This window comes from Palleronia sp. THAF1, from assembly GCF_009363795.1.
GTDB lineage: Bacteria > Pseudomonadota > Alphaproteobacteria > Rhodobacterales > Rhodobacteraceae > Palleronia.
In genome coordinates, this window is the sequence record NZ_CP045420.1 from 2072190 (window position 1) to 2186525 (window position 114336).

Here is a 114336-nt window from a genome sequence, read left to right on the forward strand (position 1 = left end):
CATGCGCCACTACACCGCCGCGCGCCTTGCGATCCTGGCTTTCGTGCTGGGGTTCATCGGCTGGTGGGCCCAAGCGCAGCTATCCATCGTTACGCCCCTGGGCATCCTGCGCACCGCATACCAGGGCGGCAGCTACGCGTTCCTGCTGTACGATCCGGTGTCTTTACTGGTCTGGACCGTCGCCATTCTTGGCTTCGTCGCTTGGGGCCGGGGCCTGTTCTGCGGCTGGCTCTGCCCGTTCGGCGCCCTGCAAGAGTTCGCCGCGCACCTCGGTCGCATCCTGCGCATCCCGCAAATAGAGCCATCGGCGCGGTGGGACGCGCGCCTGAAGTGGGTGAAATACGTCATCCTCGCCAGCCTCGTCTTCGGGGTCTTCTGGACACCCCAGCAGCTTGATACGACGGTAGAGGTCGAGCCGTTCAAGACCGCCATCACAACCTACTTCATCCGCGATTGGTACTACGTGGTCTACGCCGTGTTCTGGCTGGTGCTGGGCATGACGTTGTTCAAGGGCTTCTGCCGCTACGTCTGTCCCTTGGGCGCGGTCATGGCCATCGGCGGCTTGTTGCGGGGCCGCGACTGGATCGAGCGCCGCGCCGAATGCGGATCGCCCTGTCAGCTCTGCCGCGTGAAGTGCCGCTACGGTTCAATCGAGAAATCCGGTAAGATCGACTATTCCGAGTGCTTTCAATGCCTCGACTGCGTGGCGATCCACGACGATCCAGACCGTTGCGTGCCCTTGATCGTCGACACCAAGCGCCGCCGCCGCGCCGCCGCTGGCCACCCGAACGCCGGGGTGCCCGCAGAATGAGACGCCGCCGCTTCCTTGCCCTCTCAGCCGCCTTCGCCACCATGGGCGCCAGCGCTGCGCCGATCCGCTGGCAGGGCCGCGCGCTGGGGGCCGAAGTCTCTCTGACCCTGCGCGCACCAGAGGCGCAGGCGCGCGCCGCCATCGGTGATATCGCAGCACTGCTTGAGACGGTCGAAGCGGAGTTCTCCCTCTACCGCCCGTCTTCACTGACCAAACTGAACCGCACGGGCCGCCTACGCCCCTCGCCCATGTTCCGCGACCTAATGAAGAAGGCCGACACAGCACACCGCCTGACCGATGGCCTCTTCGATCCCACCGTTCAGCCCCTGTGGGACGCGCAGGCAAAGGGCCACCCGCTGCCCCGCCACCTTGTCGGTTGGGACCGCGTCGAACAGGGGCGCTCGATCCTGCTCGGCCACGGTCAGGCGCTGACCTTCAATGGCATCGCGCAGGGCTATGCGACCGACCTTGCCCGAGACCGCTTGCACGCGCTTGGCCTGATGAACATCCTTGTGAACATCGGCGAATACGCAGGCTCCGGTGGCCCGTGGCGCATCGGGATCGAAGACCCGGCCCACGGCCCCATAGCCACCACAACGCTGATCAACGGCGCGATCGCCACCTCCAGCGCCGCACCTTTCGGCGTTCCGCACATCTTCGGGCCGACCGCGCCGCGCTACGCCACGGTCTCGATCCAAGCAGACCAGGCCTGGCGCGCCGACGCTCTTTCCACCGCCGCGATCCTCGCCGATGCCCCCCTCCTTCAGCGCCTGCGCGCTGCCGAAGGTGTCCACCGTATCACCACGGTGACCACCGACGAACGGGTCGCCACGCTCTGACTTCTTTGTTTTTTCAAATACTCAAATCCCGCAGTCTCAAAACGAAAAACGCCCCGAAGCGATGCTCCGGGGCGCAATTCAGTCCGTGATGGGCAGACCTAGCAGGCCGCGACACCTCGCTTGGTCATCACCTTCACCAGATGCGCACGGTAGTCGCCCGTGCCGTGCAGGTCGGAGATCATGCCCGACCCGTCCGGCGTGGACAGACCGTCCACCGCATCCGCAGAGAAGTTCGACGACAGCGCCTCTTCCGCTTCGGTCCAGCGGAACACGCCGGACTCCGACGCGCCGGTGACGGCGACGCGCACGCCATCGGAGAACTTCGCCACGAACACAGCCGTCAGCGGGAAGCGAGAGGCAGGTTGGATGAACTTGGCGTAATTCGCCTTTTCCGGCACGGCCATCTTCACGGCGGTGATGATCTCGCCCTCTTCCAGAGCGGTCATGAACATGCCCTGGAAGTAGTCATCAGCTGCGATCTCGCGGGTGTTGGTCACGACCGTACCCTTGGATGCCAGCAGACCCGCCGGATAACAGGCAGACGGGTCGTTGTTCGCCAGCGATCCGCCGATGGTCCCGCGTGAGCGGACCGACGGATCGCCGATACGGCCCGCCAATGACGCCATCGCCGGATAGCTGTCCTTCAGCTCGCGCATCACGGTGGCGTGGGTGGTCGCGCCACCGATCCACAGCCCGTCACCTTCGGACTTCACGCCCTTCATCTCTTCGATGGCGGTCAGGCTGACCACTTTCGACGGCATCGCCAGGCGCTGCTTCATCGTCGGCATGAGGGTCTGCCCACCCGAGAAAGCGATGGCCTCTTCGGTCTTCAGGGCCTCGACGGCAGCGTCAACGCTGGTGGGGCGCTCGAATTCGAAATTATACATGTTGGATCCTATCCTCTTGTGGGGAAGCGGGGGCGGTCACGCCGCCCCCGATCCATCATCCGGCTTGATCGACCGAGCGGCCTTCAGCTGTGTTCGTCGATCCGGCGGCGGGTTGCTCCGCCCCCATGTTCGAGCGCGCTCCGTTCATGGCGGCCCACACCCGGTCCGGGGACGCAGGCATGTTCAGGTGTGGCACGTCGTAGCCGCCCCGGTTCAGCGCATCGAGCACGGCATTGATGACCGCAGGGGGCGAACCGATGGCTCCGGCCTCGCCGCAACCCTTCACACCCAGCGGGTTGTGCGTGCAGGGCGTGACGCAAGAATGATCCACCTTGAACATCGGCAGGTCGGACGAACGCGGCATCGCGTAGTCCATGTAGCTGGCAGAGATCAGCTGGCCGTCCGCATCATAGGCGCAGTTCTCCATCAGCGCCTGACCGATGCCCTGTGCCACACCGCCGTGCACCTGACCTTCGACGATCATCGGGTTGATGACGTTGCCGAAGTCGTCCGCAGCGGCAAAGGCCACGACGTCCACCTTGCCGGTCTCTTCGTCCACCTCGACCTCGCAGACGTAGCCGCCAGAGGGGTAGGTAAAGTTGGCCGGGTCGTAGAACGCGGTTTCCTCTAGGCCCGGCTCGATGTCTTCAAGCGGGTAGTTGTGCGGCACATAGGCGGCCAGCGTCACATCACCCCACGCCACCGACTTGTCGGTGCCCGCAACGGTGAATGCGCCGTCCTTCAGTTCGATGTCGCCTTCAGAGGCTTCCATCAGGTGCGCCGCGATCTTCTTGGCCTTGTTGATGACCTTCTCGGCGGCACGAACCATGGCCGACCCACCGACCGCGATAGAGCGCGATCCGTAAGTGCCCATGCCCATGGGCGTGCGGGCCGTATCGCCGTGGATGATATCGATCTGGTCGGGGTCGATCCCGATCATTTCGGAAATCACCTGTGCAAAGGTCGTCTCATGCCCTTGCCCGTGGCTGTGCGATCCGGTCATCACGCTGATCGAGCCGGTAGCATTTACCCGCACGGTAGCGGATTCGTACAGACCGGCACGCGCGCCCAACTGGCCCACAAGGTTCGACGGCGCGATGCCGCACGCCTCGATGTAGTGCGCCAGACCAAAGCCGCGCAGCTTGCCGTTCTTCTTCGACTCCTCGGCGCGCTTTTCGAAGTTGGCGTGATCCGTCATCTCCAGCACACGGTCCAGCGTCGCATGATAGTCGCCGGTATCGTACTCCACGGCCACGGGGGTGGCGTAGGGAAACTCGGTGATGAAATTCTGGCGACGCAGCTCGATGGGTGAGACGCCCAGTTCACGCGCCGCTTGATCCACCACACGCTCCAACTGGAACGTCGCCTCGGGACGGCCCGCGCCGCGATAGGCGTCGACCGGCACCGTGTTGGTGAAGACGGCCTTCACGTTCACGTAGATCAGCGGGGTCTTGTAGTTGCCCGCCATCAGAGTGCCGTGCAGCCATGTGGGGACCGAGGGCGCGAAGGTGGACAGGTAGGCGCCCATGTTCGCGTAGGTTTCCGTGCGCAGGGCGATGAAGTTGTTGTCCGCGTCCAGCGCCAGTTCGATCTTGGTCACGTGGTCACGACCGTGCGCGTCGGACATGAAGGCTTCCGAGCGGCTGGACGTCCATTTGACGGGCCGACGCAGGGCCTTGGCGGCGAAGGTGCAGAACGCCTCTTCCGCGTAGTGGAAAATCTTTGTGCCGAAGCCGCCGCCCACATCGGGGGCGACCACGCGCAGCTTGTGCTCGGGGATGCCCAACACGAAAGCGCCCATCAGCAGGCGGATGACATGGGGGTTCTGACTGGTCGTATACAGCGTGTATTCGTCCTGCGCAGGGTTCCAGTCGCCCACGGCGACGCGCGGCTCCATGGGGTTCGCAACCAGACGGTTGTTCACCAGTTCCAGCGTCGTGACGTGCGCGGCGTTCTTGATTGCGTCGTCCACTGCCTGCTTGTTGTCCTCGACGAAGCCCCAGTCGTAGCACAGGTTGCTGGTCAGATCGTCGTGCACCTTGGGCGCGCCGTCCTTGACCGCCTCCTTCATGTCGATAACGGCGGGCAGTTCTTCGATGTCCAGCTCGATCGCCTCGGCGGCGTCACGGGCCTGGGCGAGCGATTCTGCAACGACGACGGCGATGGGATCGCCCACGTGGCGCACCTTGCCTTCGGCCAGCACGGGGTGCTTCGGCTCTTGCATGGGCTGGCCGTCGATGGACGTGATCTGCCATCCGCAGGGCACACCGCCCACGCCTTCGAAGTCCTTCGATGTGAAGACTTTCACAACGCCGGGCATGGCTTCGGCAGCCTCGATCCCGATGTTGTTGATCTTTCCGTGCGCCACGTCAGAGCGCAGGAAGTAGGCGTAGGTCTGGTTGTGGATGTTGATGTCATCCGTGTACTGGCCAGTGCCTTGCAGGAACCGGACGTCTTCGCGACGCTTATTGGATGCGCCGATGCCACCATCTTTGGGCATGTTGATCTCCTCCCTAGTGGGGGTTCACCCCCCGAAGCTGTTTATTCCGCAGCGACCGCCTGAACGTCCTGTCCGGACGCGGCCATGATCGCCTTGATGATGTTGTGATAGCCCGTGCAGCGGCAGATGTTGCCTTCCAGATGGTGCCGAATCTCGGCTTCCGTGGGCTTGGGGTTGTCTTTCAGCAGCGCCGTCGCCGCCATTACCATGCCCGGCGTGCAGTAGCCGCATTGCAGGCCGTGGTAGTCCTGGAACGCCTGCTGCACTGTGTTCAACGAGCCGTCCGCGTTCTGCATCGCCTCGATGGTCGTCACTTCGGACCCGTCAGCCTCTGCCGCGAGAACCGAGCAGGACTTCACCTGTTCGCCGTTCATATGAACCGTGCAGGCCCCGCACTGCGAGGTGTCGCAGCCCACGTGCGTTCCTGTCAGGCGAAGATCCTTGCGCAGGAAATCGACGAGCAGCGTGCGGCCCTCGATCTCTCCGGACACGGTCTTGCCGTTCACCTTCATCTCGATCTTCATGTCATTCCTCCCGATCGTCGTATTTTCTAGGTAGCAGACCGCAGTCCGAACCACTTGCGTTTCTTTGTCTCATCATTGCCGTCGACCTCTTCGGCGGTCGCGACGGCTTCCTGCGTGGGGCTGGCATCGGCGTCGCCACCCTCCACGCGCGTCTTGAAATCCTCGAAGAATTGGTCGGCCATCTTCTTGGCAAAGCCGTCGATGATCCGGCTGCCCAATTGCGCCAGCTTGCCGCCCACCTTCGCCTCGACGTCGTAGTCCAGCCGCGTCTGGTTGGGCCCCTCTTCCGACAGCACGCATTTCGCGCCGCCCTTGGCAAAGCCTGCCGCGCCACCCTTGCCTTCGCCTTGCAAGTGCAGGCTTTCGGGCTCGTTCATGTCGGTCAGATTGACAGCGCCTTTGAACGTCGCCTTTACGGGGCCGACCTTCTGGACCACCGTTGCCTCGAACCCGTCTTGCGGGTTTCCGTCCATCTCTGTGCAGCCGGGCACGCAATCCTTCAGCACGTCCTTGTCCAGAAGTGCGGCCCAGACGTCGGCGCGCGGGGCTTCGATGATGCGGTGTCCACTTAGTTCCATGTGGCGGGTCTCCCTTGTCGAAACGCTAGGTCCGTCACGGGTCGCCGCGATATAGGACCAATGGATAGGTTTCAGGTTTCGCTAGCGGTATTCCGGCGCAGTGTGCGTCAGACCGTAGCTTGCGTAAATCTCTTCGATGCGGCCAGAGGTCAGTGCCTCTCGCAGCGCGTCGTCCACCGTGTAGGCCAGCGGACGGTAGGCGAAGTGGACCCCCACGCCCAGCGTCCATTGCCCCCGTGCCAGCCCCGCCAGGGGCGGCTGGTGTATTCCGATGCCATCGTCCGCGCCCCATTCCAGCTGCGCGCGTGGCCCCATCGCCGCCATAACCTCGCCTTCGGCCAATGCGTCCATGCCTTCGGCCAGTGTGGCAAAGCGACGAATGCCGGTGTTCAATTGTCCACCCGCGAAGTTCGACAGGTAGAAGTCCGACAGTGAGTCATTCTCGACCGCGACGGTGTCGAAGCGGAAATAGGCAGGGACCGGCTTTTCCTCTGGATACTCTGCCTCGGCATAGGCGATCGCGATGACCTCCTGCGCGTACTGCCCGGTGAAGACGACCTGCTCGACCCGGCAGGCATACGCACTGTCATAGGGCACGCGCATCATGACGTTGGACACTGCGCCGCCGACGATCCCGCCACGCCACACGTTGTTGCGCAGGTCGGCGTCCAGGTTTTCACCCGCGCCGACGAACCGATAGCGCGGCTCGACGCCCACGTAATCCGCGATCAGCGCCGCGATCTCGACATCCACGCCACGGGGCTGCCCGCCCTCTTCCCAGGAATAAGGTGGGAAGTCCTCGTATAGCGCGAAAGTCATCCACCCGCGCTCTACGATCGTATCCATGTCCTGCCCGACGATGTCGCGCCCGACGTTCTGCGGTTTGGGCTGCGGCACGTAATCGGCGCAGGGGTCTTGCGCTGTGGCCGGGCCCGCAAGCCCGAGCGTCATCGCAACGAAAAGCGCCCGGATCATTGCGCGGAGGACAGCCCGACCGTCAGCGTCTCGGACGCCGTCTTGATCCCGGCCTGCGTACCGTCAAGCTGCTGACTGGCCCGCCAAGCGACAGAGTCGGCAACCGGCGCGCCCGACAGCGTTTCGATGTTCGCCGCGATGTCGTCCAGCTGCTGCTTGACCGCGTCCACGTCGCCCACGGCATTCGGATCATCGGCCCAGCGCACCAACTCGTCGCGGATCTGGCCCAGCGGCTCGCCATTATCGTCCACCATATCACCGTCGGCGCGCGTTTCGACGTAGGTACGGATGGCCCAAGCCGCCTCTTGACCCAGCAACTCTCCGAACGCGGGCATCTTGGTCGTGCCGTTCTGAGTCACGCCTTCGCGGAAGCGCTCGACATACCATTCGTCGCCATATTCCTCGGCTTCCAGATAGCGCAGATCGGGGGCCAGACCGCCCGATACCGCGCCCAGACCGTGACAGCGCGCGCAGTTCTGGTTGTAGCCCGAGGCGCCAATCTCAATCGCCTTCATCCACACCTCTTCACCCGCGGCTTCTACGCGGTAAGGGTTCTCGGTCAGCCAGTCCTCGCCCACCTCGGGCAAGGCGCTCGTGTCCACGGCTTGCGGGGTCACGTCGCCGTGGGCGTGGGCCATTCCGGCCAGAGCAAGGGCAAAAATTGCGGTCGTACGAAACATCGGTATCCTCCCGGTAAAACTTGCTGGCACGTTACGGCGCGGCGCGGGGCAGACCTATTAGACCAAGGTGTCCAATCGGTCTGACACGGCCCGGACCAAAGTCGCATACCTGATGCGCGGGCCGGTGGTAGCGTCGGTGTTCAGGGAGGAGTTTTGCCGATGCGCCTGTTGGTCATGATCACGCTATTGTGGGCCGGTCCCACCGCCGCGCAGGATGTCGCGCTGCACTACCTGCACGTACGCGTGCCGCAACCGCCCACCCTGTCCGCGCTCGACCCGATCCCGGAAGACCGCGGCATCGCAGGTGCGCAGCTTGGCGTAGACGACAACGCCACGACGGGCCGCTTCCTTGGCCAGACCTATACGCTGACCACATCCGACGTCGCGGTAGACGCTGACATCGCCGCCGCGGCCCGCACGGCGCTTGCCGAGACCGATCTGCTGATCCTGGACGCGCCCCGCGATGCAGCCCTTGTCATCGCCGATCTGCCCGAAGCGGAAGACGCGTTGATCTTCAATACCACCGCGCAAAACGTCGACCTGCGCGACGCCGCCTGCCGCGCCAACTTGCTGCACACCGCGCCCAGCCTTGCGATGCGCACCGACGCGCTGGCCCAGTTCTTCGTCACCCGCCGCTGGGACGATCTGGTGATGATCGCGGGCGGCGATCCGGGCGACCAAGCCTACGCGGCGGCGATGGAAACCTCGCTTACCAAATTCGGACTGAAACTGGATGCCCGCAAGGAATGGCGGTTCGACGCCGACATGCGCCGCAACGCCAGCGCCGAAGTGCCGCTGTTCACGCAAGATTTCGGCGACTACGATGTGCTGCTGATCGCTGACGAGCTTGGCGATTTCGGGCGCTACGTTCTTTACAACACATGGCTGCCCCGGCCCACCGCAGGCGGTGAAGGCCTCGTCGCCCAAGCCTGGGCTCCGGCCGTCGAGCAATGGGGTGCTGCGCAACTGCAATCGCGTTTCACCGATGCCACGGGCCGCAACATGACACCGGAAGACTACGCCGCTTGGGCCGCCGTCCGCACGATTGGCGAGGCCGTGACCCGCACCAGTGCAACCGACGCCGCCGCCCTGCGCAGCTTCATCCTGTCAGCGGATTTCGAACTGGCCGGCTTCAAGGGCCGCCCCCTGACCTTCCGCGCGTGGAACGGCCAAATGCGCCAGCCCATCCCGCTCGTCCATCCGCGCGCCGTCGTCGCCACAGCACCGCTTGAAGGGTTCCTGCATCAACGCACGGAACTCGACACGTTGGGGCTGGACGAAGGCGACAGCGCCTGCACAGCCTTCGACTGAAAGGGCCAAACGATGATCCGCACACTGCTTTGCACCACGCTTCTAGGCACGCCCGCCTTGGCCGACGAAATCTGGGTGACGAATGAAAAAGACAACACGATTAGCGTGATCGACATCGATACGCTGGAAGTCACGCGCACCATCGAAACCGGTGAGCGCCCCCGCGGCATCACCTTCGCCCAAGACTATTCGGTCGTCTACGTCTGTGCCTCCGACAGTGACGCGGTGCAGGTGATCGACCCCGACACAGGCGAGATCCTGCACGATCTTCCCTCTGGTGAAGACCCCGAGCAATTCGCCCTGCACCCGGATAACCGCCGCCTCTACATCGCGAATGAGGACGATGCGATCACGACGGTCGTGGATACCGAAACCCGCGAAGTCATCGCGCAGATCGATGTCGGGATCGAGCCTGAAGGCATGGCCGTCAGCCCCGATGGCACCATCGCGATCACCACTTCCGAAACGACCAACATGGCCCATTGGATCGACACGGACACGCAAGAGCTTTTCGCCAACACCTTGGTCGACAGCCGCCCCCGCCACGCCGAATTCGTCAAGGACGGCGCAGAGATGTGGGTCTCATCCGAGATCGGCGGAACGATCAGCGTGTTCGACGTGGAAACCCAGGCGGAACTGGCAAAGATCGACTTCGACCTGCCGAACATCCACCCGGACCGCGTCCAGCCCGTAGGCTTTGAGTTGACACCGGACGAGGCCACAGCCTTCGTCGCCCTTGGCCCGTCGAACCACGTCGCCGTGGTGAATGCGCAGACCTACGAGGTCGAGGACTACATCCTCGTCGGTCGTCGTGTCTGGCACATGGCCTTCAACGGGGACGGCACGCAGTTGTTCACGACCAATGGGATCTCCGGCGACGTGACCGTCATCGACGTGGACAGCCGCAAGGCCGTGAAGACGATCAAGGTAGGACGCTTCCCATGGGGGGCGGCCTACCGGCCCACGTCCGGCTGATGGCACATATCGCGCAAATCGGTTCCAGATCTGGTTCTTACATCACCCGAAACTTGATCATTTCGCGCATGTTCGGCCACGTCACCTCATGACCGGGCTGCGCGTCGATGATCTCTCCTTCGCCTACGGCGCGAAACAGGCGCTGGATAAGGTCAGCCTTCGTGCGAAACCGGGCAGCTTCACCGCCCTCCTCGGCCCAAACGGCGCAGGTAAGTCCACCCTCTTCGCGCTGCTCACCCGCCTCTTCACCACCCGCAATGGATCGATTCACATCGCGGGTCACGACCTGCAACGCGCGCCGCTCAAAGCCCTCGGCGCACTCGGCGTCGTGTTCCAGCAATCGACGCTCGACCTTGATCTGACCGTCCAACAGAACCTCGCCTATTTCGCAGCCCTTCATGGCCTGACGCCCATCGCCGCCAAACCGCGCATCGCCGCCAGCCTCGACCGCCTTGGCATGGCCGAACGCGCCCATGAAAAGGTGCGCGCCTTGAACGGCGGTCACCGGCGACGGGCCGAAATCGCGCGCGCGCTTCTCCACGACCCAAAGGTTCTGCTGTGCGACGAGCCGACGGTCGGCCTTGACGCCGCCGCGCGCGCGGCGATCACCGACCACGTCCATGCCCTCGCGGCCTCTGGCATCTGCGTCCTTTGGGCGACGCACCTGACGGACGAGGTCCGCCCCGACGATCACCTGATCATCCTGCACCAAGGCCGCATCCTGCGCGACGGCACCACCAAAGAGATCGCCGCCGACCAGCCCCTCTCCGACACCTTCCTGTCGCTCACGGCCGCCCCCGCATGATGCTTCTTTGTTTTCAAAAATACTCAAAGCCTGCCCGCGATGCAGGGTGCGCGGCATGAAATACCTCACCGCCCTTGCGGCCATCGTCGCGCGCGAAGCGCTGCGGTTCGTCCATCAACGCGAACGCTTCCTTGCCGCCTTGGTCCGCCCCCTCGTCTGGCTGCTGGTCTTCGCCGCGGGCTTTCGGGCGGCCCTAGGTCTGTCCATCACGCCGCCCTACCAGACCTACATCACCTACGAGACCTACATCGTTCCGGGCCTGTGCGGCATGATCCTGCTGTTCAACGGAATGCAGTCGTCGCTCAGCCTTGTCTACGACCGTGAGATGGGGTCGATGCGGCTGCTGTTGACCGCCCCGCTGCCGCGCTGGTGGCTACTTCTGTGCAAACTGATCGGAGCAACCGCGATCTCGATCCTGCAGGTCTACGCATTCCTCTTCATCGCCTGGCTCTTCGATATCACGCTGCCGGGCTGGGGCTACGTGACGGTCCTGCCCGCACTGATCCTCGCGGGTCTCATGCTAGGCGCGCTGGGCCTTGCGCTGTCATCTTTCGTTAAGCAACTGGAAAACTTCGCGGGCGTGATGAACTTCGTGATCTTCCCGATGTTCTTTCTTAGCTCCGCCCTCTATCCCCTTTGGAAGATGGCAGAATCCTCACCGCTCTTGCGCGACATCTGCCTGGCCAACCCCTTCACCCACGCGGTCGAACTGATCCGCTTCGCCCTGTATGTCGAGCTGAACCCATGGGCGTTGCTCTGGACCCTGCTGGCGACACTCGCCTTCGGCCTGTTGGCGATCTGGGGATACGATCCGGCGCGCGGTCTGGTGCGGCGCAAGGGCTGACTAACGGCTTGCGATCTCGCCCAGTTTCGGCGCGTTGCGGCGGTCGGACGCGATGCGGGCGGGTGGGCCGCCGAGTGTGATCACGCGGGTCGCCAACCGCTCGGCCTCTGCTTCCACATGGGTCACCAGAAGCGTCGCGACACCCGTTTCATGCTTCAACCGCGTGAACAGCGTCATCATTTCGTCCACCAGCACCGGGTCCAGCGAGACGAATGGTTCGTCCATCAGCAAAAGCGACGGGCGCGCGGCGAAGGCGCGGGCCAATGCAAGGCGCCGTTGCTGACCAAGCGAGAGTTGCAGCGGGAACGCCTGCCCGCGACCCATCAAGCCGACTGAGTCCAGCAGGTCCAACGCACCGTCCCGGCCAATTCCAGTGGGGATCGTCAGGTTCTGCAAGCAGGTCCGCCACGGCAGCAGCGTCGGCTCTTGGAAGATGACTGACGTCGTGCCCCGCGCGTCGATGCGCCCGCGATACCCGGTCTCCAGTCCTGCGATGCAACGCAGAAGCGTCGTCTTGCCGATGCCGGACGGTCCGACCAGCGCGACTGTCTCGCCCGGAGCCAAGTCAAAGGCGACATTGGCAAGCACGTCCGTGCCGTCATACCGCAGACCGTCCAGCGCGACCGACAGGATCGGTCGCGCCTTTTCGGCTGGATCGGGCACGGCCCTTAGCACCTAGCTGCCCGGCTGCAGGAAGGTGCCTTCGGGCAGGCTTGTGGCTTCGCCCACCAATTCTTCGCCGCCCAGTTCCGCCATCAAAGACAGCATCGTGTTCGCGGCGTCTTCATCTACCGGCCCCTCTGCCGGGATCCCGGCGCGGAAGCCCGCGACGAGCGCTTCGAACTGCGCGTCGGTGTCGGCATTCATCTTGGGGCGCAGCGCCTCCCATGCCGCGTCATCTCCGGCCAACAGATCTTTAGCGTCGCGGCTGGCCGCCGCCAAGCCGTTCACCAGATCGGGGTTCTGCTCGAGCATTTCGCCCTTCACGACGTAGCCGAGCAACGGCGTCTCCGGGTCCAGCCCCATGGCTTCGGCGGCATCCGCGATGTCGATGATCTTGCGCATCCCGTCCGCTTCCATCTTCGCCATGAAGTGCCAGTAGTTGATGGCCCCCGCGAAATCGCCGCCCGTCGCCGTTTTGTAGATCAGCGGGGGTGCGCCGTAGACCTGCTCGGTCTCGCCCGCCAGATCGAAGCCCAACTCACGCTGCGCATAGGCCTGCAGGATCAGCCAGGATTTATCCAGCGGTCCGCCCGCGATACCAATCTTGCCGCCCGCCAGGTCCGCGAGTGTCTGCGCCTCGCTGCCTTCGGGCACCATCACGCCGCCCACGGCCTTGGAATAGGGGATGAACACGTAGTCGCGCCCTGCCGCCCGCTGCCGCGCCACCCACAGCCAGTCGGACACGATCACATCGGTCTCTCCGCCTTGGAACGCGATCTCACCGGCAGAGCCGCTGGCCACGCCGTTCACGTCCAGATCAAAGCCGTTCGCGGTGTCGAAGCCGTTTTCGGTGATCGTCGTCAGCTCCCAGTTCACCGTGCCGAACTTCAGCACCGAGGCTTTCAGAACGGGCAGATCCTGCGCGACCGCCGTACCCGTCAAAACCAGTGCCATCGCAGCACCGCCCAAGAATTTCATGAACATTGCGTCCTCCCGTTTGGAGCCACCCTGCCCCCGCATGCGCCAACCCGGAATACGACCAATGGGGGGGCCGCTTTGGCCCGTCCTACGACCATTGGCCAATTCAGATGACGCTGCGTCTGTCAGAAGGTCGTGACGGGTCACTGTGCCAGCCGGACGGGCGACGGCGCGGATCCACAACAGGGAGGATACCGAATGAACCGCTTCGTCCTGGCCGTCTGCGCCAGCCTAATTGCCCCCGGTGCCGTCTTGGCGCAGGGCGTCACCGAAGAGATGATCGCGAACGACGCCGCGACGCCCGAAGACATCCTGACCAACGGCATGGGCCGCAGCCTTCAGCGCTACAGCCCGCTGGAGACGCTGAACAAGGAGAACGTCGCGAACCTGGTGCCCGCATGGGCCTTCTCGCTCGGTGGCGAAAAACAGCGGGGGCAGGAAACCCAACCGCTGATTCATGACGGCATCATGTATATCACCGGGTCCTATTCGCGTCTTTACGCGCTGGACGCGATGACCGGCGAAGAGCTGTGGCAGTACGACGCCCGCCTACCCGAGGGTATCCTGCCCTGCTGTGACGTGGTGAACCGCGGCGCGGCGATCTTTGAGGACAAGGTCATCTTCGGCACGCTGGACGCGCGTCTGGTGGCGCTGGATGCCAAGTCCGGCGACGTGGTCTGGCGCGACAAGATCGCCGACTACAAGGCGGGCTATTCCTATACGGCAGCCCCCATGATCGTGAATGGCCTGGTCATCACCGGCAATTCCGGCGGCGAATTCGGGGTGGTCGGTGAAATCCAGGCCCGCGATGCAAGCACTGGCGAGATGAAGTGGACCCGCCCCGTGATCGAGGGCCACATGGGCACGCTAGACGGTGAAGAGTCGACCATGACGGGAGAGTTGAACGCCACATGGCCGGGCGACATGTGGAAAACCGGCGGCGGGGCGACCTGGCTTGGCGGTTCCTACGACGACCGCACCGACACTATCATCATGGGCACGGGCAACCCAGCCCCCTGGAACAGCCACCTGCGCGGCGCAGGCCAGCCCAGCGAAGACGGCATGGGCGACAACCTATATGCCGCCTCGCGCCTTGGGATCGATCCCGCTACGGGCGAGATCAAGTGGCACTTCCAGTCCACCCCGCGTGAAGGCTGGGACTACGACGGTGTGAACGAAGTCGTCGCGTTCGAAGGCGAAGACGGTACGCCTTTGCTTGCCACCGCAGACCGCAACGGGTTCTTTTACGTGCTGAACGCGGAAGACGGCAGCTTCGTCTCGGCCGCGCCTTTCGTGAAGGACATCACCTGGGCCGAAGGTATCGACGAGAACGGACGCCCGATCTTCGTCGAAGAAAACCGCCCCGGCGATCCCTCTGCCGCTGCCGATGGCAACAAGGGAGAGATCGTCTTCTCCAGCCCCGGCTTCCTGGGTGGCAAGAACTGGATGCCGATGGCCTACAGCCAGAACACCGGCCTCTTCTACGTGCCCTCCAACGAGTGGGGCATGGATATCTGGAACGAGCCCATCACCTACAAGAAGGGCGCGGCCTACCTGGGTTCGGGCTTCACCATCAAGCCCAACTACGAAGACCACATCGGTTCGCTCAAGGCCATCGACCCGGCCACTGGCGAGTGGGTGTGGGAGTTCAAGAACGACGCCCCGCTCTGGGGTGGCGTGATGACGACCGCGGGCGGTCTTGTCTTCACCGGCACGCCCGAAGGCAAGTTCATCGCGTTCGACGACGAGACGGGCGAAGAGCTTTGGTCCTTCCAGACCGGTTCCGGCATCGTCGGTCAGCCCGTTACCTGGGAGCAGGACGGCGAGCAGTATGTCTCTGTCATCTCCGGCTGGGGCGGCGCTGTTCCGCTATGGGGCGGTGAGGTCGCCAAGAAGGTGAACTACTTGAACCAGGGCGGCCTGCTCTGGACGTTCAAACTGCCCCGCCAGCTGGCGTCGGCACAGTAAGGGCTTCTCCCTGCCGGGCAACCGGCCCTTTTGGCGGCGCATCGCAAGATGTGCCGCTTTTTTTGTGTGGGACCGGCGTGCACCCCCACGACTAACGGACAGGTGACGCCGCCGGATGCCGCGCTTATCGTGATCCCATGATGCAGAACCAGACCGCCCCGACCCATCCGCAACGCGCGCTTGTCATCGACGACCATCCGATGTTCTGCGACGCGCTGGAACTGACCCTGCGCAATGCCGCCGCGTTCGAGGACGTGGCCACAGCCGACAGTCTGACGACCGGGTTGGAGGTGCTCAGCCGGGATGGCCCACGTGACCTGATCGTGCTGGACCTGAACCTGCCAGATGTGTCTGGCTTCGACGGACTGATCCGTATGCGCACGCAGGCCCCGGACACCCCCGTCATCGTCGTGTCCTCCATGGCCGAGAACGCGATCATCAGTGCGGCCATCGACGCCGGGGCCTCTGGCTACGTGCCCAAGCACGCCCCCCACTCGGAATTTCGCGCAGCCCTCGACGCCATCGCGCAGGGCAGCACTTACCTGCCCGAGCAATACGTTGAATGCCCCCAGCCATCGGACCGCGCCGATGCCGTGACGCGCCTGCGCTCATTGACCGCGCAGCAGGCCCGCATTCTGGAACTGATCTGCGACGGCAAGCTGAACAAGCAGATCGCCTTCGACCTGTCGATTGCCGAGACCACGGTGAAAGCCCACGTCACCGCGATCATGCGCAAGCTGGCGGTGCAGTCCCGCACGCAGGCCGTTCTGGTCGCGCAGCAGGCCAAGTTCGCGGCGATCTTGCCAAGCGCCGACGCCTGACACATCCTTCCCCCAGGGAGGATCGCGTGACAGCGCAGAATTCGCACATTGTCGCGGAGCAACCCGGCTTTGCCGGCCTGCTGTCGCGCGCCTGCGTTCCGGCTGACGCCGGGATCGGCGCGCTTGTGGAAGCGCTTGGCCCCAAGCCACTGGCGCACCTGTTCCTCTTCGTCTCTCCGGAAGCCGACTTCCACGCGCTGATCGCAGAAGCCCGCAAAGCGTTCCCCGACACGACTCTGACCGCCTGCACCACCGCCGGAGAGATCGGACCGGCGGGTTACACCGAAAACACCATCGTCGCCCTTGGTCTGCCCCGCGCGCATTTCGCGACGCGCACGATCCTGGCCGAACCCTTGCAGGCGTTGGACATTGCGGCGGTTGCAGATGCCGTGGTGCGTGCCCGGATGGCACTGGTGGAAGATGCCCCGCAGTTCGCGACCACCTTTGCCTTCGTCATGATCGACGGCCTTTCGTTGCGTGAAGATTCGCTTTTGGCGGCTCTTGCCCCCTCGCTTGGGGCCATGCCGATCTTCGGCGGCTCGGCTGGCGACGGTCGGACCTTTGCGCAAACGCTCGTCGCACATGACGACGCAATCCACACCGACGCGGGCGTCTTGACGCTGATCGCAACCGATGCCCGCGCCCATGTCTTCAGCCTTGACCACATGACCCCGACCGAAACGCGCATGGTCGTGACCGACGCCGATCCAGAGGCGCGCATTGTCCGCCGGATTAACGGCGCACCCGCCGCTGCCGAATACGCCCGCATCGTCAACCGCGATCCCGGCCAGTTGGACAGTTTTACCTTCGCCGCCCACCCTGTGGTCGTGCGCATGGGCGAACGGCACCACGTTCGCTCGATCCAGCGGGTGACACCGGACGGCGCGCTAATCTTCTTTTCGGCCATCGACGAAGGCATGGTTCTGTCCGTCGCCACGTCAGAGCCGATCGCGGCCCATCTGGACCGTGAACTCGCATCCCTGGCCATGGGCGATCAGATGCCCGACATCATCGCCTGCGACTGCATCCTGCGCCGGATCGAAGCCGAGGAGCATCAGCAAAGCCGCTCTGTCAGCGATGTGCTGGCGCGCTACGGCGCAACCGGCTTTTCGACCTATGGCGAACAAATCGGGCGCATGCACATAAACCACACCATGACGGGCGTCGCCCTTTATCCCCCCGAACCACGATGACCAACACCTCTGCCTTGATCGACAACTCTGAACCGCTGGAGCAGCAGAACGCCCGCCTCGTGCAGATCGCCGACGCACTGATGCGCAAGGTCGAGCGCGGCGAAGGCCCCGACGGTCTGGCCTACGCAGAGTTCGAGCGCGCGGCCCTTCTGGAAGCGCAGGTGCGCCAGCGGACGACTGATCTGGAACGCACACTGCAGCTGCTGCACACAGCCAACGCCGCCGCCGAGACCGCCCGTTCCAACCTTGCCGAAGCGGTCGAGTCCTTCTCGGAAGGCTTTGCGCTGTTCGATCAGGACGACCGGCTGGTTATGACCAACTCGCGCTTCTGCCGCGACCTGCGCGACGTGGCCCCGCGGGTCGAGCCGGGCCTTGCCTTCGCCGACTACGTCGCCCTTGTGTCGCGCTCGATCTACCTTGATCTGTCGGACGATGGCAGCGCCACCGACTGGCGTCGACACCGGCTGGAACGCCACGCCGACACCAGCACCGTCTTCAACGTCCGCCTGACCCGCGACCGTTGGCTTCAGGTCGGCGAACACCGGACCGCATCCGGCGGCACCGTCATCCTGCAAACAGACGTGTCGGACATCATGCGCGCAGAACGCGCCAAGCGTGACCGGATCATGGACGAGCAGGCGCAGATGGTGCGCGCCACGCTCGATCACCTGAACCAGGGCGTGTGCATCTTCGACAATCGCCGCCGGCTGGCGGGATGGAACCGCCGAATGGAGATGTTGCTGGATCGCCCCTTCGACGGCCACGTCATCGGCATCAGCTTCGACGCGCTGCTGGCGCGGCTGGACGAGCAGATCAAGTTTTCCGGCCTCTTCACCCGCGATCACCTGATGACCTGGGCGCGCAACACACGCCCTCGACGCCCGATCAGCTTTGAAGTGGCGCGTGGCACCGACGATGTACTGTCCGTCTTCGCGCAGGAACTGCCGGATCAGGGCTTCGTGATCTCGTTCACCGACGTTTCCGCCGAACGCGCAGCCGAACGCGCCTTACGCGACATGAACGAGACGCTGGAGCGCCGCGTCGCAGATCGCACCGAAGAGCTGGGCGATGCGCTGGAGGAAGCGCGCCGGGCCAACCGATCCAAAACGCGCTTCGTTGCCGCCGCCGGTCACGACCTTTTGCAACCCCTTTCGGCGGCCAAGCTGTTCGTGTCCTATCTGGAAGAGCACGCCGACACCGATCTTGGTCGCAGCACCGCGACCAAGGCCGTCTCGGCGCTGGCTTCCGTCGAAGACATCATCGAGGCGCTGCTGGACATCTCGAAGTTGGACTCCGGGCAGGCCGTGATGACCGTGCAGGACGTGCAGCTTGGCCGCATCCTGTCGTCCCTGCGCACCGAACTGACCCCGGCGGCAGAGGCGAAGGGCCTGGATCTGCGCATCGTCGACAGCACCCGAACCGTCCGCTCCGACCCGGTCTTCCTGCGCCGCATCCTGCAGAACCTTGTCACCAACGCGATCCGCTACACCGACGCGGGCCGCGTGTTGGTGGGTGCGCGCGCCGTTGGAGCGGATATGCGAATCGAGGTGCATGACACCGGTCCCGGCATTTCCTCCGAAGATCGGAAGGTGATTTTTCAGGAGTTCCGCCAACTCGGGCCGTCCGCCTCCGGCTCCAAGGGGCTGGGGCTGGGACTGACCATCGTGGAACGCGCCTGCGCCATGCTGGATCACCCCCTGAACCTGCGCTCTGCCACCGGACAGGGAGCGTGCTTTTCCGTCACCGCCCCACGCAGCGGTCCGATGGAACAGGATGTGTCGGCGTCTCTTCCCGGCAGCCCCGCCCCGCAAAGTACGAACCTTGTCGTGCTGCTGGTCGAGAATGACCCCGACCTGACCGATGCGCTGGTTTTGATGATCGAAAGCTGGAAAAGCCATGTGATCCACGCCGAAACCGGCGCCGCAGCGCTGGAATTGCTGGACGAGATCGACATCGTGCCTGACCGCATGATCCTCGACTATCAGCTTGGGGAGGGCATGACCGGCGTGGAAACGCTGGCTGCCCTGCGCGCGCGTCACGGCGCGATTCCCGCGGCAGTTATCTCGGCCAGCCGGAAGGAAGAAATCCGCCACGACTGCACCCGCGCCGGTGTGCAGCTTTTGCCCAAACCACTGGATAAAACGCGGCTGATCGCCTTCCTCGATGGGTATGACGGCCCACTTTAGGTGACGCAGCGCTGTGACGCGCAGGCCACGCATTCCCGCTATCGTTCGGCCACGGACGCCAATCCCCCAAGAACGCCGCGATTGCGCCGCATTTCGAAACCAACCTCGGAGAACCCCGTTTCTTCCGAAAGGACGATATCATGAGCCGCAATCAACCCCGCCCGACGAAGCCCATTCGTCCGCAGCCGCAAAAGCCCGTGCGCTTTACCGACTGGGCGGCCATCTAGTCTTGGACCCGTCGGCCTTCGCCCGCTAGACTGTCGGAATGGGAACACCACTCGACAGCCTGCGCAACATCGGGCCCGCCATGACCGACCGCTTCGTGCGGATCGGCATTCGCGATGTCGAAGGCTTCCGGGCCATGGGCGCGGATGCCGCCTACGCCCGGATGCTGACGGAAGGCGAGCGCCCGCATATCATGGTCTTTACCGCCATGGTGCTTGCCCTTCAGGGCCGCGACTGGCGCGCGCTTTCATCCGCCGACAAGGCAGACATCAAAGCGCGCTACACATCGTGTCGGACGTTGGTCGAAAAAGGCGAGCTGCCACCGCCCGCGCAAGACCCCGACGAGGCCGCCATCTCTCCTGAACTGTCCGCTTTTCTAGACCACATGGGCCTGTCGCCGCGCTAGGCTGGAACCCGCCAGCCCCTCGCGCCGTTCGGCTACCATGAACACGCATCCCAAACTCGCTCGGCTGGAAAAGCTGGACCGCCTCTCACGCCGCATGGACACGGCTTTCCGCATTCCGATCATCGGAAAGCGCGTCGGCTGGGACGGTATCCTTAGCATCCTGCCGGTCGTCGGTGACACCGTCGCCTTCGCGCCTGCCGCCTACATCGTACTGGAGAGCCACCGGATGGGCCTGCCTCGGCACAAGGTCATCCGTCAGGGCATCAACGTGGGCATCGACTACCTTGTCGGCTCGATCCCCATCATCGGCACACTGTTCGACATCGGCTTCAAGGCCAACCGCGCGAACGTGGCTATCCTGCGCGACCATGTAGAGCGTGAGACGCAGGCCGAATTGAAGGACGTGACACCCGGCGGCGGTGCGCTGTCATCCCATCACCCTTCGATTGGCGACCGGGTGTAGCGTCGAGTTCAAGCGAACGCCTGACGTCAAACTTCCTGATGCAAAATGCAAACGGCCCGGACAATGCCGGGCCGCTGCGCAAATCTGTCTGAACCGGCTTAGCCGACCAGTTCGAGACCTGCGAAGAAGTAGGCAATCTCTTCCGCAGCGGTTTCCGGAGCATCGGATCCGTGAACCGAGTTTTCGCCAACGGATTCCGCATACTCGGCACGGATTGTGCCTTCATCGGCTTCGGCGGGGTTCGTCGCGCCCATGACTTCGCGGTTCTTGGCGATCGCGCCCTCACCTTCCAGAACCTGAACGACCACCGGCTCGGAAGCCATGAATTCGGTCAGTTCGTCGTAGAAGGGACGTTCAGCGTGGACCTTGTAGAACTCACCCGCTTGCGCCTTGGTCAGGTGGATGCGCTTCTGTGCGACGATGCGCAGGCCGGCATCTTCGAACTTGGCGTTGATCTTGCCGGTCAGATTGCGGCGGGTGGCGTCGGGCTTGATGATGGAAAGCGTACGTTCGATGGCCATAAGGTGCCTCATTTCTGTGCGGACCGCCCCATGCGATCCCGTTGTTTCGGCGCCGCGATACCACGCACCCGCGCGGGTGAAAACCCGCTTCGCCCGTGTCGTACACCGCTTTCGCAATCGGCCCCTGGTTGCCCGTGCATCGGCAAGAGTGAGCCGACCCTCACCCCGGCAGAGTCGCCGCCGCGATCCGACCCGCTACGTATCCATGCAGGCCAGACGGGCCGCCTTAGTCAGTAAAGGAAATTTATCATGTCCATCAAAACCCTACCGATCGTTCTTCTCACGATGGTTCTGGGCCTTGCCGCCTGCCAAGAAAGCGACAGCGACGAAACAGAGACCGACACGGAAGTCGAAAGCTCAGAAGAGGCAGATAGCTGACCCTGTATCGGCGGCGCAGGATAAGCGTCGCCGAATACTCGATACTCGGCCTTGGCATAATTGAACCACCACTGATGTCCGACCCGCTTTATGAACGATGCCGGTTGGCCTTGGATACGTTTCCGGCCTAGCGTTCCCCGTTTACCAGTGCAGAGGGATGCTCAATGACTGCCATCGTCGATTTTCTGAATACCGTCCTTTGGGGCTATGTCCTCGTTTACGGACTACTGGCCGTTGGGATATTCTTCACTTGGCGCACCGGCTTCGTCCAGTTCCGCCACTTCGGAGAATTCTTTCGCGTCATCGCCTCGTCGCGCTCGACCTCAAGCTCCGGTATCTCGCCATTCCAGGCCCTGACCATCAGCCTGGCCTCGCGCGTGGGCACCGGCAACCTCGCTGGTGTGGCGGTCGCGATCTATCTTGGCGGACCTGGTGCAATCTTCTGGATGTGGATGGTGGCCCTCGTAGGCATGGCGACGGCCTATGCCGAATCCTCGCTCGCCCAGCTTTACAAGACGCGCAACGCGGAAGAGCAGTATCGCGGCGGCCCCGCCTTCTACATGCACAAGGGCGTTGGATCGAAGGCCATGGGCTACGCCTTCTCCGTGGCGCTGATCCTGTCGTTCGGTCTGATCTTCTCTGCCGTGCAGGCCAATTCGATCTCGGTCGCCCTGGAAACCGCGTTCGAGGTGCCGCGCATCGTCACCGGCCTGATCGTGGCGGGCCTTGCGGGCGTCGTGATCTTTGGAGGCATCAAGTCTATCGCTCGTGTGGCCGAGAAAGTCGTGCCCGCCATGGCAGGCCTTTACATCCTCGTGGCGCTGTATGTGGTCGTGGTGAACATCACGGAAGTGCCCGGCGTGCTTGGCATGATCGTCGCCAACGCTTTCGGTTTCGAAGAGGCAGCAGGCGGTTTCGCGGGCGGCATAATGGTGGCCCTGCTGAATGGCGTGAAGCGCGGCCTCTTCTCGAACGAGGCTGGCATGGGCTCGGCGCCGAACATCGCCGCCGTTGCCGTTCCCGAACCTCACCACCCCTCGTCGCAGGGTCTTGTCCAGGGGCTTGGTGTCTTTATCGACACGCTTGTGATCTGTACTGCCACCGCGTTGATGATCCTGCTGTCGGGCGTCGTGGACTACTCGGAAGGCGCGCCCACCGGCATGGCCCTGACGCAGATCGCGCTGGACAGCCACATCGGCGCATTCGGTCCGTGGTTCGTTGGTCTGGCGATCTTCTTCTTCGCCTTCACCTCGATCCTCGGCAACTACTCCTATGCCGAAAACGCGATGGAGTTCCTGGGGTTGGGCAATAGGACGGCATTGTTGATCCTGAAGGCCATCGTGATTGCGATGGTGCTGTGGGGGTCGTTGCAAGCCGTGACGACGGTGTTCAACTTCGCCGACGCTTCCATGGCGGTGATGGCGACGATTAACCTCGTCGCGATCCTGATCCTCTCGAAGACGGTATTCAAACTGACCAAGGACTACTTTGGACAGCGTAAGTCCGGTCAGGAACCGATCTTCCGGGCATCAGAATACCCGGAACTCGGCGACGGCATCGACCGGACCATCTGGAACCGCGACGTGGCCGCCGAACGCGAATGACGCGACCCGGGGCCGGTCACATCGGCATGATCGGCCCCGAGACCTCTATGGACCGGCGCAGCTCTGGCTGCGCCGCGATCCGCTGCCAATAGCCTTGCACGACAGGCCAATCTTCCAGCTCTCCTGCCATATTCAGCATCGCCAGCTGATACATGATCTGCATGTCCGCCAGGCACAGCCGCTCTCCCATCAGCCAGTCGCGCCCTTCAAGCGTGTCCGACAGATAAGCCAGATGCGGTCGGATGGCGGCCCGATCATCGTCCGAAAGCGGTCGCCCTTTCAGCCTGTGCCAGAAGAACGGCCCCACCAGCCGCGCCAGCGTGCCTTCCGCGTAGTCCAGCCACTCATCGTGCCGTGCCTGCATCCGCGCGTCGCCTTCGGGCAGGAACCGCCCGTCTCCGTGGACGCGCTGCACATATCGCAGGATCGCCGCGCTCTCGGCCAATACGAAATCGTCATCCACCAACACCGGAGCCTTGCCCAAGGGATGCACCTGCGCCAACGCATCCGGCGCCTTGTAGGCCCCCGTCCGCTCGTAGCGCACCACCTTGTAAGGCACCTTCAGCGCCTCAAGCAGCCAGATCACCCGATGTGCCCGCGAAAAGGCAAGGCTATGAACAACGATCATCGCATCTCTCCCTCGATCCGACGCGCCATGTAGCTCCTTCACCGTTCCGGCAAATACCTCCCCCGGAGGGTCGGCCCGCAACACGTCTTTCCGCCGGGCCAAAGCGGTGCTAGTGCGCGGCCATGCTGCGCCTTACAAACATATCCTATTCCGTCGCGGGCCGCCCGCTGCTTGAAAACGCCTCTGCCGACATCCCGGCGGGCCACAAGGTCGGCGTGGTCGGACGCAACGGCACCGGCAAAACGACCCTCTTCCGCCTGATCCGGGGCGAGCTGGCGCTGGAAGGCGGCACTGTGGAAATCCCCAAGCAGGCCGTCATCGGCGGCGTCCGGCAGGAAGTCCCATCGTCCGAGACCTCGCTGCTCGACACGGTGCTGGCCGCCGACACCGAGCGTGCGTCGCTGATGGCAGAGTCGGAAACCGCCACCGACCCCAACCGAATCGCCGAGATCCAGACCCGTCTGGCCGACACCGACGCCTGGTCGGGAGAGGCCCGCGCCACACGGCTTCTGCGCGGCCTTGGCTTCACGCAGGACGAAACGTTGCAGCCCTGTTCCGCCTTCTCTGGCGGTTGGCGGATGCGCGTGGCCTTGGCTGGCGTGCTCTTCGCCGCGCCCGATATTCTGCTTCTGGACGAGCCGACCAACTACCTCGACCTCGAAGGGGCGCTCTGGCTAGAGGCTTATCTGGCCAACTACCCGAACACCGTCATCGTGATCAGCCACGACCGGGGCCTGCTGAACCGCTCTGTCGGGCATATCCTGCACCTCGAAGACAAGAAGCTGACGCTCTACGGCGGCAATTACGACACCTTCGCGCGCACCCGGTCCGCGCGTCTGGCGGCAGCGGAATCGCAGATCGCCAAGCAAGACGCCCGCCGCGCCCACCTGCAATCTTTCGTGGACCGCTTTCGCGCCAAGGCAACGAAGGCCAAGCAGGCCCAATCCCGCCTGAAGATGATCGAGAAGATGGAGTCGATCCAGACCCCGCAAGAAGCCGCCCTGCGCGCATTCTCGTTCCCCGAGCCGGAAGAGCTGTCGCCACCCATTGTCAATTTGGAGAGCGCATCTACGGGTTACGGCGATACCGTTATCCTGTCCAAGCTGAACCTGCGCATCGACCAGGACGACCGGATCGCCCTTTTGGGCCGCAATGGTGAGGGCAAGTCCACCCTGTCGAAGATGCTGTCCCAGCGTCTTGAAGTGATGAACGGCCGCATGACGACCGCCGCCAAGCTGCGCGTGGGCTACTTCGCACAGCATCAGGTGGACGAACTGCGCATCGACGAAACGCCACTGGATCACCTGCGCCGGATGCGCCCCTTGGAAACACCCGCGCGCGGTCGCGCGCGCCTTGCCGGTTTTGGCCTTGGTGCGGAACAGGCGGATACGCTGGTAAAGGGATTGTCCGGCGGCCAGAAAGCCCGCCTGTCCCTGCTGATCGCGACGCTCGACGCGCCGCACATGCTGATCCTTGATGAGCCGACGAACCACTTGGATATCGAGTCCCGCGAAGCGCTGGTCGAAGCGCTGACCGCCTACACCGGCGCCGTGATCCTCGTCAGCCACGACATGCACCTGCTGTCGCTGGTGGCCGATCGCCTATGGCTAGTCAAAGGCGGTCGCGTCGCGCCTTACGAGCACGATCTCGACACCTATCGCCAATCGCTGCTGCAGGGAGAGCCGAAGGCCGAGAAGCCGAAGAAAGCCGATCCGCCCAGCGCCCCCAAACCCAGCCGCGATCAGGTTATGGCGCTGCGTTCGGAAGTGCGCAAAGCCGAGGCCCGCGTCGCCAAGATCGAAGAGATGCGCGATAAACTGGCCAAGAAGCTGGCCGATCCCGCGTTGTATGAAGACGCTCGCGTCGGCGAGTTGGCCACCTGGAACAAGAAATACGCCGAGGTGCAGGAGGCAATGGACCGCGCAGAGGCGCTGTGGATGGCGGCGTCGGAAAAGCTGGAGCGTGCGGAGTCGTAATGCGCGAAATATGCAAATTGTCTGTTCTATTTCGGTGTGAAACCCACCCCGAATGCACGAAATTCGCATGACCGCAGATTTCCTTGTCACCGCCTTCGTCACGCTCTTCGTCGTGATCGACCCCATCGGCACTACTCCGATTTTCGTCGCGCTGACACGCGGTATGGCCCCTGCCCGCCGCCACGCCATCGCGCGCCGCGCCTGCGTGATCGGCCTTGTGATCCTTGCCGCCTTCGGCCTGTTCGGAGAGGCGCTTCTGGGCTTCGTCGGCATTTCCATGCCCGCCTTCCGGATCGCAGGTGGCTTGCTGCTGTTCCTGACCGCGCTGGAGATGTTGTTCGGTCGGCGCACCGAGCGCCGCTCATCGCAGGCGGGCACATCGGAAGAAGATGACGATGAAGACGACACCCCCGAGGACGACCCTTCGGTCTTCCCGCTGGCGATCCCGCTTCTGGCCGGTCCCGGCTCTATCGCGTCGCTGATCCTGTTGATGGACCAATCGGGCGGCACGCCGCTGACACTAAGCAGCCTGTTTGCCGTGATCGCCCTGATCTACGCGATCTGCTACCTTTTGTTCAGGGCCGCGGGCCCCATCGAACGCGGCCTTGGCCCCACCGGCATCCTTGTCGTCACGCGTCTCCTGGGAATGCTACTGGCCGCACTCTCGGTGCAATTCGTACTGGACGGCATAGCCAACGCGGGGCTGAGCATCGGCCCCTAGCCAACGGGCCTGCGCGCGCCCATATCAACGCCATGACAGGCGACGATATCGGCAATTTCCTATACCTCGCGCTGCTTGGCGCAGCGATCTTCGGCTATTTCATCGCGGCGAACCGCCAGTCGATGGGCCGCACCCTGCGCTACCTAGCGCTGTGGGGCCTGATCTTCGTGGGGGTCATCGCTGCCGCCGGGCTGTGGCCCACCGTGCGCGACCAGATCGCCCCGCAACAGGTTCTGACCGCGAGCGGCGCGCTGGAAGTGCCTTTGGGCCCGGACGGTCACTACCACATGACGCTGGGCATAAACGGCGCGCCGATCCGCTTTGTCGTGGATACGGGTGCGACCGATCTGGTGCTTAGCCAAGACGACGCCCGACGCGCCGGGATCGAGCCTGATACGTTGGCCTATCTGGGCCGCGCGCAGACTGCGAACGGCACCGTGCCCATGGCGCAGGTGCGGCTTGAGACGGTGACGCTGGGCGAAACGGTCGAGCGCAACGTGCCTGCGTCCGTGAACGGTGGAGAGATGTTCGGCTCACTTCTGGGCATGAGCTATCTCTCGCGTTTTGGGCGTATCAGCATCGAAAACAACCGCTTGACGCTGGAACGCTAGTCCGGGGCCGGCGTCTCGGCCTTCTTTTCCCACTTGCCTGATTCTTCGGACCAGTATTGCGCGGCTACGCCCGCCTTGGTCAGCGCACGCCACTGGCCGCGCGCGCGGTCGAGTGCGGCCCCGTCCATGCCGTCGAACAGCACGCACACGCGGGCCGACGCAGTCACCTCTTCCGGCGTCACCTCTGCGCCCTCGACACTTATCACGCAGTGGCGGCCATCGGCCCCCTGCCCGTCCAGGGCCAGAAGCACCGGCTGATCCGCATCTTGTGCGCCGCCCGCCATCCCATGCGGCAGGAAGCTGGTCGGATCGCCCGTCCACAGGCGCAGGTCCAGTTGCTCCATCGCGCGCGGATTGCGCCCGCGCACCAACACCCGCCAGCCTTGCGCCAGTGAGCGGTCAAGCAGTTGCGGCAGCACCTGATCCAAGGGCCGCCGCGTGAGGTGGTAGAAGTAGGCCGCGCCCATGTCAGCTTTCGAACGCGTCGCGCACCAGCTGGTCCAGCGCGCGCACGCCCCAACCCGAAGCCCCTTTGGGGGCGTAGGGCGAATCGAACGAGGTCGAGGCGACGCCCGCAATGTCGATGTGCGCCCATTTCGTGCCGTCCTGCACGAAGCGGTGCAAAAATTCGGCCGCCGTGATCGTACCCGCAGGCCGGCCGCCGACGTTCTTCACATCCGCGATGCGGGACTTCAGCTGGTCGGCGTACTCCTTGCCAAGCGGCAGACGCCATGCGCCTTCACCTGCCGTGCCAGCCGCTTTCAGCAGATCGCCACAGAAGCCATCGTCGTTGGACAAAACGCCCGCGTTGTGATGGCCCAGCCCGATGATGACGGCCCCGGTCAGCGTCGCCAAGTCGATCATCGCCGCCGGTTTGTAGGTTTCCTGCGCGTACCACATCACATCGCACAGGACCAAGCGGCCCTCTGCGTCGGTATTGATAACCTCGACCGTGTCACCCTTCATGGAATGCACGACGTCGCCGGGACGCACGGCGTTCGGCCCTGGCATGTTCTCGACCAAGCCCACGAGACCCACAACGTTCGCCTTCGCCTTCCGCATCGCCAAAGTCTGCATGACACCCGCGACGACGGCAGAACCGCCCATGTCCATCGTCATGTCTTCCATGCCGGCGGCGGGCTTGAGGCTGATGCCGCCGGTGTCGAACACGACGCCTTTGCCGACCAGCGCCAAGGGGGCCTCTTCACCGCCGCCCATCCACTTCATGACGACAACTTTCGACGGGCTATCGGAGCCTTGCCCCACGGACAGAAGCGCGCCCATCCCCAGTTCAGCCAGCATGTCCTCTTCCAGCACCTCGACCTCCAGTCCCAGATCGGACAGAGCTTTCAGACGGTCTGCGTAGCTGGTGGTGGTCAGGACGTTGGCCGGAGCGTTCACAAGGTCGCGGCAGAAGAAGACGCCCGTGGCTTGTGCGGTCAGATCATCCGCGTCGATGGTCGCGGGATCAGAGACCATCACCGTCAGCCCACCGCGCTCGGCGGTGTCGGTCTTCGTCTTCTGGTCGGTGTAGTCATAGGCCCGCAGCGCTGCGCCCAGCGCCACCTCGGCGGCGTGCTTGCGGTTGCCAAGGCACAGTGTCATCGCGTTCGCCCCGCCTGCGCGGCCCACGGCGACACCCGCCTTGCGCGCGTCTTCAGCACCCGCGCGCTTGGCCAGCTTTACGACGCAGATGGCTTCGGCGGCCATGCCCGTGGGCCAAGACAGCGTGACGGCGTCGCCCTCCGACGCCTTGCCCCAGGCCTCTGCTCCCACCGCGCGATCCACCGCGCCGCGTGTCAGCTTGTTCACGCGTTTGGCCGCCGGGTCCATGCTGCCTTCCGCGTCGACGAAGACGGCGACGATGCCGGTCGTATCGGCCAGGGCGTCGGTGGCGGTCTCGATGACGGTGATCGGTGCGGGGGTGGTCATGGCGTTCTCCTGGAATGGGTCGGGACAGAGGTAGGGGCCTAGGCCGCCGATGACCAGAAGGCAGTTTGCCCCCGGCGCGCCATCGGCTAGGGTGTCGTAAGGGACAAGGGATAGGCACGGCGTGAGGACTTACGACAGATACCTGCTGTCCCAGCTTCTGACGCTGTTCGGCTTCTTCAGCATCGTGCTTGTCGCCGTCTACTGGGTGAATCGCGCCGTGTCGTTGTTCGACCGACTAATCGCGGATGGGCAATCGGCTATCGTCTTCCTGGAATTCTCGGCGCTGGCCCTGCCAAGCGTGATCCGGGTCGTCCTGCCCATCGCCGCCTTCGCCGCTGCCGTCTACGTGACGAACCGGATGCGCGGCGACAGTGAGCTTGTGGTGGCCAGCGCCGCAGGCCTGTCACCCTTGCGGTTGGCCCGCGCGGTTCTGGTCTTCGGCGCGATTGCAGCCGTTCTTACGGGCGTGATGACCCATGTGCTTACCCCCTTGGCCACCGCTCGGCTGGATCAGCGCAGCGCAGAGATTGCCCAGGACGTGACTGCGGGGCTGCTGAGTGACGGGCAGTTCCTGCATCCGGTGTCGGGCGTGACCGTCTTCATCGCCGACATCACCGAACAGGGCGAGTTGAGCCAGGTCTTCCTGTCGGATCGTCGCGCCTCCGGCTCTGCAACGACCTACTCCGCCGAGCGCGCCGCCTTGGTGCGCCGCGAAGGCGCAGCGTTCCTTGTAATGTTCGACGGCATGGCTCAGACGCTCGCGACGGATACCCGGCAACTGTCCGTCACCCGCTTCGACGACTTCGCCTTCGATATCGGGACGATGACCGATCTGGGTGAAGCTGGGCCACGCGATCTGGACGCCGTGCCAAGCCTCGCCATCCTGACCGATACAACTACAATCGCCACAGAGACTGATCTGCCCCGCCAGCGCGTCATCGTTGCGGTGCATGAGCGGATGACGGGCGCGCTCCAGAGCCTTGTGGCGCCGGTTCTGGGGATTGCCGCGATGTTGCTTGGCGGATTCTCGCGCTTTTCGGCTTGGCGGCAGGTAACGGCGGCCATCACGGCGTTGATCGGATACGAGCTGTTACAGAGGGTCGCCTTGGACGCGGTTCTGAATAGCGGTATTTCTGCCGCCGTCCTTTACGCTCCCACCTTGGTCTTCGCGCTACTGGCGTTGGTGTTCTTGTGGCTGGCCGGGCGCGGACGCAGCCCACGCGGGCGGGCGGTACCCGCATGATCCTGCACCTGTATTTCGCCAGGCGTTTCGCGGGCACCTTCGTCTTCGTGCTGTCGATCTTCTTCGGCATTCTGCTGCTGATCGACCTTGTCGAGCAGGTTCGCCGGTTCGAGGGCGAAAACGTCGGCCTGATCCGGCTGATCGGCCTGACCCTGCTATCGGTGCCGGAAACACTCTACACGATCCTGCCCCTCATCACGATCATCGCTGCGCTTACGCTGTTCCTAAGCCTCGCGCGCACGTCAGAACTGGTCGTTAGCCGTGCGGCCGGGCGATCTGCGTTTCGCAGCCTTCTGGGCCCAGCGCTGGTGACCTTCCTGATCGGCGTCCTCGCGGTCGCCGCTCTCAACCCTATTGTCGCCGCCACCTCCGGGCAGTTCGACCGAGTGTCCGATGAATTGCGGGGAGAGGTCACCTCTGCCCTGTCGCTGACGCGCAGCGGCGTTTGGCTGCGACAGGGCAATGGCGAAGGGCAGACGGTCATCCAGGCCGTCCGCTCGAACGAGGATGGCACGCGACTGACCGGCGTGACCTTCCTTGGGTTCGACGTGAAGGGCGCGCCGACCTATCGTCTGGAAGGCGATAGCGCCCGGCTGGAGGATGGCGCGTGGCGGGTGCGGAACGCAAAGCGCTGGGACTTTGCCGACCAGAACCCCGAGCAGGACGCGATCAGCGTGTCGCAGACGTCCGTCCCCTCCAGCCTGACCGCCAGTCGCATTGCCGATAGCTTCGGCGATCCATCGACCATCCCCGTATGGGAGCTTCCGGCGTTCATCTCTGACCTTCAAGCATCGGGCTTTTCGGCCCGGCGGCACATTGTTTTCCTGCAATCGCAACTGGCAATGCCCGTTCTTTTGGTTGCCATGGTGCTCATCGGAGCAGCCTTCACGATGCGCCACACACGGCTGGGCCGTAGTGGCCCATCGGTGCTTGTGGCGCTTTCCATCGGGTTCGGACTTTTCTTTCTTGGCGATTTCGCGCAAATCCTAGGAGAGACTGGCCGCATCCCCGCGATGCTGGCCGCATGGGGACCGCCCGTGGCTGCATGCCTGCTGCCATTGGGCCTTATACTGCATTGGGAGGACGGTTGATGCGCGCGCTTCTTCTGGCCCTCTCGCTTGCGCTGGTCTCTCCTGTCGCAAATGCTCAGGACACTGCCGCGCTGGTCGCAGACAGCGTTCGAATCGAAGCTGAAAGCCGCCTGATCGCCGAGGGCGGCGTGCAGGTCGCGTATCAAGGCACCATCCTGACCGCGACGCGCGTGATATATGACCGCGCGGCGGACCAGCTTAGCATCGTCGGCCCGATCAGCCTGAACGACGGCGCAGGTGCCGTGATCGTGGCTGACAGCGCCCAACTGGACGGCGACCTCCGCAACGGCATTCTGGAGTCGGCCCGCCTTGTTCTGGACCGTCAGCTGCAGCTCGCCGCCGGTCGGATCGCGCGCGTCGACGGGCGTTACACGCAATTGGCAAACACCGTCGTGTCAGCCTGCGAAATCTGCGCCGACAATCCGACGCCGACGTGGGAGATCCGTGCGCGCCGTGTCATTCACGACAATCAGGAAAACCTGATCTACTTCGACAACGCCACCTTCCGCCTGTTCGGCGTGCCCATCGCCTACTTTCCGAAGCTGCGCCTGCCGGATTCGACCCGCAAGCGCGCCACCGGCATCCTGATCCCCCGCATCGCGTCGAACACCCAGCTTGGCTTCGGAATCAAGCAGCCGATCTTCTTCGCTCTTGGCCCTCATGCTGACGTGACGCTGACACCCTACATCTCTTCCGAAACGACGACGCTGGAAGCCCGTTACCGCCAGACGTTCCGGCGTGGTGCGGTCAACATCTCTGGTGCGTTCTCTCGCGATACCCTGCTGCCGGACGAGCTACGATACTACCTGATCGGGTCCGCTGGTGTGGTGATGCCCTATGGGTTCCGGCTGGAAGTCGATGTGCAGTCGGTGTCCGACGATTCCTATCTGGTGGACTACGACTACGCTGGTCTGGACCGCCTTCAGACAGAAGCGCGTCTGATCCGTGCCGACCGCGACCTGCTGATCCGCGGCAGTCTGACAGGATATGAGACTCTGCGTGGGGACGAATTCGCCATCCGGGACGAACTGCCGTCGCTGATTTCGGAATTTGTTGCAGAGCGTCGCATTCCGCTTCGCTTCGGCGAGTTGCGATTGGAGGCTTCTGCCGGAACCATCTATCGTGAAAGCGGTGTCCCAGGCGTGCCGGGCTCTGCCATCCCAGCCCAGCGCGTCGGCGGGCGCGATGTGGCTGAAGTCGGTCTGGCTGCTGAACTCTTCAACCGTCAGATCGCGGACTCCGGCCTTGTTTGGACAAACCGCGCGCGGATTTCCGGCCAAATCTTCGATACAGTCGACACGACTGAAGATTTCGACACCGGTCGCGTCACCGGCACCGTCTCGACTGAATTGCGACTGCCGCTGCAACGCACAACGACCACGGCCCATCACGTGATAGAGCCTGTCGTGCAGCTGGCTTACACTGATACGTCCGGTCGCGATGTGCCCAACGAGGACAGCCTTCTGGTGGAATTCGACGAGGGTAATCTTTTGGCCCTGTCCCGCTTTCCCGGTGATGACGTGGTAGAGCAGGGTTTCCGCGGCAACGCGGCCTTAAATTACACCACGCTCGCATCCGACGGCACCGGCATTTCGCTGACCTTCGGGCGTATCTTCCGCGCCGACGACGACACCCAATTCACCCCGGCCGCCGGCCTGCGCGGTCTTAGTTCCGACTGGTTGGCGTCTGGGCAACTCTCGATGGGGCAGACGTTCGATGTGACCGCCCGCGCGATCTTCGACGACACCGACTTCTCTACCCGCAAGGGAGAGGCCAGATTCCGGTATTCGGACAACCGCTTCGGTTTCAATGGCTCTTACGTCTTCCTAGAGGCGGAACCGCTCGAAAATCGCCCCGACGACCTGCACGAATTGATTGTGGACACCGATGTGCGCCTGTCCCGCCATTGGATCGGCAGTTTCGCCAGCCGCTATGACCTGGTCACTGACAGCACCGCGGAAGCCGCCTTGGGCTTGACCTACCGCACCGAATGCATCGAGGTCGACTTCAACGTCGCTCGCCGCTTCACCGAAACCGCGACCATTGAACCGTCCACATCCTTCGGCTTCTCTTTCAGCCTCGCAGGGTTCGGAACAGATCGCTACGACGACACCTATCGCAAGACCTGCAAGGGATGATATGCCCATGCCGATACTGCCTGACCCGAAGAAAGCCCGCGCCATGAAACATGCCCTTCGTACCCTTGCCGTCGCGGCCCTTCTTGCCCTTTCGCCCGCCGTGCCCGGCAGCGCGCAAAACATGTTTGCTCCGGCGGCTTCGGTCAACGACATGGTCGTGACGCAGTTCGAGGTCGAACAGCGCGCCCGGATGCTCGAAATCTTCCGCGCTCCGGACGCCTCTGCCGACTCGGCGCTCGACACGCTCATCAACGAGCGCCTCCAGCTGGCCGAAGCGGCGCGTCTTGGATTGACCGTCACGGACGAAGAGCTGATGGAAGGGATGACCGAATTTGCGGGTCGCGCAAATCTTGGAGTGGACGAATTTGTCGGAGAGCTTCAGCGCGCCGGCGTCGATCGCACCAGCTTCGAAGATTTCGTTCGCGCGGGCGTGGCGTGGCGCGAAGTCATCGTTGAACGCTTCGGCGGTGGGCAGATTTTCGTTCCCGAAGATGATGTCGAGCGGGCCGCCGACTCTCCGCCCGAGCCGGGGATCCGTTATCTTCTGAACGAAGTCATCCTGCCCGCAAACTCGCCACAGGCCGTCGCCCGCGCCGATGCGCTGACGCCACAAATTCTGGCCGCGCGTGATTTCGCCTCGTTCCAGGCCGCCGCGCGCACCTATTCCGCCTCGCCCTCTCGCGCACGCGGCGGAGCCATCGACTGGCTGGAAGCCGAAAACCTACCGCCGCAGATCCGCGCGCTGCTGAATGGCCTTGCCCCCGGTGAGGTCGCAGGCCCCGTTCCCTTGCCCAACGCCCGTGCATTCTTCCAGTTGCGCCAGATCGGCGAAGTGGCCGCAGACACACGGCCCGTCAAACTGGACTACGCCGCATTCTACATCCCTGGCGGCCAATCCCCGGAAGCCCTGTCGCGTGCCACGCAGCTGCGCGCCCGGATCGACACCTGCGATGACCTTTACTCCACCGCACAGGGCCTGCCGCCTGAGCAGCTGCAACGCGATGTGCTGCCGGTCGCCCAAGTGCCGCAGGATGTGGCACTGGAACTCGCCAAGCTCGACGAAAATGAGGTGTCGACGGCCCTCACCCGCGCCAACGGTCAGACGCTGGTCTTCCTGATGCTCTGCGATCGCTCCTATTTCGAGCTGTCCGCCGAAGACGAAGAGCGTCTGCGCGCCCAGGCCGAAGAGGCGGGCGAGACCTTCGAACGTCCCGAAGGTCCCAACTTGGATGCGGTTCGTCGTGCGCTGCAGAACCAACGCGGCGGTCAGCAAGCACAGAACCTGCTGGCAGAGCTGCGGGCAAACGCGACCATCACACGCCAATGACCCCGCGCGCTCCGGCGCCCATCGCACTGACCTGCGGAGAGCCCGCAGGCGTCGGGCCTGACATCGCCGTCACCGTCTGGCAGACGCTAGGCGACGCGATGCCGTTCTTTTTCATGGGCGATCCAGCGCATCTCAGCGGTCCCGTCGCATCCATCGAGCACCCGTCAGAGGCCGCATCCGCCGCGCGCCACGGCTTGCCTGTCCTACCCACCGATATGGGGCCGCCCCGCGTGCCGGGAACACCCAATCCGGCCCACGCTCCGCATGTCGTGCGGATGATCGCCGAGGCCGTTGACTTGGTGCGCTGCGGCGATGCGTCTGCCATCTGCACTCTGCCGATTCACAAGAAAGCCCTGATCGACGGAGCAAATTTCGCCTATCCCGGCCATACCGAGTATCTCGCCGCGCTCGCAGGCGTGGATCGGGTGGTGATGATGCTGGCCTGCGATGCCCTGCGTGTCGTGCCCGCCACGATTCACATCCCGATCGCCGACGTGCCCCGCGCGCTAACCGCAGAAGGGCTGGGAATCACCATCCGCATCACCCACGCCGCCCTCATCCGCGATTTCGGCATCCCGGCCCCCCGCATCGCCATCGCTGGGCTGAACCCCCACGCGGGCGAAGGGGGCGCCATCGGGACAGAGGAAATCGACTGGATCACCGCCTTGGTTGACCAATTGCGCGCAGAAGGCCTCGACCTGCGCGGCCCTGCATCCGCAGATACGATGTTCCACGCCGACGCTCGTGCGCGCTATGATGCCGCCATCGCCATGTACCACGATCAGGCGCTGATCCCGATCAAGACCATCGACTTCGCGGGCGGCGTCAACGTCACGCTCGGCCTGCCGTTCGTTCGAACCTCTCCCGATCACGGCACCGCCTTTGACATCGCGGGAACCGGCACCGCCGATCCAACCAGCACGCTCGCCGCCCTGCGCATGGCCGCCCGAATGGCAGCCGCACGCGCCGCCGCCCAATGACCCTCTTCTTTGTTTTTCCCAAAATACTCCGGGTGAGCCGCGCCAGCGGCGAGGGCAGAGCCCTTAGCGCCGCCAATCACAGGGAAGGCCCACGACCATGAGCGCCATCGACGACCTTCCCCCCCTGCGCACCGTCATCGCCGAGCATCAGCTTTCGGCCAGGAAATCGCTCGGCCAGAACTTCCTTCTGGACTTGAATTTGACCGCCAAGATCGCGCGTCAGGCCGGCGATCTGACCGGCTGCGATGTGCTGGAAGTCGGCCCCGGTCCGGGCGGCCTGACGCGCGGCCTGCTGGCCGAAGGCGCGCGCCGTGTACTGGCGGTAGAAAAGGACGCGCGATGCCTGCCAGCCCTTGCCGAGATCGCGGCCAAATACCCGGATCGGCTGGACGTGATAAACGCCGACGCGCTCGACTTGAACCCGTTGGCGCATCTGACGCCGCCGATCCGAATCGTGTCGAACCTGCCCTACAACGTCGGCACAGAGCTTCTGACCCGCTGGCTCGACCCGCCCGAATGGCCACCCTTCTGGTCCAGCCTGACGCTGATGTTCCAGAAAGAAGTTGCCCAGCGAATCACCGCTGCCCCCGGATCGAAAGCCTACGGGCGCTTTGCGATCCTCTCACAATGGCGCACGGACGCGCGCATCGTGATGGAGCTTCCGCCCGAAGCTTTCACCCCGCCGCCCAAGATCCATTCGGCGGTGGTGCACCTGCAAGCCCTTGATGCGCCACGGTTCCCGGCCTGCTCCAAGACGCTGTTCCGCATCACCGCAGCCGGCTTCAACCAGCGCCGCAAGATGCTGCGCGCATCGCTTAAAGGCACAGCACCGGATATAGAAGATCGCCTTCTCGCCGCCGGGATAAAGCCGACCCAGCGCGCGGAAGAGCTGTCATTGGAACAGTTCTGCGCGCTGGCGCGAGAAATCGACAAGACCTGATCCAAAAAGAAAAATGGCCGATCCCGCAGGATCGGCCTTTTGATTATTCAGCGGCTTGGTTCTCTCCGCCGCCACTGTTGTTTTCACCACCGTCGTCCTGCGCCTTCGGCTTGCGCGGACGCCCCCGACGGGGCTTTTCGGCGGGCTTCTCTTCAGGTGTCTCGACCAGACCGCTGTCGGTGTCTGAGCCGCCTGAGTCCATCACATCGTCGGACTTCGGCGTGCGCGGACGGCGCGTGCGACGTGGCTTCGGCTGATCGCCTTCCCCGTCGGACTTGGCCTGCGTCTCCGGCTGAGTGTGGGTTTGCGGTTGGCTATCGCGCTGCTGGTCCGCGTCGCGCGACTGATTGCGCTGGCCATCGTCCCGCCGGTTCTGATCGCCACCACCATGGCTTTGCTGATCACCGTTATTCTGGTTGCCCCGACTCTGATCGCCGTTGTTCTGGCCACCCTGGTTATCGTTGCCGCCCTGCGGGCCGCCGCCCTGCTGGCCGTTGTTCTGATTACCCTGCTGACCGCCGCCGTGTTGGCCTTCGTTCTGCTGGTTGTTCTGATTGTTCTGCTGCTGACGCTCGTTCATCTCGCGCGTCGCTTCGGCCAACATCCGCGTGTAATGCTCGGCGTGCTGGGCGAAGTTCTCGGCCGCCACTCGGTCGTTCGAGAGCTGCGCATCGCGGGTCAGCTGGTTGTATTTGTCGATGATTTGCTGCGGCGTACCGCGCACCTTGCCCTCTGGGCCCGAGCTGTCGAACACACGGTTGACGACGTTGCCGCCAGAGGGACGGTTGCGGTTCTTGTTGTTCCGCGAGCGCTTGTTGGAAGATCGCATGTCGGAGATAGGTCCGGACTAATTGAAGATTAAAGTCTGACAGCCCTTGGGTATCCCGTGCCGCGGCGAGTGCGACAGTCAGAAGGGACGCTGTTGGCAGTGACAAAGGCGTGCGCCGAAGCAAGGCGCTCTGCCCTCTGCGACGACAGGCAGACCATGCCCTGCTGGGCTTGGCAACCCGTTTGTGCCGAAAACGACGGATTTTCCGACTATTTCGGTCTTTGCCCCTGAAATTCAGCCGTTTGCCGCCGAAACTACACGGTCGCGGCCGCCCAAATCAGCGTGTACGACCACATCGGCGAATCCAGCGGCGCGCAAAATATCGGCGACGGCAGCGCCCTGCGTCCAGCCGATTTCCAGAATCAGCCGCCCACCCGGCGTCATGTGGTCGGACGCATGGGCCGCAATTTTGCGATAGGCTTGCAGGCCGTCCTCACCGGGGGTCAGAGCGATGGTGGGGTCGTGGTCGCGCACCTCTGGGGCAAGGTCGGCCATTTCCGCCTGCGATATGTAGGGCGGGTTCGAGACGATCAGATCGAAGCGTCCGCCAACATCCGCGAACCAGTCGGAGCGGATCAGCGTCAGCCTGTCGGCAACGCCGATGGCATCCGCGTTGCGCGCGGCCACCGCAAGCGCCGCTTCGCTTAGGTCCGTCGCCACACCCATCACATCGGATCGCTCTGCCAACAGCGTAATCGCGATGCAGCCGGAGCCGGTGCCCAAATCGAGGACCTTGGAGAAGGGCGTCTGCAGAGCCACCTCCACCAGCGTCTCGGTGTCGGGGCGCGGGTCCAGCACGTCTGGGGTGACCGCGAAGTCGTGGTTCCAGAAGGCGCGTATGCCCGTGATCTTCGACACCGGCTCTCGCGCGATGCGGCGCGCGATGGCGTCGTTCAGGACGCCCCAGCCGGGGTGGTCAGCGTCGCGGTCCGCGGTCGGCACGCCTGGAAACGCCCAATCGGTCAGGCGGCGCAGGTCGGTCTGCGCATCCGGTACGCCCGCGTCACGCAGTCGGCGGAGGTCGTCTTGAGGGTCGCTCATCCGTCCAGTTCGGCCAGTCGCGCGGCCTGATCTTCCGAGATAAGGGCATCGATGATCTCGGTCAGGTCGCCCTGCATGACCTGATCCAGCTTATACAGCGTCAGGTTGATGCGGTGATCGGTGAGCCGTCCCTGCGGGAAATTATAGGTACGGATACGCTCGGACCTGTCGCCGCTGCCGACCTGCGCCTTGCGTGCGTCGGCTCGCTCACTGTCGGCGCGGTTGCGTTCCAGATCGAACAGGCGCGTGCGCAGAACCTGCATCGCGATCTCGCGGTTGCGGTGCTGCGACTTTTCACTGCTGACGACGACGAGGCCCGAGGGGATGTGCGTGATCCGCACCGCCGAGTCGGTCGTGTTCACATGCTGGCCACCCGCTCCGCTGGCGCGCATCGTATCGATGCGGATGTCCTGCGCGTCGATCTGAATATCGACCTCTTCGGCTTCCGGCAGAACAGCAACGGTGGCGGCTGAGGTGTGAATACGCCCACCCGATTCGGTGGAAGGTACGCGCTGGACACGGTGGACGCCCGATTCGAACTTGAGCCGCGCGAATACACCGTCGCCCTTGATGTTGGCGACAAGTTCTTTCAGGCCGCCAAGCTCGGTCGTCGCCTCTTCGATCACGTCGAACTTCCAGCCCTGCGTTTCGGCGAAGCGCTGATACATGCGCTGCAGGTCAGCAGCAAAAAGCGCGGCCTCTTCTCCGCCTGTGCCGGGCCGGATTTCCAGGATCGCTGGGCGCGCGTCGGCAGAGTCCTTGGGCAGCAGCGCAAGGCGCAGCCGGTCCTCGATGGCGTCGCGACGGGCAATCAGGCCGGGAAGCTCGTCGTCCGCCAGCGCGCGCATCTCTGGATCGGCGCGCATGGCTTCGGTGTCGGTGATCTCGGCGCTCAGGTCCTGCCACTCGCGGGCGATCTCGACCACGGGGCGCAGCTCCGCATATTCGCGGCCCAACTGCGCGATATCGCCCTTCCCTTCGGACATGGCGGCTTCAAGATACTCGAACCGTTCGACGATCTGGCGAAGTCTGTCCTGGGGGACCATGGGCGTGCAATCCTAAGCGCGGGGGCCCTGCCCCCGCACCCCCGAGGTATTTGGGGAACGATGAAGGTTCAAGACGGCGTAAGGCCCGCTTCTTCAAGCCACCGCACGTTCCGCTTGGCGTTCACACCCGCATCGCCCTTACCGATCGTCAGGTGCCCGGAAATCGCCAGACGCCCGCCCTCGCGCCAGACATGGACGACATCGGGGAAGCCCATGACCTTGGTTCTGGTGACGAAAGAGCGGTGATCGGGGTCAGAGGCCATGCGCGTGGTGCGGTCGCTGTTCTGCACGACCTGGTGCAGCCGGTTGAAGGCAGCATCCAGATCCTTGGGCATAAGAACGGTCGTACTACCGCCCATGGTGGTATGAGTTCCAGGCTCTGGCATCGTGTCGGGGCGTTCCAGCCGCGCCGCATCCGGAGAGATCGTGCGAATCCAGAACGCAAGTCCGCCCCAAAAAAGCAGAAGGGCTGCGATGGCGATCAAGACGGAGTTCATGGCGACCTCTGGCACTGGATTCGGTGGACATGTAGCCCGCACCGGGCCACATCCATCCCATGACAGACCCCAATGATCCAATCTTCGATGTGCCGGAGGGGATAGACCGGCTGCGCGCGGTCATGGCCCGCCTGCGCGACCCCGACACCGGCTGCCCGTGGGACCTGGAGCAGGACTTCGCCACCATAGCGCCCTACACGATAGAGGAAGCCTACGAGGTTCACGACGCCATCCAACGCGGGTCGATGGATGACCTGAAGGGAGAGTTGGGCGACCTGCTGTTCCAGTCGGTCTTCCACGCGCAGATGGCCGAGGAAGCCGGGGCGTTCGACTTATTGGATGTGATCAAGGGCATCACGGACAAGATGATTGCGCGCCATCCGCACGTGTTCGGTGACCAATCGCGAGACAAGTCGGCGGATCAGCAAACCATGGACTGGGAGGCTGAGAAGGCGAAAGAGCGCGCGCGCCGGGCCGAAACGGGTGTGCTCGATGGTGTTGCGCTGGGTCTGCCGGCCCTGATGCGGGCCGAGAAGTTGCAGAAGCGGGCGGCGCGCGTAGGGTTCGATTGGCCCGTGACGGATCAGGTGGTGGACAAGATCGCCGAAGAAGCGCGCGAACTGGCCGAGGCGCGGGACACCCTGACCCCCGATAAGGTGGCCGAGGAGATGGGCGACCTGCTGTTCGCGGTCGCCAATCTTGCCAGGCACCTTGGCGTCGACCCAGAGACCGCCCTGCGCGCAACGAACGACAAGTTCACGCGGCGTTTCGGCTTCATCGAGGCTGCGCTGTCAGCGGCAGGCAAGACGCCAAAGGACAGCGATCTGGCAGAGATGGACGCCCTGTGGAACGCGGCCAAGGCAGCTGAGCGCGACGGATAAAATTATCCGACTAGGTTTGTCGGGTATTGACCTGACAAAAAAACTCGGATTTGTCTGGCGGTGTAGAAACCAAAGACGAAAGACGTCCTTATGCGTAGCGTTCTCATCGCGACCCTTGCCGCCACCACCGCCCTGCCCGCACTGGCCGAGGTCAACATTTACTCCTACCGCCAGCCCGAACTGATCCAGCCGATCCTTGACGGCTTCACCGCCGAAACCGGTATCGAGACCAACACGGCCTATGTGGACAAAGGCTTGGTCGAGCGCCTTCAGGCCGAGGGCACGCGCAGCCCCGCCGATATCATCCTGACAACAGACGTATCGCGGCTGGAAGAAGCCAAGGCCGCCGGTGTGACGCAGGCGCTGGACAGTGATGTGGTGAACGAAGCCATCCCCGCTCGCCTGCGCGATCCCGAAGGCCAGTGGGTTGGCGTCACCACCCGCGGCCGCATCGTCTACGCCAGCAAGGAGCGCGTCGCCGAGGGCGAGATCACCACGTACGAGGACCTTGCCGATCCCAAGTGGGAAGGCCGCATCTGCACCCGTTCCGGCACCCACCCCTACACGCTGGGCCTTGTGTCCGCGCTGATCGAGCACAACGGCGTGGAAGAGACCCGCACCTGGCTGGAAGGCCTGAAGTCGAACCTTGCCAAGCAGCCCGAGGGCAACGACCGCGCGCAGGTGCGTTCGATCTGGGCGGGCGAGTGCGATATCTCGATCGGCAACACCTACTACATGGGCGCGATGCTGTCCGACCCCGAGCAGACCGAATGGGCGAACGCCGTACGGGTTGAATTCCCGACGTTCGAGGACGGCTCCGGCACCCACGTGAACGTCTCTGGTGTGGCGCTGACCGCCAACGCGCCGAACAAGGACGACGCGGTGGCCTTCGTGGACTATCTGGCGTCCGAGGAAGCGCAGCGGATCTACGCAGCGGAAGTGAACGAATACCCCGCCGACCCTGACGTGCCCGCCTCCGACCTGGTGCAAAGCTGGGGGGAGATCACGCCGGACGAGACCGATCTGGCCGCCATCGCATCACACCGCGCCGAAGCGTTGCGTCTGGTCGAAGAAGTGAACTTTGATGGGTAAGCCCTGATCCGCCAAAGGCGGCGGCCTCTCCGGTGGAGAGGCCGAAGGGCGAACGCGCGGAGCGCCGGGGGTGGCCATCGACGGGGCCATTCCAGTCAACCATGGAAGAGCCGCAAGGATCGACCCGAAGAGACGCGGGCCAGCTAAACGCGGCAATGCCTTCGACGGAAAAGCCGTTCCACCCCAATAACGCGAAAAGGGCGACACCAGACGGTGTCGCCCTTTTTCGTTTCACCCATCCGGGGGAAAGTGGCGCGGTTGACGGGGCTCGAACCCGCGACCCCCGGCGTGACAGGCCGGTACTCTAACCAACTGAGCTACAACCGCGTAGCACGTTCCGGGACGATGGTGGCGCGGTTGACGGGGCTCGAACCCGCGACCCCCGGCGTGACAGGCCGGTACTCTAACCAACTGAGCTACAACCGCCCATCGTCGAAACGTGAGCGGCGTTCTAGGCAGAGGGTGGTGGGGCGTCAAGCGCGAAGGGAGGCCCAGACGAAATTCTATTTCGGGCGGCTGGCGATCCGAAATCGAAACGACGCTGGCGTGCGCACCTTGGCGTCACACGTAGAAGGTGCCGAAGCTTTCACCCTGCGGCTTTCCTTCATATTCGCGATTTATGTAAATCTCGAAATAAGCTCAAAAACTCCGCGGCTTATTCTTCTCATAAGGGAGTTCCGCCGCAATCGAGACACGTATGACGTGCAGAGTGTCCCCACGATAAGACAACTAGGGAAACACGATAAAATGCTTAAGCGTTTCAATACCTTCAAGGCTGACGAAGACGGTGCGGTGACGGTCGATTGGGTGGTTCTGACCGCCGCAGTCGTCGGACTCGGGATTGCAGTCCTGACTTCGGTGACGAGCGGCACACAGGGTGTCACCGAAACGGTGTCCGGGCACCTGGACGGCATCGAAATCGACACCACGTTCGGTGGCGCGGGCGGCGACAGCGACGGCTGAACCATACCAAACGGCCCGAGGAGCCGAACTTTAAGGTCAGCGGGGCGTCCGGGGTTGGACGTCCCGTCTTTATATGGTGGGCGGTGAGGGGCTCGAACCCCCGACATCTTCGGTGTAAACGAAGCGCTCTACCAACTGAGCTAACCGCCCCCGCCGTGCGATGTGCCGCGATGGCGCGCGCGATGCAAGCCCCTACCCTACCAATCGAACGGATCGCCTATGGTGCGGCGACCGATCAGGAAGGCATCGGCGACCATTTCCATGGGGCGCAGGTCGGTGTCGCTGTCGCCTGCCTTCACCAGTTCGGCCATCCGTGCATACAGCAGAGGGTATTCGTTGCTGCCCGCTTCATGGGTTTTCGCGCCGTCCGGCTCGATCAAGCGACTGCCAGATCCCGTAAGCGAGAAAGCGTCGCCTTTTGTCTCGATCTCCATGTCCCAGACTGGATCGCCCTCGTGACGCCAGTTCAGATGCGCAGTCATGTCTGGCTCGTCCGGATGTGCGAACACGATGTCCGAACAGATCGGCGTCTGGCGTCCGTCGGGCAACTCCATCGTGACTTCCGAGACGGAAGCAGGACGGTCGAGGATCTTGGCAAGGATAGAGAAAGCGTTGATGCCCGGATCGTAAACGCCCAGATTGCCCGGCTCCCACAGCCAATCCTGATCGGGATGGGTCTGGCGCACGTCCTCGCACCAAGTGATCTTCAACTTCTTCAGCGTCTTGCCCTTCAGCCGATCCCGCGCCGCGTCGCAGGCATCGCCCATGCGGCTGTGCCATGTGAAGTAAAGGGACACGTCGTTGGCTTCCGCCTCCATGCACAGGTGCCGCGCGGCCCCCAGCGTGACCGAGGGCGGCTTTTCCAACATCACGTTCATCCCCGCCCGCATCGCCTTGATCGCGTAGTCGAAACGCGGACCGGGTGGCAGCGCGAGGGAGACGGTGCGAATATCGCCGGGATCGCGCAGGAAGGCGTCCATGTCATGAAAACCGGGGACGCCGTCGATCCCGTCGTTGCGGCTGATGGTGGCGGCAAGGTGCCAGTCCTTGCTGGCCTCCAGCGCGGGAATGTGCTCGTCCTTGGCAATCTTGCCGATACCGGCAAAGGCGATGGGTGTGCTGGGCATGTGCGGTATCCTTCTTGGCGACGCAGGCGGGACATGGCCCCAAGCGCGGTCATTTCAATTGAACGGGGGGCGAGGCAGATGGCCACAGAACGCTTGGATTTCACATCGAACGGCAAAGTGCTGGACGCACGGCTGGACAGGCCTGCGGGCCGTGTGCGTGCAACGGCGCTATTCGCGCATTGCTTCACATGCGGCAAGGATATCGCCGCGGCGCGTCGGATCGCCGCGCGGCTTGCAGCGCAGGGGATCGCTGTGCTGCGCTTCGACTTCACCGGGCTGGGCCGGTCGGAAGGTTCGTTCGAAGAGACGACCTTCGCCTCCAACGTCGATGATCTGGTCGCGGCGGCGGATGCGCTGGAACAGGCCGAGGCTCCGCCATCACTGTTGATCGGGCACTCGTTGGGTGGGGCCGCGATCCTGAAGGCCGCCGCGCGCCTCCCGTCCGCCAAGGCCGTCGCCACGATCGGAGCGCCCTTCGACCCCGGCCACGTTACCCACAACTTCGGCGATGCGCTGGACCGGATAGAGGCCGATGGCGTGGCCGAGGTGAACCTGGGCGGACGCCCCGTGCGGATCGGCCGCGACTTCGTGCGTGACGTTGACGGCACCGATCTGGCGCCGACGGTCGCCAATCTGAGCCGCGCGCTTCTGGTGCTGCATGCGCCGCGCGACCAGATCGTCGGGATCGACAACGCGACCGCCATTTTCTTAGCCGCCACGCACCCGAAAAGCTTCGTGACGCTCGACAGCGCCGACCACCTGATAAGCCGCGTGGCCGATTCTGACTACGCCGCCGACGTGATCGCGGCATGGTCTGCGCGCTACCTTGATCTGCCGCCCGAGCCGCAGGTGGATCCGACCCCAGAGGGCGTGGTGCGGACGACCCATGCCGAAGGTTTCCTGCACGACATCACCACCCCCGATCACCATATCCAAGCGGACGAGCCGCTGTCGGTCGGCGGCACGAACCTTGGGATGACGCCCTACCAGTTGCTGGGCGCCGGGCTTGGTGCCTGCACGTCGATGACGCTTAAGATGTACGCCGACCGCAAGGGCATCGCGCTGACCGGCGTGACGGTGGATGTCAGCCACGCGAAGGCACACAAGGCCGACGCGGAAACAGACGCCGATGCGAAGGCGGACGTTCTAAGCCGGACGATCACGTTGGAAGGCGATCTGACGGAGGCCGAGCGCGACAAGCTGATGGAGATCGCCGACAAGTGCCCGGTTCACCGCACACTGGAAGCCGGGGCGCGAATTGAAACGAAGCTGGCCTAGCCCTGCGCCAACTTCTCTTTCAACGCGCGCTCGACCTGTTCGGGCACGAAGCGGGACACGTCGCCGTTCAGGCGCGCGATCTCTTTGACCAGCTTGGAGGCGACGGCCTGATGCTCGGCCTCGGCCATCAGGAAGACCGTTTCGATGCTGTCGTCCAGCACGCGGTTCATGCCGACCATCTGGTATTCGTACTCGAAGTCCGCCACTGCGCGCAGGCCGCGGATGATGACCGACGCGCCCACATCGCGGGCGCAGTGGATCAGCAGGTTCTCGAACGGATGGGCGATGATCTCGCAACCCGTGTCCTCGGCGATATCGGCGCATTCGGCCTGTATCATCGCGACCCGCTCTTCCAGCGAGAACAAGGGCCCCTTGTCACGGTTGATGGCCACACCGATCACCAGTTTATCCACCAGCGCGGTGGCGCGACGGATGATATCAAGATGGCCTTCGGTCACCGGGTCGAAGGTGCCGGGGTATAGTCCTGTCCGCATAGCGCCCTCCCGCTGCCGTTCGCGCACGCAACAATATTGCGCGCGATTTGGCAAGGGCGTGCTGTCAGAGGCCGCGCACCATGCCTTCAAGCGCGTCGCGTTCGTGCGCCAACTCGCCCAGACGGGACTTCACCACGTCCCCGATGGAAACCAGCGCGATCATCTTGCCGTCTTCCATCACCGGCATGTGGCGGAAGCGCCCGTCGGTCATCTTGGTCAGCACCTGATCCAAGGTGTCGTCCTTGGCGCAGGATTGCAGCTTGGTGGTCATCAGCTCGGAAACGGTCTGGTCCAGACAGGCGGCCCCGTTGGCCGACAGTTGCCGTACGATGTCACGCTCGGACAGGATACCTGCGGGCGACTGACCTTGTTCGCAAACGATCACCGCACCGATCTTGTTATCCGACAGCAGTTTTGCCGCTTCGGCCACGCTGGCCCCCGGCGCAATCGTGATGACGTCGCCGCCCTTGTCCTGGATGATCCGTTCGATGCGCATCTGCGTCCTCCCTGTCTGTTGCCCCATTGGGCGACCCGACGGGCGCGTATGTCAACCATGACCTTCGGCGCGGGCGATTTCCGCCCGCACGCCCTGCACCAATGCGCGAGCCACGGCGTCCAGCCGCGCGGCACGCACGTCATCCAGTGGGCGCAGAAGCCAGAATGTTCGCGTCAGCCCGATCCGGTCGGCCAGCACGCGGCGCACGCCCGGCAAGCGGGACAGAACGAAATCATGCACGATGCCCACGCCTTCGGCCCGCGCGATCCATTCGGCCTGCACTACGACAGATGAGGACGCCAGATCGACGCGGGTGACGCCGATCTCTCCCAGATAATCGAGTTCGCGGTCATGAATCATGTCGGGCACGTAACCAACGATGCGATGGGCGTTCAGTTTGTTGGGATCGGTGACGGGATGTCGGTCCAGATAGTTGCCGTGCGCGGCAAGGCTTAGCCGGTAGTCGGCGATCTTCTGCGCCGCGATGCGGCCCGTCGTGGGGCGTGAGACGGCGATGGCCATGTCGACCTCTCGCCGGTTCAGGTCGAAGGTCCGGGACAGGGCGACGATCTCGATCTCCAGCCCCGGATTGGCCGATGCCATGGCGGCAGTCACTTGCGGCAGCAGATAGGTCGCGCAGCCCTCCGGCGCGCCGATGCGCACGGCACCGGACAGCGCGCCCATCACTTCCGCCTCTGCCGCCAGCATCGCTGATTCAGCGCGCTCTGCGTGGTCGAACAGCCTCACGCCGCCTTCCGTCAATCGGTAGCCTTGCGGCCCTTTGACGAAGAGCGTCGTGCCCAGATCGGCCTCTAACCGCGCGATGCGGCGACCCAGCGTGGCTGGATCCAGCCGCGACGACCGCGCGCCACCGGTCAGGCCGCCCCCGCGCGTGACCGCCAAAAATACCCGCATATCGTCCCACTGCACGCCGCTACCCTTGCATTTTCGCAAAATGACTTTGCCACCTTGGCGCTGGTGCTGACAGCTTTGCAAGGTAGGATCAGGCAAACCTTGGGAGGATTACCATGAGCGAAGAGCTGTATCACTGGATCGACGGCAAGCGCGCGTCTGGCACATCGGGCCGGTTCGCCGATGTCTACCAACCCGCCACGGGCGAAGTGCAGGCGCGGGTGCCGCTGGCTTCGAACGACGAAATGGCCGCTGCCGTCGCCAGTGCCGCCGAGGCGCAGAAGGGCTGGGCCGCGACGAACCCACAGCGCCGCGCCCGCGTGATGATGAAGTTTGGCGCGTTGATCAACGCGCACATGGACGAACTGGCCGAACTGGTCAGCCGTGAGCATGGCAAGACCCTGCCCGACGGTGCCGGTGACGTGCAGCGCGGACTGGAAGTGGTCGAGGTCTGCATGGGTGGACCGTCCCTGCTGAAGGGCGAGTTCACAGACGACGGTGGCCCCGGCATCGACCTGTACTCGATGCGTCAGCCGCTCGGTGTCGTGGCGGGCATCACCCCCTTCAACTTCCCCGCGATGATTCCGCTGTGGAAAATGGCCCCTGCCCTGACCTGCGGCAACGCGATGATCCTCAAGCCGTCCGAGCGCTGCCCGTCCACGTCGTTGCGTCTGGCCGAATTGCTGCAAGAAGCGGGCCTGCCCGACGGTGTGCTGCAGGTCGTGAACGGCGACAAGGAAGCCGTCGACGCGATTCTCGATAACGAGACGATCCAGGCGGTCGGCTTCGTCGGCTCGACGCCCATCGCCCAGTACATCTACGGGCGCGCCTGCACCAACGGCAAGCGCGCGCAGTGCTTTGGCGGCGCCAAGAACCACATGATCATCATGCCGGATGCGGACTTGGATAAGGCCGCCGACGCGCTGGTCGGGGCCGGTTTTGGCGCGGCTGGCGAACGCTGCATGGCGATTTCCGTTGCCGTTCCGGTCGGCAGGGAGACGGCGGACAAGCTGCGCGACAAGTTGATCCCGAAGATCGAAAAGCTGAAGGTCGGCCCCTATAGCGCCGGCACGGACGTGGACTACGGCCCCGTCATCACCGCGCAGGCTAAGCAGCGGATCGAACGGCTGGTGAACTCCGGCGTGGACGAAGGTGCCACTCTGGTCGTGGATGGACGCAACTTTTCGATGCAGGGCTACGAGGATGGCTTCTTCGTCGGCCCGTCCTTCTTCGACGATGTGACGCCGGACATGGAGATCTACCGCGAAGAGATCTTCGGGCCCGTGCTGTCCCAGGTCCGCGCCGATACCTACGAAGACGCGTTGAACCTGATCATCGACAACGATTACGGCAACGGCACCGCTATCTACACCGCCGACGGCGACACAGCGCGTGACTTCGCGCACCGGGTCAACGTGGGCATGGTCGGCATCAACTTCCCGATCCCGGTGCCGCTGTCCTACCACACCTTCGGCGGTTGGAAGAAATCGGCCTTCGGCGATCTGAACCAATACGGCCCCGACGCTTTCCGCTTCTACACAAAGACGAAAACAGTGACGGCGCGCTGGTTCTCTGGCATCAAGGACGGAGGGGAGTTCAACTTCAAAGCTATGGACTAGCAGGGATCGGGCGGCCAGAACGCGGCCACCCGACGCGGGAGAACCCGGGAGCGATCCCGGGCCCGTGACAGGGGGAGGACCGTGTAGCATGGCGATCAAGGTGGACGTGCTGCCTGAACGGGGTCTGGTCGTTGTCACCTATTGGGGATGCATGACAGTGGATGAGGGGCTGGATGCGTTTCGCAAGTTCGTCGAGCAGGGCCATGCGAAGACGACACCTCGCCATCTGATCGACCTTTCTAGGATAGAATCCTTCGTGAACCCCTTTCCGAACATGCTTAGGTTGAACGCAGATATGGCCGCCGCCTTCCTTCCAAACGAGGGTCAGACCTACATGGCGTTCGTCGCCCCCCACCCCGAAGCCCAGCGCGCCGCGTCGTTCAGCATCCGGGCGTGGGAAGATCACTTGGATCGCGTTATCCCACGTATCTTCACATTACAGTCCGAAGCCTTGTCGTTCCTTGGAGTGCAGGAGGAAGCGCTCGCGGATCTAGCCCGTCAGCGACCCGCTTGACCGCATCCTCGCCGCTTCCCATGGTCACCGCATGAACAGTCCGCCCTTCACCATCGGCATCGAAGAGGAATACCTTCTCGTGGATGCCGAGACATTCGATCTGGCTGAAGCGCCAGAGGCGATGATCACGGCCTGTCAGGACCGCTTGGGCGATCAGGTCGCGCCGGAGTTCCTGCGCTGTCAGATCGAAGTGGGCACCAAGGTCTGCGACAATATCGATGTGGCGCGCGCCGACCTGTCGAACCTGCGCCGCGTCATCAAGGAGGTTGCGGCCGAGCACGGCCTTGCCCCCATCGCCGCGGCCTGCCACCCGACCGCGCAGTGGTCCGAACAGACTCACCGCGACCGCGAGCGCTACAATCAGCTGAAGGCCGATCTGGCCGGTGTGGGCGAACGGATGCTGATCTGCGGTATGCACGTCCACGTCGGCCTGCCCGATGACGACACCCGCATCGACCTGATGAACCAGCTGTCCTACTTCCTTCCACACCTGCTGGCCCTGTCCACCTCATCGCCCTACTGGCAGGGCCGCGATACGGGGCTGGCCAGCTATCGCATTGGCATCTTCGACAACCTGCCGCGCACCGGCCTGCCGCCGCGCCTGTCGTCCTGGTCCGAATACCAGCGGCTCGTCGACACTCTGATCGGCGCGGGCCTTATCGAGGACGCCAGCAAGATCTGGTGGGACCTGCGGCCCTCTGATGCCTTCCCCACCATCGAATCCCGCATCTGCGACGTCTGCCCCCGAATCGAGCACACGCTGTCCATCGCCGCGACGATCCAGGCCATCTGCCGCTACCTGTGGCGACTGAAGCGCAAGAACGGCCGCTGGCGCATCTACGAAAACACACTGCTGGATGAAAACCGCTGGCGCGCCCGACGCTACGGCACGACCGAGGGCCTGATCGACTTCGGGCGCGGTGAGGTGGTGCCGATGGCAGAGCTGGTGGACGAGTTGATCGACCTGATCGCAGAGGACGCAGAGGCGCTGGGCGGGCTTGATGCCGTCCAGGGATTGCGCGCTATCGTGACGGGCGGCACATCATCCGACCGGCAGCGTGCGGCTTTCGCGCGGGCCAAGCAGAACGGAAACGATGAAGCCACTGCGCTGCGCGCCGTCACGCGTGCGCTGGTGGACGACTTCATGGCCTAGATCGAACGGGGAGGAACCCAAATGGATTTCGCGCTCAGCGAAGAACAGACCGCCATCTTCGACATGGCCCGCGCCTTCGGCGCCGACCACATCGCGCCGCATGCCCGCGACTGGGAGGCCGCGGGTACCATCCCCAAAGAGCTGTGGGGCAAGGCGGCGGAGCTTGGGTTCGGCGGGCTGTATGTATCAGAGGAGTCGGGCGGCACCGGCCTGACCCGGTTGGATGCGACGCTGGTGTTCGAAGCGCTGTCCATGTCCTGCGCGTCGGTCGCGTCGTTCCTGTCGATCCACAACATGTGCGCCGCGATGATGGATCGCTACGGGTCAGACGACTTCAAGGCGCGCTTCCTACCGCCCGTTTGTGCCATGGACACCGTCTTGTCCTACTGCCTGACCGAACCGGCTTCAGGTTCCGACGCCGCTGCTTTGAAAACCAAGGCCGTGCGCACGAACGAAGGCTACAAGCTGACCGGCACAAAGGCGTTCATCTCGGGCGGTGGCTATTCCGACGCCTACATCGTGATGGCACGCACCGGCGACGCTGGCCCCAAGGGCATTTCTGCGATGGTCGTGGAAGATGGCGCCGACGGGCTGTCGTTCGGCGGGCTGGAAGACAAGATGGGCTGGCGCTCTCAGCCCACACGGCAGGTCCAGTTGGACGATTGCGGCATTTCGGCAGGCAATTTGCTGGGGGAAGAGGGCAAAGGTTTCACATATGCGATGTCCGGCCTCGACGGCGGCCGACTGAACATCTCGGCCTGTTCGCTGGGCGCCGCGCAATCCGCGTTGGATGCCACCATCGCCTACATGCGCGAGCGCGGGGCATTCGGACAGAAGCTGACCGACTTCCAGGCCCTGCAGTTCCGACTGGCGGAAATGGAGATCGAACTGCAAGCCGCCCGCACGTTCTTGCGCCAAGCCGCATGGATGCTGGATCAACAGCATCCGGAGGCGACGAAATACTGCGCCATGGCCAAGAAATTCGTGACGGAAGCCGGATCGAAGATCGCTGACCAGTGCCTGCAACTGCACGGCGGCTATGGCTATCTGGCTGACTACGGGATCGAAAAGATCGTCCGCGACCTGCGCGTCCACCAAATCTTGGAAGGCACGAACGAGATCATGCGCCTGATCACCGCGCGTCACATGCTGGCGTCATGAGCGATATTTCCATCCGCACCGAGGGCCGCGCCGGTCGCATCACCCTGACCCGTCCCAAAGCGCTGAACGCCATGTCCCACCAGATGGGGCTGGATATCGAAGCCGCTCTGAACATCTGGGAAACCGATGACGCGGTGGAAATCGTGCTGATCGACGCGGAAGGAGAAAAGGCCTTTTGCGCCGGCGGCGACATCCAGAAGATCTACCACGAGGGCAAGCAAGGCGACTTCGCCCCCACCCGTCAGTTCTGGCGCGATGAGTATCGCCTGAATGCGCGCATCCGCACCTATCCGAAACCCGTCGTCACCTTCCTGCAGGGCTTTACGATGGGCGGCGGTGTAGGCCTTGGCTGCCACGCGGCGCATCGGGTCGTGGGCGAAAGCAGCCGAATCGCCATGCCCGAATGCGGCATCGGTCTGGTGCCCGACGCGGGCGGCTCTTTCATCCTTGCGCGCGCGCCAGGCCGCTTGGGCGAATACCTTGGCGTTACCGGCTACCGCATGGGCCCTGCCTGTGCGATCCACGCGGGCTTCGCGGATCGCTTTATCCCGGAAAAGGATTGGACTGAGCTAAAGAATGACCTGTCCAACAATGGCGACTTAACTGTTTTAAGGGACGCCAACGTCGATCACGGCGATAGCCCCCTAATCGCACGGGCGGATGCCATAGACGCGATGTTCGCCGCCCCGCGCGTCAGCGAGATCCAACCGGACGACGATACAGCCAAGGCCTTGTCCCGCATATCTCCGCTGTCTGGCGAGGTCGCCTTGCGCCTGATCCGCGAGGTGCGCACGCTGGACGGCATCGAGGCGGCGCTGGAACAGGAATACCGCGCCACCCATCGCTGTATCGAGCATGGCGACCTGATCGAGGGCATCCGCGCGCAGGTCATCGACAAGGATCGCACCCCGAACTGGCGGCACGACAGCTTCGCGGACGTGCCCGACACCCTGATCAACGCCTTTCTGGCCCCCATTGGAGCAGGAGACTTTCCATGAAGATCGCATTCATCGGCCTTGGAAACATGGGCTTGCCCATGGCGAAGAATTTGGCGGACGCAGGCCACGAGGTCACCGGCTTCGACACCGCAACCGTTGATGCCCCCTTCCCCGTGGCCGACACCGCCGCGAAAGCGGTCGAGGGCGCGGATGTCGCCATATCCATGCTGCCCAACGGCTCCATTTTGCGCGCCGTCGCGGACGAGATCATCCCGGCGATGAAACCCGGCGCGGTGTTCCTCGACTGCTCTACCGTCGATGTGGAAAGCGCCCGTGCCGTTGCGGAACAGGCAAATGCGGCCGGCCTTGGCGCGCTGGATGCGCCTGTCTCGGGCGGCATCGGCGGCGCGCAGGGCGGGACGCTGACCTTCATGATCGGCGGCGATCCGGCCGCGTTCAAGACCGCCACACCGCTGTTCGACATCATGGGTCAGAAGGCCGTGCACTGCGGGCAATCGGGCAACGGACAGGCGGCGAAGATCTGCAACAACATGATCCTTGGGACCACGATGATCGTCACCTGCGAGGCCTTCGCGCTGGCCGACAAGCTGGGCCTCGACCGGCAGGCGATGTTCGACGTCGTCTCCACCTCGTCGGGTTATTCGTGGTCCATGAACGCCTACTGCCCCGCGCCCGGCATCGGCCCGCAAAGCCCGGCGGACAACGACTACAAACCGGGCTTCGCCGCCGACCTGATGCTGAAGGACCTGTCGCTTGCCATGGATGCTGCAAAGAGCGCCGACGCAGATACGCCTTTGGGCCGTGCTGCACGCGAGCTCTATCGCACCTTCGTCGAGGAAGAGGACGGCAAAGGCCGCGATTTCTCAGCCATGCTGCCCAGATTGGAAAAGCGCGGCCATTCCTGACCGCGCTCTTCACCGTTCTCGAAATACCTCGGGGTGTGGGGCAGAGCCCCACGATACCCCTTAGTTCGTAATGATCTCTGGCCCCATGAAGGTCGTCGGCAACCAGGTCGACAGGAACGGGATGTAGGTCACCAGGATCAGGAACACGAAGAGTACCGCGAGGAACGGCAGGGCCGCGCGAACGACGCCCATCACCGGCATGTTCGCGACGCCGGAGGTGACGAACAGGTTCAGGCCCACCGGAGGCGTGATCATCCCGATTTCCATGTTCACGACCATGATGATGCCCAAGTGGATCGGGTCGATCCCAAGCTGGATCGCGATGGGGAACACCAGCGGGGCGACGATGACGATGAGGCCCGACGGCTCCATGAACTGACCGCCGATCAGCAGGATGACGTTCACGATCACAAGGAACATGATCGGCCCGAAGCCCGCGTCCAGCATCGCGCCTGCGATATGCTGCGGGATCTGCTCATCCGTCAGAACGTGCTTCAGGATCAGCGCGTTGGCGATGATGAACATCAGGGTGACGGTCAGCTTACCGGCCTCGAACAGCGTGTCTCGCGTGTCGGGGTGGAAGAAGGCCGTGATCAACGCCCAAGGCTTTTCCAGCAGCGTCGACTTCTCTTGCATCGGCACCTCGGCGGCGCCGACCGAGCGTGCGCCCGGCTCTTCGACCATTGCCGACATCGCCGGAGCGCCCGCGCGACCGGCGGCCAGCGGCCCCATGTCACGGTAGACGAAGCAGGCGATGAAGAAGGCGTAGACCGATGCGACGGCGGCGGCCTCGGTCGGGGTGAAGATACCGCCGTAGATGCCGCCCAGGATGATGACGATCAGGAACAGACCCCAAGCCGCTTCGCGGCCCGACTCCCAGACCTCTCCCCAGCCCTTCCACTCGCCCTTCGGCAGGTTCTTGACCTTGGCGATGATGTAGATCGTGGTCATCAACATGAAGCCAGCCATCAGGCCCGGGATCACGCCCGCAAGGAACATGCGCCCGACGGAAACGTCAGTGGCGGATGCGTAGACCACCATGACAATGGACGGCGGGATCAGGATGCCCAGCGTGCCGGCGTTACAGATGACGCCTGCCGCAAAATCGCGGGAGTAGCCAACCTGCCGCATGCCTGCGATCACGATCGTACCGATGGCGACGACGGTGGCGGGGGAAGAGCCGGACAGGGCCGCGAACATCATGCAGGCGAAGACACCCGCGATGGCCAGCCCGCCCGGCAAGTGCCCGACAATGGCGATGGAAAAACGAATGATCCGCGCCGCCACACCGCCGGTGGACATGAAGCTGGAGGCCAAGATGAAGAACGGGATTGCGAGCAGCGTGTAATGGCCCGCCATCGCCTGATAGAAGCTTTGTGCAATGGACGCCAGCGAGGTGTCAGAGAAGGCCAGCAGGAACAGAATAGATGACAGACCCAGGCTGATGGCGATGGGCACGCCGATCAGAAGAAGACCGATCACCATGCTGAAAAGGATAATGACGTCCATGGCCTAACCCTCTTGTTCTTTGAGTTTGGCCTGCGCCTCTGCGACGTTGTCTTCGGCCTCGTGGCTGACGATGAAGCTTTGACGGGTGCCGCGTGCGACGCCGATGAAGGCCTGCACCAGACGGAAGATCAGCAGTGCCACGCCGACCGGCAGCATGGTGTAGCCAACTACCCGAGGCAGCTTCTCATACTCTTCACCCATGTTGATGAGCGGCTCCAACCAGTTGAACAGGCCGATCATCGGCACCTGATCGGTGATGTACCACGCTTGATCGCGGGTCTGCTCGAACCCTGTCGGAAACCAGCGGCCCGACGTGCGATCCAGTGAGGCGTAAGGCGCCCAGTAGTCCCACGCGCCTTTCATCAGCAAAAGCGCGTAGATCAGGCAGACGACACCGGCCACGATGGTCAGGGCAAAGCGCGGCCCCTTGGGCATGACGTTCAACAAAGCGTCCACACCAAGGTGTGCGGTAACTTTCACGCAGTAGCTGATGCCGAACAGAACCAGCCACGCGAACAGGATCAGCGTCACTTCCAGTCCCCAGATGAGCGAGTCGTTGAAGACGTAGCGCAGCACGACGTTGATAAAGGTGACCATCGTCATCCCGCCCAACAGGATCGCGATCATCGTGCGTTCGAAATTATCGACAGTGCGGGCAAAGCGACCCTGTGGCGGTACGTGTTTGCTGGACATCTTTCCCTCCCCAAGGACCAACCGTTGCGCCGGTCCGCGACGACACCCCGCACAAGGCGGGGCCACCACGGAAACCGGCCGCGCCCCGAAGGACGCGACCAATGATCAGCTTAAGAGCCGGAGACCTGCGCGTTGAACTCCTGCGCGGCATCGATGTTTTCCTGACCGACATCACCCACGAACTGCTCCCACACGGGCTTCATGGCATCGACCCAAGCCTGCCGCTGGGCATCGTCCAACTCGCGGATTTCGGCACCCGCATCCAGCGTGGCCTGACGGGCGTCGGCGTCCACCTGCGCCACGGCAGCGTTTCGTTCGTTCGTGACCTCGTCGAGGATCGTCACGAACTGATCGCGTACATCGGCATCAAGACCGTCCAGCCAGTCAACGGAAGCCACGACAAGATAGTCGATGATGCCATGGTTGGTTTCGGTGATGCCGTCCTGAACTTCGAAGAACTTCTGGCCGTAGATGTTGGACCAGGTGTTTTCCTGACCGTCCACAACACCCTGCTGCAGGGCGCCGTACACTTCCGAGAAAGCCATTGGCTGAGGCGAGGCATCCAGCGCTTCCATCTGCGCGACCAGCACGTCAGAGGGCTGAACGCGGAACTTCAGGCCAGCGGCATCTTCGGGCATTTCCAGCGGCACGTTGGCAGAGAACTGTTTCATGCCATTATGCCAGAATTCCAGGCCCTGCAGGCCGCGGCGCTGCATGGAATCAAGCATCGCCTGACCGGTGTCAGAGTTCTGGAAAGCATCGACCGCATCGATATTCGCGAACATGAACGGCAGGTCGAACAGACGGAATTCTTTGGTGAACGCCTCGAACTTCGACAGCGAAGGGGCAGCCAGTTGAACGTCGCCCTGAAGCATCGCTTCCAGCACCTGGTCGTCGTTGTAGAGCGTGGAGTTCGGGTAGACCTCCATGCATGCGGTGCCGTCCATCTCGGTGTTCACGCGCTCTTGCAGAAGCGAGGCGGCGATGCCCTTGGGGTGGCGGTCGGTGTTGGTGACGTGTGCGAACTTGATGACCATCTCGCCATCATCGCAGCCCGCGCTCTCTTGTGCGAACGTCGCGGTTGCTGTCAGTGCCAGAGCCACGGCAGTAGTGGTGAAAAGCTTCATGGTTTCCTCCCAGAAAATCAGCGCCGTCTTTTTTGCAGCGATGCGGTAAGATGCATCAATGGTTCTGCTTGGCGCAAGGAGGTTTCGCTAACACTAGCGTCAGGACGTGTCTCAGGCTGGTTCAGAACGATCTCATGAAACTTCGCGAAATCACCATTTGTCATGCCGAAAGCCTTATAGGCTGGCCTTTTTTGCCGCAGACCGGCTTTGTTGCGCAAAGGAGGTGAGGGGCGCACTTCCCCTTTCCCCAGACGCACTTATCCCACGGGCTCGGTGACAGGTATGCCGAGCGCGGTGTAGCCGTTCAGGACGGCAGCGCGGATCTGGAGCTCGGCGACTTGGCGATCGAAGTCGCGTGCCATGAGGCTCTGCCCCAGCAGCTTCACGCAATGCATCTTCGTCTCGGCGCGGCTTCGGCGGTGATAGCCGGTCCATTTTCGCCAGATGGCGCGGCCGAGGTATCTCGAGGCGCGCAGAGCCTCGTTCCGGGCGATGGCCCCCGCGGTCGACGGCTTCCACGGCTTGGCGTTCTTGCGTGGCGGTATGACAGCATCGGCGCCGCGGTCGGCGACGGCGTCGTGGCACCTGCGCGTGTCATAGGCTCCGTCTGCCGTGACTGAGCCGATCTCCACATCAGCGGGGATCTGGTCAAGAAGCTCAGGCAGCATGGGCGCGTCCCCGATGTGGCTACCGGTGATCTCGATGGCACGGATCTCCAGCGTCTGTTCATCGACACCGATGTGGATCTTGCGCCACAGACGGCGTTTCGCGCCGCCATGCTTGCGCGCATGCCACTCGCCTTCGCCCTCGGCCTTGATGCCGGTGCTGTCGATCAACAGGTTCAGCGGTCCCTGCGAGCCGCGGTAGGGGATGGTCACGGCCAAGGTCTTCTGGCGTCGGCTCAGCGTGCTGAAATCCGGCACCGTCCAGTCGAGGCCGAGCAAGCGGAGCAGGCTCTCAACGAACCCGGTCGTCTGCCGGAGGGCCATGCCGAAGAGCACCTTCATCGTCAGGCACGTCTGGATCGCGGCATCGCTATACTGCGGCTGCCTGCCTCGCTTTCCGGTTGGCGGTGGCACCCAGACCATGCCCGGGTCGAACCAGATCGTCAGGGAGCCGCGCTGCTTCAGCGCTTCGTTGTAGGCCGGCCAGTTCTTGGTCTTGTAGGTCGGCGGGATAGGTCTGCTCATCCAGGCCAGCTACCACACTGGATTCACGAGATGAATCCCTCGCTCGACCTTTGCGCAACAAAGCCGATCGGGATGACCGATGTCGTCGTAGAAGCGCGAAAGCATCCCAGAAAGATAGTGGAAATCTTTGTTTGCAGTCTGGCTCGTCTGGCCCTCCGCGGCGATGCGGTCTCGCCACCACTTGCGATGCTGGCGTGCCTCTGCCGGGCCGATCGAGACTACCGAACGGTCGCCGCCGATCGCCGCCATCAGGTTCTTCACCGCGCGCTTGCGAGGGTTCCGCCACAGTCGCATCTGCTGTCCACTCTTGAAGCGGTTGTCGTGAGCGGAGATGGCCTCAACACGGTCCACGAGATCGGACAACCTCAGCTGCGGCTCTTCAGCGCCACCCAAAACGCCCACCGCCAGTTCGGTATCCGTCGATCCATCAGACCGCTGCGTGGCCTCAACCCGCGCGAGCATTTCCTGCAGCGGTCGCTCGGCGACTTGCGCCGCCGACACGAACGAGAACCCGCGCATGTGCGCCAGATCCCGCGCTGCCCGGAAACGCGCTTCCGCATCCCCGTCACGTCCGGCCAGCCGCGCCTCCCACCCTTCGATATAGCCCGCCCAGACCGCCTCGGCCTTGCCAAGCGCCACGCTTCGTGAATCGGTCTTCAGACTTTCCCACAGAACCGGCCGCGACTCGACGCTCGCGTACCGCTTCGGCACCCGACGTTTGAGGTAGAAGGTTCGACCGCGAAGTATGACGTTCGACATGACACATTCCGGCTTTTGGGTAGCAGAATGTGGTGCAGAATGGGTGGCAGATCAAGGGCGGCTGGGGGCCCTTCGCGGAGAAATAACCCTAAGTACTTGATCTTTAGCGGGCAGTAGAAGTCTGGATAAAGCCTTGGTGGCGGAGAGGAAGGGATTCGAACCCTCGAGACGGTTTCCCGCCTACACACTTTCCAGGCGTGCGCCTTCGACCACTCGGCCACCTCTCCGCCGGCGGGTCTAGCCGTTAGCGGTGGGGGAGTTCAAGCGGTGTAGACTAGAAATCGTGCGACAAAATATGGCGCGGCGCGAGGTTCCGGACGTTTAGGCGAGACCTTCCGGACAGCCGCCCTACCTGGTCGCAGAAGACGGTGGCCATGCGGTCTACTCGTCATTGCATCGACACGGCATACTCGTACCAGACAAGCTGGATTCTCTGTTCCGTAGGTGAGCCCGCGTTTCGAATAACAGGGCACAGCAGTCCCTCAGTGACCGTATCCCACGAGAGATCAAAATTCGGCTCATACCCAAAGAGCCAGATGCGGGTGGGCGTCTGCCTCTGAGCTAGCTGGATCCGGGGGTAAATGGTGGGAAGCCCTTCCGCCGCCGCTACTGCCGATCGGTGAGATCGGCTTTGATCAAGGTTGGCGCAGAAATGCCTAGGCAAATCGCCGCGAGACGAACCGCTAGGGTCAGGACCCATAGCCAAAAGATGACGGTTGCTGCGAGGGCGATGGCTGAGAGGAAGACCGTGCGGCTTCTGTCGCAGCGGGTGGCGACGCGCCGCCAGTCTTTCAGACGACCGAACATGATCTCGCATCGCCGCCCGGCAGGGTTTTGCGAAGCAAAATTCCGAGAGGGGCGGCTGCGCTTTCGGTAGCGGCGCTGGTCCGTTGCCCGGCAGGGTCTTGCAAAGCAAGATCCCGAGAGGGGTATTTGACCGGGGTGTCGCGTGACCTCCGACTAGGGATGCAGGGCGTTATCTTCTTGTTGATAAGGCCTTCGCGGAACCAGTCCGCGTCGTAGCCCCGATCTCCCAAGAGCCAGTCGGCGTTGGGAAGGCTCCCCAGCAGCGCCCTTGCTCCGGTCTAGTCGCTGACCTGTCCCGCCGTCACGAAGAACCGAATGGGCCGCCCACCTGCGTCGGTAACAGCATGCAGTTTGGTGTTCCGTCCTCGGGCGAAACTGTCCCCGGACAGTTTCTTCACCCCTCGAACCCCTTCGTGCGGCCGATCAGGCGTCCACGCCCCCCTTTTTCGACCAAAGGCTTGAGGCCGTGCGGTGCGCCTTGAGATACGTCGCGTCCACTGCCGGCAGTGGTCTGTAAAGCAAACCACGAGAGGGATGGAGATCGTCTTGTTGTCGGAGGCTTCCGCCGCCAGACCCGCCATTATCCGCGCGAACACGCCCATATCGCTCCACCGCTTCCAGCGGTTGTAGAAGGTCTTGTGCGGACCGTATTCCTCCGGGGCGTCCCTCCACCGCAAGCCATTCCGATTGATTAAGATAATCCCGCTCAGGACTCGCCGATCATCAACGCGGGGCACGCCATGGCTCTTGGGAAAGTAAGGCCGCAGCCGCTCCATCTGAGCCTCGCTCAGCCAGTATAGATCGCTCATCTCGCCCCTTTTCGTTCAGGGGCGGTGAATCACGCACGCCGCAGAGCCTCAAGCAGATCACTGGGTCCTGAACCTAAGAAGGAGCAGACGACATGAGGAAAAGCCGTTTCACCGAGGCCCAGATTATCGGGATGATCAAAGAGCAGGGTGAGGCGTGAGCCGCTACCGGTTCGAGGGCCACGCCGAACGGCTTGCCGACGTCCGAGCTTTGTCGGAAGCACGAGTTGAGCCCCGCGACGTTCTACAAGCTCAAGGCCAAGTATGGCGGGATGGACTTGTCGGACGCCAAGCGACTGAAGCAGATCGAGGACGAGAACGCGAAGTTGAAGCGGCTGCCGGCGGATGCGATGCTGGACAACGTGGTTCTGAAGGATCTTTTGGGAAAGCCCTGACGACACCGATGGTGCGGCGGGACGCGGTGCTGCGGGCGATGAACGATCATCCGATCTCTCAACGTCGCGCCTGTGTCCTGATCGGTGGCGACCCGAAGACGGCGCGGCGTGAACGACCGCCCGACAACCCGGAAATCCGTGAGGAGATGCACAAGATCGCCGAGAAGCGCCGTCGCTTCGGCTACCGGCGCGTGGGTATCATGCTAGAGCGCAAGGGCATGATCATGAACGAGAAGAAGCTCTACCGCATCCACCGGGAAGAGGCCCTGTCGGTGCGCCGACGCCGTGGCCGCAAACGCGCGCGGGGCAGCCGAACCCCGATGCCGGTGCCATTGCCCCCGAACCAGCGGTGGTCCTTGGACTTCCTGTCCGACACGTTCGGGGCCTGCCGGAAATTCGCTCGCCATTGTTCTTGAACCAATGGCGCACAATGGCTCGCCCTGGCAGCCAACGACGACTGCTGCCGCGAGAACCTTGCCCTGATTGCCGATACCAGCATCTCGGGGGCCAGAGTGGCGCGGGAACTCGATGCGCTGGTCAGGATCTACGGCAAACCGGCTTGCATCGTCTCTGACACTGGCACCGAGTTCACCAGCAAGGCCATCCTGAAGTGGGCGAACGACAACAGGGTCGAGTGGCATTACATCGATCCCGGCAAGCCGCAGCAGAATGGCTACATCGAGTCCTTCAACGGCAGCCTGCGGGATGAATGCCTGAGCGAAGAGATCTTCGACAGCCTGGCTGATACCCGCCGCAAGCTGGCCCTGTGGCGCTACGACTACAACAACGTCAGGCCGCATTCCTCGCTGGGCAACAAAACTCCCGCAGAAGCGCGCCGAGCGCTTGAGCAATCTGAGGGCTCCGCGCCCGGCGCGCGTGGCCACCCGAAACCGACGAATATCAAACCCAAGGACCCTCGTTATGAACGAGGGACGACCGGGGGCAGGTCAGACCGATCATCTCCTATGTCCGGAATGTCTCACCCCCCCCACAGACGAAAGCAGGCTAATCGAGATGCACGTAGACGCGGCGGTTGCGGGCGCCCTTCTTCTCTACCTTTCCGATGCGCAGCGGCCCGATCTCGCCCGTGCGAGCGACGTGGGTGCCGCCGCAGGGCTGCAGATCGACCTGCGCCTCGCCCTGCCCGATCCGCACCAGTCGCACGCGGCCCGCGCCGCGGGGCGGTTGGACGGACATGGTCTTCACAAGGCCCGGATTGGCGTCCAGTTCGGTCTCATCGATCCAGTCGGTGGTGACCGGCAGATCGCGCGTCACCAGGTCGTTCAGCGCGTCCTGCAGCGCCTGCTTGTCTTCGGGTGCATCCGGCATGTCGAAATCCAGACGGCCCTTGGCCTCTGCAATCTGACCACCAGACACGGGCAGAGGGATGACGACTGACAGCAGATGCAGCGCAGTGTGTACACGCATGTGCCCCCAACGGCGATCCCAATCCAGAACCTGCCTGACCTCCACCCCGACCGTTGGCAGTTCGCCGTTACCCATCAAGCGAATGGCGCCGCCATCGCCCTTTACGGCTTCGGTCACGGTAAAGAAGCCGCCGTCCCATTCCAGCCTGCCGCTATCGCCCGGCTGACCGCCGCCAGTGGCGTAGAACAGGCTGCGGTCCAGAACGACCACGCCGTCCTCGACAGACGCGACCACGCCCTCCGCGTCACGCGCGTAGGCATCGGCCAGAAAGAGCGGCTCAGTCATCCGCGAAGACGACCGGCAAGCCCTTTGACGACGTGTCCTCTAGCCAGTCCGGGAACGGCAGGCCTTTTTCCTTCAGGAATTCAGGGTTATAGACTTTGGACTGATAGCGCGTGCCGTAGTCGCACAGGATCGTCACGATGGTGTGGCCGGGGCCAAGATCTTTTGCCAAGCGCATCGCGCCCGCCACGTTGACGCCGGTCGAGCCGCCCATGCACAGACCTTCGTCCTGCAGAAGATCAAAGACGATGGGCAGTGCCTCGGCGTCCGGGATGCGGTAGCAGAAATCGGGGGTAAAGCCTTCAAGGTTCGCCGTGATGCGCCCCTGCCCGATCCCCTCAGAGATCGAGTCGCCCGTATTCTCTTCGCCGGTGTAGATCTTGAACAGGCCGGCACCCTCTGGGTCCGCCAAGCCGATCTTCACGCCCTTCGGCTGCAGCACCTCGGCCACGCCCGCGAGCGTTCCGCCAGAGCCGACGGCGCAGATGAAGCCGTCGACCTTGCCGTCGGTCTGCTCCCAGATCTCGGGCCCTGTGCCCTCGATATGAGCCTGCCGGTTGGCGACGTTGTCGAACTGGTTGGCCCAGATCGCGCCCTCGGGGATGCTCTGCGCCAATTCCTCGGCCAAACGGCCCGAGTACTTCACGTAGTTGTTCGGGTTTTTGTAAGGAACCGCAGGCACCTCAACCAAGGTGGCCCCGGCCAGCCGCAGCATGTCCTTCTTTTCCTGGCTCTGCGTCTCGGGGATAACAATCACGGACTTGAAGCCCATGGACGCGCCCACAAGCGACAGGCCGATGCCCGTATTGCCCGCCGTGCCTTCGACGATGGTACCGCCGGGCTTCAGCAGTCCCTTTTCGACAGCATCGCGGATGATGAACAGCGCCGCCCGGTCCTTTACGGACTGGCCAGGGTTCATGAACTCGGCTTTGCCCAGAATTTCGCAGCCCGTGGCCTCCGAAGGGCCCTTCAGGCGGATCAGGGGCGTGTTGCCGACCGCTGCGGCCAGGTCGCTATGGATGGGGGTCATGTCCGCTCTCCTGAGACTATCCGTCAGCCTCAGGTAGGACGCAGCGCGCCAGACCTCAAGCGAAGACGCCCCGCTCACGCGCTCGGTCGAGCCACAGAAGGGATAAAAGCAGCGGTCCGGTGGCTGCCTCGCCCGTGTCGATCAGCGCCATGGCCGCATCGAAAGACAGAATGTGGCTTCGGATATCTTCCTGCTCGGTGTCGAGCCCGGCGACCCCGGTGGCCTCGTCCGGCAGGTCGGCGACACCGACATAGCTGACCAGATGCTCCGACAGAACACCGGGGCTGGGGTAGTAGGCGCCGATGCGGTGCAGCGCGCCAATGGTGATGCGCGCTTCCTCCTGCGCCTCTCGCCGGGCAGAGGTTTCCGCGTCTTCGCCGGGGTCTATCCGGCCCGCGATGGGTTCCAAATGCCACGGGTGCGGGTCGCCGCGCAGCCAAGGACCGTAGCGGAACTGTTCCACCAGCAAGACACGGTCGCGCGCCGGATCATAGGGCAGAACGGTGACCGCATCGCCGGTTCGAAAGCCCGCGCGGGTCATGGGCGCGCTGATGCCACCGTTGAACAGCGCGTGGGTCAGGGTCGTCTCGCCGACCTCGAAGAAGTGTTGATAGGGAACGGTATGCTTCTGGATCACCACATCCGCAGCCGCTGAATCGTGGCGCAGGGTCGTGGGGGCAGGAGACTGCGCTGCCCGTTCGGCCGAATGCGCCCGGATGCGGATCTGTGGCATTCGGAACTGCAGGTTCTCGATGCTGACCGTCCCGAAAAGCGCCATCGCCTCGCCCGCCGCGCGGCGGGTGAAGGGCGCATGAGTGGTCTGCCATTTCACCAGAGACCACGCCTGCCCACTGCCTGCACCACCCGGAGCGCGGTAGACTTGGGCGTTGGTCGTTTGCCCTTGGCGCTCGATCTGCATGACTTCGGCGACGTAGCCGAACGCCGCCTCGTAAAATGCGGCACGTTCCAGCGCGTTATCGTTCAGATTCAGCAGCAGGCCGTCGGCAACGCCGCCCGGCCGTGCAACAAGGATCGGCCAGTCGCCCCCATCCGCACGCTCTACCACGAAATCCGTAAGCTGCGCGGGCTGGCCTGCAACGGCCTGCCCCATGACGGTCGCGCGCAGATCGTCGTCAAGCAGCGTGCCGAAGATGAACAGCGCGGTCATTCGCCGGGGCGGCGTTCTGCGAAGGGCTCGGACGCCAAACCACCGATGACACCCCCGACGGCAAGAACCACCGGAACCAACGGCTGTGACACCACGATGGCGCCGTATTCGATAGCGATCGAGATCGCGGCGAGGATCGCCTCGATCGCGTCGTCATAAGCCAATCGCAACGTGCGCTTCATCATCTGCGCCACCGCCCAAACCAGCAGCGACAGGACCGTCAGGCTGATCGCGCTGGTCAGGCCGACGCCTATGGCTGTGACATAGCCCGCGCCTGATTTTGCGCCGCAGATCGTCCAGCCGATGAAGATGCCGATCAAGACGTTCACAGGCACGAAATAGTCCGGCACGCGCATCACATCGGACGGCAACGCCGCTGCCACCATGCCGGACGCGATGAAAGCCACGGCGCCGAAGACCAGTGCGGCGACCAGTTTCGACAGCGTCGGCATCAGGCGGGCCGCGTCACGGTGATCTGCGTCACGTCGCAGTTTTCACTGGCGAAAGTCGCGGCGCAGGCCGTCAGGTAGAAGTTCCACATACGCCGAAACCGCTCGTCGAAGCCCAGCGCCGAGACCTCGTCCCAGCGTGCGTTGAATGTGTCGTGCCAACGCCGCAGCGTCTGGCTGTAGCTTTCTCCAAACTCGATAGACCGCACGATGCCAAGCCGTGCGCGCGCGATTTCGGACTTCAAGGCAGAGGGGCTGGGCAGCATGCCGCCCGGAAAGATGTATTTCTGGATAAAATCGGGCGCGCGTTTGTAGACCTTCCACCGACGGTCCTGAACGGTAATGATCTGCAAGGTGGCGTTGGCACCGGGTTTCAGCCGGTCGCGCAGGGTGTCGAAGTAAACGGGCCAGTATTTCTCGCCTACCGCCTCGAACATCTCGATGGACGCGATGCCATCGTAGGTGCCACTCTCATCGCGGTAATCCTGCATCTTGATCTCGACCTGCGCGCTCAGACCGGCATCCGCCATGCGCGCCTGAGCGTAGTCGTATTGCTCACGGCTGATCGTCAGGCCGGTGACCTTCAGGCCGCGCTCCTTGGCGGCGTATTCGGCGAAGCCGCCCCAGCCGCAGCCGATCTCCAGCACATGATCCCCGGGCTTTACGCCCATCTGGTCCACCATGCTGGCGTATTTCGCGATCTGCGCCGCCTCCAAGCTTTCTTGCCCGGTATCGAACTTTGCGGAAGAGTAGGTCATCGTGTCGTCCAGCCACAGGCCATAGAACTGGTTGCCCAGATCATAATGCGCCGCGATGTTGCGGCGGGCCTGTGTCTTTGTGTTCCGGCGCAGCCAGAAGCGCGCCTTTTCGAACGCACGCAGCAGGGCCATGCCGGGATAGCCGTCATACATGTCGTCGCCGGCGACATGGACGAGATCCATGAACGCCTGCAGATCCGGCGTGGACCACCAACCGTCAACGTAAGCTTCAGAGAAACCCAGATCGCCTTCCCGGATCAGCCGGGCGAACAAGTCGTCGTTGTGGATGTCCAACTCTGCCACCGGACCCGGCTCTGCCCCGTCGGCGCGGAACCGGCGACCGTCGGGCAGCACCATGTCCAGACGACCACGCTCCATCCCCTTGGCCATTGCGAAGACTTGCGCAAAGTAGCGTGGCAGGCCGGTATGGCCGTCTGTCGTGGTCAATACTGTCATGGTCACTCCCCGGTCGACGGCAAAACTAATCGGGGAACGCGTTGGGCGCCATGCAAAAAAGGTCGCGGCGCGGCGTATGGTCCCCGACCGCCATCAGTATATTCCTTCGAACCGCCCCGGTTTGACGGAAGGCAGGACAGTTACCGTCACACCGTCGGAGACACGCTCGAACAGATCGATCACATCCTGATCGAGCATCCGGATGCACCCGGCAGAGACGTTCTTGCCCAGATACTCCGGCTCGCAGGCCCCATGGACGCGGTAAAGCGTGTCGACACCGTCCTGAAAAATATACAGCGCGCGGCTGCCCAACGGATTGTCCGGCCCCGCATCCATCCCGCCATTGGCGATGGAGTACGGCTCATATTTCGGCTGGCGCGCCACGTATTCATCGGACGGTGTCCAGCGCGGCCACTTTCGTTTGTACTGGATGACGCCCTGCCCTGACCAGTCGAAGCCAGCAGCGCCCACGCCCACACCGTAGCGCATAGCCGTGCCACCCTCTTGAACCAGATACAGAAACGCATCGTCGGGATCCACAACCAGGCTGCCGGGCGCGTAGTCCCGATGCGGGTTCGCCACTTCGCGCCGCCACAGGCGCGGCTCGACCACGCCGGCGGGCACGGCTGGGATTGGGAAAGGTTCGGTCATCACCGCATTGTACATCGCGGGCATTGGCGGTGGTGGTGGTGGGGCGACCGGTTCGACCGGGGCCATACGGCTGACGGCGGCTTCTGGCGATTGACTGGCGCAAGCCGTCAGCGACATGGCAGAGGCGGTCAGCAGGAAGTGGCGACGGGTCAACATGGGCAAGCCTTTGGCAAACAAAGTTGCAAGCGCGTTACCCGCCACCCCGCCAACTTCCAAGCCACGCCCCTCATCACGTCTGCGTGGTTGCCGATAACCAGCGTTTAGAAGGTGCGATTCTCGTAGGCTTGCAATGCCCGCTCGCGCCCCTCTTTCGGGCCGACGATCGGCTTTTCTGGGTAGGCATCATCCGGCGACATTGCCCAACGCTTCGGGATGGCATCGTAGAACGCCAGAGCCGTCTCGGGCGGCTGGTCGCTCAGCTCTGCCAGATGAGCGGTGACGTAGGCGCGATCCTTGTCGAACTTGTCGAGCTGCGTAACTGGGTTGAAGATGCGAAAGTAGGGCGCCGCATCCGGCCCCGGTCCGCTGGCCCACTGCCAGCCCAGCGCATTCGACGCAGGATCCCAATCCACAAGACAATGTTCGAACCACTTTTGCCCGATCTTCCAATGGCACATCAGGTTCTTGGTCAAGTAGTTCGCCACGATCATCCGCGCGCGGTTGTGCATCCGTCCTGTCGTGTAAATCTCGCGCATGGCCGTATCGACGAAACGGATGCCGGTGCGCCCCCGCTTCCATGCCTTCACTTCCGAGAGGCGCTCATCCTCGTTCCACGGAAAGGCATCCCACTCGGGTCGCCAGTTGCCACTGGTCAGGCGCGGTGTGTGATAGACAAGATGATAGGCGAAGTCGCGCCAGACGAGTTCCTTCAGCCAGGTTTCGGCCCCGTCTTTGCCATCCTCCATCGCCCGCACCCCGGCGTGCCAGCAGGCGCGGGGGCTGATCTCTCCATAGGTCAGATTTTCGGACAGGCCGCTGGTGCCCTCGACCCCCGGAAAATCACGCGCGTTGTCGTAGTCCCCGATCCGGTGCTGCACGAAGGTAGCCATGCGCTGCTGCGCCGCCTCTTCGCCCAGCGTCAGGTAGAGGCGCACCACGTCCGCGCCCCGGTCCATGGCAGCGCCCATGCCCCAATCGGCAATCGCGTCGCTGTCGGGCCAGCTGTCGGGCGCTCGCAATTCAGTCGGCGCGGGCAAGGCCGCATCCTGCCCGCGATCCTTCACCGCCCTCCAGTATGGCGTGTAGACCTTGTAATAGCCGCCCGTCTTCGTCTCGACGGTCCAAGGCTCAAACAGGATATGGCCGGGGTGGCTTTTCGCCTCGACCTCCTGACCTTCCAGCGCGGACTTCACGCCGGAGTCGCGCTCGATGCTGTCCGGATCATAGGCGCGGGTCCACCATACGGTCGTGGCCCCCGTCTCTTGCACCAAACCGTCCAGCACCACGCGCGCATCGCCGCGACGCAGGACCAGGCGGGAACCGATGCTTTCCAGCCGCTGGGCGAAGTGTTCGACGCCCAGCCCCAAACGCCATTTCGGCGCGGCACCGTGGGTTTCGACCACCTCGTCATGGATGAAGACCGGGATGATCGGGCGTCCGGTCTCGACCGCGGCGCTCAGGGCGATGTGGTCCGAAAGGCGAAGATCGCGGCGGAACCACAGGATGATAGGTGCATCTGACATGACGCGGGACTTAGGCCGCGGGCGGCTGGCGCAAAGGGCGCGCAGCACACCACCCTTCAAACGAAAAAGGCCCGGCGAACCGGGCCCATTCCAAACTGTCGTCAGATCACTCGGCGGGTGTTGCCGGATCGTAAAGCGTCGCGACGCCGGCCTTCTCGCGGTAGTAATCGCGGAAGATCGCCTTGAAGAGCGAGAAGCACATCAGCACCATCACCACCGAGAACGGCAGCGCGCCGATCACCATCGCGGTCTGCACCGCGCCAAGGCCACCGCCCACCAGAAGCGAGCCGACGACCAGCGCCAGCGCCGCACCCCAAAAAATGATGTGCTTGCGTCCCTTCGGGCTTTCATCACCCGCCGCGTTGATCGTGTTGATGATCAGCACAGCCGAGTCGGCCGAGGTCACAAGATACGTCAGCAGCAGGATCACGACGATGATCGAGAACAGGAACGCCAGCCACGGGGCCAGCATTACCGCCAGCATCGCGAACAGCTGATCTTCCTGACCGGCCCCGACGATAGCACCTTCGGCCACGCCGCTCAGCTCCAGATCGATCGCAGTGCCACCGACCATGGCGAACCAAACGAAGCACATCAGCGACGGCACGATCACCGCGCCCAGCACGTATTCGCGGATCGTCCGACCCTTCGAGATACGCGCAAGGAACAAGCCGACAAAGGGCGCGAAGGCGATCCACCAAGCCCAGTAGAAGACGGACCACGCGGCTTGCCAGCTGCCCAGCTCACCCTCGGTGCCGCCCGCATCCGCGCTCCAGATCGTGAACATCATGCCCGGAAGCGCGATGACGTAATCGACCACGCCGACGAAGAACGCCGATAGACCGAAGAAGGTCGAGCCGAAGATCAGGAAGAAGGTCAGCAGGAAGAACGACAGGGCCATGTTGATATTTGATAGCCACTTGATACCCTTGCCGACGCCCGACAGCGCGGACAGCGTCGATGCGCCCATGATGATGACCAGCGCCACGATGATACCCAGCGTGGAGGACGTCGATCCACCCTCGCCGTCCGGTACCGTCAGCCAGCCGCCGAACCCGACACGTTCCAGACCCGCGATGAACTGCTCAACTCCGAAGCCCAGCGTCTGCGCCACACCCAGAACAGTTGCGACGACCGCGACGATGTCCACGATGTGGCCCGTGCGCCCGGCCAAACGCTCACCGAACAGCGGCGTCAAAGAGGAGCGGATCGTCAGCGGCAGACCGCGACGGTAAGAGAAGAACGCCAGACCAAGACCGGCCAGCGCATAGGCGCCCCACGCGCCGAAGCCCCAATGCAGGAACGACCACTCATAGGCTGCCCGCACGTTTCCGGCGGAACTGCCTTCGGTCAGCCCGCGGATGGTGTCCGGGTTCGACTGCCAGTGATACAGCGGCTCTGCCGTCGCGAAGGTCAGCATCCCGATGCCGATACCCGCGCCGAACATCATCGAGAACCATGAAAACCTGTCAAATTCAGGCTCTTCGTGGTCTAGGCCCAGCTTAAGCCGCCCGCTGGTCGGAATGAGTGCCAGAGCGATGCAGGTGAACAGGAACAGCGCGATGGCGTAGATGTACCAGACATTGAAGAACGCCAGGATAAAGCTGTTGATCGAGCTTAAGAACGCGCCCGCCTGATCGGGAAAGGCGACGGCCCAGACGATCAACGTGCCGATGATCACCTTCGAGGTGATGGTGACGATCTTGGTAAAGCCCTCGTAGTAGCCACTATCGGCCGTATCGATGTCGAGTTCCGTAATAGGTGGTTTCATTCTCTGGTTCCCCGTTTCGCTACGAAAAACGGCGCAAGAGGTGTCTCCGCGCCGTGCATAGCCATTATTTTTTAAGCGCCCCGCGGGTGACCCGCGGGGCGCTCTATGTCATTTATTAACCGCTCTTGGGTTCAGTTCGCAAGCCTTCCCAGATCGACCAGCACAGGAACAGCAGGACGACCGTGAAGAAGATCCCGGTCGCGTTTACCATTGCTTGCAGGGCCGTCAGGCCTCCACCGATCAGCAGAACGATAGCCACGATGCCTTCGGTCGTGCACCAGAAGATGCGCTGCGCGGTGGGCGCTTCGGTCTTGCCACCTGCCGTGATCGTGTCGATCACAAGCGAGCCGGAGTCCGACGACGTGATGAAGAACACCAGAACCAGAATGATGCCAACAGTGGACAGGATCGAGGTTAACGGCAGTTCTCCCAACATCGCGAACATGGCGATGGAAGCGTCGTAGTTGGCGATCACGTTCTCATAGACTCCGCTTTCGGTGCCCATTCGGATCGCCTGATCGATGGCCGTGCCACCGAAGACCGACATCCAGAATACCGACACGAGCGTCGGGATCAGGATGACGCAGGTGATGAACTCACGCACTGTGCGGCCCCGGCTGACGCGGGCGATGAACATGCCGACGAAGGGTGACCAGCTGATCCACCACGCCCAGTAGAACGAGGTCCAGCCTTCGCGATAGCTATCGTCTTCACGTCCGAACGGGTTGGACAGCGGGATCACATCCTGCGCGTAAGTGAACAGGCCCGTGCCGAAGTCCTGCAAGATACGCAGGGTCGGCCCGAAGATGAATACCGACAGAAGCAACAGCGCCGCAAAGCCCATGTTGATGTTCGACAGTATCTTCACACCGCCATCAAGGCCCCGCACCACAGAGATCAACGCAACCGCCGTGACGCAGATGATTACGATGATCTGCGTGTTCAGCGTATCGGGAATGCCGTAGACGTAGCTCATGCCTGCCGTCGCCTGCTGCGCGCCAAGGCCCAGCGAGGTTGTCAGACCGAACAATGTGGCGAACACGGCGATGATGTCGATCACGTGGCCGGGCCAGCCCCAGACCTTGTCGCCCAGCAGCGGATAGAAGGCAGAGCGGATCGAAAGCGGCAGACCCTTGTTATACGTGAAAAGTGCAAGGCTGAGAGCGACGACCGCGTAGATCGCCCAAGGGTGCAGACCCCAGTGGAAGATCGTGGCAGCCAGACCGTGGGCACGCGCATCGGCGACCATATCCGGATTGACGCTTCCGTCGTCGTTGAACGGCCCCTCAAGACCGAGAGGACCTGAAACCTGCATATGATACACCGGCTCGAGCACGCCGAAGAACATCAGGCCGATGCCCATACCGGCGGCAAACAGCATCGCGAACCACGACAAATAGGTGTAGTCAGGCGTCGCTTCCGAACCGCCCAGCCTGACCTTTCCGTACTTCGAGACGCACAAGAACAGGCAGAAGACGACGAAAATGTTGGCCGCCATCAGGAAGAACCAGTCGAAGGTCGTCGTGACGAAAGTGAAAATCCAGTTGAACACCGCAGAAGCACTGTCCTGGAAGATCAGGGTGACAAGCGTGAAGGCCACGACCGTCAAAGACGAAATCAGGAAGACCGGATTGTGAATATCGAACTTCAGTGGCCCAACCTTGCCTTCGAAGTTGTCATCGCCGACCGTGTAGTCCGTTTCGATCAGATTAACCCGACCGTCCGGTGTGGGGATATCCACCCCCGGGGAGTCTTCTGTCATAGAGTTTCCCTTCCCTCGTTACGTTTCCAATCAAGTGGCGAAGTTCACATGAAGCGCGAGCAATGGCTACCTGATCGCAAAAGAATCTGTGCCAGACGTAGTCGCCTGACCGATCATCACGCCCCGATCTCGACTAGAACGCGCCCTTTCACCTGTCCTTTCAATATCTTGGCGCCAAGGTCCGGCAGATCTTCCAGCTTGGCCGATTGCACCATCGACTCCAGCTTTTCCATGGGCAGATCGCTGGCGATCCGCTGCCAAGCCCGCAAACGGTTGTCGTAAGGCTGCATGACACTGTCGATTCCCAGAAGGTTCACGCCGCGCAGCAGGAACGGAATGACGGTCGCGGGCAGGTCCGCACCGCCCGCAAGTCCCACTGCAGAGACGCTGCCACCGTAGACGATTTGCCCCAAGACGCGTGCCAGCATCGGTCCGCCAACCGCGTCCACACAGCCCGCCCAACGCTCGGACTCTAGCGGGCGTTTGACAGTTTCGGACAATTCCGACCTGTCCACGATCTCTGTCGCGCCCAAATCTTTCAAATATTGTGCATTGTCCGAGCGACCCGTTACGGCGGCAACCTTGTAGCCCAAATTCGCAAGGATCGCGACGGCAACCGATCCGACGCCACCCGAAGCGCCTGTCACAAGCACTGGCTCTGGCGCATCCGGCGTCAGCCCGTGGTCTTCCAGCGCCATGACCGCCAGCATCGCGGTGAATCCCGCCGTGCCAACCGCCATCGCCTGACGCGTCGTCAGACCGTCGGGCAACGGCACCAGCCACTCTGCCTTCACCCGCGCCTTTTCGGCATATCCGCCCCAATGCGCCTCGCCCACGCGCCAGCCGGTCAGTACAACGCGGTCGCCGGGCTTGTAGCACTCGTGTTCGCTACTTTCGACGGTGCCCGCGAAGTCGATTCCCGGCACGTGGGGGTAGTTGCGAACCAAGCCGCCGCCCGGTCCCAAACACAGGCCGTCCTTGTAGTTCAGGGTCGAATACTCGACCGCGACGGTCACATCCGCGTCCGGAAGGCGGCTTTCTTCGATGTCGTGCACGGCGGCATTGGTCTTGCCGTCCTCACCCTTCTCTACGATCAACGCTTTCATATGATTGGCCCTTCGCATGTGTCCCGTTCACGCAAACGATAGGCCGAAGCGTCGCAGGGTCCATACGGGAACATCGCGTGCCCTGCGCGGTTGGCGCGCATACCCACCGCATATCGGAGCCTGCCCATGGTCGACCTGCTGAATATCGTTTTCGCCCTCCTCTCCATCGGTTTCGGTGCCATCGGCTGGCTGGCACCGCGCTACACGATGGACATGCTGGACACGAAGGACACCGGCTCGACCATGGGCATTTCAGAGGTACGCGCCGCGTCCGGTGCGCTGTTCGTGGGCCTTGGCGTAGGTGCATTGCTGATGGGATCGCCTATCGCCTACGCGATGATCGGCTTTGCCTGGGGTGGCGGTGCCGTCGGGCGCGCAACCTCGCTGTTGTTGGATGGCGTGACGCGCAACAAACTCGTTTTCTTCGCGGTCGAAGCGATCGTCGGCGTGTTGGCAATCTCGATCAACCTGACTTGAAATCGCGCGCGGTTCGGCACATATTCGTTGTGTCCTTCGGGACTATGGACATAAACGCGCTCGTAATAAGCGGATCGGACCCGGGGGCGGTACCCGGCGACTCCACCAAATCACCCATCGTTGGGGTGCATGGGGTCGAAACAGGATCGACGGACGTCTAAAGGGGTAGCTTTGTCTCGGTGAGGTACCACCGATATCGGTCCGAAAAAGTACAATTGCCAACGACAATCGTGCTCCGGTCGCCCTTGCTGCGTAAGCAGTTCGGGATACCGAAACTTAAGTCCTTGCGCCTAGCAGCGTAAGGCGGGGTTCGCAGGCACCTGGCAACAGAAGCCTGCACTTTCACCCTTTTTTCATACCTTTCCTGCATATTGTTGCGACGTTGGCAGCGATGGGTATGTTCTATGAATCACCACATTTTCCTCGTCGACTTTCTCGACAGCGTCTGGGCGAACGGCAACCCCGACGCCGCGACGGCCTATTTCGCGCCCGATGCCCGGATCGACGGTCTGGGCAGCGACGAAAGCCTGACACCGCAAGATCTGGTGACCTTCGCCGGTGCGATCCTGTTGCTTATCCACCCACCCCGATGGGAAGTGGAACGGGTTGTCGCACAAGGCGATTGGGCCTCTTACCTGATCCGCGGGCATGCGGTGTCCCGCAGCAGTGGCAATGACGTGACGATAACCGGGCAGGTGATGCTGCGCTTTCAAGACGACCTGATCGCAGAGGCCTACAACAACTTCGACATGATCGGCCTGTTCACGGAACTCGGCGTGTTGCCGGATGATCTGCTGGAACAAGCGCTGGCGGGGACGATGGCGGCTTAGCACACATCAGGTGAAGGCGAAGATCACCGGTCGGTCAGAAGTGGTGTTCTGGGCACTTGAACGGATGGGGCCCGGCGGTCGCGTCGAACCAACCGAACCACCCGAGCAGGCTCGATCAGCGCTCCGCAAGATTGCTTGAAGCGCCGCAGACCCGGCATGGACGTCGGGGCCATACCCAGATCGAAGACCTGCACCCCCGCCTCTGCCGCACGGCGCATGGCGATGTCCAGCAACAGGTTGTGCGCGCCCAAGCGTCGACCCTCTGCACTCGTCCAGCCGATCTGGTAGGTCCAGCGCCGCCCGTGGCGCAGCATCGTGATCCCTGCCACCGGATCACCGCCCTGATACGCCGCTAGACTGCGGACGGTGCCGGGCGTCGCGCGTTCCATCGCGATCAACCACCGGCGCGGCAGACCCATGTAGCGTCGCGCCCTTGCCTGACGCACCTGCCCGCGCCACAGCCAATCCGGGCAACCGCCATGATCCATGATGCAAAGCCCGCTACGCTCTGCCCGCGCAACGGCATTGCGCCACGGCTTGGGACGCGGAGCAGAGGGATCGCAGATTGCAATCTCTGGTGTGGTGCCCAGTCGAAGTCCGCTCGACGCGGGCGCAACGCAGATCGTGGGCTTGGAAAAACCCGCGATGATCGCCCGCAACACGGCATCGTCACCCTGCCAAACGCCGTTCGGGCTGTACAGAAACCTCAATGGGCCAAGACGCCGCTCTGTACATTGCACAGCACCAATAGGCCGTCCGCCGTCTTGCACCGCAAAGCGATGCACCCGGGCACCCAGCCTCTCTGCTGCTGCGCCATAGGCCCAGCTCTGCCCCAAAGGCGCCGGGGCAACCAGGTCACCCCAAGATGCCGCGTCAGTCACATGATTTAGTTCCATCCAACCGAGCCTGCATCGGCCCGGTTAACACCGCATTAAGCGTAGAGCATGGATCGTCCGTTGCGGAAGACATGCACCTTGCTGGGATCAGCCCCAAGCTTCACCGTATTGCCGCGCAGGTCCTTGTGGGTGCCCTGCAGCTTGGCGATCACCGCGGCGTCGCCCTTTTCCATGTCTTCCATGGATGCATCGCCCGTTTCGAAATACAGCAGCGTCACCTCGCCCAGCGCCTCTACGATGTCGACCTTGCCTTCGAAGATGAAGTCGTCTTGGGCGGCCACGAAATCCTCTGGCCGCACGCCGACCTTCACCTTCGCGCCCTTGTCGGAATCCTTCGAAGGATAGTGCGACACGGCCGTACCACCGCCGTCCATCTTGATCGTTGTGCGCTGGCCCGTCTCGATGATCTCGCCCGGCAACAGGTTCATCGCCGGAGAGCCGATGAACTGTGCGACGAACTCGTTTTCAGGCTTCTCATACAGCTCCAGCGGCGTTCCGACCTGGCTGATCCCGCCGCCTGCCAGCACGACGATGCGCGAGGCCAGCGTCATCGCTTCGACCTGGTCGTGCGTCACGTAGACCATTGTGGAGTCCGGCATCTGCTCTTTCAACTGCGCGATCTCAATCCGTGTGGCGACGCGCAGGGCGGCATCGAGGTTCGAGAGCGGCTCGTCGAAGAGATACACCTTGGGGTCGCGCACGATGGCCCGCCCGATGGCGACCCGTTGCCGCTGGCCACCCGAAAGCGCCTTGGGCAGGCGGTCCAGATAGGGATCAAGCTGCAGGATCTTGGCGGCGTTGTTCACCCGCTCTTCAATCTCTTCCTTGGACTTTTTCGCGATCTTCAGCGCAAAGGCCATGTTGTCGCGCACGGTCATGTGCGGATAGAGCGCGTAGCTTTGGAAGACCATCGCGATACCCCGCTGGCTGGGCGGCACGTTGTTCACCACCTGCCCGTCGATCTCCAGCGTGCCAGCGGTGATCTTTTCCAGGCCAGCGATCATGCGCAAAAGCGTGGACTTACCGCAGCCAGAGGGGCCGACGAACACCACCAGTTCGCCCTGCGCGACATCGAGGTTGATGTTGTCCAGCACTTTGACGTTGCCATAGGCCTTGGCGACGTCCGTCAGTTTCACATTGGCCATTGCGGTCTCTCCCTAGTGTCGCGGCGTCGCGAAGGCGCCCTGCCATGCGGGCAGAACGACGGTGTCGTCGTCTTCTTGATGTGTGAATGGCGCGTCATCCAACAGGTCCCAATTCCCGTCGGGCAGCGCCACGGTCATGTCGCTATCGGTCAGGTTGAAGGCGACCCAGACGGTCTGCCCGTCGTGTTCCCGTCGAAAGATCAGGCGGTCGTCGTCAGCCTCCAAGACCTTCAGATCACCCTTCGCCAGCGCAGGCTGCGTCCGCCGAAACGCAATAAAGGCGCGGTAGAACGACAGCACCGACCCCGGATCGCGCTCTTGCGACGAGGCTGCATTTTCAACGTGTTCCAGCGCCACCGGCAACCACGGTCGCACATCCGAGAAACCGCCGTGGTGGTCCCGGTTCCAGGCGATCGGTGTGCGGCATCCGTCACGGCCTTTGAACTTTGGCCAGAAGCGTTTGCCGTAGGGGTCCTGCAGATCCTCGTAGCCGACGTAGGCCTCGGTGAACCCGAGTTCTTCCCCCTGATACAGGCACACGGTGCCCTTCAGCGTCATCAGGATCGCGGCATAGAGCTTGCGTTGCGAGACGTTCAGATCAAAACGCGTGGCGTGGCGCACGACGTCGTGGTTGGAAAACGCCCAGCAAGCCCAGCCTTCGGTCACGATACGGTCGAACTTTTCCAACACCTGCCGGATACGACCGCCGGATGGATAGACCGTCGACAGGAAGTCGAAGTCATAGGCCATGTGCAACCGCCCGTTCGATGTGTAGGCGTTCTGCGTTTCCATACCACGCTGGCTTTCACCGATCTCGCCCACACTGGTGATAGCGGGGTATTCGTCCATCACGCCGCGCAAGCGTTCCAGGAAGGCCAGGTTTTCGGGCTGGGTCTTGGAATACAGGTGATCCTGGAAATTGTAGGGGTTCACCGCGGGCGCGGTGTTGTCGTTGCGATCCTCTGGCTTCAGTGCCGGATTGTCACGCAATTGCGCGTCGTGGAAGTAGAAGTTCACCACGTCCAGACGGAAGCCATCCACGCCCCGATCCAGCCAGAACCGAGCGATGTTCAGCAGTTCGTCCTGCACATCCGGGTTATGGAAATTCAGGTCGGGCTGTTCGATCAGGAAGTTGTGCAGATAATACTGCATCCGCTCGCCTTCCCACTCCCACGCGGACCCGCCGAAGATCGACAGCCAGTTGTTGGGGGGCGAGCCGTCCGGCTTTGGATCGGCCCAGACGTACCAATCCGCCTTGGGGTTGTCGCGGCTGGTGCGGCTTTCGCGGAACCAGCGATGCTCCATCGAGGTATGGGACAGCACCAGGTCGATCAGGATCTTGATGCCAAGGCTGTGTGCCCGTTCGATCAGCGCATCGAAGTCACCCATGGAACCGAACATCGGGTCAACATCGCGAAAGCCAGAGATGTCGTAGCCGAAATCCAGCATCGGGCTTTTGAAGAAGGGCGAAATCCAGATCGCATCAACACCGAGTTTCGACAGGTATTCCATCCGGTGGATGATGCCCGAAAGATCACCGATGCCGTCGTTGTTCGTGTCCTGGAAAGAGCGCGGGTAGACCTGATAGATCACCGCGCCCCGCCACCAATCCGGATCGCCAGCGGCGGCCACGACGGGCCGATCTTCGGTGGGTTCGACGAATGCCATTTACTTGACCGACCCCGCCAGCAAGCCACGCACAAGGAAGCGCTGCATTGAGAAGAACACGACCAGCGGCACCGCGATGGACACGAAAGCGGCAGTGGCCAGGATGCCCCAGTCGCCGCCGCGCGAGCCGAGAAGATCGTCTGCAATCTTCACCGTCATCACCTTGCTTGCGTCATCGGACGGCAGGAAAACCTTGGCGACAAGCAGATCGTTCCACGTCCACAGGAACTGGAAGATGCTGAACGCAGCCAACGCGGGCAAAGACAGCGGCAGCACGATGCGCAGGAACAGCTCGAAGTCGGTGGCCCCATCGACCTTGGCGCTTTCAATAATGTCGCGCGGCAGGCCGACCATGTAGTTGCGCAGCAGATACACGGCCAGCGGCATACCAAATGCCGTATGCGCGAACCAGATGCCCACGAAAGACTGCCCCACCCCGATGGCGTTGTGCAGGTTCAGCATCGGCACCAGAGCCAGTTGCAGCGGTACAACCAGCAGCCCCACGACCACGGCGATCAAGACACCCCGTCCGGGGAAATCCATCCAAGCCAAGGCATAGGCCGCGAAGGCCGCAATCAGGATCGGGATGATCGTCGCCGGGATCGTCACCGTCAGCGTGTTGATGAACGCGCGATCCATATTGTCCGCCGTCAGCACCTGCTCATAGTTCGCGGTCGTGAAGTTGGGCGGGCTCTCAGCCGCGAAATACACCCGCTGCCCCCGGTCGCCGGGATCCTCGGGTGAGCGGTATTCGTAAGACCCATCACTGTTGACAACCAGTGTTTCACCGTCACCGATATCCACCGGTTCCCCCGCCGGAAACTCGCCGGGGTTGCGGCCAGAGGTGCCGAAGGCCACGATCTCTCCACCGCCGCCGGGGAAGTAACTTTGCGCCTCGGGGTCGTCGTAGATGTTGCCGGTCACGACATACATCCCGCCCTCCTGCGTTGCTTCTGTCCCGGTGCGTCCGCGCGCTGTCAGTTCAACCGCAAAAGGCGCTTCCCACCAACCCGATGCAGAGATCTGGTCACGATCCCGAAAGGACGACACGAACAGACCGATGGTCGGGATCAGCCACAGCAGAACAAGAAACACGACAGAGATGTGCGTCGCCCAGGTCAGCGAGGACTTCGTTCCAGCAATGTTATCCATCAGCGCATCTCCTTGCGGGCTTCACGGATGTTCCAGATCATCACCGGCAGCACCACGAGCATGATGATGAAGGCGATGGCGGTCGCGCGTCCGTCGTCGCGGAACATGAAGTCCATCATGTAACTGGGCAGGATTTCAGTCCCGAAATTGCCTCCGGTCATCGTGTAGACGATGTCAAAGACTTTCAGCACAAGGATCGTGATCGTCGTCCAGACCACCACGATCGTGCCCATGATCTGCGGCACCTTGATCTTGAAGAACAACTGCCACGGGTTTGCGCCGTCCAGGATGGCGGCCTCGATGGTTTCTTCGGGGATACCTCGCAGGGCGGCGGACAGGATGACCATGGCAAAGCCTGTCTGGATCCACACAAGGATTACCATCAGGAACAGGTTGTTCCAGAACGGGATCTGCAACACGTCGATGGGATTGTCGAAGCCGAAAACACCCCGGATCGCGTTGATCAGGCCGATGTCACCGTCGTTGGCATAGACGAACTTCCAGATCAGCGAGGCGCCCACGAAGCTGATCGCCATCGGCATGAAGATCAGCGATTTCGCGAAGTTGCCCCAGCTGAGCTTGTCAGTCAGTTGCGCGACCAGAAGGCCGAAGAAGGTCGACAGCGCGGGCACGACGATGACCCACAGGAAGTTGTTGAAGAACGACACCCGGAAGTCGGATGATTGCGCCAAGGACATGTAGTTGCCGAGGCCGACGAAATCGTCCGGGTTCCGCCCGTAGAGCGAGCGGATGAAAGAGCCGATAACCGGATAGACCAGATACAGGCCCAGAACGAAGACCGCCGGGAACAGGAACAGCCAGGGCCGCACGGCATTGGCGCGGTTGATATTGCGACCGATGTTCTCGCCCTTGGCCGGGAAGATGACCTTATCCAGCAGAAGGTTCGAAAAGTAGAAGTAGCCGACGCATCCCCCTACCCCGACCAGAATCGTGATCAATCCCTGTAGGATGACAGGCATCGGCTTTCCCCTCCCTGGTTGCGGGTTTCCCCCGCGTTGAGATCAGCTTGCGCTAACAAAAGTGCCCTTGCAACCGCATCCGGCCAGTTATGAACGCAAAAAGGGCGCGCCGATCATAGGCGCGCCCTTCGCTATCAAAGCCGATAACCTTTAGTTCTGCAGGTTGTCCCAACGCTCCTGGATCGCCGCGCCGGTGGCTTCGGCGTCCTGGCTTCCGGTCGTGAACTCGACCATCTGCGTCCAGAACGCGCCCGCACCAATTTCGCCCGGCATCAGGTCAGAGCCGTCGAAGCGGAACGTGGTGGCGTTCAGCAGGATGTCATTGGTCGCACGCGCGGTGTCAGAGGCGAAGACCTCGGGGTTGATGCCCGTGTGCGGCGTCAGCAGACCACCCTGAGCGGCCCAAATTTCGTGCGCCAAGGGCAGTTGCAGGAACTCGATGAAGCCCTGTGTCGCTTCGCTGTCGTTGGTCACGGCGAACATGGTGCCGCCACCCAAGACGGGCTGACCCAGATCACCTTCGGACGGGGCGGGGAAGTAGAAGAAGTCCACGTCCGTGCCGACTTCCGTACCTTCGGGGAAGAAGGTCGGAATGAAGGTCGCCTGCTTGTGCATCATGCACTCTGGCGGGAACTGGAACAGGCCACCGGGGGCGTCGCGGAAATCGGTCGTGGCCGCAGCTTCACGCCCGCCATTCACGAAACCGTCCTGCAGGAAGTAACCGTATTCCGCGATGGCGTTCGTGACCTCGGAGCTGTCGAACGCCAGCTCGTTGGCGACCCACGCGTCGTACTGCTCAGGCGTCACGGTGCGCAGCATCAGGTCTTCGACCCAGTCGGTCGCGGGCCAGCCTGTGGCGGCGCCGGAACCCAGACCGATGCACCACGGGGTCACATCGTCAGCGGCCATCTGCTCGGTGAGCGCCTTCAGGTCCTCGTAGGACTCGGGCACGTCATAGCCAGCCTCTTCGAACTGCTCGGGCACGTACCAGACCAGCGACTTCACGTCGATCTTGTAGGGAAACGCCATCAGCTGCGTCTCACCATCCTCGCCCTCGAACGATGCCAGATCGACCCAGGATTGGCCGGCGGCGTAGTTCTCGGCGATCCAGCTGGCAGTCTCTTCGCCCAGCGGCGTGATCGCGCCGCTACCGGCCAGGTCAGCCAGCAAGCCAGGCTGCGGGAAGGCGGCGATGTTCGGGGCGGAATTCGCCTGCGTCGAGATCACAATGTCCTGCTCGAAACTGTCGGAGCCAGAGTAGTTGACGGACGCGCCGGTCGCATCTTCGAAATAGTCGATGACAGAGTTCACAAGCTCGGCGTCGTTGCCCGTCCACGGGCCGGTGATGTCAACGGTCTCGCCAGAGAAGTCGTTGTTCGCGGCGAACTCTTCCAGACTATCCCAGCTGAACGCGCCTTCGCCTTTTTCGAACACCATCTGGGCGTTCGCCATTCCAGCGGTCAGCGCCATTACGGCAGCGCCTGCATAAAGTGCGGTGGTTTTCATATGTTCTCTCTCCCATTTTATCGTTGCTATTGCCCCGCTTGCCACCGACGCGCCGTACGCGGCCCGATGGTGCGGGGTCTGGCCTATGCAAGATAGAGGCCTAGCAGCGCATTGCAAAGCGCAATTCTTGTTGCGTTCCAGAGCGTTAGAATTTTAGCGGCTGCCCGCGTCCTTTCTTTGACGCCCCCGGATCCGCCGCCTATGTTCCCGGTAACATATACCGGAGAGCCCATGTTCAGCCATACGCGCCAAGATTTCCCCAGCGACTTCCTGTTCGGGGCGGCCACGTCTTCCTACCAGATCGAGGGGCACGCCCAAGGCGGCGCGGGACGCACCCATTGGGACGACTTCGCGCAAACACCGGGCAACATCGCCGACGGCACCGACGGCGCGGTCGCCTGCGACCACCTGAACCGCTGGCCCGAAGACCTTGACCTGATGCGCGACGCCAATTTCGACGTTTACCGCTTCTCAACGTCATGGGCGCGCGTGATGCCAGAGGGGCGCGGCCCGGTAAACGAGGCGGGCCTCGACTTCTACGACAAGCTGGTCGACGGCATGCTGGAACGTGGCCTGAAGCCCGCCGCGACGCTCTATCATTGGGAACTACCCTCTGCGCTGAACGACCTTGGCGGTTGGCGCAACCGCGACGTAGCAGGCTGGTTCGCGGACTTCACGCAAGTGGTGATGGAGCGCATCGGCGACCGTGTCTGGTCCGCCGCCCCCATCAACGAACCATGGTGCGTCGGCTTCATGTCCCACTTCCTTGGCCACCACGCCCCCGGCCTGCGCGACATCCGCGCCACCGCCCGCGCCATGCACCACGTGCTGCTCGCCCATGGACGGTCGACCGAAGTGATGCGCGGCTTGGGCATGTCGAACCTCGGCGCGGTCTGCAATTTCGAATATGCCGTGCCCGCCGACGGCAGTCCAGAGGCCGCTGCCGCGACCCGCACCTATGATGGCTACTACAACCGCTTCTTCATTTCCGGGCTGATGAACAAATCCTATCCGGCGGACGTGATGGAAGGCCTTGGCGCCCACATGCCCGACAACTATCAGGACGACTTCGACCTGATCGGCCAACCGCTCGATTGGGTCGGTCTGAACTACTACACGCGCAAACGCATCGCCGCCGCCCCCGGCCCGTGGCCGCATCTAGAAGAGGTGCCCGGATCGCTGCCGAAGACGCAGCTGGGCTGGGAAATCTATCCCGAAGGCCTGCATGCCTTCCTCAAACGCGTCCACGACGGCTACACCCGCGGCCTGCCCCTTTACGTGACCGAGAACGGCATGGCGTGGAACGACAAGCTGGTGAACGGCGCGGTGAAGGACGACAAGCGCATCGATTATCTGGACACCCACCTGACCCAAGTGAAGCGCGCCATCGACGAAGGCATCCCGGTGAAGGGCTATTTCACGTGGTCCCTGCTGGACAATTACGAGTGGTCCGAAGGTTACGTGCCCCGGTTCGGCATCGTTCATGTGGACTACGCGAGCCAGACTCGCACGCCGAAAGCCTCCTATCTGGCATTGCAAAAGGCGCTGGCCCAATGACCGTCGCGCTAGTCTCCGACGTGGGCGGCACAAACACCCGCGTGGCATTGGCGCGCGACGGCGTGGTCGACGCCGCCACCACCCGCCGCTTCCGTAATGCAGACCACAGCGGGTTGTCGGAAATCTACACGGTTTTCCTGTCAGCTCACGACGTGACTTGCGACGGCGCTTGCATCGCATTGGCCGGTCCGGTGATGGACGGCGTCGGAGAACTGACCAACCTTGGCTGGCGCTACGACCGCGACGCGCTGTCGGACTGCACGGGTGCGGGCACGGTCGCGCTTCTGAACGACCTGCAAGCACAGGGCCACGCGGTTCCAGTCTTGTCCCGCGACAGCCTTGTACCTCTGATCCCCGGTCCGGACGGGGAGGATCACAATGCCAAGCTGGTCATCGGCTGCGGCACCGGCTTCAACGCCGTCCCGGTCTTCCGAACCGACACTGGCCGCTACGTGCCGCCCTGTGAAAGCGGCCACACGACCTTTCCAGTCCTGTCCGCCGACGATTGGAGCCTTGCGCAACACGTCGCTCCGCACCACGGCTTTCCGGGGGTCGAGGATGTGCTCTCGGGGCGCGGGATCGAACGGGTCTATGACTGGGCATCGGGCGGTGCACGCAAGACTTCGGCAGAGGTCATGGCCGCCATCGCGGATGGATCAGACTCGGCGGCGGTGAAAACAGCCACGGCGTTCAGCCGGGCCTTAGGCCGCGTGGCCGGAGATCTGGCCCTCACTCATCTGCCCTTCGGCGGCGTTTACCTTGTCGGCGGCATGGCCAGCGCGATGCGCCCCTATCTGTCGCGCTACGGCTTCACCGAAGCCTTCCGTGGAAAGGGGCGCTTTTCGGGCTTCATGGAGCAGTTCGCGGTGTGGGGCGTCGAAGACGACTATGCTGCCCTGACCGGTTGCGCACGGCACGTGGACTCTTTGATGGATCGCCCGCAATAGGCTTAACAAGCTTTCTATCCAAAAAGCCCAGGCCCCTTGCGGTAATCACGGCGCGATGCGCATCCAGCGCCTACTCCGCCGCCTGCGCCGGGCTGTCCACATCGCGTTTGGTCTGTACGCGGCCACCGGGCTCTGGCGGCTTAAATGTATCGGCAGACGCGCGGTCCCAGCGACGGCGGAAGACATCGTCGTCGAAGCCCACGTCGCGGATCAGGAAGCCAAGGGGCAGATAGCTCCAGACATCCGACGCCTCGACCATGGACCCGTCGCCTTCGCGCTTCATGAAGTGATATGGCAGGAAGTCGCGCGGATCGTCGAGGCCGGCGGCCTCTGTCATCTCTTTCAGCGCCTTCATCGTGTTGCGGTGGAAATTCGCCACCCGCTCTGCCTTTTCGGGCACCACAAGCGCGCGCTGGCGCAGCGGGTCCTGCGTGGTCACGCCGGTCGGGCAGTGGTTCGTGTGGCAGGCCTGCGCCTGAATGCAGCCGACCGAGAACATGAAGCCTCGCGCGGAATTGCACCAATCGGCCCCCAGCGCGAAGGCCCGCGCGATGTCAAACGCGTGGATCAGCTTGCCCGACGCGCCGATGCGGATGCGGTCGCGTATGTCCGCGCCACGCAGGGTGTTGTGCACGAAGGTCAGCGCCTCTGTCAGCGGCATGCCGACATGGTTCGCGAACTCCAGCGGAGCGGCACCCGTGCCGCCTTCGGTGCCGTCCACAACGATAAAGTCGGGATAAATGTCCGTTTCCAGCATCGCCTTCACAATGCCCATGAACTCACGCCTGTGGCCAATGCACAGCTTGAAGCCCACAGGCTTGCCACCAGAAAGATCACGCAACTCGGCGATGAACTCGCACAACTCGATCGGCGTCGAGAACTCCTTGTGACCGGCTGGCGAGACGCAGTCTTTGCCCATCGGCACACCGCGCGCTTCAGCGATCTCTTCGGTGATCTTCGCGGCGGGCAGCATGCCGCCATGGCCCGGCTTGGCCCCTTGGCTCAGCTTGATCTCGATCATCTTGACCTGTCTGTCGCTGGCCTGCGCCTTGAATTTCGCGGGATCGAAGCGCCCGTCATCGGTGCGGCAACCGAAATAGCCTGATCCGATTTCCCAGATCAGATCGCCGCCGTTGCGGTGATATTTGCTGATCCCGCCCTCGCCCGTGTCCTGCGCGAACCCGCCCCGCGCGGCGCCCTTGTTGATCGCCTCGATCGCGGCGCCGGACAGCGAGCCGAAGCTCATGGCCGATACGTTATACAGCGATGCGTCATAGGGTTGCGCGCAGTCTGGCCCGCCGATCCGCACGCGGAAGTCCTGTTCGGACAGGTGTGTCGGCACGATGGAGTGGGTCATCCAGGCATAACCGCCCTCATACACCGACTTCTTGGTCCCGAAGGGACGCGCGGCCTCTTCCGACTTGGACCGCTGATAGACGATGGAGCGGTCCTCGCGGCTGAACGGCTCTTCGTCCTGATCGGATTCGATAAAGTATTGGCGGATCTCGGGGCGGATTTTTTCGAAGAAGAAGCGGATGTGCCCCAGCACCGGATAGTTGCGCAGGATTGCGTGGTGCGTCTGAATCAGATCCTGAATGCCCATGACCGTCAGCGCGATCAGCACCAGCGTGGGCACCCACCACCAGCCCCCGTCCAATACGGCGGCGACCAGCGACAGAACGGCCAGGACCGCGACGACGACAAGCCCGCCGAACCGTTCCAACGAGCCGATGCGAGAGGTATCGAAGGGCAACCATTTGAACATCATACGGTCCTTTCAAAGACCAGACCCATAGAATCGCGCAGCACGATCGGGCCGGAAATATAGTCGTCACCGATCCCCGGCGTCCGCAGAACACAGCGCCACCCCGCGCCTTTCAGACCGTCGATGGGCAAGCGCAGCGGATCGAAATCCGACGTGGCCCCACCTTCCATATGCGTGATTGCAAACACCTCTATGTCCGGTCCTTTGCGATAGCTGGTGAAGACGGTCCGCCCATCCACGGGTTGCATGTAGTCGAACCGATCCTCTGGCCCAAGATTATCACGAAGCCATGGATTCGCCCTGCGAAAGTTTCGCAACGCTAGCATGAACTTCGTTTGCACCGGGTTAAGAGCAGAGTGCGAATTGCTGACATTGCAGTATTCGTGCATGTCATCCATCCACGCCCGCGCGATTTCCTTCAGGTCGGCGACGGTGAAATGCTCCGGGCCTGACAGTGGCGGCTCGACCCCGTTCAACAGCTTGGCGATGTGGTCCAGATCGTAATCCGTCACCTCGACCAGCGCGGGCAGGAATTCGAAGAAGCGACGCAGTTCGTCGCGCGTTTCGTAGCCCAGCTCTTTCAAGCGGCGGAAATTGCCCGGAACGGAATAGCGGTATTCGTCCACCTGCCACTTCAGGCTGATCGCCTCTTCCGCGACGACCTTGACGCCATATTGATCGTCCTGGTTGCGGATAAAGCCCCAGTTCGCCCGAGCGGTGGCGTTAAGGAAGTCCATCGGCACGCCCGGCAACGCGGCATAGGTCAGCATCGAGACCGCCGGGTTGTCGTAGGCCTTTTCCAAGATCTCCATCCGCGTTTCACCCAAGCGAGTGTTGATGTTCAGCTTGGGGTTCACCTGCGTGCCGCGCCGCAACGTGTCGTGGTTCGCGGTGCCCGAAATCCAGTTCGACCCACGATCGAGCATCTCCTTGATGCGCCACCACTTCGACAGCCAGTAGCCGTAGATGAATGGAGTATTATGCGCGAAAGTCAGCGGCCCCCACTGGAACACGTCCGGGTCGCGGTGCTGCTCGATCACGGCGCGGTAGGTGGACGACAGCTCCCAGTCTTCCTGCGGCCAAGGGCGGCCATCCTCGAACACGAACCACGGCCGATAAGTGGTGCCCGCGACGTTCTCTTCGATGTCGGACATCTGGTTCAGGAACTCGTCGTCGTGACGCAACTCATGCGCCTCCGGGTCCCACCACTTGAAGTCTTGTGCGCCATCCACGCGGACGCCATCGGCACCGAAATTCACCTTGCGGCGCTGCATCTCCAGCAGGATCGAGCGCACCGCCGGGTTTTTGTAATCCATGTTCTGGCCGTACATGTTCGGCCCGGCAAAGAAGTGACTGTTCAGCGCGTTCAGCCCCTGATTGTCCGAATGCCCGAACACGACGTCGAAGATCAGCATCTTGGGCTTGTTCGGGAAGTTGTGCAGGGCGGCGGCGAAGTCGGCCAGCTCATCCGGGCGGCCCGTTTCCAGCAGAACGGGGTTCACCGTGGCCATGCCAGCGATCACCACGTCGTAGCCCCAATTCGTCGTGTCGGGTCTGGTCAGTTCGATCTCGACCTCTGAGGCGTCGGAATCGACCGGGGCTTCGTTCCAAAAGCCGGGGCCGGTCTCATAGACGGTCGTGGGCTCAACGGGCAGCAATTGCACCGCGTCGTAGCCAAGGTAGATTTCATCCGAAGGATCCTTGGGCAGATCGCCGCGCAGACGTTCGGACAGGCGTTCGAACTGGCGGGTCAGGCTGGCGAGCGTGCCGCCCGCGGTCGCCGTGGGAATATGGATTTGCAAGATGTTCGTCGGCGGGCCGAACTTGTGCGGAGTTTCACCCGAGAGCGCCTTCCAATATTCCTTGTCCTTCCGCTCGGCCTGCAATTTCTCGATGTCGTAAAGCTCGGCTGGGGCCAGTGCGCCGAACGGCAGAGACATCGCCAGAGGGTCAAGGATCCGGTGCCATTCGTCGTTCTGATCGCGCCAGACCAGCGCATAAAAGTCCCCGCCTTCCAGACGGTTGCCCGCACGCATGCCGCGCGCGGCGGCGAAAGTATGTGCCTCGAACCGGGCGACGGGCAGGTAAATACGCTCGAACGTCACCGATTGATGGGCCCGTGTCAGATCCAGCGAACCGGCAGGGGACAGCACTTCAAGGAAGACATCCGAATCCGGGATGCGTGCGTCCTGCAATTCAGGCGTCCAGAAGCCGAAAGTCGCCACGTCACCGTCCACGTGACCGCCCAGCCGCCGAGCCACCGCCTCGTGCGCGTCGAACATCGTCTCGGAGGTGTGCATCGCCTTGCGACATTGCGCGGCAAGGCCCTCGGCCACATCGATGTCGGCCGTTACGCGGGTCTTCAAGCTCATGGTCTGTCCCTTCTCAGGCTCGCACGTCAGGTTCAGTACGGCCCGTGTGGTGTTCTATGCGCGCGATCTGGTGCGCGGCTTCGATCACTTCGCCCAATGCGTCCTGCACATCGCGGTCGAACGTGGCGGGGTCCTCGGATCGGTCTTCCAGATAGACCCGCAGCGTCGCGCCGCTGGTGCCCGTGCCGGACAGGCGCAGCACAATACGACCGCCATTGTCCAGATAGACGCGCAAGCCCTGCCGCTTGGCAATAGAGCCGTCAACCGGATCGTGGTAGTCGAACTCATCCGCCGCCTCGATGCTGCGACCTGCGACGGTCTTGCCCGGCAAATCATCCAGCCGGGCGCGCAGATCACCCATCAGCGCCTCGGCCTTCTCGGTCTCGATGCCTTCGAAGTCATGGCGAGAATAGAAGTTGCGCCCGTAGTCGGCCCAATGCGCCTGCATCAACTCGACCACGCCCTGCTTCTTCACCGCCAAGATATTCAGCCAGAGCAGCACGGCCCAAAGACCGTCCTTCTCGCGAACATGGTCGCTGCCGGTCCCGGCGGATTCCTCTCCGCATAGAGTGATCCGCCCGTCATCCAGCAAGTTGCCGAAGAACTTCCAGCCCGTCGGAGTCTCGTAGCAATCCAAACCCTTGGCATCGGCAACCACATCCACGGCTTGCGATGTCGGCATCGACCGCGCCACCCCCGCCAGCCCTTTGACGTAGGCGGGCGCCAAGTCAGCGTTCGCCGCCAGAACCGCCAGGGAGTCCGAAGGCGCGACATACATCCCCGGCCCCATGATCATGTTACGATCGCCGTCACCGTCGCTGGCCGCGCCGAAATCGGGCGCATTGACGCCGCCCATGATATCCACCAGCTCCTTGGCCCAAACGGGGTTCGGGTCGGGGTGGCCGCCCCCGAAGTCAGGCTTTGGCACAGCGTTGATGACAGACCCTTCGGATGCGCCGAGCTTTCCTTCTAGGATCGCTTTCGCGTAAGGCCCCGTGACCGCGTGCATCGCGTCGAAGCACAGCCGAAAGCCGCCATCAATCAGCGCGCGGATCGCGTCGAAGTCGAACAACTCTTCCATCAGCGCGGCGTAATCGGCTACCGGGTCGACGACTTCGACGATCATGTCGCCCAAGGTTTGCTCTCCGATATTGGAAAGATCGGCGTCCTGAGCCTCTAATATTCGGTAGGCCGACAGCTTCGTCGTCGCCTCGAATATGCGCCCGGTCACTTCTTCGGATGCAGGTCCACCGTTTGGGCCGTTGAACTTCACACCGAAGTCCTCGTCCGGCCCGCCGGGGTTGTGGCTGGCCGACAGGATGATGCCGCCATCGGTGCCGCGCTTGCGGATCAGGTTGGACGCTGCAGGCGTCGACATCAGCGCCCCCTGCCCCACGATCACCCGCGCCGCCCCGTTCGCCGCTGCCATTCGCAGGATTACCTGCGCCGCGCGGTCGCCGAAGTAACGCCCGTCGCCGCCCAGAACCAAGGTCTTGCCGTCCGCGCCACCGATCCCGTCGAAGATCGCCTGCACGAAGTTCTCCAGATAGTGCGTCTGCATGAAGACCTTTGTCTTCTTGCGCAGACCGCTGGTGCCCGGCTTCTGTCCGTCTATCGGCGTCGTCTCGATCGTCAGGCGTTCCATGCGTACCCTATCTGTCAGCGTCGTCCATGATAGTGGCTGTCGCGGCTACAGCGTCAAGGTCGCCCAGCGCATCGGGGGCCACACCGATCCGACGCCGCCAATTGGGATGCTGGTGGATTGTCCCCGGCAAATTCGCCTGTTCGACACGACCCAACAAGTCCTCAATCTGTGCGACCACAAGGCGCGAGGGGGTGGCCGCAAGGAAAGTGTGCAGGTGTTCGACGGTTGCGCCACCCAGCACCGCCGTCAGGGCTTTCACCGCATCAGCGCGTTCGCCCATCGCCTTTGCATGGGCATCTGCGTCGATATCCCCGACCTTCAGCCGCCAGTCGACATCACGCCCCTGCTTCCAGCCCTCCCACGTGGGCAGATCGTGGCTGCCCCATGATGTGAGTGCCGCGCGTGCGTAGCGACCGGCGGCCAGGAAAGGCTGATCCTTCGCGTCCCAGTCGCGTTCGAACTGGGTGACACGGCATCCCAGAAGACCGCTGTCTTCCATCGCCTCGCGGAGGCCATCGGGGATATTGCCCAAGTCTTCACCTACGATGGTCGCGCCCGCCCGCGCGGCTTCGATCCGGGCGACCGCCATCAGCGCCGCGCGCGGCATCGTCACGTAGGCACCAGGAACATCGCCTTCAGGGTTCCAGAACGCCCGCTCGAACCCCAGAACATGGTCGATCCGCAGCAGTTTCGCGTGGGCCAGAGCACGGCGGAGGATCAACGCGAGTGGGCGGAATCCTTCCACCGCCAGCGTGTCGGGGCGTAGGGGCGCCAACCCCCAGCTTTGCCCATCGGCAGAGAAGGCATCGGGTGGCGCGCCCAGCGACACGCCAGCCGCGAACAGCTCCGGCTGCCCCCACGTCTCGGCCCCCTGCGGGTGGGTACCGACCGCAAGATCGAGATACAGCCCGAAGCGCATCCCAGCCTCCAGCGCAGCCTCCTGCGCCTTGGCGATCTGCGCTTCGGCCCGCCATTGAAGCCAAGCGTGGAACGTGACCTCGTCAGCCTGCTCTTCGGCAAAGGCGCGCACCGCATCGCTATCGGGATCGCGCAGTGTCTCGGGCCACTCGGGCCAGTAGGACCCGTAGCGGCTGGACAGCGCCTGATGCAGAGCGAACCGCTCCAGATCGTCGCCCATCTTAGCGCGCCACGCATCGAACCCGGCATCCGGCGCGAAATCCGCGCGCAGGGCGGCAAGGCGGCTGGCGGTCGCAAGTTCGTAGTCCAGCAAGTCATCGGCGGGTAGCGGTGTCTCATCCGCGAAGACATGCAGTGCCGACAGCCATCCCCGGTGCGATGGCGCGTAGGGAGAGAACGCCTGCGCATCCTGTAGGAAGCCAGCGTGAACCGGATTTATACCGATGAAATCGGCTCCCGCGCGGCCCAGCGATGCGGCCGCCTCGGCCAGATCGGCGTATGTCCCGATGCGTCCGTCGCGCGACAGGCCGTAGAGTGGCAAGGTGATGCCCCATGCGCGCGGCGGTTCCGGCAGTGTCGCGGGTGCGCACAAGAGCCACCCTCGGTCTTCGCCTACGGTGATCGTGTGGATGCCCACCGGAAGCGCATCAACGTCCGCGCCCCGCCCCGTGCGTTCGGTCCCGTCTTCCAGAACCAACTGCCAGTCCTGCCCCTCCAACGCGGGCAACCGCAAAGCCGCGTCCGCCTCGACCACCTGCCAAGTCTCCACAGTCCGGGCGCGATCCAGCGCGGTCAGCCGATCCTCGACCTCCGCGTCCGACACTACGCCGAACCCCGCTAGCAGCGCATCGCGGGTCGCGTCACTGGTCTGATGCTCGGTCCCGGTCGCGTCCTTGTAGACAGGCAGGATGCCCACCCATTCTGCCAGACGGTCCCGCGCCCCGCTCATTCCGAACCCCACAGCACGAAGACAGCCACCGAGTCCGCCGGGATCGTCACCGCGTCAAAGACCAATTCCCCCACCCGGTCAGGATCGGCCGTGTCGATCCGCCAGTCCCACGACATGCCCTTGGGCGGTGGCGGCAGCTTCCAGTCGCGCGCATCGCCACGGTTGAAGACCGCGAAGATCGCCTGCTCTGTCTCGGCGTACTCCGGCGTTCCGCTGGCCATGCGCAATTCCATCGCGATGGCATCCTGACTGGCATCATCCCACGCTGCCTGCGTCATTGGCTTGCCGTTCGACTGCCACCAGAACAAATCCTCTCGCCCGTCCACCGAGCGTTCGCGCGAATGCAGGAACAGCTTTTGCCGCAGCAGTGGATGCTCGCGCCGGAACGCGATCATGTCGCGGGTGAAGGCATGAAAGTCTTCATCGGCCTTCGACCAGTCGATCCAGCTCGTCTCGTTGTCCTGCGCATAAGCGTTGTTGTTCCCGCCCTGAGAGTTGCCGATCTCATCGCCCGCCAGCAGCATGGGCGTGCCTTGGGACAGCATCAGCGTGGCCATCATGTTGCGCTTTCGCCGGGCGCGGGCCGTTTTGATCTCGGCGTCCTTGGTCGGTCCTTCGACGCCCAGATTGTCGGAGTAATTCTCTCCGTGGCCGTCGCGGCCATCTTCGCCGTTCGCGTCGTTGTGCTTCTCGTTGTAGCTGACGGTGTCCTGTAGCGTGAAACCATCGTGCGCCGTCAACAGGTTAACGCTCGCCGTCGCAGGGCGGCCCGAGTGATCGAACTGCAAAGCCGATCCGGTCAGACGATCGGCCAGCCCCGGCACCGAGCCTTCGTCACCGCGCCAGAACATGCGCACCCGGTCGCGAAACTTGTCGTTCCACTCCAGGAACGGCGGGGGGAAGCCACCAAGCTGGTATCCGCCGGGGCCGATGTCCCACGGCTCTGCGATCAGCTTCACCCCGGTCAGGACCGGGTCCTGCCTCACGGCGTCGAAGAACGCGGCGCCCTGATCGAAGCCGCCCGTTCCCGCCCGGCCCAGGGTCGAGCACAGGTCGAAGCGGAAGCCATCCACATGCATGACCTCAACCCAATACCGCAGCGAGTCCATGATCATGCGCAGCACCATGGGATGATCCACGTTCAGCGTGTTGCCGCAGCCGGTATCGTTCACGTAGTGGCGGGGATTATCTTCCAAACGGTAGTAGCTGGCATTGTCGAGGCCACGGAACGACAGGGTCGGGCCGAGCTCGTTGCCCTCGCAGGTGTGATTGTAGACCACGTCCATGATGACTTCGATGCCCGCGCCGTGGAAGCGCGCGACCATCTGCTGGAACTCGGCGATCTCTTGTCGGGCCATGTAGCGCGGTTCCGGCGCGAAGAAGCCAAGCGTCTGGTAGCCCCAGTAATTCGTCAGCTTCTTCTCATGCAGGAAGCGGTCCGTCAGGAAGGCCTGCGCGGGCAGCAATTCGATCGCGGTGATGCCCAGATCGGTCAGGTAATCCAGCATCGGGTCCGACGCCATCGCCATGAACGTGCCCGGATCGCGCACATCGCGGCGCATGGCGGTCAGGCCCTTCACATGCGCCTCGTATATCACCGACTGGCGCACCGGCACTTGGGGCGGCAGGTCGCGTCCCCAGGAAAACGACGGATCGACGACAACGGAGCGCGGCATGTATGGCGCAGAGTCACGCGGGTCGATCACAAGGTCGGACTTTCCCACCGTGTAGCCCATCAACGCATCGTGCCACGCGGGATGCCCCGTCAGTTGCTTGGCGTATGGGTCCATCAGCAGCTTGGCGGGATTGAAGCGATGGCCTTCCTCTGGCGCATAGGCCCCATGCGCGCGGTAGCCGTACTTCGTGCCCGGCGTCAGGCCAGAGATATAGCCGTGCCACACATCGCCGTTACGCTCGGGCAGGTCGATACGCGTCTCTGTGCCGTTCTCATCGAACAGACACAATTCCATGCGGCTGGCATTCTGGCTAAAAACGGCGAAGTTCACACCGTCGCCATCGAAGGTCGCGCCCACCGGAGCGGCGCGACCGGCGGTCATCTGAAAGCGTTTCATCAGGCGGCTAGCAGCCCTTCGTAGAGGGCCGCGTATTGTCCGGCAGACACGTCCCAGCCCACTGGATGAGCCATCGCGTTGCGGACCATGCGCGACCAGGTCTGGGGTTGTGCGTGAAGCTCTAGCATACGCATCAGCGCAAGATACAGGGCTTCCGCATCGTCAGGCGCGTGTACGATCCCCGTGGGAACGCCCGCCTTCAGTGCGGCATCATTGGCGTCGATCACCGTATCCGCCAACCCGCCCACGCGCGCCACCACCGGCAGAGCACCGTAGCGCAGACCGTACAGTTGGGTCAGGCCGCAGGGCTCGAACCGCGAGGGCACCAGAACCGCATCGGCCCCCGCCATCATACGGTGCGACAGCCCTTCGTCGTAGCCGATCTGCACGCCAAGATTCTCATGCAGCGCACCGGCTTCGCGCCAAGCATGCTCCAACCCCTTGTCGCCCGATCCCAGCAACGCAAGCTGCCCACCCTGATGCAAATAGCCGGGGATCACGTCCAGCAGCACATCCAGCCCCTTCTGCGCCGTCAGCCGAGAGACGACCACGGCCAATGGCCCGTCCGACGGCGGCAGCCCGAAGGCTTTTTGCAGCGCCTTCTTCGCGGGTCCCTTTCCGCGGTGGGTCTTGAAGCGCCGGATCGCGGGGTCGGTGGCCGGGTTCCACTGATCGGTGTCGATCCCGTTCAGGATGCCCACCAGATCGCCCCGGCGCGCGGTCATCAACCCGTCGAAGCCCATGCCGAAGGCGGGCGTCGTCAATTCGCGGGCGTACCGGGGGCTGACGGTCGTGATCCGATCACAGGTCGTTAGCCCGGCTTTCAGCGTCGAGATGCGGCCCCAGAACTCGAACCCATCTTCGGTGAAGTCCTCCGGTTCCAACCCCAGCGCCACCATCCGGTCGGCATCCGCCTGCCCCGCGAAGGCGATGTTGTGGATCGTCATCACCGACGGCACCGGCGTGCCGTCGCGCTTCAGGAAGTACGGCAACAGCCCTGCCTGCCAGTCGTGCCCATGCGCAATATCGGGCCGCCAGTCGGTCGCACCCCGGCAAATCTCTGCCCCCGCCCGGCACAGAGCCGCATAGCGTTCGGGGTTGTCGTCCCAATCATGGCCTTCTGGCGTCAGATAGATCGTGCCGTTCCGGTCATACAGATGCGGCGCGTCCAACACATACAGACCGCCCATCGACGTCTGCGCGAAGAAAACACGCGCCGGACCACCGTAGAGATCATCGAAGGCGAAGACCTTTTCGCCCTCGACCTGCTTCAGGACCTGCGGGTAGCCCGGCAGCAGAGTATGCATTTCCACGCCCTGCGCTGCCAATGCCGCTGGAAGAGCACCCGCCACGTCGGCCAACCCGCCCGTCTTCACGAAGGGCACGCATTCCGACGCGACCGATAGCACGCGTCTCACTGGGCAGCGCTCCAGCCGTCGATCATGTCTTGCGTGATCAGCGTGACCCCGCCTTTCGAGACTTCGAAGAACTTGGCATCCGCTTCGGCATCCTCACCCACGATCAAGCCTTCGGGGATATGCACCCCTCGATCCACGACACACTTCCTCAGGCGCGCATGGCGGGCAACATTGACGTGCGGCAGGATCACCGACTCCTCCAACGACGCAAAGCTGTTGGTATTCACCTGCGTGAACAACAACGAGTTGCGGATCTCGGTGCCCGACACGATGCAACCGCCCGCCACCATCGAGCTGACGGCAAGCCCGCGCCGGTCGTCCTCGTCATGGATGAACTTCGCAGGCGGCGTGATCTCGGAGTAGGTCCAGATCGGCCAGTTGGTGTCCCACAGATCCAGCTCGGGATCGAAGTCCGTCAGATCGATGTTCGCCTGCCAGTACGCATCCACCGTGCCAACGTCACGCCAGTAAGCCGGAGCGTCGGCGCGGTGACGCACGCAGGACTTTTCGAACTCATGCGCCTGAGCCCGACCGTTCTTCACGATGTAGGGGATAATGTCGCCGCCGAAATCGTGACTGCTGTTCGCCTCGTCGGCGTCATGCATCAGCAATTCGCGCAAGTAGGACCATTTGAAGACATAAATCCCCATGGAGGCAAGCGTGCGCGTGTCATCGCCTGGCATGCCCGGCGGCTCGGCGGGCTTTTCCAGGAACGATGTGATCTTTAGCGTGTCGTCGACCGCCATAACTCCGAAGGCCGAGGCCTCTTCGCGCGGCACGGTCAGGCATCCCACGGTCACGTCGGCATTCGTGTCCACGTGATCCCGCAGCATCAGCTCGTAATCCATCTTGTAGATGTGATCGCCGGCCAGGATCAGGATGTATTCGATCCCGTAGCTGTCGATAATATCGATGTTTTGCGTCACCGCGTCGGCGGTGCCCACATACCACTTGCCTTCGTCCACCCGCTGCGACGCGGGCAGGATATCCAGAAACTCGTTGCGCTCTGCCCGCAGGAAGGACCACCCGCGCTGGCAATGGCGGATCAGCGAATGCGCCTTGTATTGCGTCGCCATCGCCATCTTGCGAATGCCGGAGTTCAGCGCGTTCGACAGCGCGAAATCCACGATCCGCGTTTTGCCACCGAAGTAGACCGCCGGCTTCACGCGGTTGTTCGTCAATTGCTTCAGACGCGATCCGCGCCCGCCCGCCAGCACGAATGCCATCGTGCGCGAGGCCAGCCTCTTGTTACCCGGTTCCATCGTTCCTCCCTCGGGGCCATTCAGCCCTCTTTCACAAAGATCACAGTCGAAAGTGGCGGCAAGAAGATGTCTGCGCTGGCCGGCTGCCCGGTGCGCCCCTCCCCGGACGCCTCCACGCTGCCCATGTTGCCGCGCCCCTGTCCGCCGTAGATGTCTGCATCCGTGTTCAATGCCTCGCGCCATGTGCCCTTGGATGGCATGCCCAACGTATAGGGCCGCTCCACCGGCGTCATGTTGCAAGCGACGACCACCTCGGGGTCGTCCCCGCCCGACCGCCGGATCCACGCGTAGACGCTTGCATCCGCGTCATTCGCTTCGATCCACTGGAAGCCCGCCGGATCGCAGTCCAGCGCGTGGAGCGCAGGTTCGGCGCGGTAAAGCGTGTTCAGATCGCGCACCAATCGCTGCATCCCGCTGTGGCGACGATCTTCCAGCAGGTTCCACGGCAGCGAGCCGTTGTGGTTCCACTCGCTCGGCTGGGCGAACTCGCACCCCATGAACAGCAGCTTCTTGCCCGGATGGCCCCACATGAAACCGTAGTAGGCGCGCAGGTTGGCGAATTTCTCATCCTCGCGGCCCGGCATCTTGTTCAGCATGGAACCCTTACCGTGCACGACCTCATCGTGGCTGATCGGCAGGATGAAATTCTCGCTGAACGCATAGTGCAGCCCGAAGGTCATCAGGTGGTGGTCATGCTTGCGATACACCGGGTCCTTTTCCATGTACCGTAGCGTGTCGTTCATCCAGCCCATGTTCCACTTGAAGCCGAAGCCCAGCCCGCCACCGTCCACCGGCGCACTGACCTTAGGAAAGCTGGTGGACTCTTCGGCCACAGTCATGATGCCAGGAGAGTTGGCGTAGGCAGCGATGTTGACGCCCTTGAGGAACTCGATCGCCTCGTAATTCTCGCGTCCGCCGTCCTTGTTCGGGATCCACTCGCCATCCTTGCGGGAATAGTCGCGATACAGCATCGAGGCGACCGCATCCACGCGAAGACCGTCGATATGGTATTCCTCCAACCAATACAAAGCGTTGGAGGTCAGGAAGTTCTTCACCTCAATCCGGCCGTAGTTGTAGATCAGGGTGTTCCAATCTTGGTGGAACCCCTCTTTCGGGTCGGCGTGTTCGTACAGATGCGTGCCGTCGAACTTGCCAAGCCCGTGCGGGTCGGCGGGGAAGTGGCCCGGCACCCAGTCAAGCACCACGCCCAACCCCTTGCGGTGCGCGGCATCCACCAGATCGCGGAATTCATGCGGCGGGCCGGATCGGATCGTCGGCGCGAACAGCCCCACGGGTTGATAGCCCCAAGACCCGTCGAACGGAAACTCGCTGACGGGTAGCAGCTCGATGTGGGTGAAGCCCATGTCATGCGCGTAATCCACCAGCTCTTCGGCGGCTTCTTTATACGAAATCGCACGATTGCCTTCGTCCACGCGCCGCTTCCACGACGACAGATGCACCTCGTAGACGCTGATCGGCGCGGTGCGGGAATTGCGGCCCTCGCGCTCTTTCATCCAGTCGGCATCTTTCCAGCCATAGCCGCGAATGTCGCGCACGATGCTGGCATTCTGGGGCGCATGCTGGCTGCCAAAGCCGACCGGATCGGACTTCAGGGGCTGCAACGCACCGTCGTAGCCCAAGATTTCGTACTTGTAGGCCTCACCCTCGCCCACATGGGGAACGAAGATTTCCCAGACGCCCGTTCCGCCGCGCGGGCGCATTGCGTGGCGTCGCCCATCCCAGCCGTTGAACCCACCGACAACGCTGACACGCTGCGCGTTCGGTGCCCAGACGGCGAAATGGGTGCCGTGCTCGCCTTCGTGTTCGGTCACATGCGCGCCCAGAACGGTCCAGACCTTCTGATGTGTACCCTCACCCAGCAAGTACTCGTCCATCTCGCCGATGACAGGGCCGAACCGATAGGGATCCTCGTATTCCCACTCGCGATCGCCCGCCTGGCCCTTCAGGTGATACTTCCCCTCGGGCACGTCACCCGCGAAGACCGCAAGCCCACCGGCAACGCGTTCCAGTGGATGGTCCTTTCCCTTCACCACGGCGAAAAGCTTTTCCGCACCGGGATCAAGCGCGCGCACGGTCTCGCCGTGTCGGCCCAATACCTGAAACGGGTCGCCGTACCGCCCTTGGTGCAGGGCCTCGGCGGTCTTCGGATCAACGATGGAAGCGGGGTTTTGGATGTGGCCTGTCATGCGAACAAGGCTAACACGCCCCCGTCCGCTTTCAACGCGCCCCGCAAAAGAAAGGAGCGATCCCTTCGCGCAGGACCACTCCTTCATCGTTCCGCAAGTACCTCGGGGGAGCGCGCAGCGCGCGCGGGGGCAGCGCCCCTACCCGATGGAAAGGCTCTTCGCCCCCCAGATATCGGCCATATACCCCCGGATCGTCCGGTCAGAGCTGAACCAGCCAGACCGTGCTGTGTTAAGCACAGCCATGCGCGTCCAGTTGTCCGCATCCCGGTAGGCATCGTCCAGAACACGACTGGCGCGCCAGTAATCCGCGAAGTCCGATGTCACGCAGAAGTAATCCGCACCCGACAGGTTGTCGGTGATCGACTGGAATCGCTCCCCGAAGGTGCCGGCCTTGATGGCCTCAAGCGCGCGTCGCAAACGCGGATCGTCGGCAATGGCCTTCGACGCGTGATCCTCGATCTCGCGCCGCGACACCACTTCAGAGGCGGTCATCCCGAACAGGAAGAAATTATCCGCGCCCACAAGTTCGCGGATTTCCACGTTCGCCCCATCAAGGGTGCCAATGGTCAGCGCGCCGTTCAGGGCGAACTTCATGTTGCCCGTGCCCGACGCTTCCTTGCCCGCGGTCGAAATTTGCTGGCTGACCTCTGCCGCAGGGATCAGCTTTTCGGCCAGGGACACATTGTAGTTGGCCGGATAGGCCACCTTCAGCAGGTGCCCCGTGTCGGCGTCCGCATTCACAACCTCGGCCACCGCGTTGATCAGGTGGATGATCTCCTTGGCGAAGACGTAGCCCGGAGCAGCCTTGCCCCCGAACATCTTGACCTGCGGCACCCAATCACCCTGGGGCGCGTCCTTCATCTCTTGCCAAAGCGCGATGGTTTGCAGGATGTTCAGATGTTGGCGCTTGTATTCGTGGATGCGCTTGATCTGCACGTCGAACATCGCGTCCGGGTCCACCGAGACGCCACGCCCAGCCAGATACTGCGCCAAATCCACCTTGTTGGCCCGCTTTACCGCCGCATACTGCTCGCGGAAAGAGGCGTCATCGGCCATCGGCTCCAGATCGCGCAGCTTCTCCAGATCGCCGACCCAGCCGTCACCGATCGCCTCGGTGATCAGCGCCGACAGACGCGGATTGGCCGACAGCACCCAGCGGCGCGGCGTGATCCCGTTGGTCTCGTTCACGATGCGGTTCGGATGTAGCCGGTTCAGTTCTTCAAACACGGTCTCTTTCATAAGCCCCGTGTGCAGCGCTGAAACGCCGTTGACTTTATGCGCCATGGTGAACGCCAGCGGCCCCATGTTCACGTGCCCGTCAGAGATCAGCGTCGTCGCGCGATCGGGATGCCGCCCGGCGTGGCCCGCATCCATCGCCCGGATCAGCTGCATGTGGCGGGGCAACAGGTCGTCCATCAGATCGACGGACCAGCGCTCCAACGCTTCGGGCAGCAGGGTGTGGTTGGTGTAGCCCAGACAGCCGCGTGCGATCTCGACGGCGCTATCGAACGTCACACCCTTTTCGTCCACCAGCAGGCGCACCAGCTCCGGCCCGGCAATCGCCGGGTGCGTGTCGTTCAACTGGATCGCCACCTTCTGCGGCAGCAGCGTCAGATCGTTATACTCGCTCTCGAACCGGCGCAGGATGTCGCGCAATGACGCTGCGGTGAAGAAGAACTCCTGCTTCAACCGCAGGCGCTTGCCGTCGTCCGTCGTGTCGTCGGGATAGAGCACGCGCGAAATGGTCCGTGCTACGTTCTCCGGCATGGCCGCGCCGTAGTAGTCACCCGCGTTGAACGCCTCCAGATCGAAGACCTGCGGCGCGCGCGCGGACCACAGGCGTAGCGTATTGGCCCAAGCGCCCTGCCAGCCGATGATCGGCGTGTCGTAGGCCCGCGCGATCACGACCTCGGATGGCTGCCACACGGCCCGCCCGCCTAGGTCCTTCACCACGCCACCGAAGCCGATCTCATAGCTCGACTCGGGCCGCTCGAATTCCCAGGCATGGGGCTCGGTCAGCCAATCCTCGGGCGCCTCGATCTGGCGACCATCCTCGAAAGATTGTTTGAACAACCCATGCTCGTAGCGGATGCCGTAGCCATAGGCCGGACACCCGACAGAGGACATCGACTCCAGGAAACACGCGGCCAGACGACCCAGACCGCCATTGCCCAGCGCCGCGTCGGCCTCGTCTTCCAGCACCGCTGCGGCGTCGATATCGCGTTCCTCGAAGAACGCCGTTACATCGTCCATCAGACCAAGGTTCACCGTTGCGTCTTCCAACAGACGCCCAATCAGGAACTCCATCGACAGGTAGTACACCCGCTTGCCCTGCTTGGCGTAGGTCTCACGCGTGCTGGCAAACCACGGATCCACGATCCGGTCGCGGATCGCGAAGCTTAGCGCCATGCGCCAATCGGTCAGCGTGGCGTGTTCAGCGTCCTTGCCGAAGGCATACTTCAGGTGGATCAGGATCGCATCGGCCAAGCTGTCGCTGGGTGCGGTCACGGCGATATCTTTCATTGCAGGTCTCCTGCGCGGAACGCGGTTAGCGGTATCGAAAAACAATTGATGCGGCCTTAAGCCAAGCGCACAAACTTGCAAGACACCTGATGCGTCAATTCACATGAAGGTGCGTCGATGCCGCATTTTGCGGCACCAGTCGGTAGATCAGGCGGTATCGAGCCCCAGCCGGTCGCGAATGAACGCCAGCGCGACCTGCAGACCATCGGGCGCAATGCCATGCGCCGTCCCTTTGGAAATATGGGCGAAGACATCCACGCCAGCGGCCTGCAACGCCTCGGCGGCGGCAGGCAAGGATGCGGGCGGCACCACATCGTCCTGATCCCCGTGGATCAGCAGGACGGGCGGACGGACCTTGATCTCATCCTCCAGTACCTCGGGCCGCAACAAACGGCCCGAAAAGCCCACAAGCGCGGCCACCGACTCTGCCCGACGCAACGCCACATGCAGCGCCATCATCGTGCCCTGTGAAAAGCCCACCAGCACCAAGCGATCCGCCGCGATACCCTCTTCGGCCAGCACGCCGTCGAGCCATCCGTTCAGGTCATCAACCGCCCGGTCCATCGCGACTTCGGCCTCGCCCACGTCGGACCCGTCGAGCCACGGGATCGGGAACCACTGATAGCCCATCGGATTGACGGTCGATTGCTCCGGCGCGTCGGGGGCAAGAAATACCGTGTCGGGCAAATGCGGGGCCAGCGGGTCGGCCAATCCCAGAAGGTCCGCGCCGTCCGCGCCGTAGCCGTGCAAAAACACCACGACCGATCCTGTCTTGCCGGACGCCGACGCCCTGCGCTTGCTTGCCAATCCCCGTGCCATCGTCCGTCTCCTGTCAGGTCACTTACGCTCTAAGACGCCCGGCGCCCGGCGCGCAACATACCCGTTCTTTGTTTTCCCAAATACTCATCCACAGCCCGCCACGCGCGGCTCAAACGACCCCTTCGCGCGCCTTCGCCACCGCATACCACGCCCACAAGCCTCGGGCCGCGACACCGCGCCAAGGCCGCCACGTCTCTGCCATCTCGCGCAGCGCCTTCTCGGAAGGTCGCGTGTCCAGCCCATACAGCATCCGCGCCGCCTCTTGCAGCGCCAGATCGCCCGCCGGGAACACGTCGGCCCGGCCAAGACTGAACAAAGCGTAGATCTCTGCCGTCCACCGTCCGATCCCAGGCACCGCGACAAGCGTATCCACCACATGGTCAGAGGGCGCATCCTGCAGCGCGTCGAAGTCGATCCCGGCCTCTGCCAGCGCCCGCACATACCGCGCCTTCGGTCGCGACAGTCCGACTGATCGCAGCTCATCTTCCGTCGCCGCCAACACCGCATCCGGCGCATGATACCCAGCCGCCTCGACCCGCGCACCGATGGCCTTTGCCGAGGCCACGCTGACCTGCTGGCTCACAATCGCCTGCACCAACGCCGGAAAACCACCGTTCCGCAGGCGATCCGGCCAAGGCCCGGTGTCCACCCGCGCCCGCGCCATTGCCGGATCACGCGCGCCAAGCCACACCGCGCCCTCTTCGATGCAGGCCGGACCACGCAATATCCGCTCCGGCCCGCTCACATCCGCCGCCTTGCCCAGGCAACGGCGCCCGCCACCGTGTCGAACCGTGTCGCTTCGGGTTGTTGCGGACGGCGGATCATCGCGACCTCGACGCCCAGTTCTCGCGCAGCATCCAGCTTTGCGCGGCTGGAGGCACCGCCCGCATTGCGCACCACCAGCCAATCCAGCCCGACGCCCGTGAACCGCGCGACCTCGCTCTCGACCGACAGAGGAGGCGTCTCCACCAGCCAATGCCCGTCCGCGAAGGGTGTCGGCACGGCGGGCGCCTTGTCGAGTTGGCGGACGAACACCCGCCGGCCTTCCATCGCGCCGAAATCGCTCAATCGCTCCCTGCCCGTGGCGATCAAAACGGTCGCGCCCTCGGGGATCATCGCCGCCGCCGCCGCCTCATCCTGTGCGAAATGCCACGTGTCGCCTTCAACGGGCCGCCATGCCGGGCGCAGAAGCTGCGCGTAATCCACGCCGACCTCTGCACAGACCCGCGCAGACCGATGAGAGATGCCGGCCGCGAAGGGATGGGTCGCGTCGATCACCATGGCGATCCGTTCGCGCCGCAGATAGGCCGCGAAACCCTCGTCGCCGCCGAATCCCCCGATCCGCGTCACAGTGCCATAAGGCTGCGGCGCGCGTTCAGGAGCCGCGACCGACACGACGACCGACAGCCCCCGCAAAGACGAAAGCGCCGTTACCACGTGCCGCGCCTCGCGCGTGCCCGCCAATAAAAGTAGTCGCGTCATGCCCGTCCGTTTCAATGTTTCAGATCAGAGAGCTTATTCGCGTGCAGCCGGTCGCGGTGCCGGTGCCGCACGATCTATCAGCATCATCGCGCTCAAGGTCAACGCCACCCGTTTGGACTTCCCATTCACTCCGGGCGGTTCTACGGCTTTCACCATGGATCAGACGCCCTCCCACACCCGGCAGAATGTCGCGGTTCTCGTTGCCGCCCAAGCCCTTTTGGGAGCGCAGATGCCGATGTTGTTCGTGGTCGCGGGCCTTGTGGGTCAGACCCTTAGCCCCATCGCTTGTCTCGCCACACTGCCGATCTCGCTGATCGTTCTGGGCTCAATGCTTTCGGCGCAACCGTTATCGGGCCTCATGCAGCGCTTCGGACGGCGTGCTGGGTTCTGGACGGGTGCTGCAGCAGGCGCGACGGGGGCGGCAATCTCGGCCTACGGGCTCTGGCTGGGCAGCTTCTGGGTCTTCATCTCAGGCGCGCTTCTGTCCGGCACATTCATGTCCAGCCTCGGCTTCTACCGCTTCGCCGCCGCCGATACGGCGACCGAGTCGTTCCGGCCCAAGGCAATTTCCTACGTGCTGGCGGGCGGACTGGTGTCGGCCATCGTCGGCCCGCAATTGGTCAAGCTGACGGCGGACGCCTTCGTCTTCCCCTTCCTCGGCACCTACCTCGCGATCATTGGCGTGAACGCCGTCGGCGCGCTTCTCTTCCTTGCCCTGCGCATCCCCGCCCCGCCCATCCCAGCCCATGACGCGCCTAAGGGCCGCAGCCGGATAGAGCTTTTAAAGACACCGCGCATCGGCGTCGCCATCATCGTTGCCATGGTATCCTACGCGCTGATGAACCTTGTGATGACCTCGACCCCGCTGGCCGTCGTCGGCTGTGGCTTCACCGCAAACCGCGCCGCGGATGTTGTTTCGGCCCACGTCTTGGCAATGTACGCGCCGTCCTTCTTCACCGGCCACCTGATCGCGCGCTTCGGCGTGACACGGATCATGGGCCTCGGCCTCGTCCTTCTGGCCAGCGCCGGTTTGGTCGCGCTGTCGGGGGTTGAGATCACCAACTTCTTCGGCGCTCTCATCCTGCTGGGCCTAGGCTGGAACTTCGGCTTTATCGGGGCGACCTCGATGCTTGCAGGCGCACACCGCCCCGAAGAGCGTGGCCGCGTTCAAGGTCTGAACGATTTTCTCGTCTTCGGCTGCGTCACCTTGGGATCTCTGGCCTCTGGTGGCTTGATGAACTGCGCGGGCGGCACGGCGGAACAGGGCTGGACGGCGGTGAACATCGCGATGGTGCCGTTCCTTGTGCTGGCGGGCGGCGCGCTGATCTGGCTGCGCATGACCCGTCCGCGCACGGCCTGACCGCGCTTCACTGTTCCGTAAATACCTGCCCCGCAGGGCCGCTCAGCGTCCCAGCGACGTCATCCGCATCAGCCGCAGCCGCCGCATACCGTCCGGCCGCGCCAGTGTGCCAGCCTCAACGCGCTCCGGTTCGGCCACTGCGCGTTTCAGCACTGGCCCCGCCTCCCACGCTGCCAGTGCCGCAGGCCGCGCGGCTCGACCGACAGGCCTCAGCGCGTCCAGCCCCGTCTGAGCCAGCCGCTTGATCGCATCATCTGACGCGTCCGGCAAAGGTTCCAGCCCTGCCGCATGGAACGCAGGGACGGCCACCAGCCACGCCGCAATGCCACCCGCCAAACCAACGCCGCGCACGGCGTCTTCATCCGTTGCACCGAGCGTCCGCGCAGCGGCCCACATCAGCCCGCCTGCCCCCGCCGCCAGATGGCCGAGCAATTGCGCTTCCGACACGAACGGTTCGCGCGCAATCTCCCAGCGGCGGGTATCGATCACCGGCTCCAGCAAACGCGCACCCTCTGCATCCAGAACCTGCGCCAAGGGTTCGACCACCTCGTGCCGTCGTGGAGCTTGGCCTGCTGCGATCTCGGCCAGCGCATCGCGCCACCATTGCAGCCGAATCTCGGCGATCATCGGCTCCGCTGTCACCCAGGGCGCGCGGCTGATCTCGACGTTCATCGCGTAGATCGGAAACAGCACCGCGCGCGCCGCCGGAGGGGCCGCCATCGCGGCAAGGAACCGGTCCGCATCGCCCGACTTCACGATCTCGGCGCAGGCGTTCAGGGTCATGATCGGGGTCCGAAGGGAAACATGCGCATGCCATACACCTTGCCGACACGCGTTTTCGGGCGATAGGACGCCTCATGCATCGCGAATCAACTTCCAGCGGATCGCGTCGCACAGCGCCTCAAAACTCGCATCCACGATGTTCGCGCTAACCCCAACGGTGGACCAGCGCCGTCCCTGTCCGTCCTCGCTGTCGATGATGACGCGAGTCACGGCCTCGGTCCCGCCTTGGGTAATTCTGACTTTGAAATCAACGAGGTGCATGTCGTCGATGGCCGACTGATACGGCCCCAGATCCTTTGCCAGCGCCTTGGCCAGCGCGTTCACCGGCCCCCGATCGCTGCCCGTCTCATCCATGGATTCGCTGACCGACTGGCGCTTCTCGTCGCCGATCTTCACCACGACAACGGCTTCGGACAGGCTGACCATCCGGTCATACTTGTTCTTCCGCCTCTCTACCGTCACCCGGTAGCGCTTTACCTCGAAGAATTCCGGCAGTTGCCCAAGGTGACGCCGCGCGACCAACTCGAAGCTGGCCTGCGCGGTGTCATAGGCATATCCCAGATCCTCGCGCTCCTTGATCTCGGTCAGGATATCGCCCAGCCGAGCGTCACCCTTTTCGACCGTCAAACCCATATCCAGAAGGCGTGCACGCAGGTTCGACTGGCCCGCCTGATTGGACATCGGAATGATCCGCGCGTTGCCGACCGACGCGGGATCAATATGCTCATAGGTCGTCGGATCCTTGGCGATAGCGCTGGCATGCAGACCCGCCTTGTGCGCGAAGGCAGACGCGCCGACGTAGGCCGCGTTGTTGCGCGGCACACGGTTCAGGATGTCGTCCAGCTTGCGGGACACGCGGGTAAGGGACCGTAAACCTTCGTCTGTTACACCCGTTTCAAACTTGTCCGCGAAAGGAGGCTTCATCAGCAGCGTCGGGATCAGCGACACCAGGTTGGCGTTGCCGCACCGCTCGCCCAGGCCGTTCAGCGTGCCCTGTATCTGCCGCGCGCCGGCTTCCACCGCCGCAAGGGTGCCGGCGATGGCAAGGCCCGCGTCGTCATGGGTGTGAATACCTAATTGGTCGCCTGGAATGCCGGCCGCGATGACATCCGACACGACCTGCGCGATCCGCCCCGGCAGCGTGCCGCCGTTGGTATCGCACAGCACGATCCAGCGGGCCCCGGCGTCGAAGGCAGCGCGCAGGCACTCCACCGCGTAGGCCGGATCGGCGGCGTAACCGTCGAAGAAGTGCTCGGCATCGAACAGCGCCTCGCGCCCCTGCGCGACCGCGTGGGCAACGCTGGCACGGATGTTTTCGACATTCTCGTCCAGCGCGATACCCAGCGCTTGGGTCACGTGGTAGTCGTGCGTTTTCCCAACAAGGCAAACGGCAGGCGTATTCGCGTTCAAAACCTGCGCCAGAACGTCGTCATTCGCCGCCGAACGGCCCGCGCGCTTGGTCATGCCAAAGGCCGTCATCGTGGCGCGAGTGGGAGCCACGGTGTCGAAGAAGCCGCTGTCGGTCGGATTCGCGCCGGGCCAGCCGCCTTCGATGTAATCGACGCCCAGCGTGTCGAGCATCGCCGCAATGGCCTGCTTTTCCGCGACCGAGAACTGCACGCCCTGCGTTTGCTGCCCGTCGCGCAGGGTGGTGTCGTACAGATAGAGGCGGTCTTTCATCAGCCGACCTCCGCGCTGGAAGCCGCACCGATCCAGTGCGCACAGCCCGAGCATGGCCGAGCGATGGCAGCCGGGCCAGTCAAGTCGTCGGACAAATGCATCAAAGCTTACCCAACTTCGCCGGATCGAACCCCGCCGCAGGGGTCAGCGCCACGCCGTCCTTCGACATCCGAACCTCGACACCGGCGTCCGTCAACGCTGCCTTCAGCGCATCGAGTGCCGCGAAATCCTTGGTCGCCATCGCGTCCGCACGCAGATCAGACAGTCGCGCCTCCAGCGCAGATAGATCGACCGCGGCGGCCCAGTCGCCCTTCCCCAGCAAACCAAGCAAACGGGCCGAGACCGCCAGAACGCCCGGCGCGACCTCACCCGCTTCCACACCGCCCGCAATCGAGTGTAGACGTGTCAGGGCGCCTGCGGTGTTCAGATCGTCGGACAATGCGTCCACGACGCCCGGATCGACCTCTGCCTCTGGCATTCCGGCGACCAGCCCATGCCAGCGGCGCAAAGCGACTTCCGCCGCCCGAATCTTTTCGTCCGTCCAGTCCATCGGCTTGCGATAATGCGTACCCAGCAGGACCATTCGCATGACCTCTCCCGGCACCCCCTGATCCAGCTTGTCACGAACGGTGAAGAAATTACCGAGCGACTTCGACATCTTACGACCGTCGACCTGCAGCATCTCGTTGTGCAGCCAGACATCGGCCATGGGCTGGCCGTGGGCGCAGACGGATTGCGCGATCTCGTTCTCGTGGTGCGGGAACATCAGATCGCCACCGCCCCCGTGAATGTCGAAGCGTTCACCCAGCAGCTCGGCTGCCATGGCTGAGCATTCGATATGCCAGCCCGGACGGCCCCGCCCCCACGGACTGTCCCACCCCGGCTGACCCTCTTCCGAGGGCTTCCACAGCACGAAATCCATGGGATCACGCTTGTAGGGCGCGACTTCGACGCGTGCGCCCGCGATCATGTCATCGACCGTGCGGCCCGACAGCGCGCCATAGTCGGTGTAGCTACCGACCGCGAACAGCACATGCCCCTCGGCCGCGTAGGCATGGCCTTTCGCGACCAACCCTTCGATCATGGCAACCATCTGCGGAATATGCTGCGTGGCGCGGGGGTTGTGATCAGGCGTCAGGCAGCCCAGCGCCGTCATATCGTCGAAATACCAACCGGTCGTCTCGGCGGTGATCTCGGCGATGGACCGACCACTTTCTGCAGCGCGCGCGTTAATCTTGTCATCCACATCGGTGATGTTGCGCACGTAGATTACAGCTTCGGGTCCGTAGGTGTGGCGCAGAAGCCGATATAATGTGTCGAACACCACGGCGGCGCGCGCGTTTCCCATGTGGGCGCGGTCGTAGACCGTGGGGCCACAGACATACATGCGCACATCCCCCGCGTCCTGCGGGGTAAAGGCGTCCTTACGACGGGTCAGGCTGTTGGTCAGGCGGATCATGGGAACAGCGTGTCGCAAGAGCCGCGCGCCCGTGCAAGTCACCAAACGAAAAAGGCCGGCTTGCGCCGGCCTTTCCGTCAATCTCGGGGACCGAGATCAGAAAGCGTAGAGAGCACGCAAGTTCAGCGAGGTCACATCGGCTTCGGTACCGGTGCCGCCGTCGATGTCGCCGAAGTCTTCGTAGATGACTTCCGCGCCTAGGCCGACGTTCGGCGTGATGCGGTACTCGACGCCCGCACCAACAAGGTAACCTGCGGCGTCGACGTCGTTGTTGTTGACTTCAGCGCTAGCATAGGTGCCGCCCGCAAGGCCGTAGACCATGGTCTGGCCCAGATCAGCACCGGCTTTCAGCTTCAAGCGAACGCCGCTGTCGACATCGAGGTTACCGTTGTCGTCGTTAACGTTTCCGGTACCGATTTCGACTTCACCACCCATGACGAGCGTTCCGAAGTCGTAGTTGTAACCTGCGAACGCGCCAACGCCGTAACCGTCGGCGTCGAAGTCGCCACCGCCGGAGGTTTCGGATGAACCGTCACCGTAACCCAGCGACAGACCGGCGTAGCCGCCCGTCCAGTCCTGCGACGGCATTACCATCGGCGCGGCGGGGGCCATCACCATCGGCTCGGACGGAGCGGGGTTCACGCCGCCAGCGAAGGCGGTTCCGGCGGTCAGCAGCGCTGCGGCTGCGGTCATGGTCACGATTTTCATAATCTTGCTCCTAGGGTCGGCAAATACTGCACGAGTCACTTTTGATCGTTCACACGTTCAATACGCACAAACATCCACGCCGTTCCACCTTAGAGGCGACCAAATGGCAAGTCGGTGTCGGGACTGTTGCACAAACGAGCCATAATCAGCCGACAGCCGGATTCTCGCCGCCAGTTTGCCACTTTCGCGCCTCATTTCACGATGTTTTTTGGGCTTTTTCTTCCAAAGTCAGCCATTCCTCTTCGAACTCCGCCAGATGTTTCTGCCTGGATTCGAGCGCTTGAGTGGCCTTCGCGAACTTCACAGGTTCGCGAGCGAACAGATCCGGATCGGCCAAAAGCGTTTCAAGTTTGGAAATTTCTGATTCAACACGTGCGATCTCGTTGGGTAACTCCTTCAACCGGTGCGACTCGGTAAAGGTCAGGCCAGCGGCTTTCGGTTTCTCGGCTGTCTCTTGCGGCTTGCCGCGCACGGGTGCCTTCGATGCGGCGGCAACGCCATCGCGCTCGGGCTTCTGGGACTGATAGTCCGACCATCCACCGGCATAGACCTCGACCCGCCCCTCGCCTTCGAAGGCCACGGTCTGGCTGGCGACGCGATCCAAGAAGTCGCGGTCGTGGCTGACCAGCAAAACGGTGCCGTCGTAGTCGCCCAGCAGGTCCTGCAACAGATCCAAGGTCTCGACATCCAAGTCGTTGGTCGGTTCGTCCAGCACCAGCAGGTTCGACGGCTGCGCCATCAGCTTGGCCAGCAGCAGCCGTGCCTTTTCCCCACCCGATAGCGACTTCACCGGCGCGCGGGCCTGTGATTCGCTGAAAAGGAAGTCCTTGAGATAGCCCACGACGTGCTTGGGCGTGCCACGCACCATCACCTGATCGGCGGCCCCCGACACGCGCATCTCGGGAGAGCCTGTCAGGCTGTCCCACAGGGTCATTTCGGGATCGAGCGCCGCACGGGACTGGTCGAACACCGCAACTTCCAGATTTGTGCCCAGCTTTACCGTGCCCTCGTCGGGCGCCAACTCTCCGGTCAGCATCTTCAGGCAGGTCGTCTTGCCGACGCCGTTCGGCCCCACGAAAGCCACCCGGTCGCCGCGCGCGATCTTGATGGAAAACGGGTTCAGGATCGTGCGGTCGCCGAAGGACTTGGCGATATCCATCGCCTCGATCACCTTCTTGCCGGACTTCTGGCCGCTCTCCAGTTCCAGCGCGGCCGTACCCTGACGGCGCACCATGTCCGACCGCGTCTCGCGCAGGTCCTGCAATGCGCGCACGCGGCCCTGGTTGCGCTTACGCCGCGCGCTGATTCCTTCGACGGCCCACTTTGCTTCTGCCTTGATCTTGCGATCCAGCTTGTGGCGGGACACATCTTCTTCTTCCCAAACCTTGTCGCGCCAGTCCTCGAAATGCGCAAAGCCCTTTTCCTGCCGCCGCACCTGTCCGCGATCCACCCAAAGGGTCGCCTTGGTCAGATTGCGCAGGAAGGCGCGATCGTGGGAAATCAGCACATATCCTGCCCGCGTGGACTTCAGCTGGTCTTCCAGCCAAGCGATCGCGCGGATATCCAAGTGGTTCGTCGGCTCATCCAGCAGCATCAACTCCGGCCCCTCGGCCAGCAGCTTTGCCAGCGCCGCGCGCCGCCGTTCACCGCCCGAAGCCTTCGACGGCTCTGTCGCTGGATCGAAGGTCAGGTCGTCGGAAATGATCTCCACCTTGTAGCCCTCCGCCGGGTCCAGCTCGGACATGGCGTAGTCGCCCAGCGTGGCGAAGCCCTCCATCGTGGGCTCCTGCTCCATGTAGCCAACGGTTGTGCCGGGGCTGAGCACCTTGTCGCCTGCATCGGGCTCGATCAGCCCACCCATCACCTTCATCAAGGTGGATTTGCCGGAACCGTTGCGACCAACCAGCGCGACGCGGTCAGAGGGTTGGACGATCATGTCCAAACCGGAAAACAGGGGATCGCCGCCGAAGGTCAGCGAAATATCGGAGAGTTTTAAAAGAGGTGTGCGTGCCATGACGCGCAGCTAAACCCCGGCGGTCGCGGCGACAAGGTGCACTATGTATGGGGCATGACCGACACCGACCTGAAACCGAAGCCCAAGACCAAGACGGCCCGCCCGCCGCTGTACAAGGTGATCCTGCTGAACGACGACTTCACGCCGCGAGATTTCGTGACCAAGGTGCTGAAGTCCGTCTTCCGCATGAACGAAGGAGAGGCGCTGAACGTGATGATGACCGCCCACCAGCTGGGCGCATCCGTCGTGGCGGTGTTCACGAAAGAGATCGCCGAAGAAAAATCACAGCAAGCCAACGACATGGCGCGCGACGAAGGCTACCCGTTAGCGTTCACGACAGAGAAAGAGTAAGCGGCGCGCGACTTTGCCCCCTTCATCGTTGTTCAAATACCTCGGGGAGCGCGAGGGGCGGCGCCCCTCGCCTTCTTAAATCGCCGCGCCTGCGGCGCGAGGGGCGGCGCCCCTCGCCTTCTCAAATTGCCGCGCCTGTGGCGCGAGGGGCAGCGCCCCTCCCCCCTAACCCGCAACCGCCCGCAGCAACCGCTGCCGGGCGGGCGGGATCGCGCGGATCTCGACGCCGGTGAAGACATGCATCGTGCCCATCTTTTCGTCCACCACGGCGTGATCAGATACCCAGCCCCCATCGTCAGGTAGGTGCGCAACAGGGGCGGCATCGCGGCCATGGCGCGGCGGGGATCGAAGGGCGTCGCCAGCGCACGCGCCAGCCGCACCACGCGCGGCGCCTTGACGCGTGGGCGCCACCGGGCCGGCGCGACGTGGCGTTCGTGCAGCATGGCGAAGGCGTCGGCATGGGCCTGCGCCTCGGTCCCGTTGAAAGACGCGCAGCCGAACAGCATCTCGACGCCGTCGCGGTCCACGATCCGCGTCAAAGCGCCCCATGCGACACGCAGGATGTCAGGATCGGACTGATGGTCGGGATGGATGCAGAACCGCCCCAGTTCGACCATCCGCCCCTCGAACGCGCGTAGCCGGTCCAGCGTGTAATAGCGGGCGGAATAGGATTGGCCAATCTCCGCCCCGCCCGACAGCGGCATCAGCCGAAAGGTGCAGACCGCTTGGCCGCTGCGCTGATCCTCTACAAGCACGTGATTGCAGCGCGCGTCATACTCATCGGTCTGCGGCGCATCGCGATCGGCGGGAAAGGCCGACCGCCGCAAGTCCATCACCCGCGCCAAGTCGTCCGGCGCGGCAACGTCGAACGCGCGATAGCGGCCCTTGGCGAGAATGGTCATCCTGTGGCTCCCGGCCCTTTCATCGTGGATGATGGCCCTTAAATGTCATTATGACATCAATAGTAGATAGCATGTGTCGGTTCCGCGACACATCACTGGAGGATCGATGCAAAAGATCGAAAAAACCGACGCCGAGTGGCGCGAGCAACTGTCCGACATGGCCTACAAGGTCACGCGTAAGCACGGCACCGAACGCGCGGGCACCCATGAAGACTTCCCCGACGGTCCCGGCACCTTCAATTGTGTGTGCTGCGGCCTGCCCGTCTTCGACAAGGCCCACAAGTTCGAAAGCGGTACGGGCTGGCCGTCATTCTACGAGCCCGCAAACCCCGACAATGTCGGCACGTCCGAGGACCGCAAGCTGTTCATGAAGCGCACCGAAGTGCATTGTGCCCGCTGCGAAGCGCACCTTGGCCACGTGTTCCCCGACGGCCCGCAGCCCACTGGCCTGCGCTACTGCATCAATGGCGTTGCCTTGGAATTCGAGCCTGAAGACTGATCGGCAGAAACTGGGGCCAAAAGGCCCCAAACGTCGCCCATTAGCCGCCCAAGAAGTCTGCCGGGTTGAACTGGCCGATGTTCCCGAAGAGTTGACGCAGGAAGCCGACGCCCTGCACGTTCCGCTCTGTCACACGGCGCGAGATCGGTACGACACGACCGTCCTGCAGGCCAAAGCGCTCGATGTTCGCCAGTCGGCCGTTGCTGTCGTAGGACACCGCGACGACCTCACGGTCAACCTCGACCGGCGCGCGGTAACCGTAGTGGCGAAAACGGCTTTGCACGTAGTACCACGATTCAGCGCCCAGAACGCCGGTCGATGTCGGGCGGCCCACGGCAGAGGCGACCTCGGCCTGCGTATCGACACCGATTTGAAGTTGTGCCAGCTCGTCATCCGCAGGCACATAGCCGTGGTTGCGAAATTCTGCCGCGCAAGCCGTCAACAACACGCTAAGCATTAACGCGCCTGCGAT

The 114336-nt window shown here is 63.2% G+C and carries 100 protein-coding genes, 4 tRNA genes, 1 other RNA gene and 2 pseudogenes (2 of these 107 running past the window's edge); 42 read left to right on the forward strand and 65 right to left on the reverse strand.

Features of this window, described 5'->3' with window-relative positions; all coding sequences use genetic code 11:
• Window positions 1–811: the final stretch of a 4Fe-4S binding protein gene (locus FIU81_RS10235; protein WP_124111635.1), read on the forward strand. 1307 nt of this gene lie to the left of the window's left edge; 811 of the gene's 2118 nt are visible here — the last part of the coding sequence; the start codon falls outside the window, past its left edge; the stop codon is at window positions 809–811.
• Window positions 808–1650, forward strand: coding sequence for an FAD:protein FMN transferase (locus FIU81_RS10240; RefSeq protein ID WP_124111634.1), 843 nt, complete (start codon window positions 808–810; stop codon window positions 1648–1650). Before FIU81_RS10235 ends, FIU81_RS10240 begins: the two co-directional genes overlap by 4 nt.
• A gap of 98 nt (window positions 1651–1748) precedes the next feature.
• On the opposite strand, the gene FIU81_RS10245 is transcribed toward FIU81_RS10240, so the two are convergent.
• The 6 genes from FIU81_RS10245 to pedF form a co-directional block, all read right to left on the reverse strand.
• Window positions 1749–2537, reverse strand: coding sequence for an FAD binding domain-containing protein (locus FIU81_RS10245; protein ID WP_124111633.1), 789 nt, complete (start codon window positions 2535–2537; stop codon window positions 1749–1751).
• Between the two features lie 55 nt (window positions 2538–2592).
• On the reverse strand, window positions 2593–5037 hold the full coding sequence (locus FIU81_RS10250; protein WP_124111632.1) for a xanthine dehydrogenase family protein molybdopterin-binding subunit: 2445 nt from the start codon (window positions 5035–5037) through the stop codon (window positions 2593–2595).
• A gap of 41 nt (window positions 5038–5078) precedes the next feature.
• Window positions 5079–5561, reverse strand: a complete 483-nt coding sequence (locus FIU81_RS10255; protein ID WP_254695895.1) for a (2Fe-2S)-binding protein — start codon at window positions 5559–5561, stop codon at window positions 5079–5081.
• A 26-nt stretch (window positions 5562–5587) separates the two neighbouring features.
• Window positions 5588–6139, reverse strand: coding sequence for a CoxG family protein (locus FIU81_RS10260; RefSeq protein WP_124111631.1), 552 nt, complete (start codon window positions 6137–6139; stop codon window positions 5588–5590).
• A gap of 81 nt (window positions 6140–6220) precedes the next feature.
• Window positions 6221–7114, reverse strand: a complete 894-nt coding sequence (locus FIU81_RS10265) for a substrate-binding periplasmic protein (protein WP_124111630.1) — start codon at window positions 7112–7114, stop codon at window positions 6221–6223.
• Window positions 7111–7794, reverse strand: a complete 684-nt coding sequence (pedF, locus tag FIU81_RS10270) for a cytochrome c-550 PedF (RefSeq protein WP_124111629.1) — start codon at window positions 7792–7794, stop codon at window positions 7111–7113. The genes FIU81_RS10265 and pedF overlap by 4 nt, the downstream gene beginning before the upstream one ends.
• A 159-nt stretch (window positions 7795–7953) precedes the next feature.
• Between pedF and FIU81_RS10275 the strand changes: the two genes are divergently transcribed.
• The 4 genes from FIU81_RS10275 (at window position 7954) to FIU81_RS10290 (ending at window position 11729) form a co-directional block, all read left to right on the forward strand.
• Window positions 7954–9105 carry an ABC transporter substrate-binding protein gene (locus FIU81_RS10275; protein WP_124111628.1) on the forward strand — a complete coding sequence of 384 codons (1152 nt, stop codon included), beginning with the start codon at window positions 7954–7956 and terminating at the stop codon, window positions 9103–9105.
• A gap of 12 nt (window positions 9106–9117) precedes the next feature.
• Window positions 9118–10080, forward strand: a complete 963-nt coding sequence (locus tag FIU81_RS10280; RefSeq protein WP_124111627.1) for a YVTN family beta-propeller repeat protein — start codon at window positions 9118–9120, stop codon at window positions 10078–10080.
• Between the two features lie 88 nt (window positions 10081–10168).
• On the forward strand, window positions 10169–10885 hold the full coding sequence (locus FIU81_RS10285) for an ABC transporter ATP-binding protein (RefSeq protein WP_124111626.1): 717 nt from the start codon (window positions 10169–10171) through the stop codon (window positions 10883–10885).
• Between the two features lie 55 nt (window positions 10886–10940).
• Window positions 10941–11729: an ABC transporter permease gene (locus FIU81_RS10290; RefSeq protein WP_124111625.1), complete on the forward strand. Its 789-nt coding sequence runs from the start codon at window positions 10941–10943 to the stop codon at window positions 11727–11729.
• Here FIU81_RS10290 and FIU81_RS10295 read toward each other — a convergent pair whose 3' ends face one another.
• Both FIU81_RS10295 and FIU81_RS10300 read right to left on the reverse strand, forming a co-directional pair.
• A complete protein-coding gene (locus FIU81_RS10295; protein WP_254695896.1) occupies window positions 11730–12392 on the reverse strand; it encodes an ATP-binding cassette domain-containing protein in 663 nt (220 codons plus the stop codon). It abuts the gene before it with no gap.
• A gap of 12 nt (window positions 12393–12404) precedes the next feature.
• Window positions 12405–13376 (reverse strand): ABC transporter substrate-binding protein, encoded by a 972-nt coding sequence (locus FIU81_RS10300; RefSeq protein ID WP_413816202.1) that lies wholly within the window; start codon window positions 13374–13376, stop codon window positions 12405–12407.
• Window positions 13377–13568: 192 nt separating this feature from the next.
• Between FIU81_RS10300 and FIU81_RS10305 the strand changes: the two genes are divergently transcribed.
• The 6 genes from FIU81_RS10305 (at window position 13569) to FIU81_RS10330 (ending at window position 20632) form a co-directional block, all read left to right on the forward strand.
• On the forward strand, window positions 13569–15338 hold the full coding sequence (locus tag FIU81_RS10305) for a PQQ-dependent methanol/ethanol family dehydrogenase (RefSeq protein ID WP_124111624.1): 1770 nt from the start codon (window positions 13569–13571) through the stop codon (window positions 15336–15338).
• Between the two features lie 137 nt (window positions 15339–15475).
• Entirely contained in the window at window positions 15476–16159 is a 684-nt protein-coding gene (locus FIU81_RS10310) for a response regulator (RefSeq protein WP_413816203.1), read from the forward strand.
• Between the two features lie 26 nt (window positions 16160–16185).
• A complete protein-coding gene (locus FIU81_RS10315; protein WP_254695897.1) occupies window positions 16186–17352 on the forward strand; it encodes an FIST N-terminal domain-containing protein in 1167 nt (388 codons plus the stop codon).
• Complete coding sequence (locus tag FIU81_RS10320; protein WP_124111622.1) at window positions 17349–19538, forward strand: PAS-domain containing protein; 2190 nt, start codon at window positions 17349–17351, stop codon at window positions 19536–19538. Before FIU81_RS10315 ends, FIU81_RS10320 begins: the two co-directional genes overlap by 4 nt.
• Window positions 19539–19803: 265 nt before the next feature.
• On the forward strand, window positions 19804–20169 hold the full coding sequence (locus FIU81_RS10325) for a TfoX/Sxy family DNA transformation protein (protein ID WP_124111621.1): 366 nt from the start codon (window positions 19804–19806) through the stop codon (window positions 20167–20169).
• A 37-nt stretch (window positions 20170–20206) separates the two neighbouring features.
• Entirely contained in the window at window positions 20207–20632 is a 426-nt protein-coding gene (locus tag FIU81_RS10330; protein WP_124111620.1) for a DUF4112 domain-containing protein, read from the forward strand.
• A 98-nt stretch (window positions 20633–20730) separates the two neighbouring features.
• Here FIU81_RS10330 and ndk read toward each other — a convergent pair whose 3' ends face one another.
• Complete coding sequence (ndk, locus tag FIU81_RS10335; protein ID WP_124111619.1) at window positions 20731–21153, reverse strand: nucleoside-diphosphate kinase; 423 nt, start codon at window positions 21151–21153, stop codon at window positions 20731–20733.
• 249 nt (window positions 21154–21402) lie between these two features.
• Here ndk and FIU81_RS17040 point away from each other — a divergent pair, with 249 nt between their 5' ends.
• Together FIU81_RS17040 and FIU81_RS10340 are read left to right on the forward strand one after the other, a co-directional pair.
• Entirely contained in the window at window positions 21403–21531 is a 129-nt protein-coding gene (locus FIU81_RS17040) for a hypothetical protein (RefSeq protein WP_256366142.1), read from the forward strand.
• Between the two features lie 164 nt (window positions 21532–21695).
• Window positions 21696–23135 (forward strand): alanine/glycine:cation symporter family protein, encoded by a 1440-nt coding sequence (locus FIU81_RS10340; protein ID WP_124111618.1) that lies wholly within the window; start codon window positions 21696–21698, stop codon window positions 23133–23135.
• A 16-nt stretch (window positions 23136–23151) separates the two neighbouring features.
• Here FIU81_RS10340 and FIU81_RS10345 read toward each other — a convergent pair whose 3' ends face one another.
• Window positions 23152–23763 (reverse strand): glutathione S-transferase family protein, encoded by a 612-nt coding sequence (locus tag FIU81_RS10345; protein WP_124111617.1) that lies wholly within the window; start codon window positions 23761–23763, stop codon window positions 23152–23154.
• Between the two features lie 122 nt (window positions 23764–23885).
• Between FIU81_RS10345 and FIU81_RS10350 the strand changes: the two genes are divergently transcribed.
• From FIU81_RS10350 to FIU81_RS10360, 3 genes are all read left to right on the forward strand, one after another.
• Window positions 23886–25739, forward strand: a complete 1854-nt coding sequence (locus FIU81_RS10350; RefSeq protein ID WP_124111616.1) for an ABC-F family ATP-binding cassette domain-containing protein — start codon at window positions 23886–23888, stop codon at window positions 25737–25739.
• Between the two features lie 67 nt (window positions 25740–25806).
• Complete coding sequence (locus tag FIU81_RS10355) at window positions 25807–26460, forward strand: MarC family protein (RefSeq protein WP_124111615.1); 654 nt, start codon at window positions 25807–25809, stop codon at window positions 26458–26460.
• Window positions 26461–26492: 32 nt separating this feature from the next.
• On the forward strand, window positions 26493–27071 hold the full coding sequence (locus FIU81_RS10360; RefSeq protein ID WP_124111614.1) for a TIGR02281 family clan AA aspartic protease: 579 nt from the start codon (window positions 26493–26495) through the stop codon (window positions 27069–27071).
• On the opposite strand, the gene FIU81_RS10365 is transcribed toward FIU81_RS10360, so the two are convergent.
• Window positions 27068–27538: a DNA polymerase III subunit chi gene (locus tag FIU81_RS10365; protein ID WP_124111613.1), complete on the reverse strand. Its 471-nt coding sequence runs from the start codon at window positions 27536–27538 to the stop codon at window positions 27068–27070. The two genes, FIU81_RS10360 and FIU81_RS10365, sit on opposite strands and share 4 nt — an antisense overlap.
• A gap of 1 nt (window position 27539) precedes the next feature.
• Entirely contained in the window at window positions 27540–29003 is a 1464-nt protein-coding gene (locus FIU81_RS10370; protein ID WP_124111612.1) for a leucyl aminopeptidase, read from the reverse strand.
• Window positions 29004–29124: 121 nt separating this feature from the next.
• On the opposite strand from FIU81_RS10370, the gene lptF reads away from it, so the two are divergent.
• The 6 genes from lptF (at window position 29125) to rsmA (ending at window position 36722) form a co-directional block, all read left to right on the forward strand.
• On the forward strand, window positions 29125–30246 hold the full coding sequence (gene lptF, locus FIU81_RS10375; protein WP_124111611.1) for an LPS export ABC transporter permease LptF: 1122 nt from the start codon (window positions 29125–29127) through the stop codon (window positions 30244–30246).
• Window positions 30243–31337, forward strand: coding sequence for an LPS export ABC transporter permease LptG (gene lptG / locus FIU81_RS10380; protein ID WP_124111610.1), 1095 nt, complete (start codon window positions 30243–30245; stop codon window positions 31335–31337). The genes lptF and lptG overlap by 4 nt, the downstream gene beginning before the upstream one ends.
• Window positions 31337–33475 carry an LPS-assembly protein LptD gene (locus FIU81_RS10385; RefSeq protein ID WP_172971452.1) on the forward strand — a complete coding sequence of 713 codons (2139 nt, stop codon included), beginning with the start codon at window positions 31337–31339 and terminating at the stop codon, window positions 33473–33475. Before lptG ends, FIU81_RS10385 begins: the two co-directional genes overlap by 1 nt.
• Before the next feature lie 43 nt (window positions 33476–33518).
• The gene (locus tag FIU81_RS10390) at window positions 33519–34802 is read left to right on the forward strand and encodes a peptidylprolyl isomerase (protein WP_172971453.1); all 1284 of its coding nucleotides are present in this window, start codon (window positions 33519–33521) and stop codon (window positions 34800–34802) included.
• Window positions 34799–35782 (forward strand): 4-hydroxythreonine-4-phosphate dehydrogenase PdxA, encoded by a 984-nt coding sequence (pdxA, locus tag FIU81_RS10395; protein WP_124111607.1) that lies wholly within the window; start codon window positions 34799–34801, stop codon window positions 35780–35782. The genes FIU81_RS10390 and pdxA overlap by 4 nt, the downstream gene beginning before the upstream one ends.
• A gap of 97 nt (window positions 35783–35879) precedes the next feature.
• The gene (gene rsmA, locus FIU81_RS10400; RefSeq protein ID WP_124111606.1) at window positions 35880–36722 is read left to right on the forward strand and encodes a 16S rRNA (adenine(1518)-N(6)/adenine(1519)-N(6))-dimethyltransferase RsmA; all 843 of its coding nucleotides are present in this window, start codon (window positions 35880–35882) and stop codon (window positions 36720–36722) included.
• 43 nt (window positions 36723–36765) lie between these two features.
• Here rsmA and FIU81_RS10405 read toward each other — a convergent pair whose 3' ends face one another.
• The 4 genes from FIU81_RS10405 to FIU81_RS10420 form a co-directional block, all read right to left on the reverse strand.
• The gene (locus FIU81_RS10405; protein ID WP_124111605.1) at window positions 36766–37551 is read right to left on the reverse strand and encodes a DUF4167 domain-containing protein; all 786 of its coding nucleotides are present in this window, start codon (window positions 37549–37551) and stop codon (window positions 36766–36768) included.
• Between the two features lie 234 nt (window positions 37552–37785).
• The gene (gene prmC / locus FIU81_RS10410) at window positions 37786–38592 is read right to left on the reverse strand and encodes a peptide chain release factor N(5)-glutamine methyltransferase (RefSeq protein WP_124111604.1); all 807 of its coding nucleotides are present in this window, start codon (window positions 38590–38592) and stop codon (window positions 37786–37788) included.
• Window positions 38589–39638 carry a peptide chain release factor 1 gene (gene prfA / locus FIU81_RS10415; RefSeq protein WP_124111603.1) on the reverse strand — a complete coding sequence of 350 codons (1050 nt, stop codon included), beginning with the start codon at window positions 39636–39638 and terminating at the stop codon, window positions 38589–38591. Before prfA ends, prmC begins: the two co-directional genes overlap by 4 nt.
• Before the next feature lie 68 nt (window positions 39639–39706).
• Window positions 39707–40135, reverse strand: a complete 429-nt coding sequence (locus FIU81_RS10420) for a DUF1499 domain-containing protein (protein WP_124111602.1) — start codon at window positions 40133–40135, stop codon at window positions 39707–39709.
• Window positions 40136–40194: 59 nt separating this feature from the next.
• On the opposite strand from FIU81_RS10420, the gene mazG reads away from it, so the two are divergent.
• Both mazG and FIU81_RS10430 read left to right on the forward strand, forming a co-directional pair.
• Window positions 40195–41016 (forward strand): nucleoside triphosphate pyrophosphohydrolase, encoded by an 822-nt coding sequence (mazG, locus tag FIU81_RS10425; RefSeq protein WP_124111601.1) that lies wholly within the window; start codon window positions 40195–40197, stop codon window positions 41014–41016.
• 90 nt (window positions 41017–41106) lie between these two features.
• Window positions 41107–42108 carry a Fe(3+) ABC transporter substrate-binding protein gene (locus FIU81_RS10430; RefSeq protein ID WP_124111600.1) on the forward strand — a complete coding sequence of 334 codons (1002 nt, stop codon included), beginning with the start codon at window positions 41107–41109 and terminating at the stop codon, window positions 42106–42108.
• 250 nt (window positions 42109–42358) lie between these two features.
• Here FIU81_RS10430 and FIU81_RS10435 read toward each other — a convergent pair.
• A tRNA-Asp gene (locus tag FIU81_RS10435) sits at window positions 42359–42435 on the reverse strand.
• Between the two features lie 22 nt (window positions 42436–42457).
• Window positions 42458–42534: transfer RNA gene (locus tag FIU81_RS10440), tRNA-Asp, on the reverse strand.
• 321 nt (window positions 42535–42855) lie between these two features.
• On the opposite strand from FIU81_RS10440, the gene FIU81_RS10445 reads away from it, so the two are divergent.
• Entirely contained in the window at window positions 42856–43071 is a 216-nt protein-coding gene (locus tag FIU81_RS10445) for a Flp family type IVb pilin (protein ID WP_124111599.1), read from the forward strand.
• A 74-nt stretch (window positions 43072–43145) separates the two neighbouring features.
• On the opposite strand, the gene FIU81_RS10450 is transcribed toward FIU81_RS10445, so the two are convergent.
• Window positions 43146–43221: transfer RNA gene (locus FIU81_RS10450), tRNA-Val, on the reverse strand.
• A gap of 47 nt (window positions 43222–43268) precedes the next feature.
• Entirely contained in the window at window positions 43269–44198 is a 930-nt protein-coding gene (locus FIU81_RS10455; RefSeq protein WP_124111598.1) for a Gfo/Idh/MocA family protein, read from the reverse strand.
• Window positions 44199–44276: 78 nt separating this feature from the next.
• Here FIU81_RS10455 and FIU81_RS10460 point away from each other — a divergent pair, with 78 nt between their 5' ends.
• The gene (locus FIU81_RS10460) at window positions 44277–45476 is read left to right on the forward strand and encodes a bifunctional alpha/beta hydrolase/OsmC family protein (protein ID WP_172971454.1); all 1200 of its coding nucleotides are present in this window, start codon (window positions 44277–44279) and stop codon (window positions 45474–45476) included.
• Here FIU81_RS10460 and coaD read toward each other — a convergent pair.
• The 3 genes from coaD to FIU81_RS10475 all read right to left on the reverse strand — a co-directional run bounded on the left by coaD (window position 45473) and on the right by FIU81_RS10475 (window position 47396).
• Window positions 45473–45970 (reverse strand): pantetheine-phosphate adenylyltransferase, encoded by a 498-nt coding sequence (gene coaD, locus FIU81_RS10465; RefSeq protein ID WP_124111596.1) that lies wholly within the window; start codon window positions 45968–45970, stop codon window positions 45473–45475. The genes FIU81_RS10460 and coaD overlap by 4 nt on opposite strands.
• A gap of 64 nt (window positions 45971–46034) precedes the next feature.
• Window positions 46035–46466 (reverse strand): CBS domain-containing protein, encoded by a 432-nt coding sequence (locus tag FIU81_RS10470; RefSeq protein ID WP_124111595.1) that lies wholly within the window; start codon window positions 46464–46466, stop codon window positions 46035–46037.
• Between the two features lie 51 nt (window positions 46467–46517).
• The gene (locus tag FIU81_RS10475; RefSeq protein ID WP_124111594.1) at window positions 46518–47396 is read right to left on the reverse strand and encodes a LysR family transcriptional regulator; all 879 of its coding nucleotides are present in this window, start codon (window positions 47394–47396) and stop codon (window positions 46518–46520) included.
• A gap of 98 nt (window positions 47397–47494) precedes the next feature.
• Here FIU81_RS10475 and FIU81_RS10480 point away from each other — a divergent pair, with 98 nt between their 5' ends.
• The 6 genes from FIU81_RS10480 to mmsB all read left to right on the forward strand — a co-directional run bounded on the left by FIU81_RS10480 (window position 47495) and on the right by mmsB (window position 53689).
• Window positions 47495–48997 (forward strand): CoA-acylating methylmalonate-semialdehyde dehydrogenase, encoded by a 1503-nt coding sequence (locus FIU81_RS10480; protein WP_124111593.1) that lies wholly within the window; start codon window positions 47495–47497, stop codon window positions 48995–48997.
• Between the two features lie 88 nt (window positions 48998–49085).
• The gene (locus FIU81_RS10485) at window positions 49086–49511 is read left to right on the forward strand and encodes a hypothetical protein (RefSeq protein ID WP_124111592.1); all 426 of its coding nucleotides are present in this window, start codon (window positions 49086–49088) and stop codon (window positions 49509–49511) included.
• Between the two features lie 31 nt (window positions 49512–49542).
• On the forward strand, window positions 49543–50664 hold the full coding sequence (locus FIU81_RS10490; protein ID WP_124111591.1) for a carboxylate-amine ligase: 1122 nt from the start codon (window positions 49543–49545) through the stop codon (window positions 50662–50664).
• Between the two features lie 21 nt (window positions 50665–50685).
• On the forward strand, window positions 50686–51825 hold the full coding sequence (locus FIU81_RS10495; protein WP_124111590.1) for an acyl-CoA dehydrogenase family protein: 1140 nt from the start codon (window positions 50686–50688) through the stop codon (window positions 51823–51825).
• On the forward strand, window positions 51822–52823 hold the full coding sequence (locus FIU81_RS10500) for an enoyl-CoA hydratase/isomerase family protein (protein WP_124111589.1): 1002 nt from the start codon (window positions 51822–51824) through the stop codon (window positions 52821–52823). Before FIU81_RS10495 ends, FIU81_RS10500 begins: the two co-directional genes overlap by 4 nt.
• The gene (gene mmsB, locus FIU81_RS10505) at window positions 52820–53689 is read left to right on the forward strand and encodes a 3-hydroxyisobutyrate dehydrogenase (RefSeq protein WP_124111588.1); all 870 of its coding nucleotides are present in this window, start codon (window positions 52820–52822) and stop codon (window positions 53687–53689) included. Before FIU81_RS10500 ends, mmsB begins: the two co-directional genes overlap by 4 nt.
• A gap of 60 nt (window positions 53690–53749) precedes the next feature.
• On the opposite strand, the gene FIU81_RS10510 is transcribed toward mmsB, so the two are convergent.
• The 7 genes from FIU81_RS10510 to FIU81_RS17165 form a co-directional block, all read right to left on the reverse strand.
• Window positions 53750–55198 carry a TRAP transporter large permease gene (locus FIU81_RS10510; RefSeq protein ID WP_124111587.1) on the reverse strand — a complete coding sequence of 483 codons (1449 nt, stop codon included), beginning with the start codon at window positions 55196–55198 and terminating at the stop codon, window positions 53750–53752.
• Window positions 55199–55201: 3 nt separating this feature from the next.
• On the reverse strand, window positions 55202–55891 hold the full coding sequence (locus tag FIU81_RS10515) for a TRAP transporter small permease (RefSeq protein ID WP_124111586.1): 690 nt from the start codon (window positions 55889–55891) through the stop codon (window positions 55202–55204).
• Window positions 55892–56001: 110 nt separating this feature from the next.
• Complete coding sequence (locus FIU81_RS10520) at window positions 56002–57018, reverse strand: DctP family TRAP transporter solute-binding subunit (RefSeq protein ID WP_124111585.1); 1017 nt, start codon at window positions 57016–57018, stop codon at window positions 56002–56004.
• A 257-nt stretch (window positions 57019–57275) separates the two neighbouring features.
• Window positions 57276–58208, reverse strand: coding sequence for an IS5 family transposase (locus FIU81_RS10525; RefSeq protein ID WP_124109951.1), 933 nt, complete (start codon window positions 58206–58208; stop codon window positions 57276–57278).
• Between the two features lie 9 nt (window positions 58209–58217).
• Window positions 58218–58967: a DUF6538 domain-containing protein gene (locus FIU81_RS10530; RefSeq protein ID WP_124112199.1), complete on the reverse strand. Its 750-nt coding sequence runs from the start codon at window positions 58965–58967 to the stop codon at window positions 58218–58220.
• A 137-nt stretch (window positions 58968–59104) separates the two neighbouring features.
• A tRNA-Ser gene (locus FIU81_RS10535) sits at window positions 59105–59194 on the reverse strand.
• An 858-nt stretch (window positions 59195–60052) separates the two neighbouring features.
• The gene (locus FIU81_RS17165; protein ID WP_413816204.1) at window positions 60053–60583 is read right to left on the reverse strand and encodes an IS5 family transposase; all 531 of its coding nucleotides are present in this window, start codon (window positions 60581–60583) and stop codon (window positions 60053–60055) included.
• A 92-nt stretch (window positions 60584–60675) separates the two neighbouring features.
• Between FIU81_RS17165 and FIU81_RS10545 the strand changes: the two are divergent.
• A pseudogene (locus FIU81_RS10545) lies at window positions 60676–61900 on the forward strand (IS3 family transposase).
• A gap of 80 nt (window positions 61901–61980) precedes the next feature.
• Here the strand turns inward: FIU81_RS10545 and FIU81_RS10550 are convergent.
• From FIU81_RS10550 to FIU81_RS10595, 10 genes are all read right to left on the reverse strand, one after another.
• Window positions 61981–62688 carry an alanyl-tRNA editing protein gene (locus tag FIU81_RS10550; protein ID WP_124112200.1) on the reverse strand — a complete coding sequence of 236 codons (708 nt, stop codon included), beginning with the start codon at window positions 62686–62688 and terminating at the stop codon, window positions 61981–61983.
• The gene (locus tag FIU81_RS10555; RefSeq protein WP_124112201.1) at window positions 62681–63715 is read right to left on the reverse strand and encodes a cysteine synthase A; all 1035 of its coding nucleotides are present in this window, start codon (window positions 63713–63715) and stop codon (window positions 62681–62683) included. The genes FIU81_RS10550 and FIU81_RS10555 overlap by 8 nt, the downstream gene beginning before the upstream one ends.
• A gap of 55 nt (window positions 63716–63770) precedes the next feature.
• Complete coding sequence (locus FIU81_RS10560) at window positions 63771–64883, reverse strand: NUDIX domain-containing protein (protein ID WP_124112202.1); 1113 nt, start codon at window positions 64881–64883, stop codon at window positions 63771–63773.
• Window positions 64880–65335 (reverse strand): TrgA family protein, encoded by a 456-nt coding sequence (locus FIU81_RS10565; RefSeq protein WP_124112203.1) that lies wholly within the window; start codon window positions 65333–65335, stop codon window positions 64880–64882. The genes FIU81_RS10560 and FIU81_RS10565 overlap by 4 nt, the downstream gene beginning before the upstream one ends.
• Entirely contained in the window at window positions 65335–66546 is a 1212-nt protein-coding gene (locus FIU81_RS10570; RefSeq protein WP_124112204.1) for an SAM-dependent methyltransferase, read from the reverse strand. The genes FIU81_RS10565 and FIU81_RS10570 overlap by 1 nt, the downstream gene beginning before the upstream one ends.
• A gap of 93 nt (window positions 66547–66639) precedes the next feature.
• A complete protein-coding gene (locus tag FIU81_RS10575; protein WP_124112205.1) occupies window positions 66640–67353 on the reverse strand; it encodes a L,D-transpeptidase in 714 nt (237 codons plus the stop codon).
• A gap of 104 nt (window positions 67354–67457) precedes the next feature.
• Window positions 67458–68879, reverse strand: coding sequence for a cryptochrome/photolyase family protein (locus FIU81_RS10580; protein ID WP_124112206.1), 1422 nt, complete (start codon window positions 68877–68879; stop codon window positions 67458–67460).
• Between the two features lie 106 nt (window positions 68880–68985).
• Window positions 68986–70650 carry a BCCT family transporter gene (locus FIU81_RS10585; protein WP_124112207.1) on the reverse strand — a complete coding sequence of 555 codons (1665 nt, stop codon included), beginning with the start codon at window positions 70648–70650 and terminating at the stop codon, window positions 68986–68988.
• A 115-nt stretch (window positions 70651–70765) separates the two neighbouring features.
• Complete coding sequence (locus FIU81_RS10590) at window positions 70766–72412, reverse strand: BCCT family transporter (protein ID WP_124112208.1); 1647 nt, start codon at window positions 72410–72412, stop codon at window positions 70766–70768.
• Window positions 72413–72528: 116 nt separating this feature from the next.
• On the reverse strand, window positions 72529–73518 hold the full coding sequence (locus FIU81_RS10595; protein WP_124112209.1) for an MDR family oxidoreductase: 990 nt from the start codon (window positions 73516–73518) through the stop codon (window positions 72529–72531).
• Window positions 73519–73644: 126 nt separating this feature from the next.
• Between FIU81_RS10595 and FIU81_RS10600 the strand changes: the two genes are divergently transcribed.
• From FIU81_RS10600 to FIU81_RS10610, 3 genes are all read left to right on the forward strand, one after another.
• Window positions 73645–73995, forward strand: a complete 351-nt coding sequence (locus tag FIU81_RS10600; protein WP_152460914.1) for a DUF4345 family protein — start codon at window positions 73645–73647, stop codon at window positions 73993–73995.
• Window positions 73988–74336, forward strand: a transfer-messenger RNA (tmRNA) gene (gene ssrA / locus FIU81_RS10605). The genes FIU81_RS10600 and ssrA overlap by 8 nt, the downstream gene beginning before the upstream one ends.
• A 63-nt stretch (window positions 74337–74399) precedes the next feature.
• Complete coding sequence (locus FIU81_RS10610) at window positions 74400–74825, forward strand: ester cyclase (RefSeq protein ID WP_124112210.1); 426 nt, start codon at window positions 74400–74402, stop codon at window positions 74823–74825.
• Window positions 74826–74848: 23 nt separating this feature from the next.
• Here FIU81_RS10610 and FIU81_RS10615 read toward each other — a convergent pair whose 3' ends face one another.
• The 6 genes from FIU81_RS10615 to FIU81_RS10640 all read right to left on the reverse strand — a co-directional run bounded on the left by FIU81_RS10615 (window position 74849) and on the right by FIU81_RS10640 (window position 82172).
• On the reverse strand, window positions 74849–75535 hold the full coding sequence (locus tag FIU81_RS10615) for a GNAT family N-acetyltransferase (RefSeq protein ID WP_216644251.1): 687 nt from the start codon (window positions 75533–75535) through the stop codon (window positions 74849–74851).
• A 221-nt stretch (window positions 75536–75756) separates the two neighbouring features.
• On the reverse strand, window positions 75757–76866 hold the full coding sequence (locus FIU81_RS10620) for an ABC transporter ATP-binding protein (RefSeq protein ID WP_124112212.1): 1110 nt from the start codon (window positions 76864–76866) through the stop codon (window positions 75757–75759).
• A 12-nt stretch (window positions 76867–76878) separates the two neighbouring features.
• Window positions 76879–78534, reverse strand: a complete 1656-nt coding sequence (locus tag FIU81_RS10625; protein WP_124112213.1) for an alpha-glucosidase family protein — start codon at window positions 78532–78534, stop codon at window positions 76879–76881.
• Window positions 78535–79686 carry a carbohydrate ABC transporter permease gene (locus FIU81_RS10630; protein WP_124112214.1) on the reverse strand — a complete coding sequence of 384 codons (1152 nt, stop codon included), beginning with the start codon at window positions 79684–79686 and terminating at the stop codon, window positions 78535–78537.
• Window positions 79686–80666, reverse strand: a complete 981-nt coding sequence (locus FIU81_RS10635; protein WP_124112215.1) for a carbohydrate ABC transporter permease — start codon at window positions 80664–80666, stop codon at window positions 79686–79688. Before FIU81_RS10635 ends, FIU81_RS10630 begins: the two co-directional genes overlap by 1 nt.
• 150 nt (window positions 80667–80816) lie before the next feature.
• Window positions 80817–82172, reverse strand: coding sequence for an ABC transporter substrate-binding protein (locus FIU81_RS10640; protein WP_124112216.1), 1356 nt, complete (start codon window positions 82170–82172; stop codon window positions 80817–80819).
• Window positions 82173–82403: 231 nt separating this feature from the next.
• Between FIU81_RS10640 and FIU81_RS10645 the strand changes: the two genes are divergently transcribed.
• Together FIU81_RS10645 and FIU81_RS10650 are read left to right on the forward strand one after the other, a co-directional pair.
• On the forward strand, window positions 82404–83729 hold the full coding sequence (locus FIU81_RS10645; RefSeq protein ID WP_124112217.1) for a GH1 family beta-glucosidase: 1326 nt from the start codon (window positions 82404–82406) through the stop codon (window positions 83727–83729).
• Window positions 83726–84676, forward strand: coding sequence for a glucokinase (locus FIU81_RS10650; RefSeq protein ID WP_124112218.1), 951 nt, complete (start codon window positions 83726–83728; stop codon window positions 84674–84676). Before FIU81_RS10645 ends, FIU81_RS10650 begins: the two co-directional genes overlap by 4 nt.
• Before the next feature lie 70 nt (window positions 84677–84746).
• Here FIU81_RS10650 and FIU81_RS10655 read toward each other — a convergent pair whose 3' ends face one another.
• The 12 genes from FIU81_RS10655 to FIU81_RS10710 form a co-directional block, all read right to left on the reverse strand.
• Window positions 84747–86441 carry an FMN-binding glutamate synthase family protein gene (locus FIU81_RS10655; protein WP_124112219.1) on the reverse strand — a complete coding sequence of 565 codons (1695 nt, stop codon included), beginning with the start codon at window positions 86439–86441 and terminating at the stop codon, window positions 84747–84749.
• Window positions 86441–88813: a glucosylglycerol hydrolase gene (gene gghA, locus FIU81_RS10660; protein WP_124112220.1), complete on the reverse strand. Its 2373-nt coding sequence runs from the start codon at window positions 88811–88813 to the stop codon at window positions 86441–86443. Before gghA ends, FIU81_RS10655 begins: the two co-directional genes overlap by 1 nt.
• A 13-nt stretch (window positions 88814–88826) precedes the next feature.
• Complete coding sequence (locus FIU81_RS10665; protein ID WP_124112221.1) at window positions 88827–90458, reverse strand: alpha-D-glucose phosphate-specific phosphoglucomutase; 1632 nt, start codon at window positions 90456–90458, stop codon at window positions 88827–88829.
• Between the two features lie 7 nt (window positions 90459–90465).
• Window positions 90466–92325 (reverse strand): 4-alpha-glucanotransferase, encoded by a 1860-nt coding sequence (locus FIU81_RS10670; protein WP_124112222.1) that lies wholly within the window; start codon window positions 92323–92325, stop codon window positions 90466–90468.
• Complete coding sequence (glgX, locus tag FIU81_RS10675; protein ID WP_124112223.1) at window positions 92322–94397, reverse strand: glycogen debranching protein GlgX; 2076 nt, start codon at window positions 94395–94397, stop codon at window positions 92322–92324. Before glgX ends, FIU81_RS10670 begins: the two co-directional genes overlap by 4 nt.
• Complete coding sequence (glgA, locus tag FIU81_RS10680) at window positions 94397–95815, reverse strand: glycogen synthase GlgA (protein WP_124112224.1); 1419 nt, start codon at window positions 95813–95815, stop codon at window positions 94397–94399. Before glgA ends, glgX begins: the two co-directional genes overlap by 1 nt.
• On the reverse strand, window positions 95812–97041 hold the full coding sequence (gene glgC, locus FIU81_RS10685) for a glucose-1-phosphate adenylyltransferase (protein ID WP_413816236.1): 1230 nt from the start codon (window positions 97039–97041) through the stop codon (window positions 95812–95814). Before glgC ends, glgA begins: the two co-directional genes overlap by 4 nt.
• A 56-nt stretch (window positions 97042–97097) precedes the next feature.
• Window positions 97098–99284, reverse strand: a complete 2187-nt coding sequence (gene glgB / locus FIU81_RS10690) for a 1,4-alpha-glucan branching protein GlgB (protein ID WP_172971456.1) — start codon at window positions 99282–99284, stop codon at window positions 97098–97100.
• Between the two features lie 138 nt (window positions 99285–99422).
• Window positions 99423–101807, reverse strand: a complete 2385-nt coding sequence (locus FIU81_RS10695; RefSeq protein WP_124112227.1) for a glycogen/starch/alpha-glucan phosphorylase — start codon at window positions 101805–101807, stop codon at window positions 99423–99425.
• 147 nt (window positions 101808–101954) lie between these two features.
• Window positions 101955–102626, reverse strand: coding sequence for an alpha/beta hydrolase (locus FIU81_RS10700; RefSeq protein WP_124112228.1), 672 nt, complete (start codon window positions 102624–102626; stop codon window positions 101955–101957).
• Window positions 102627–102735: 109 nt separating this feature from the next.
• The gene (locus FIU81_RS10705; protein WP_254695898.1) at window positions 102736–103371 is read right to left on the reverse strand and encodes a DNA-3-methyladenine glycosylase family protein; all 636 of its coding nucleotides are present in this window, start codon (window positions 103369–103371) and stop codon (window positions 102736–102738) included.
• Window positions 103368–104108, reverse strand: a complete 741-nt coding sequence (locus FIU81_RS10710) for a precorrin-6A/cobalt-precorrin-6A reductase (protein WP_124112229.1) — start codon at window positions 104106–104108, stop codon at window positions 103368–103370. Before FIU81_RS10710 ends, FIU81_RS10705 begins: the two co-directional genes overlap by 4 nt.
• Before the next feature lie 154 nt (window positions 104109–104262).
• Between FIU81_RS10710 and FIU81_RS10715 the strand changes: the two genes are divergently transcribed.
• Window positions 104263–105468 carry an MFS transporter gene (locus tag FIU81_RS10715; protein WP_124112230.1) on the forward strand — a complete coding sequence of 402 codons (1206 nt, stop codon included), beginning with the start codon at window positions 104263–104265 and terminating at the stop codon, window positions 105466–105468.
• Between the two features lie 42 nt (window positions 105469–105510).
• Here FIU81_RS10715 and FIU81_RS10720 read toward each other — a convergent pair whose 3' ends face one another.
• The 5 genes from FIU81_RS10720 to FIU81_RS10740 form a co-directional block, all read right to left on the reverse strand.
• Window positions 105511–106251, reverse strand: coding sequence for a squalene/phytoene synthase family protein (locus FIU81_RS10720; RefSeq protein ID WP_124112231.1), 741 nt, complete (start codon window positions 106249–106251; stop codon window positions 105511–105513).
• 72 nt (window positions 106252–106323) lie between these two features.
• Window positions 106324–107934 carry a citramalate synthase gene (gene cimA / locus FIU81_RS10725; RefSeq protein ID WP_124112289.1) on the reverse strand — a complete coding sequence of 537 codons (1611 nt, stop codon included), beginning with the start codon at window positions 107932–107934 and terminating at the stop codon, window positions 106324–106326.
• A gap of 97 nt (window positions 107935–108031) precedes the next feature.
• Entirely contained in the window at window positions 108032–109390 is a 1359-nt protein-coding gene (gene cysS / locus FIU81_RS10730; RefSeq protein WP_124112232.1) for a cysteine--tRNA ligase, read from the reverse strand.
• A gap of 96 nt (window positions 109391–109486) precedes the next feature.
• Entirely contained in the window at window positions 109487–110098 is a 612-nt protein-coding gene (locus FIU81_RS10735; RefSeq protein WP_124112233.1) for an outer membrane protein, read from the reverse strand.
• Between the two features lie 196 nt (window positions 110099–110294).
• A complete protein-coding gene (locus FIU81_RS10740; RefSeq protein ID WP_124112234.1) occupies window positions 110295–112112 on the reverse strand; it encodes an ABC-F family ATP-binding cassette domain-containing protein in 1818 nt (605 codons plus the stop codon).
• A 54-nt stretch (window positions 112113–112166) separates the two neighbouring features.
• Between FIU81_RS10740 and FIU81_RS10745 the strand changes: the two genes are divergently transcribed.
• Entirely contained in the window at window positions 112167–112463 is a 297-nt protein-coding gene (locus tag FIU81_RS10745) for an ATP-dependent Clp protease adaptor ClpS (protein WP_124112235.1), read from the forward strand.
• Between the two features lie 165 nt (window positions 112464–112628).
• On the opposite strand, the pseudogene FIU81_RS10750 reads toward FIU81_RS10745, so the two are convergent.
• Window positions 112629–113365, reverse strand: a pseudogene (locus tag FIU81_RS10750) (GNAT family N-acetyltransferase).
• Between the two features lie 106 nt (window positions 113366–113471).
• Between FIU81_RS10750 and msrB the strand changes: the two are divergent.
• Window positions 113472–113864 carry a peptide-methionine (R)-S-oxide reductase MsrB gene (msrB, locus tag FIU81_RS10755; RefSeq protein ID WP_124112237.1) on the forward strand — a complete coding sequence of 131 codons (393 nt, stop codon included), beginning with the start codon at window positions 113472–113474 and terminating at the stop codon, window positions 113862–113864.
• Window positions 113865–113904: 40 nt separating this feature from the next.
• On the opposite strand, the gene FIU81_RS10760 is transcribed toward msrB, so the two are convergent.
• On the reverse strand, window positions 113905–114336 hold the 3' portion of the coding sequence (locus FIU81_RS10760) for an outer membrane protein assembly factor BamE (protein WP_124112238.1). Its footprint extends 18 nt past the window's final position; 432 of the gene's 450 nt are visible here — the last part of the coding sequence; the start codon falls outside the window, past its right edge — the gene reads right to left on this strand; its stop codon occupies window positions 113905–113907.

Excerpts from the sequence above, each read along its gene's own strand:
- FIU81_RS10240 (WP_124111634.1), top strand. The coding sequence starts at position 808 with ATGAGACGCCGCCGCTTCCTTGCCCTCTCAGCCGCCTTCGCCACCATG.
- FIU81_RS10245 (WP_124111633.1), bottom strand. The coding sequence starts at position 2,537 with ATGTATAATTTCGAATTCGAGCGCCCCACCAGCGTTGACGCTGCCGTC.
- FIU81_RS10250 (WP_124111632.1), bottom strand. The coding sequence starts at position 5,037 with ATGCCCAAAGATGGTGGCATCGGCGCATCCAATAAGCGTCGCGAAGAC.
- FIU81_RS10255 (WP_254695895.1), bottom strand. The coding sequence starts at position 5,561 with ATGAAGATCGAGATGAAGGTGAACGGCAAGACCGTGTCCGGAGAGATC.
- FIU81_RS10260 (WP_124111631.1), bottom strand. The coding sequence starts at position 6,139 with ATGGAACTAAGTGGACACCGCATCATCGAAGCCCCGCGCGCCGACGTC.
- FIU81_RS10265 (WP_124111630.1), bottom strand. The coding sequence starts at position 7,114 with ATGATCCGGGCGCTTTTCGTTGCGATGACGCTCGGGCTTGCGGGCCCG.
- pedF (WP_124111629.1), bottom strand. The coding sequence starts at position 7,794 with ATGTTTCGTACGACCGCAATTTTTGCCCTTGCTCTGGCCGGAATGGCC.
- FIU81_RS10275 (WP_124111628.1), top strand. The coding sequence starts at position 7,954 with ATGCGCCTGTTGGTCATGATCACGCTATTGTGGGCCGGTCCCACCGCC.
- FIU81_RS10280 (WP_124111627.1), top strand. The coding sequence starts at position 9,118 with ATGATCCGCACACTGCTTTGCACCACGCTTCTAGGCACGCCCGCCTTG.
- FIU81_RS10285 (WP_124111626.1), top strand. The coding sequence starts at position 10,169 with ATGACCGGGCTGCGCGTCGATGATCTCTCCTTCGCCTACGGCGCGAAA.
- FIU81_RS10290 (WP_124111625.1), top strand. The coding sequence starts at position 10,941 with ATGAAATACCTCACCGCCCTTGCGGCCATCGTCGCGCGCGAAGCGCTG.
- FIU81_RS10300 (WP_413816202.1), bottom strand. The coding sequence starts at position 13,376 with ATGTTCATGAAATTCTTGGGCGGTGCTGCGATGGCACTGGTTTTGACG.
- FIU81_RS10305 (WP_124111624.1), top strand. The coding sequence starts at position 13,569 with ATGAACCGCTTCGTCCTGGCCGTCTGCGCCAGCCTAATTGCCCCCGGT.
- FIU81_RS10310 (WP_413816203.1), top strand. The coding sequence starts at position 15,476 with ATGATGCAGAACCAGACCGCCCCGACCCATCCGCAACGCGCGCTTGTC.
- FIU81_RS10320 (WP_124111622.1), top strand. The coding sequence starts at position 17,349 with ATGACCAACACCTCTGCCTTGATCGACAACTCTGAACCGCTGGAGCAG.
- FIU81_RS10325 (WP_124111621.1), top strand. The coding sequence starts at position 19,804 with ATGGGAACACCACTCGACAGCCTGCGCAACATCGGGCCCGCCATGACC.
- FIU81_RS10330 (WP_124111620.1), top strand. The coding sequence starts at position 20,207 with ATGAACACGCATCCCAAACTCGCTCGGCTGGAAAAGCTGGACCGCCTC.
- ndk (WP_124111619.1), bottom strand. The coding sequence starts at position 21,153 with ATGGCCATCGAACGTACGCTTTCCATCATCAAGCCCGACGCCACCCGC.
- FIU81_RS17040 (WP_256366142.1), top strand. The coding sequence starts at position 21,403 with ATGTCCATCAAAACCCTACCGATCGTTCTTCTCACGATGGTTCTGGGC.
- FIU81_RS10340 (WP_124111618.1), top strand. The coding sequence starts at position 21,696 with ATGACTGCCATCGTCGATTTTCTGAATACCGTCCTTTGGGGCTATGTC.
- FIU81_RS10345 (WP_124111617.1), bottom strand. The coding sequence starts at position 23,763 with ATGATCGTTGTTCATAGCCTTGCCTTTTCGCGGGCACATCGGGTGATC.
- FIU81_RS10350 (WP_124111616.1), top strand. The coding sequence starts at position 23,886 with ATGCTGCGCCTTACAAACATATCCTATTCCGTCGCGGGCCGCCCGCTG.
- FIU81_RS10355 (WP_124111615.1), top strand. The coding sequence starts at position 25,807 with ATGACCGCAGATTTCCTTGTCACCGCCTTCGTCACGCTCTTCGTCGTG.
- FIU81_RS10360 (WP_124111614.1), top strand. The coding sequence starts at position 26,493 with ATGACAGGCGACGATATCGGCAATTTCCTATACCTCGCGCTGCTTGGC.
- FIU81_RS10365 (WP_124111613.1), bottom strand. The coding sequence starts at position 27,538 with ATGGGCGCGGCCTACTTCTACCACCTCACGCGGCGGCCCTTGGATCAG.
- FIU81_RS10370 (WP_124111612.1), bottom strand. The coding sequence starts at position 29,003 with ATGACCACCCCCGCACCGATCACCGTCATCGAGACCGCCACCGACGCC.
- lptG (WP_124111610.1), top strand. The coding sequence starts at position 30,243 with ATGATCCTGCACCTGTATTTCGCCAGGCGTTTCGCGGGCACCTTCGTC.
- FIU81_RS10385 (WP_172971452.1), top strand. The coding sequence starts at position 31,337 with ATGCGCGCGCTTCTTCTGGCCCTCTCGCTTGCGCTGGTCTCTCCTGTC.
- FIU81_RS10390 (WP_172971453.1), top strand. The coding sequence starts at position 33,519 with ATGAAACATGCCCTTCGTACCCTTGCCGTCGCGGCCCTTCTTGCCCTT.
- pdxA (WP_124111607.1), top strand. The coding sequence starts at position 34,799 with ATGACCCCGCGCGCTCCGGCGCCCATCGCACTGACCTGCGGAGAGCCC.
- rsmA (WP_124111606.1), top strand. The coding sequence starts at position 35,880 with ATGAGCGCCATCGACGACCTTCCCCCCCTGCGCACCGTCATCGCCGAG.
- FIU81_RS10405 (WP_124111605.1), bottom strand. The coding sequence starts at position 37,551 with ATGCGATCTTCCAACAAGCGCTCGCGGAACAACAAGAACCGCAACCGT.
- prmC (WP_124111604.1), bottom strand. The coding sequence starts at position 38,592 with ATGAGCGACCCTCAAGACGACCTCCGCCGACTGCGTGACGCGGGCGTA.
- prfA (WP_124111603.1), bottom strand. The coding sequence starts at position 39,638 with ATGGTCCCCCAGGACAGACTTCGCCAGATCGTCGAACGGTTCGAGTAT.
- FIU81_RS10420 (WP_124111602.1), bottom strand. The coding sequence starts at position 40,135 with ATGAACTCCGTCTTGATCGCCATCGCAGCCCTTCTGCTTTTTTGGGGC.
- mazG (WP_124111601.1), top strand. The coding sequence starts at position 40,195 with ATGACAGACCCCAATGATCCAATCTTCGATGTGCCGGAGGGGATAGAC.
- FIU81_RS10430 (WP_124111600.1), top strand. The coding sequence starts at position 41,107 with ATGCGTAGCGTTCTCATCGCGACCCTTGCCGCCACCACCGCCCTGCCC.
- FIU81_RS10445 (WP_124111599.1), top strand. The coding sequence starts at position 42,856 with ATGCTTAAGCGTTTCAATACCTTCAAGGCTGACGAAGACGGTGCGGTG.
- FIU81_RS10455 (WP_124111598.1), bottom strand. The coding sequence starts at position 44,198 with ATGCCCAGCACACCCATCGCCTTTGCCGGTATCGGCAAGATTGCCAAG.
- FIU81_RS10460 (WP_172971454.1), top strand. The coding sequence starts at position 44,277 with ATGGCCACAGAACGCTTGGATTTCACATCGAACGGCAAAGTGCTGGAC.
- coaD (WP_124111596.1), bottom strand. The coding sequence starts at position 45,970 with ATGCGGACAGGACTATACCCCGGCACCTTCGACCCGGTGACCGAAGGC.
- FIU81_RS10470 (WP_124111595.1), bottom strand. The coding sequence starts at position 46,466 with ATGCGCATCGAACGGATCATCCAGGACAAGGGCGGCGACGTCATCACG.
- FIU81_RS10480 (WP_124111593.1), top strand. The coding sequence starts at position 47,495 with ATGAGCGAAGAGCTGTATCACTGGATCGACGGCAAGCGCGCGTCTGGC.
- FIU81_RS10485 (WP_124111592.1), top strand. The coding sequence starts at position 49,086 with ATGGCGATCAAGGTGGACGTGCTGCCTGAACGGGGTCTGGTCGTTGTC.
- FIU81_RS10490 (WP_124111591.1), top strand. The coding sequence starts at position 49,543 with ATGAACAGTCCGCCCTTCACCATCGGCATCGAAGAGGAATACCTTCTC.
- FIU81_RS10495 (WP_124111590.1), top strand. The coding sequence starts at position 50,686 with ATGGATTTCGCGCTCAGCGAAGAACAGACCGCCATCTTCGACATGGCC.
- FIU81_RS10500 (WP_124111589.1), top strand. The coding sequence starts at position 51,822 with ATGAGCGATATTTCCATCCGCACCGAGGGCCGCGCCGGTCGCATCACC.
- mmsB (WP_124111588.1), top strand. The coding sequence starts at position 52,820 with ATGAAGATCGCATTCATCGGCCTTGGAAACATGGGCTTGCCCATGGCG.
- FIU81_RS10510 (WP_124111587.1), bottom strand. The coding sequence starts at position 55,198 with ATGGACGTCATTATCCTTTTCAGCATGGTGATCGGTCTTCTTCTGATC.
- FIU81_RS10515 (WP_124111586.1), bottom strand. The coding sequence starts at position 55,891 with ATGTCCAGCAAACACGTACCGCCACAGGGTCGCTTTGCCCGCACTGTC.
- FIU81_RS10520 (WP_124111585.1), bottom strand. The coding sequence starts at position 57,018 with ATGAAGCTTTTCACCACTACTGCCGTGGCTCTGGCACTGACAGCAACC.
- FIU81_RS10525 (WP_124109951.1), bottom strand. The coding sequence starts at position 58,208 with ATGAGCAGACCTATCCCGCCGACCTACAAGACCAAGAACTGGCCGGCC.
- FIU81_RS10530 (WP_124112199.1), bottom strand. The coding sequence starts at position 58,967 with ATGTCGAACGTCATACTTCGCGGTCGAACCTTCTACCTCAAACGTCGG.
- FIU81_RS17165 (WP_413816204.1), bottom strand. The coding sequence starts at position 60,583 with ATGAGCGATCTATACTGGCTGAGCGAGGCTCAGATGGAGCGGCTGCGG.
- FIU81_RS10550 (WP_124112200.1), bottom strand. The coding sequence starts at position 62,688 with ATGACTGAGCCGCTCTTTCTGGCCGATGCCTACGCGCGTGACGCGGAG.
- FIU81_RS10555 (WP_124112201.1), bottom strand. The coding sequence starts at position 63,715 with ATGACCCCCATCCATAGCGACCTGGCCGCAGCGGTCGGCAACACGCCC.
- FIU81_RS10560 (WP_124112202.1), bottom strand. The coding sequence starts at position 64,883 with ATGACCGCGCTGTTCATCTTCGGCACGCTGCTTGACGACGATCTGCGC.
- FIU81_RS10565 (WP_124112203.1), bottom strand. The coding sequence starts at position 65,335 with ATGCCGACGCTGTCGAAACTGGTCGCCGCACTGGTCTTCGGCGCCGTG.
- FIU81_RS10570 (WP_124112204.1), bottom strand. The coding sequence starts at position 66,546 with ATGACAGTATTGACCACGACAGACGGCCATACCGGCCTGCCACGCTAC.
- FIU81_RS10575 (WP_124112205.1), bottom strand. The coding sequence starts at position 67,353 with ATGTTGACCCGTCGCCACTTCCTGCTGACCGCCTCTGCCATGTCGCTG.
- FIU81_RS10580 (WP_124112206.1), bottom strand. The coding sequence starts at position 68,879 with ATGTCAGATGCACCTATCATCCTGTGGTTCCGCCGCGATCTTCGCCTT.
- FIU81_RS10585 (WP_124112207.1), bottom strand. The coding sequence starts at position 70,650 with ATGAAACCACCTATTACGGAACTCGACATCGATACGGCCGATAGTGGC.
- FIU81_RS10590 (WP_124112208.1), bottom strand. The coding sequence starts at position 72,412 with ATGACAGAAGACTCCCCGGGGGTGGATATCCCCACACCGGACGGTCGG.
- FIU81_RS10595 (WP_124112209.1), bottom strand. The coding sequence starts at position 73,518 with ATGAAAGCGTTGATCGTAGAGAAGGGTGAGGACGGCAAGACCAATGCC.
- FIU81_RS10600 (WP_152460914.1), top strand. The coding sequence starts at position 73,645 with ATGGTCGACCTGCTGAATATCGTTTTCGCCCTCCTCTCCATCGGTTTC.
- FIU81_RS10610 (WP_124112210.1), top strand. The coding sequence starts at position 74,400 with ATGAATCACCACATTTTCCTCGTCGACTTTCTCGACAGCGTCTGGGCG.
- FIU81_RS10620 (WP_124112212.1), bottom strand. The coding sequence starts at position 76,866 with ATGGCCAATGTGAAACTGACGGACGTCGCCAAGGCCTATGGCAACGTC.
- FIU81_RS10625 (WP_124112213.1), bottom strand. The coding sequence starts at position 78,534 with ATGGCATTCGTCGAACCCACCGAAGATCGGCCCGTCGTGGCCGCCGCT.
- FIU81_RS10630 (WP_124112214.1), bottom strand. The coding sequence starts at position 79,686 with ATGGATAACATTGCTGGAACGAAGTCCTCGCTGACCTGGGCGACGCAC.
- FIU81_RS10635 (WP_124112215.1), bottom strand. The coding sequence starts at position 80,666 with ATGCCTGTCATCCTACAGGGATTGATCACGATTCTGGTCGGGGTAGGG.
- FIU81_RS10640 (WP_124112216.1), bottom strand. The coding sequence starts at position 82,172 with ATGAAAACCACCGCACTTTATGCAGGCGCTGCCGTAATGGCGCTGACC.
- FIU81_RS10645 (WP_124112217.1), top strand. The coding sequence starts at position 82,404 with ATGTTCAGCCATACGCGCCAAGATTTCCCCAGCGACTTCCTGTTCGGG.
- FIU81_RS10650 (WP_124112218.1), top strand. The coding sequence starts at position 83,726 with ATGACCGTCGCGCTAGTCTCCGACGTGGGCGGCACAAACACCCGCGTG.
- FIU81_RS10655 (WP_124112219.1), bottom strand. The coding sequence starts at position 86,441 with ATGTTCAAATGGTTGCCCTTCGATACCTCTCGCATCGGCTCGTTGGAA.
- gghA (WP_124112220.1), bottom strand. The coding sequence starts at position 88,813 with ATGAGCTTGAAGACCCGCGTAACGGCCGACATCGATGTGGCCGAGGGC.
- FIU81_RS10665 (WP_124112221.1), bottom strand. The coding sequence starts at position 90,458 with ATGGAACGCCTGACGATCGAGACGACGCCGATAGACGGACAGAAGCCG.
- FIU81_RS10670 (WP_124112222.1), bottom strand. The coding sequence starts at position 92,325 with ATGAGCGGGGCGCGGGACCGTCTGGCAGAATGGGTGGGCATCCTGCCT.
- glgX (WP_124112223.1), bottom strand. The coding sequence starts at position 94,397 with ATGAAACGCTTTCAGATGACCGCCGGTCGCGCCGCTCCGGTGGGCGCG.
- glgC (WP_413816236.1), bottom strand. The coding sequence starts at position 97,041 with ATGGCATTCGTGCTGGCGGGCGGGCGCGGATCGCGTCTGAAGCAATTG.
- glgB (WP_172971456.1), bottom strand. The coding sequence starts at position 99,284 with ATGACAGGCCACATCCAAAACCCCGCTTCCATCGTTGATCCGAAGACC.
- FIU81_RS10695 (WP_124112227.1), bottom strand. The coding sequence starts at position 101,807 with ATGAAAGATATCGCCGTGACCGCACCCAGCGACAGCTTGGCCGATGCG.
- FIU81_RS10700 (WP_124112228.1), bottom strand. The coding sequence starts at position 102,626 with ATGGCACGGGGATTGGCAAGCAAGCGCAGGGCGTCGGCGTCCGGCAAG.
- FIU81_RS10710 (WP_124112229.1), bottom strand. The coding sequence starts at position 104,108 with ATGACGCGACTACTTTTATTGGCGGGCACGCGCGAGGCGCGGCACGTG.
- FIU81_RS10715 (WP_124112230.1), top strand. The coding sequence starts at position 104,263 with ATGGATCAGACGCCCTCCCACACCCGGCAGAATGTCGCGGTTCTCGTT.
- FIU81_RS10720 (WP_124112231.1), bottom strand. The coding sequence starts at position 106,251 with ATGACCCTGAACGCCTGCGCCGAGATCGTGAAGTCGGGCGATGCGGAC.
- cysS (WP_124112232.1), bottom strand. The coding sequence starts at position 109,390 with ATGATCCGCCTGACCAACAGCCTGACCCGTCGTAAGGACGCCTTTACC.
- FIU81_RS10735 (WP_124112233.1), bottom strand. The coding sequence starts at position 110,098 with ATGAAAATCGTGACCATGACCGCAGCCGCAGCGCTGCTGACCGCCGGA.
- FIU81_RS10740 (WP_124112234.1), bottom strand. The coding sequence starts at position 112,112 with ATGGCACGCACACCTCTTTTAAAACTCTCCGATATTTCGCTGACCTTC.
- FIU81_RS10745 (WP_124112235.1), top strand. The coding sequence starts at position 112,167 with ATGACCGACACCGACCTGAAACCGAAGCCCAAGACCAAGACGGCCCGC.
- msrB (WP_124112237.1), top strand. The coding sequence starts at position 113,472 with ATGCAAAAGATCGAAAAAACCGACGCCGAGTGGCGCGAGCAACTGTCC.